This window comes from Dethiosulfatarculus sandiegensis (genome assembly GCF_000931935.2).
GTDB classification, from domain to species: domain Bacteria; phylum Desulfobacterota; class Desulfarculia; order Desulfarculales; family Desulfarculaceae; genus Dethiosulfatarculus; species Dethiosulfatarculus sandiegensis.
This window is the reverse complement of the sequence record NZ_AZAC01000021.1, coordinates 1-82,783: the sequence shown is the minus strand read 5'-3', so window position 1 is coordinate 82,783 and position 82,783 is coordinate 1. Positions and strand designations below refer to the sequence as shown.

72 protein-coding genes and 3 riboswitches are annotated in these 82,783 nt (G+C 53.8%); of the genes, 54 read left to right on the top strand and 18 right to left on the bottom strand.

Annotated features, from left to right (window positions below; all coding sequences use genetic code 11):
* Nucleotides 1-204: 204 nt before the first annotated feature.
* The gene (locus X474_RS15095) at nucleotides 205-3,063 is read right to left on the bottom strand and encodes a hybrid sensor histidine kinase/response regulator (RefSeq protein ID WP_197282134.1); all 2,859 of its coding nucleotides are present in this window, start codon (nucleotides 3,061-3,063) and stop codon (nucleotides 205-207) included.
* 1,097 nt (nucleotides 3,064-4,160) lie between these two features.
* Here X474_RS15095 and X474_RS15090 point away from each other — a divergent pair.
* From X474_RS15090 to X474_RS15080, 3 genes are read left to right on the top strand one after another with little or no spacing between them, the layout of a single operon-like run.
* Nucleotides 4,161-4,949, top strand: a complete 789-nt coding sequence (locus X474_RS15090) for a tetratricopeptide repeat protein (protein WP_197282133.1) — start codon at nucleotides 4,161-4,163, stop codon at nucleotides 4,947-4,949.
* A gap of 11 nt (nucleotides 4,950-4,960) precedes the next feature.
* Entirely contained in the window at nucleotides 4,961-5,473 is a 513-nt protein-coding gene (locus tag X474_RS15085; RefSeq protein WP_156360786.1) for a hypothetical protein, read from the top strand.
* A gap of 43 nt (nucleotides 5,474-5,516) precedes the next feature.
* Nucleotides 5,517-6,254 (top strand): hypothetical protein, encoded by a 738-nt coding sequence (locus X474_RS15080; protein ID WP_044350039.1) that lies wholly within the window; start codon nucleotides 5,517-5,519, stop codon nucleotides 6,252-6,254.
* 6 nt (nucleotides 6,255-6,260) lie between these two features.
* Here X474_RS15080 and X474_RS15075 read toward each other — a convergent pair whose 3' ends face one another.
* The 8 genes from X474_RS15075 to X474_RS15040 all read right to left on the bottom strand — a co-directional run bounded on the left by X474_RS15075 (nucleotide 6,261) and on the right by X474_RS15040 (nucleotide 19,190).
* A complete protein-coding gene (locus X474_RS15075) occupies nucleotides 6,261-6,779 on the bottom strand; it encodes a hypothetical protein (protein ID WP_044350038.1) in 519 nt (172 codons plus the stop codon).
* 344 nt (nucleotides 6,780-7,123) lie between these two features.
* A complete protein-coding gene (locus X474_RS15070; RefSeq protein ID WP_156360785.1) occupies nucleotides 7,124-9,121 on the bottom strand; it encodes a hypothetical protein in 1,998 nt (665 codons plus the stop codon).
* Between the two features lie 170 nt (nucleotides 9,122-9,291).
* Nucleotides 9,292-10,086 (bottom strand): tryptophan synthase subunit alpha, encoded by a 795-nt coding sequence (gene trpA, locus X474_RS15065; RefSeq protein WP_044350035.1) that lies wholly within the window; start codon nucleotides 10,084-10,086, stop codon nucleotides 9,292-9,294.
* 2 nt (nucleotides 10,087-10,088) lie between these two features.
* A complete protein-coding gene (gene trpB / locus X474_RS15060; RefSeq protein WP_082464398.1) occupies nucleotides 10,089-11,315 on the bottom strand; it encodes a tryptophan synthase subunit beta in 1,227 nt (408 codons plus the stop codon).
* A gap of 73 nt (nucleotides 11,316-11,388) precedes the next feature.
* Nucleotides 11,389-12,228 (bottom strand): indole-3-glycerol phosphate synthase TrpC, encoded by an 840-nt coding sequence (gene trpC, locus X474_RS15055; RefSeq protein ID WP_044350034.1) that lies wholly within the window; start codon nucleotides 12,226-12,228, stop codon nucleotides 11,389-11,391.
* 407 nt (nucleotides 12,229-12,635) lie between these two features.
* The gene (locus X474_RS15050; protein WP_044350033.1) at nucleotides 12,636-15,752 is read right to left on the bottom strand and encodes a translocation/assembly module TamB domain-containing protein; all 3,117 of its coding nucleotides are present in this window, start codon (nucleotides 15,750-15,752) and stop codon (nucleotides 12,636-12,638) included.
* A gap of 56 nt (nucleotides 15,753-15,808) precedes the next feature.
* Nucleotides 15,809-16,495, bottom strand: coding sequence for a DUF116 domain-containing protein (locus X474_RS15045; RefSeq protein WP_052515254.1), 687 nt, complete (start codon nucleotides 16,493-16,495; stop codon nucleotides 15,809-15,811).
* Between the two features lie 244 nt (nucleotides 16,496-16,739).
* Nucleotides 16,740-19,190 carry a 1-acyl-sn-glycerol-3-phosphate acyltransferase gene (locus X474_RS15040; RefSeq protein WP_044350031.1) on the bottom strand — a complete coding sequence of 817 codons (2,451 nt, stop codon included), beginning with the start codon at nucleotides 19,188-19,190 and terminating at the stop codon, nucleotides 16,740-16,742.
* Nucleotides 19,191-20,146: 956 nt separating this feature from the next.
* Between X474_RS15040 and X474_RS15035 the strand changes: the two genes are divergently transcribed.
* The 5 genes from X474_RS15035 (at nucleotide 20,147) to X474_RS15010 (ending at nucleotide 24,695) form a co-directional block, all read left to right on the top strand.
* The gene (locus X474_RS15035; protein WP_044350069.1) at nucleotides 20,147-21,004 is read left to right on the top strand and encodes a patatin-like phospholipase family protein; all 858 of its coding nucleotides are present in this window, start codon (nucleotides 20,147-20,149) and stop codon (nucleotides 21,002-21,004) included.
* A gap of 48 nt (nucleotides 21,005-21,052) precedes the next feature.
* A complete protein-coding gene (locus tag X474_RS15030) occupies nucleotides 21,053-21,358 on the top strand; it encodes a hypothetical protein (protein WP_044350029.1) in 306 nt (101 codons plus the stop codon).
* Nucleotides 21,359-21,435: 77 nt separating this feature from the next.
* Nucleotides 21,436-21,626: riboswitch (cobalamin riboswitch) on the top strand.
* A 242-nt stretch (nucleotides 21,627-21,868) separates the two neighbouring features.
* Complete coding sequence (locus X474_RS15020; protein WP_044350026.1) at nucleotides 21,869-22,849, top strand: ABC transporter substrate-binding protein; 981 nt, start codon at nucleotides 21,869-21,871, stop codon at nucleotides 22,847-22,849.
* Entirely contained in the window at nucleotides 22,846-23,850 is a 1,005-nt protein-coding gene (locus X474_RS15015; RefSeq protein ID WP_044350025.1) for a FecCD family ABC transporter permease, read from the top strand. The genes X474_RS15020 and X474_RS15015 overlap by 4 nt, the downstream gene beginning before the upstream one ends.
* On the top strand, nucleotides 23,841-24,695 hold the full coding sequence (locus X474_RS15010; protein ID WP_052515253.1) for an ABC transporter ATP-binding protein: 855 nt from the start codon (nucleotides 23,841-23,843) through the stop codon (nucleotides 24,693-24,695). Before X474_RS15015 ends, X474_RS15010 begins: the two co-directional genes overlap by 10 nt.
* Nucleotides 24,696-24,781: 86 nt before the next feature.
* On the opposite strand, the gene X474_RS15005 is transcribed toward X474_RS15010, so the two are convergent.
* On the bottom strand, nucleotides 24,782-26,629 hold the full coding sequence (locus X474_RS15005) for a TonB-dependent receptor plug domain-containing protein (RefSeq protein WP_044350024.1): 1,848 nt from the start codon (nucleotides 26,627-26,629) through the stop codon (nucleotides 24,782-24,784).
* A 173-nt stretch (nucleotides 26,630-26,802) separates the two neighbouring features.
* Nucleotides 26,803-27,012: riboswitch (cobalamin riboswitch) on the bottom strand.
* 218 nt (nucleotides 27,013-27,230) lie between these two features.
* Between X474_RS15005 and X474_RS15000 the strand changes: the two genes are divergently transcribed.
* Nucleotides 27,231-28,382, top strand: a complete 1,152-nt coding sequence (locus tag X474_RS15000) for an acyl-CoA dehydrogenase family protein (protein WP_044350023.1) — start codon at nucleotides 27,231-27,233, stop codon at nucleotides 28,380-28,382.
* Nucleotides 28,383-28,726: 344 nt separating this feature from the next.
* On the opposite strand, the gene X474_RS26860 is transcribed toward X474_RS15000, so the two are convergent.
* On the bottom strand, nucleotides 28,727-28,876 hold the full coding sequence (locus X474_RS26860; RefSeq protein WP_231688337.1) for a hypothetical protein: 150 nt from the start codon (nucleotides 28,874-28,876) through the stop codon (nucleotides 28,727-28,729).
* Between the two features lie 595 nt (nucleotides 28,877-29,471).
* Between X474_RS26860 and X474_RS14985 the strand changes: the two genes are divergently transcribed.
* Together X474_RS14985 and X474_RS27065 are read left to right on the top strand one after the other, a co-directional pair.
* The gene (locus tag X474_RS14985) at nucleotides 29,472-29,756 is read left to right on the top strand and encodes a hypothetical protein (RefSeq protein WP_156360783.1); all 285 of its coding nucleotides are present in this window, start codon (nucleotides 29,472-29,474) and stop codon (nucleotides 29,754-29,756) included.
* Nucleotides 29,732-29,866, top strand: a complete 135-nt coding sequence (locus X474_RS27065; RefSeq protein WP_269433196.1) for a hypothetical protein — start codon at nucleotides 29,732-29,734, stop codon at nucleotides 29,864-29,866. The genes X474_RS14985 and X474_RS27065 overlap by 25 nt, the downstream gene beginning before the upstream one ends.
* 113 nt (nucleotides 29,867-29,979) lie before the next feature.
* Here the strand turns inward: X474_RS27065 and X474_RS14980 are convergent, their stop codons facing one another.
* The 4 genes from X474_RS14980 to X474_RS14965 all read right to left on the bottom strand — a co-directional run bounded on the left by X474_RS14980 (nucleotide 29,980) and on the right by X474_RS14965 (nucleotide 34,596).
* Nucleotides 29,980-30,669 (bottom strand): helix-turn-helix domain-containing protein, encoded by a 690-nt coding sequence (locus tag X474_RS14980; RefSeq protein WP_052515252.1) that lies wholly within the window; start codon nucleotides 30,667-30,669, stop codon nucleotides 29,980-29,982.
* A gap of 373 nt (nucleotides 30,670-31,042) precedes the next feature.
* The gene (gene fabD, locus X474_RS14975) at nucleotides 31,043-31,963 is read right to left on the bottom strand and encodes an ACP S-malonyltransferase (protein WP_044350017.1); all 921 of its coding nucleotides are present in this window, start codon (nucleotides 31,961-31,963) and stop codon (nucleotides 31,043-31,045) included.
* A gap of 226 nt (nucleotides 31,964-32,189) precedes the next feature.
* Nucleotides 32,190-33,467, bottom strand: a complete 1,278-nt coding sequence (locus X474_RS14970; RefSeq protein WP_044350015.1) for a glucose-1-phosphate adenylyltransferase — start codon at nucleotides 33,465-33,467, stop codon at nucleotides 32,190-32,192.
* A 13-nt stretch (nucleotides 33,468-33,480) separates the two neighbouring features.
* A complete protein-coding gene (locus tag X474_RS14965) occupies nucleotides 33,481-34,596 on the bottom strand; it encodes an AI-2E family transporter (protein ID WP_197282132.1) in 1,116 nt (371 codons plus the stop codon).
* 459 nt (nucleotides 34,597-35,055) lie between these two features.
* Here X474_RS14965 and X474_RS14960 point away from each other — a divergent pair, with 459 nt between their 5' ends.
* Both X474_RS14960 and X474_RS14955 read left to right on the top strand, forming a co-directional pair.
* Nucleotides 35,056-35,904 carry a GAF domain-containing protein gene (locus X474_RS14960; RefSeq protein ID WP_044350013.1) on the top strand — a complete coding sequence of 283 codons (849 nt, stop codon included), beginning with the start codon at nucleotides 35,056-35,058 and terminating at the stop codon, nucleotides 35,902-35,904.
* On the top strand, nucleotides 35,901-36,332 hold the full coding sequence (locus X474_RS14955; RefSeq protein WP_044350011.1) for an HIT family protein: 432 nt from the start codon (nucleotides 35,901-35,903) through the stop codon (nucleotides 36,330-36,332). Before X474_RS14960 ends, X474_RS14955 begins: the two co-directional genes overlap by 4 nt.
* Nucleotides 36,333-36,449: 117 nt before the next feature.
* Here the strand turns inward: X474_RS14955 and X474_RS14950 are convergent, their stop codons facing one another.
* Nucleotides 36,450-37,235, bottom strand: coding sequence for a sulfide-dependent adenosine diphosphate thiazole synthase (locus tag X474_RS14950; RefSeq protein ID WP_044350010.1), 786 nt, complete (start codon nucleotides 37,233-37,235; stop codon nucleotides 36,450-36,452).
* 68 nt (nucleotides 37,236-37,303) lie between these two features.
* Nucleotides 37,304-37,416, bottom strand: a riboswitch (TPP riboswitch).
* Nucleotides 37,417-37,933: 517 nt separating this feature from the next.
* Here X474_RS14950 and X474_RS14945 point away from each other — a divergent pair.
* Nucleotides 37,934-38,317, top strand: a complete 384-nt coding sequence (locus tag X474_RS14945; protein WP_156360782.1) for a PilZ domain-containing protein — start codon at nucleotides 37,934-37,936, stop codon at nucleotides 38,315-38,317.
* A gap of 230 nt (nucleotides 38,318-38,547) precedes the next feature.
* Nucleotides 38,548-39,744 carry a pyridoxal phosphate-dependent aminotransferase gene (locus X474_RS14940; protein WP_044350008.1) on the top strand — a complete coding sequence of 399 codons (1,197 nt, stop codon included), beginning with the start codon at nucleotides 38,548-38,550 and terminating at the stop codon, nucleotides 39,742-39,744.
* Nucleotides 39,745-40,075: 331 nt separating this feature from the next.
* Here the strand turns inward: X474_RS14940 and X474_RS14935 are convergent, their stop codons facing one another.
* The gene (locus X474_RS14935) at nucleotides 40,076-40,360 is read right to left on the bottom strand and encodes a PxxKW family cysteine-rich protein (protein ID WP_044350006.1); all 285 of its coding nucleotides are present in this window, start codon (nucleotides 40,358-40,360) and stop codon (nucleotides 40,076-40,078) included.
* A 440-nt stretch (nucleotides 40,361-40,800) separates the two neighbouring features.
* Here X474_RS14935 and lysS point away from each other — a divergent pair, with 440 nt between their 5' ends.
* From lysS to rlmB, 39 genes are all read left to right on the top strand, one after another.
* Nucleotides 40,801-42,342, top strand: coding sequence for a lysine--tRNA ligase (gene lysS, locus X474_RS14930; protein WP_231688336.1), 1,542 nt, complete (start codon nucleotides 40,801-40,803; stop codon nucleotides 42,340-42,342).
* Entirely contained in the window at nucleotides 42,342-43,571 is a 1,230-nt protein-coding gene (locus tag X474_RS14925; protein ID WP_044350004.1) for a lipoprotein-releasing ABC transporter permease subunit, read from the top strand. Before lysS ends, X474_RS14925 begins: the two co-directional genes overlap by 1 nt.
* A gap of 86 nt (nucleotides 43,572-43,657) precedes the next feature.
* A complete protein-coding gene (locus X474_RS14920; RefSeq protein ID WP_044350059.1) occupies nucleotides 43,658-44,314 on the top strand; it encodes an ABC transporter ATP-binding protein in 657 nt (218 codons plus the stop codon).
* A 425-nt stretch (nucleotides 44,315-44,739) separates the two neighbouring features.
* Nucleotides 44,740-47,385 (top strand): outer membrane protein assembly factor BamA, encoded by a 2,646-nt coding sequence (gene bamA, locus X474_RS14915; protein WP_044350003.1) that lies wholly within the window; start codon nucleotides 44,740-44,742, stop codon nucleotides 47,383-47,385.
* A 39-nt stretch (nucleotides 47,386-47,424) separates the two neighbouring features.
* Entirely contained in the window at nucleotides 47,425-47,952 is a 528-nt protein-coding gene (locus tag X474_RS14910) for an OmpH/Skp family outer membrane protein (protein WP_197282129.1), read from the top strand.
* Nucleotides 47,953-48,070: 118 nt separating this feature from the next.
* Nucleotides 48,071-49,105, top strand: coding sequence for a UDP-3-O-(3-hydroxymyristoyl)glucosamine N-acyltransferase (gene lpxD / locus X474_RS14905; RefSeq protein WP_044349999.1), 1,035 nt, complete (start codon nucleotides 48,071-48,073; stop codon nucleotides 49,103-49,105).
* An 11-nt stretch (nucleotides 49,106-49,116) separates the two neighbouring features.
* A complete protein-coding gene (gene fabZ, locus X474_RS14900; RefSeq protein WP_044349997.1) occupies nucleotides 49,117-49,563 on the top strand; it encodes a 3-hydroxyacyl-ACP dehydratase FabZ in 447 nt (148 codons plus the stop codon).
* A 62-nt stretch (nucleotides 49,564-49,625) separates the two neighbouring features.
* Nucleotides 49,626-50,399 carry an acyl-ACP--UDP-N-acetylglucosamine O-acyltransferase gene (gene lpxA, locus X474_RS14895; RefSeq protein WP_044349995.1) on the top strand — a complete coding sequence of 258 codons (774 nt, stop codon included), beginning with the start codon at nucleotides 49,626-49,628 and terminating at the stop codon, nucleotides 50,397-50,399.
* Nucleotides 50,400-50,402: 3 nt separating this feature from the next.
* Entirely contained in the window at nucleotides 50,403-51,215 is an 813-nt protein-coding gene (locus X474_RS14890; protein ID WP_044349993.1) for an LpxI family protein, read from the top strand.
* Nucleotides 51,216-51,225: 10 nt separating this feature from the next.
* Nucleotides 51,226-52,239 (top strand): Gfo/Idh/MocA family protein, encoded by a 1,014-nt coding sequence (locus tag X474_RS14885; RefSeq protein WP_197282128.1) that lies wholly within the window; start codon nucleotides 51,226-51,228, stop codon nucleotides 52,237-52,239.
* 2 nt (nucleotides 52,240-52,241) lie between these two features.
* Nucleotides 52,242-53,390, top strand: a complete 1,149-nt coding sequence (lpxB, locus tag X474_RS14880; protein ID WP_044349991.1) for a lipid-A-disaccharide synthase — start codon at nucleotides 52,242-52,244, stop codon at nucleotides 53,388-53,390.
* Nucleotides 53,380-55,167, top strand: a complete 1,788-nt coding sequence (gene msbA / locus X474_RS14875; protein ID WP_044349990.1) for a lipid A export permease/ATP-binding protein MsbA — start codon at nucleotides 53,380-53,382, stop codon at nucleotides 55,165-55,167. Before lpxB ends, msbA begins: the two co-directional genes overlap by 11 nt.
* Nucleotides 55,160-55,792 (top strand): phosphatase PAP2 family protein, encoded by a 633-nt coding sequence (locus X474_RS14870; protein ID WP_052515250.1) that lies wholly within the window; start codon nucleotides 55,160-55,162, stop codon nucleotides 55,790-55,792. The genes msbA and X474_RS14870 overlap by 8 nt, the downstream gene beginning before the upstream one ends.
* The gene (locus X474_RS14865; protein ID WP_044349988.1) at nucleotides 55,773-57,536 is read left to right on the top strand and encodes an ArnT family glycosyltransferase; all 1,764 of its coding nucleotides are present in this window, start codon (nucleotides 55,773-55,775) and stop codon (nucleotides 57,534-57,536) included. The genes X474_RS14870 and X474_RS14865 overlap by 20 nt, the downstream gene beginning before the upstream one ends.
* Nucleotides 57,533-59,239 (top strand): ArnT family glycosyltransferase, encoded by a 1,707-nt coding sequence (locus X474_RS14860; RefSeq protein WP_044349986.1) that lies wholly within the window; start codon nucleotides 57,533-57,535, stop codon nucleotides 59,237-59,239. The genes X474_RS14865 and X474_RS14860 overlap by 4 nt, the downstream gene beginning before the upstream one ends.
* Nucleotides 59,240-59,324: 85 nt before the next feature.
* Nucleotides 59,325-60,269, top strand: coding sequence for a glycosyltransferase (locus tag X474_RS14855; protein ID WP_044350054.1), 945 nt, complete (start codon nucleotides 59,325-59,327; stop codon nucleotides 60,267-60,269).
* A gap of 4 nt (nucleotides 60,270-60,273) precedes the next feature.
* Nucleotides 60,274-61,221: a polysaccharide deacetylase family protein gene (locus tag X474_RS14850; protein WP_052515249.1), complete on the top strand. Its 948-nt coding sequence runs from the start codon at nucleotides 60,274-60,276 to the stop codon at nucleotides 61,219-61,221.
* The gene (locus tag X474_RS14845; RefSeq protein ID WP_052515248.1) at nucleotides 61,218-62,570 is read left to right on the top strand and encodes a 3-deoxy-D-manno-octulosonic acid transferase; all 1,353 of its coding nucleotides are present in this window, start codon (nucleotides 61,218-61,220) and stop codon (nucleotides 62,568-62,570) included. The genes X474_RS14850 and X474_RS14845 overlap by 4 nt, the downstream gene beginning before the upstream one ends.
* On the top strand, nucleotides 62,560-63,681 hold the full coding sequence (lpxK, locus tag X474_RS14840) for a tetraacyldisaccharide 4'-kinase (RefSeq protein WP_052515247.1): 1,122 nt from the start codon (nucleotides 62,560-62,562) through the stop codon (nucleotides 63,679-63,681). Before X474_RS14845 ends, lpxK begins: the two co-directional genes overlap by 11 nt.
* Complete coding sequence (locus X474_RS14835; protein ID WP_044349984.1) at nucleotides 63,672-64,568, top strand: lysophospholipid acyltransferase family protein; 897 nt, start codon at nucleotides 63,672-63,674, stop codon at nucleotides 64,566-64,568. Before lpxK ends, X474_RS14835 begins: the two co-directional genes overlap by 10 nt.
* Nucleotides 64,568-65,641 carry a lipopolysaccharide heptosyltransferase II gene (waaF, locus tag X474_RS14830; RefSeq protein WP_044349983.1) on the top strand — a complete coding sequence of 358 codons (1,074 nt, stop codon included), beginning with the start codon at nucleotides 64,568-64,570 and terminating at the stop codon, nucleotides 65,639-65,641. The genes X474_RS14835 and waaF (X474_RS14830) overlap by 1 nt, the downstream gene beginning before the upstream one ends.
* Nucleotides 65,638-66,228, top strand: a complete 591-nt coding sequence (locus X474_RS14825) for a D-glycero-alpha-D-manno-heptose-1,7-bisphosphate 7-phosphatase (RefSeq protein WP_044349981.1) — start codon at nucleotides 65,638-65,640, stop codon at nucleotides 66,226-66,228. The genes waaF (X474_RS14830) and X474_RS14825 overlap by 4 nt, the downstream gene beginning before the upstream one ends.
* Complete coding sequence (gene waaF / locus X474_RS14820; protein ID WP_044349979.1) at nucleotides 66,225-67,283, top strand: lipopolysaccharide heptosyltransferase II; 1,059 nt, start codon at nucleotides 66,225-66,227, stop codon at nucleotides 67,281-67,283. Before X474_RS14825 ends, waaF (X474_RS14820) begins: the two co-directional genes overlap by 4 nt.
* Entirely contained in the window at nucleotides 67,280-68,245 is a 966-nt protein-coding gene (locus tag X474_RS14815) for an NAD-dependent epimerase/dehydratase family protein (protein ID WP_044349977.1), read from the top strand. Before waaF (X474_RS14820) ends, X474_RS14815 begins: the two co-directional genes overlap by 4 nt.
* A complete protein-coding gene (locus tag X474_RS25655) occupies nucleotides 68,245-68,418 on the top strand; it encodes a Trm112 family protein (RefSeq protein WP_082464392.1) in 174 nt (57 codons plus the stop codon). The genes X474_RS14815 and X474_RS25655 overlap by 1 nt, the downstream gene beginning before the upstream one ends.
* 3 nt (nucleotides 68,419-68,421) lie before the next feature.
* Nucleotides 68,422-69,483 carry a putative lipopolysaccharide heptosyltransferase III gene (rfaQ, locus tag X474_RS14810; RefSeq protein ID WP_044349976.1) on the top strand — a complete coding sequence of 354 codons (1,062 nt, stop codon included), beginning with the start codon at nucleotides 68,422-68,424 and terminating at the stop codon, nucleotides 69,481-69,483.
* A gap of 3 nt (nucleotides 69,484-69,486) precedes the next feature.
* Entirely contained in the window at nucleotides 69,487-70,608 is a 1,122-nt protein-coding gene (locus tag X474_RS14805) for a glycosyltransferase family 4 protein (RefSeq protein WP_052515246.1), read from the top strand.
* On the top strand, nucleotides 70,605-71,600 hold the full coding sequence (locus X474_RS14800; RefSeq protein WP_044349974.1) for a glycosyltransferase family 9 protein: 996 nt from the start codon (nucleotides 70,605-70,607) through the stop codon (nucleotides 71,598-71,600). The genes X474_RS14805 and X474_RS14800 overlap by 4 nt, the downstream gene beginning before the upstream one ends.
* Nucleotides 71,597-72,769: a glycosyltransferase family 4 protein gene (locus X474_RS14795; protein ID WP_044349972.1), complete on the top strand. Its 1,173-nt coding sequence runs from the start codon at nucleotides 71,597-71,599 to the stop codon at nucleotides 72,767-72,769. The genes X474_RS14800 and X474_RS14795 overlap by 4 nt, the downstream gene beginning before the upstream one ends.
* The gene (locus X474_RS14790; protein ID WP_052515245.1) at nucleotides 72,766-73,875 is read left to right on the top strand and encodes a glycosyltransferase family 4 protein; all 1,110 of its coding nucleotides are present in this window, start codon (nucleotides 72,766-72,768) and stop codon (nucleotides 73,873-73,875) included. Before X474_RS14795 ends, X474_RS14790 begins: the two co-directional genes overlap by 4 nt.
* Before the next feature lie 2 nt (nucleotides 73,876-73,877).
* Nucleotides 73,878-74,990, top strand: a complete 1,113-nt coding sequence (locus X474_RS14785; RefSeq protein WP_044349971.1) for a glycosyltransferase family 9 protein — start codon at nucleotides 73,878-73,880, stop codon at nucleotides 74,988-74,990.
* Nucleotides 74,980-75,978, top strand: coding sequence for a D-glycero-beta-D-manno-heptose-7-phosphate kinase (gene rfaE1 / locus X474_RS14780; protein ID WP_044349970.1), 999 nt, complete (start codon nucleotides 74,980-74,982; stop codon nucleotides 75,976-75,978). The genes X474_RS14785 and rfaE1 overlap by 11 nt, the downstream gene beginning before the upstream one ends.
* Before the next feature lie 247 nt (nucleotides 75,979-76,225).
* On the top strand, nucleotides 76,226-77,494 hold the full coding sequence (locus X474_RS14775; protein ID WP_044349968.1) for an O-antigen ligase family protein: 1,269 nt from the start codon (nucleotides 76,226-76,228) through the stop codon (nucleotides 77,492-77,494).
* Between the two features lie 200 nt (nucleotides 77,495-77,694).
* Nucleotides 77,695-79,005, top strand: coding sequence for a UDP-glucose dehydrogenase family protein (locus X474_RS14770; protein WP_044349966.1), 1,311 nt, complete (start codon nucleotides 77,695-77,697; stop codon nucleotides 79,003-79,005).
* 126 nt (nucleotides 79,006-79,131) lie between these two features.
* Nucleotides 79,132-79,731 (top strand): DUF4416 family protein, encoded by a 600-nt coding sequence (locus X474_RS14765; protein WP_052515244.1) that lies wholly within the window; start codon nucleotides 79,132-79,134, stop codon nucleotides 79,729-79,731.
* Between the two features lie 11 nt (nucleotides 79,732-79,742).
* A complete protein-coding gene (locus X474_RS14760) occupies nucleotides 79,743-80,621 on the top strand; it encodes a YicC/YloC family endoribonuclease (RefSeq protein WP_044349965.1) in 879 nt (292 codons plus the stop codon).
* 79 nt (nucleotides 80,622-80,700) lie between these two features.
* Nucleotides 80,701-80,973 carry a DUF370 domain-containing protein gene (locus X474_RS14755; RefSeq protein WP_353743135.1) on the top strand — a complete coding sequence of 91 codons (273 nt, stop codon included), beginning with the start codon at nucleotides 80,701-80,703 and terminating at the stop codon, nucleotides 80,971-80,973.
* Nucleotides 80,970-81,545 carry a guanylate kinase gene (gene gmk / locus X474_RS14750; RefSeq protein ID WP_044349963.1) on the top strand — a complete coding sequence of 192 codons (576 nt, stop codon included), beginning with the start codon at nucleotides 80,970-80,972 and terminating at the stop codon, nucleotides 81,543-81,545. Before X474_RS14755 ends, gmk begins: the two co-directional genes overlap by 4 nt.
* Nucleotides 81,542-82,285 carry a 23S rRNA (guanosine(2251)-2'-O)-methyltransferase RlmB gene (gene rlmB, locus X474_RS14745; RefSeq protein WP_197282127.1) on the top strand — a complete coding sequence of 248 codons (744 nt, stop codon included), beginning with the start codon at nucleotides 81,542-81,544 and terminating at the stop codon, nucleotides 82,283-82,285. The genes gmk and rlmB overlap by 4 nt, the downstream gene beginning before the upstream one ends.
* 177 nt (nucleotides 82,286-82,462) lie before the next feature.
* Here rlmB and X474_RS14740 read toward each other — a convergent pair.
* On the bottom strand, nucleotides 82,463-82,783 hold a 321-nt coding region (locus tag X474_RS14740; RefSeq protein WP_044349962.1), incomplete at its 5' end, for an IS256 family transposase.

Here is an 82,783-nt window from a genome sequence, read left to right as displayed (position 1 = left end):
AAAGATTATTGACACTACCCATTGTGCTGTTTAGTTTTACGGTAATGGTAAAAGAGTGGTTGGCGTGTGGGTTTTTAAAAAAGTTTCCCGTTTAGATACCGCCCCTTAGCCTTTTGAGCTTATTGCCTTTCATGGTTTCTTGAAGGTGCCTACTGGCGTTGCTTTTTCGTTTATTATTCTGATAGTCAGGTCCTATGAAAATATTTATAAAATCTGTTTGTAGTTGAGCCCGTATTCCACAGCCTGCAGTAACTGGGAGAGGTCGAAAGGCTTATTTAAAAGTCCTGTGGTTCCGCTTAACTGAGAGGAGTCTTTAAGAGAATTGACTGAATGACCGGTGGTGATCAACACCTTGACCTTGGGGTGTATTTGATGCAGCGCCTTTAAACAGGTGGGGCCGTCCATCACCGGCATGGCCAGATCAAGGATTACCAGGTCAAAGGGCTTGCCTTTTTTTAAAAAATTTCGATATACGTATAGGGCTTCTTTACCATGTTCCGCCGTAGTGATCGTGTATCCCTGAGTGGTTAGTATCTCTTTCAAAATTTGGCGGATTTGTTTTTCATCGTCAACCACCAGAATCGATTGTCCTTTACCGGTTTTGTTTTTGTGCACAACCTCTTCCTTGTCGGCATCCCCTGGAGTTGCCTGTGAGTGAGCGGGTAAAAAGATGGTAAAAGTGCTTCCCTCCTCCGGTTTTGACTCACAGCTTAGGCAACCGGCAAAATTGGTGATTATGGAGTAGGCGATAGAAAGGCCCAAACCGGTTCCCTTGCCCGGTTCCTTGGTGGTGAAAAACGGTTCGAAAATCTTTTGCTTGACCTCCGGGGTAAATCCCGTGCCGCTGTCCTTCACCCGGACAGCTACATAATCGCCCGGTTCAAGCCCCAGCCGTCTGCATAAAAATTCTTCGTCCATCGTTTCCTTTTGGGCAAAAACTTCTATGCTTCCGCCTTTGGGCATGGCGTCTCTTGCGTTTACCAAAAGGTTTATAAAAACCTGTTCCAGTTGATTAGGCTGGGCCAGCACCTGGGGCAGATTTTTTTCCAGACGAAAATCAAGGGTGATATTCGGCCCCAGGGTTTGGGACAGAAGCCCTTCCACAGAGCTCAAGACCCGGCTTATCATGACCGGCTTTTTTTCGCTTTTATGGTGGCGGGAAAAGGTGAGCATGTTGGTGGTCAGTCCGGAAGCTCTTTTACATGCCTTATCTATCTCGCGGGCGTATTGGGCGGTCTGGCTGTCTGATTTCGTCTTGTTCAAGAGCAGTTGGGCGTACCCCTTTACCGCAGCCAGGATATTGTTGAATTCATGGGCCATACCTCCGGCCAGGGTTCCGATTGCCTGCATTTTTTGGGAATGCTCCAATTGCCGGGCAAGTTCTTCCCTTTCGCTTACATCCTGAAGTGTTTCAATGGCGCCCAGGATGTTTCCGTCCTTATCCCTCAGCCTGGCCGCAAGGTTGTATACGATTCTCTCCTTTTTCTTCAGGATTAGAGTTGTGGTGACCTCAAAGGCCTCCGGGATTGTGGGGCTGGCCTTGATCCCCTGTTGCCCGTACCAATTTTCCAGCTCCTTAAGATCCATATCCAGGACAAGGTTGGCCAAAAGCGGTTTTTTCGGATTGACGTAAAGGACTGAGGAATCCAACTTTTGGGACAAGACCCGTTCCTTTGGCACCTTGGTCAGGTTATGACAGGCTTTGTTCCAAAAAAGAACCTTTTTATCCGGCCCGATTACAAAGGTGGGTATGGGATTGCCGTCTAAGATCAGGGACAGACGCTCTCTTTCCTTTTCCACTTCCCTTTGAGCTGTTTTTCGCTGGGAAATGTCCACCAGGCTGACGATATAGGCCGGGCCCTTCTCCCGGCTCACCCTTACAACCCTGACCTCCACCCATACGTAGGATCCATTTTTGCATAATAGTTTAAGCTCGGCCCTTCCCTGGGGAGAATCGGCCAAGGCCTGTAAGAGGCGACCCTTGGGGAAATTGTTCTCTATAAATAGTTCTTCCGCCTCCAGTCGGGACAGGTCTTCAGTGGTATAACCGCTTATTTTGCAGAATGCCGGGTTGGCATAGTTGGGTTTTTTTTGTGAATCGATAAACAACAGTCCGCTGGGGCTGGTCTCGACCAGAATTTCATACCTTTTTTGGGCGGCATCCAACTTTTTACTGGCAGTTTGTTCCATTTCCCTTTGCTCTGCCTGTAGACTGCGCAATAGTGAATTGAAATGCCGCACCAGATTGTCCAGCCCGTTCATTACACCCCTTGGATATGGGAGATGACCTTTGCCCCCCTTATAATGCAGGCTTTTGATTTGGGTTGTCAGGTCCGTAACTTTGTTGCTGAAGCTTCTGAAGACCATGAAACAGCAAATAAGCATAAGCCCAAGGAAAACCAGGGCCAGTAAGAACATCTTGTTTTTCATGGCTTGATTTTTTTGCTCCAGGGCCTTGGTGGGTGAATACCAGGTCAGGTCCGGATAACCGGGCACTGGAGTGAAGCCGGTTTCCAGGGTTGTCTTTTCCAGTTCAGTTTGATCGCCCAGGCACAGCCGCCGCCTGGTTTCCTGGGGAGTGAATAGAAAATCCTGCTTTACGGCGTGTTTAAAGCCCGAGGTGTCTGAGAGATAAAAACCACCCTCAATTGTATTCAAATGGGGCGTTTTGGATGCACTGACGGCCCTGGCCAAGTCGCAGACAGCCAACAGGGTTCCCAGCCGTATGTCTCCATAGTGGACCGAGTGAGTTTGGATTATGAGGTGGTTGCCTTGAACCTTAAAATAAAAAATATCGTCTCCGGCTTTGTCGTTGCTGCTGAGCAGGGGAAAAAGGTTTTCCAGAAATTTGTAATGAATGGTTGCCTTGGGCAGCAGAATTTGACCCTGGCCCGGGCAATAATAAAAGAATAATCCCTGCACCGCCGAGTAAAGCCGCAACAGGTTATTACCCAGTTGGGTCCATCTTTGCTTACGGGCAAGAAAAAGGAATTCAGGATCATGGGCCAGGTCCCAGATCATTTCACGTGCATTTTCCTGAGCCCGGGTTAAATGATCAGCCATGCTTTGGGATTGTTTTTGGGAATTAAGCAGGAAAATTTGTTGCGATTTTTCCGTGAAAGAGTCGTAAATGAGATGAGAGCCAAGGAATAGGGTCGTTCCCAGGAGAAGAGTGACTAATCCGGAAAGAATCCAGAAAATGTTATTTTTTGTAACCATAGCCTCTATAATCTGCTTCATTAACAGGTTCGTTTATCTGATAAGTCTCAGTTTTTACTGCTGGGCTCAACCCCAAAGGCTTGGTATTTTTTAAAGACTGTACTATAGCATAATTTCCCAGGCAGTGATTCGTAAAAGTAAGATTACTGTCTGTAATATGTTCAGGTAATCTCTTTGCTAAACTTGGGGGCTTATATTTACTTAGATTAATTTTTTATGGAATATTAATATGTTGTATATATACTGCCAAGGCGGGAAGAAGGAGGTGGATTTGGGCCGGAAGCGCTGATTTTGGTTGTGAATGTTTATTGACCGTTCGTGGTTTAGCCGATAAACCGTTTGCTCTGAGTTTACTTTTAAAAAATATATGGATAAATATGGTTTATGTTTAATCTAATCAGGTTGTGAGTCGGGGTTATCTTTTTGTTTGCTGCTCGGCTCGTGAAGGCCCATTAGATGATTTAATTTTTAAAATATATTGGCTGTATACACTAAAACAAAAGAAAACTTTCGCGGTTTGTGATTAATTATTCAAGGATAGTGTTATGAAGCTTAAGTTGTTAATAAACTTATTTATTATTGCGCAACTCAGCTTATTGCTCCCGGTATGCGCACAAGCGGCCCCTAAATCCGCATCACGCGCCGGATCTGCGTCTTTACAGAATAGGTTGATCATTCTTCCTCTGGTTCAGGAGGAAGGTGTAAGGGAGCGGGCGGGCCTGTGGGCTCAATTTTTAGCCGGAAATTTGGCTGTAATGCACCCGGGTCTTTCAGAGTTTTGGTTTGGTTGGCGCGTCAAAAATATTTTTTCCACCTTGAATGGTTTTGATTCATATTGCGATAAAGGCGAGCCAAGGCCCGCTTTGGCTGAGATAGCAAGGAAAACAAAGGTTCGGTATTGGCTTTCCGGCAGGATGCGGGTTGATAGTGGAAAAATGCAGGTGAAGTTTGAGTTTCAGGATTTTGCCGCAAAAGGTGTAAGGACGAGTCCCTGGTTTGATCTGGATCTGGAGAACAAACTAAAAGGCTTCAGCCGGGAATTCTTGAACTGGCTGGGGCGTTTGATTCCAGGCCTGCCCAAGGAAGGGATCTTAGAGGCGATCTGGCCGGAAAACACCTCGGCAAGCGGGATTCAGGCCCTGGAAAAAGCCCTGCGCCATTACTACACCATAAGCGCTTTTAATACCGGTAAGCTGGATCTTAAACTGTTTGAAACTGCGGTCCTCAAGGGGCCTCGCTCTTATTTGGCCAATGATCTTTTGGGCTGGGCTTTTTATCGTCAAGATAATTTTCAGAAGGCCGCCTCGGCCTTTCAAAAGGCTGTCTCCCTTAACCCTCGGGGCGTAGGCGCCATGAGTGGTCTCTTCTGGTGTGGGGTCAAGACTGACAAGGTTGAAATGACCCTTGAGTGGGCCGAGAGAAAAGCCCTGGCCAGGGAGCAGGATCCAAAGCCCGCCAAGGGATCGGCCATGTATTGGCTGGGGAGAGAAGCGGAAAAGAAAAAGGCTTTTGAAAAAGCAGCGGCCTATTACGCCGAAGCGGCGGTTTTTAATCCCCAAAAGGCATCCTATGCAACCAGGGAAGCAAAAGCCTGGCTCCAGGCTCAAAAACCTGGAAAGGCGCTTTTTATAATACGGAACGCCTCAGCCCGCTTTGAAGGGAAAAAGGAAAAAGAAAAACTGCTTAAGCTGGCTGAAGAAATAAAGGCCAAATGCGGTCAGCAAAAATGAGGGATAAGTTTTTGCCTGAATATCCGCCCTGGAGCCAAAGTAAAACCTGGTTTGAGGCAGGCGACACCCTGAAAATGCTTTGCCAAAAGAACCACAGGGCTTTGGCCCGGGCCAGATTTTGGTCATATGTTATTCAGGATGGAATTCTGGCAACAAAAAATCTGCTGGATCGCTTGTGCGCCGTTACCTGTCTCCGCTGTGTTGAGCCCTGCTGCCATCGGGCCAGGATATGGGCTGATTTTTCAGATTTGGTTTTTTGGCGTCTTGGCGGGGTTCTTCCGCCTTCGGGTCAGCTTTTTTTTGATAAGCATCAAGGGTGTGTTTATCTGGGCGAAACAGGCTGTGTGCTTGAACGGGCAGCCAGACCCTGGGTCTGCACCTGGTATCTATGCCCGGAGCAAAAAAAGCTTCTGAGGAGTTTGGGCCCGGGATGGGTTTACACTTGGGAAGATTCTGTAAAAAGAATCAAAACAGCCAGACAAAGGATGGTTGAGGATTTTATAGAGGTTTGCGGCAGGGTTTGAGTTTTTCATGTCTCTTGACCGCCCCGACAAAAAAGGAGGCCCCATGCAAAGAGAAGACCGTGGCATTTTGATGTTAGGCATCCTTTTGACTGTGCTTGCCTGCCTTATTTTTGGGGGATGCACTCCCGCTCACATGGCCCTGGAATCGGGGTTTAAGCAAAAGGCCGACCATATGCCGGTAAAGGGCAGGCAAGGATTCAATTTTCAAGAATCTTTCAGTTTTGGGCCTTACAAGGCGGCTAATGTGCAAAGGGGATGGACTCATTCAACCGCCTGGGGTTTTTTGGGGTATGAGGACTTCAGCGCTGAGCAGGATTACCAGTTTGAGTTGATTAATCAACAAGGTAAAACCTGGCAGGTAAATTGCGCCCTGGGGGTGAGGCAAAAGTTGATTCAGACGCTGTTGGGCGATAACAAAGGGAGTTTTACCTGGGAAATTTCACGTCACGGAAATATGGCCTGCACCATTTTACAGGGAGACAAGACAAATTCCTGGCGTCTGGTAATGGCGCGATCCACTGGTGAAACAGCCTTAAACGGGCTTTTATTTAGTAATGTAAAGACCATTCAGGTAAAGGGAAGCAACCGGCTGGCCGGAAGTTCCATAACCTTGAGCGATCCCACCGGCTATTTTTTTAAGCAGGCAGGCGGGATTGTGGGCGCGGTTGAGGTGATTAATCAGGGGGCCGTTTGGTTGTTGCCAAATACCGAAAACAGCCGCGACCCCATGGCGGCGGCAAGTGCTGCGCTTATGCTCTATCAGGATATAGGCCGGGACTGAAGAGGATTATCGTCTAAAAAAGAAACGTTTCTTTTTACTGGCTTGGCCCGGGCAGGCAAATCTGCATCCTTTTTCTTTTTGGGACCAAAATTGGTTGATTTTGGGAAAATCAACCAGCCGGTCAGGCATCTGGGTGGTTATGGCAAACCCTTCACTGCGGAGTTCATAATTATAGGGTAATCCCCAGGGGTTGGTGCACAACCTGGGGCTAAGCCCTACATCAATCAGGTTTTCGGGGAAACTGCCGTTTTGTTCCCAGTGTTTGAGAACTGTATTTTTTATGATGCCAAGCTGCCTGGCCGCTAATCTTTCCTTGGCCAGGAGAGTGTCTCTTGCCTCTGCCCTTTCCAGAAGCACAAAACCGGTGAAGATCGTAGTTAAAAGTAAAACCACACCAGCCAGCAGATACCAGGCCGGGTGAACCGCAGTTATCCAACTGTTGGCAAAAGAAGATGCCAGAGTTGCCTTGGGCCATAAAAGAACTGAGGATAAGGAAATAAGGCTTATGATGATTCGGATTTTCATTTTAAAAAATTGAAATAAGTCCGGGAATGATCTTTTTGATGGTGGTTTTTGTGAAGACATTTTTAAATATAAAAGCTTTAAGTTTTGTTTTGCTCATTTGACCATGTTAGGAAAAGAATCCTAATTGACCTCTTTATTTGCTCAAAATCGTAGGAAATATATTAGTGATTTTGCAAATTAACAAGATAAAAAACAACTTATTAAAATAATTAATTAAATTTATGAATTAGATTCAGGTTGAATTTTATTGGGTATATAAGTCGGCCCTACAGATAGATAGTAAAGATCAAGCTTTTTGTTAAGCATAACAATATGGATAACTACTACAGTTGTTCAGGTTTTTCTTACCAAAAACGCCACCAATGGATCTTCTGGAAAATTTCCCAGGTCATATTGCGTCCGGGCAAGGAGCCTTGCCAATATTGGACAGTCAGACAAAGGTTTACATAGACCAGGGCAATAAGAAGGATGCCCGTGATCCACAAGGTGGCGCGGGATTTTGACTCTACTTGTTGTAAAAGTGTTGCCATGGAAAGAGCCAGGACCGGATAGGCGTCTGTAAAGCCTCGATGCCCAAAGCTGTGACCATAGGTCCACAGCCAGTAACTGGCGATAACCCAGGTCACCGCCCCCCAAAATAAAAGGCTGGGAATAAACCATTGAGGCAGATATCTGGGCATGAAAAAAAGCCCGAACAGGGACATGATCAGGATCGGCGACCAGAAAAAGGCCCCCTTTTCCACGGAGAAGAGAACATTTAACAACTCGGGTTGCCATATGTTCAGTCCCGGCAGCCCGGCATAGGCCTGTGGATTTATCAACCATGATCCTGCCGTGAGTTTCCACAAAAGCAACTGAGGCAGCATTGCCAGGCCAAAGAGCAGGACCATCAAAAGCAGTTGTAAACGCTTTTGCCATAACCAGACAACCTGTTCCTTAAGGTTGCGATAGCCGTAAAGCCCGTACAAACAGGGAAACATGATTACCATCAGATTGGGCAGGCGCACCAGGGCAAGCAATCCCCACACTCCCCCAAGTATCAGGCTGTTTCGGATGGTTGGCTCAGAATGCCATTTTTCTGTGAAATAGATGAAACAGGCGACCAGGGCAAAGGAATACACATGGCTGTATGATACTTCGTTAACTGTATAGTTGAAGAGATTAGTTCCTAGAAACAGGCAGATACAGGGGGTAAAGGTTGTCCTGCGGGAAAAATGTTTCCTGAGGAGGGCGGCCAGAAAGGCAAAACCGAAAAGGGTGTAGAAAAGGGCGGCCATGCCCACGGAATATTGATAAAAAGAAGAAAAGCCATCCACCGGTTGATCAAAAAGCAGGCTCAGGTAATGGGCTCCCAGGAAAAAAGGAGCGATCATAAGACTCACCCCAATGGTGTGGTCACTCACATGGCGCCCGGTTTCAGGATTAAAGGTAAGGCCGGTATAGGTATGGCTCAGGGCTTTTTCCCAGGCGGGCAGGTATTTGTAAGCCTTGGCCGCCGGGTAAAGGCTTTGCATGCCAAGGTCCCTGTGAATGATCAGGCTGGGCAGATAGGCAAAATAATTAAACCCGTCCACCCTCACCGCAGGCCTGCGGGCTCCGATTTCGACCGGATAATAGGCCGAAAAACCAATGATCCAGAACAATGCCAGGGCTAAAAGCAATGCGGCTGTCTTGGGAAAGTTTGCAACTCTGTTTTTGATCCATTTGCTTAGCGGCCTGAAAAGAGGCCACAGGAAACAGATCCCAAATCCCAGCAAGGCGATTTTTTCCAGAAAATCAAGGACAAAAAGCCATTGCCCCACGTTGCCCAGGTCCAGGTAGGCCAGTTTTTTGCCTGCAATCAGCTGGAAATTTTCTTTTCCGGGCAGGCTGAGTAAGAGATCCGCTCCGGAATTGGTCTGCCCTGCGCTCAGGGTTAACTCGATAAAATGGGGTCCTTTGTCCAGGTATAGCCCCCCTTGGTGCGCACCCGGTGTTTCCAGGATTATTTGGTTGTTAACGGCCAGTTTGGCCCGGGCTGTGCCGGAGAGGAAAAAACTGTAAAAACCTGATTTTTCGATTTTAAGAAAGGCCAGGGCCTTTAGTGACTCGTCTGACTGGCTGAGTCTAAGTTCAGAGCTTTTCCGGAAACCTACCTTGTCTTCTTTGTTTAATAAATTGGCTTCCTTAAAGTGAAGGACCCTGAATCCGTATTTTTGTAAAGAGGCATGGGGTAAAAGCACCAGGTGAAACAAAAGTGGCCATACGCTTAAATAAAACAAAAGAAACAGCACCGCTCCAGCCCAAGGGGTGAGAATGCTTTTTCTGTTTTTGGGGTCTGGCTCGGTTCCTGGGGAGGGCAATTGCAGCAGACCTCCATTTTTTAAAGAATCATGTCCAGTATCCAAACAGGTGTCAGGGCCGGTCAGGTCGAATCTGTACAATATTGCTTTTTTAAAGGGGAAAGGCAAGAAAAAGGGTAGCCAAACCGGGTTTCCCCGGATTGACCACCCTGGAGACAACAGAAAAAGATTTAGTTCTTTAGGGCCGCCGCCATGGCGCTGGTGAGTTTTTCCGCGCTTTCGATTTGTTCATCAGCGGTGCTTGCCTGTTGAATGGCCTTTACCAGGGCGCTGCCTACAATCACGCCATCGGCTGCCTTGCCCAGGGCCGCGGCCTGTTCAGGCGTGGAGACTCCAAAGCCCACAGCCACCGGCAGGGTGCCGGCTCTTTTGATGCGCTTGATTTCTTCCAAAAGGCCGTCGGAGACGTTGATGGCGCTGCCAGTCACACCGGTGGTGGAGACGTAATACACAAAACCCTTGCTGGCCTTGGTAATGATCTCAAGCCTTGAGTCCGGGGTGGTGGGTGCGGCCAGGAAAATAGTGTCTATGCAGTATTCTTCCGCCACTTGAGACCATTCGCCCGCTTCATCGGCGGTGAGGTCCGGGATGATCACTCCCTTTACCCCGGCCTGGGCCGCGCGTTTGGCAAACTCGGTGAGGCCCATGCGCAGCATGGGGTTAAAGTAGGTCATGATTACCACCGGGCAGGAGATTTCGGCCTGGCGCACCATCTCCAGCACCCCGGCCGGAGTCGCCCCGTTGGCCAGGGCCTGAGTGGAGGCCGACTGAATCACCGGCCCGTCCGCAACAGGGTCGGAAAAGGGAATCCCCACCTCGATAACGTCTGCCCCGCCTTTTTCCACCGCCTTCAGGATGCGCATGCTGGTGGTCATATCCGGATGTCCGCCGGAGATGAAGGGGATGAAAGCGGCCCTGTTCTGCTCTTTTGCCCGGTCAAAGGCATTTTGCAAGGTAGTTGTCATTGTTATTTCTCCTCCATGCCGGAGATCTGGACTACGTCTTTGTCGCCGCGGCCAGAGAGGCAGACGATGATCATGTCATCTTTGTTCAGCTTGGGAGCCAGTTTTTTCAAGTGCGCGATTGCGTGGGAGCTTTCCAGGGCGGGCAGGATGCCTTCGGTGGCGGAAAGCAGGTGAAAGCCTTCCAGGGCTTCTTCATCTGTGGAATAGGTGTATTCCACCCGGCCGATATCGTGCAGATGCCCGTGCTCCGGGCCCACGCCGGGGTAGTCCAGGCCCGCGGCCACTGAGTGGGCCTCGATGACCTGGCCATGCTCGTCCTGCAACAGATAGCTGTTGGCCCCGTGTAGAACTCCGGTGAGTCCGGCGCTGATGCTGGCCGCATGTTTTCCGCTATCCAGGCCCAGACCGCCTGCCTCGACTCCGACCATGCCCACTTCCTGATCGTTTAAAAAGGCATGGAACAGGCCCATGGCATTGGAACCGGCTCCCACACAGGCCACCAGGGACTGGGGCAGACGGCCGGTTTTGGCCAGGATCTGTTCCCTGGCCTCCCTGCCGATAATAGACTGGAAATCCCTGACCAGCATGGGGTAGGGGTGGGGGCCGACCACGGAGCCGATGATATAGTGGGTGTCTTCCACATTGGCCACCCAATATCGCAGGGCCTCGTTAACCGCGTCTTTTAAGGAGCACGCCCCTGATTTCACCGGTTCCACGCTGGAACCCAGGTAATGCATGCGTTTTACGTTCAGGGCCTGGCGTTCAATATCCAGGGTGCCCATGAAGACCTTGCATTCCATGCCCAAAAGCGCCGCCGCCGTGGCCGTAGCCACTCCGTGCTGACCCGCGCCGGTTTCGGCGATGATCTTGGTCTTGCCCATTCGTTTGGCCAAAAGCACCTGGCCCAGGGCGTTATTTATCTTGTGAGCCCCGGTGTGAGCCAGGTCTTCCCTTTTAAGGTAGATTCTGGCTCCGCCCAGATGTTGGGTCAGTCGTTTGGCTTCATAAAGAGGAGTGGGGCGTCCCACATAATCAGCCAGGAGTTCTTTCAGCTCGGCCTGAAATTCGGGATCATGCCTGGCCTCTTCATGGGCCCGGGTCAGTTCCTCCAGGGCGGGCATAAGGGTCTCGGGCACAAATCTGCCCCCCAGCTTTCCGAATCGTCCTTGGGGGTCAGGCTGGGCATGCAGGTCTGCGGGCTGTTTACATTCAGCCGTGGAATGGGACATATCGATTGCTCCGGATTCGTTATATGGTGAGTCCATGTAATGAACTATGGGTTGCATGGTCGGCGCTCCTTTTTTACTTAACCGGGTTGGTTTTAAGGGCCATTTTCATTTTGAACAGGGCCTGGGCCGGGTTTTTGGCCTTCATCAGGCTGGTGCCGATGAGAAATGCCTCGGCGCCGTCCCGCTTAAGGTTTTTAATCTCCGCGGCTCCCTTGATCCCGCTGGCGCTGAGTAAAAGGCAGTCTTTTTTCACCTGACGGCTCAGCCGGGCCGTGGTTCCCAGAGATATCTCCAAGGTGGCCAGATTGCGGTTGTTTACGCCTATGAGCCTGGGATTGATTGCAACGGCCCTTTGAAGCTCCTCATGGTCGTTTACCTCCACCAAAGCCGTGAGACCAAGGCTTTTGGCCAGGGTGTAGAGGTTTAGCAGTTCCTCGTCGTCAAGAGCCTTTACAATAAGCAGTATCGCGTCGGCCCCGCAGATTTTGGCCTCGAGGATCTGGCGGGGATCGATGATGAAGTCCTTCTGCAGGATAGGCAGATCCACTTCTGCCCGCACTGCCTTGAGATCTTCCAACCCGCCGCCAAAGTAACGGTTGTCCGTGAGCACACTCAAGGCGGCCGCTCCACCCTGGGCATATTTGCGGGCCTGGTCTGCCGCGTTTACCTGAGGTTTCAACTCTCCGGCCGAGGGGGCTGCTTTTTTCACCTCGGCAACAATGGCCTCTCCGGCTTGCGCTTTGAGAGCCCCGAAAAAATCCCTACAGGCCGGAGCCGCTTTTGCCTTGGCTTCCAGTTCGGACAGATCCGAGTCACGCCAGCGGCTGCAGAGCTCCCGGCGCTTATGACGGATGATCTCATCCAAAACGGATCTGGAAGCTTTTTTGGGGGCCAGAGCACTTGCGAAACTCATGATCAAGTCCTTTTCCCGGGTTAAACACAAAAAAAACCCACCGCCAAAAGGCGGTGGGTTGTTGGATTCAGTCTGTATTCAGCCTAGCTGTCTACACCTCCATATCCACCGCCTTTAGACGCACGCCACCACCACCAACCCATGTTGTCGGCAAACACAAAACCAGCGTTTAAAAGGGAATTTTCCCCTGCTGCGCGGTGGGCCCTGTCAAGGCTGTGAATATTGGTATTCAAAGGCTTCATAATGGTCCAACTTTGCTACCGATTTGACTTTTTGTCAAGCCCGGGCATGACGAAAATGTTTTTTTGTCTTTTAAACGTTGGAAGAAAAAGAAAAATAGACTGGAAAAATCTTTTAGATACAGTTAGTTGCAGGACAATGCCTTTTCCGGATACTTCCAGATCAGGCTATTTTTTTTCCGTCACCCTTTTTAAGCGATCGGCCATGTCTTTGAAGCTGATATGGTTGCGTTCGTTTCTGTTCACCACATTGATCCCCAGAAACGGCGGCTTTTTAACCAGGTATTCGACTCCGTTTTCTTTGATCAGCCCCCTCACACTGAAGACATCGTTTTTAAGGGAGCAGGAAAAGCCGATTTTTTCGTAGGGAAACTCCTGCATAAAGGTTTTGAAGAGATCCACCCCCAGTCCGGTGAGCCCGGAGCCGGTGCCGACGACCGAGATGGAGTTTACCGCCTGGATGCTCACCTTTTGGGGCACATCGGGCACAGGCAGGGAGAGCACCTTTAAATCAAAGGCTATGGGCTGGCCATAGGCCAGACGCAGGTTGTTGAGGTCAAGATCAACCCTGCCGGTGACAATACCCGCTCCCAGGGCCTGGGAAAGGCCTTTCAAGTCCATGGAACGCACCTTAAGGTTCAGCCCTATCTCCCTGCCCGGGCTGAAAGGCCGCGAGACCCTTAGATTTGAGAGCAACAGCTCACCCTGATAAAGGGTGCCTTTAAGGCTTCCCCTGACAGCCATTTCCTGCGTGTTGATGCGCGCCTTGCGCCAGGCGCCCTGCAATGAACCCTGTAACAAACCCGGAGCCAGTTCAGCTAAATCAAGATTGTCGAGTCTTGCCTCCAGAAGCCCTTTATAATCCGCGGATAGAGGCTCTTTGATTTTTATCTTCCGCAGTTGGAGGTTGCCGCCGAAAAGCGGCATGGAAAGGCCTTTGCCCAGCTCAAGCAGGTTGGGGCGCAATCTGACAGGCATATCCAGGTTGGCCAATTTAAGGCCGGGCAAGTCAAGCAAAGCTATTTTCAGGCTGCCCCAAGGATAATTTTTAGAGCCGCGTTTTATTTTCTCCCCCCATTTATAAGCCAGGGGCAGATTAAGATTAAGCCCCTTCAGGGCTGTGGCCTCCTGGCTCAGCTTAAGGGAAAAATCCTTCAGCCGAAGACTACCCTTCAGATCCGCCTTTTTCGCTGAGCCGCTCAGTATAAGCTCAAGATCCGCGTCTCCATCCGGGGATAAAAGCGCCAGGTCCGGGTTGGCGTCTGCCAGGGGGTCTTTGATAAAGGTCTTGAAAATCTTGTTTATTTTTAGCTTCTCCAGGTTAAGACCGCCGTTGAAGGAAAAGGTTCCCTTGGCCTGTTTCATGAGGTCGCCTTTGGCCTTTAGCACCCCCATATCCTGGAGTCGGGTTTCAAGTCTTGTGTCCTTGAAATCGCCTTTAGGGGAAATACGGCTGGTTGCCTTACTGTAAATCGGGGTTTGAACCAGGTTAAGATAGATGGTTTTCCAAAGGGCTTCGCCCTGGTTCAGTTTAAGTTCCAGTTCAACCAGGGGAGAGCTGCTCAAACTCAGGTTTGCTTTCAAAGTTCCGCCCAAACCCTGGGCCATGAATACTCCGTCCGGAGAAGCTGTTTCCAGGGAAGCGGCTGAAAGGTCCAGGCTGATCTTGGGGCTTTTCCCTTGCCGGGTAAAAACGGCTTTAAGGTCAATAAGCCCCTCTGGGTTCCAGTCTTTCAAGGGAGTATCCATAAAAAGCGTGGTTAAGGGTAGAAGCCGGCTGAGCTTGAGGGCTTGCCCCTCCAGGCCGGCTTTCAGTTTTTCATTGGCAAACGTAAGGCGTCCTGTGAATTTTCCGAGTTTCGGGCATATGAGGACCAGATCAGAGGCCTGCCAATCCTGATTTTGTTTTTTGATTTGGCCTTTCAGGGAAGCCGCCCCAAGGTCCAGGTTTTTCTTATGATAAAAAGCCTTGCCTTGGGGAATTTTTAAATCAAACCCTAGTAATTCAGGGCTGGCGGCAAGGCCGGATAGGGGAGTGTTCAGTTCAAAACCTTTTATTAAAAGGCCGTGTTGGGTGAAATTGCCTTTGATTGAAACATTTCCTTTAAGCGCCACCGGCCCTTGCCAAGGTCCTTTAAGTGAGAGCTGGCCTTTGAGCGCGGTATCCAGGCCAAAACCTTTGAACCTGGTCTGGCTGGGGCGTAGTTCAAGGGCAAAACCATTGGTATATGGTTTTTCACCCCAGGAAAATTCCACAGGCAGGGGGCCTGAAAGGGCCAACTCCCTGGTCTGGCTTGGCAACAGGGGCTGTAAAGTCGACAACAGCCCGGCTGTGTCCAAAAGCGTGCCTGTTATGACGCCCTTGATTTCATTTTGAGACGTTGTGCTTAATTGCCCCTTTCCCCGGGCCAGGCCGGGCAGGTCAAATTGCTTAAGGCTTAAGCTTAAAAGATTAGTTTTTAAATCAAGTCCCAGGGCGGCCATGAGTTTGGCTTTTTGGGTTTTCAGGACGATCCGGGAGGGCAGGTTTAAGTCCGCCTTGTCCAGATGCAGTTCAAGCTTGGGCAGGTTAAGCTCTTTACCGGTCAGTTTCAGTTCGGCCCGGGCCCTGCCTGGTGATTTCAGCCAGGGTAGGTCCAGGTCAAGGTTTGTGAGGTCCAGATCCATGGCCAGGGCGTTGGCCCCGGTTATTTTGCCCTTGCCCTGGATATGGGTTTTCACCCTCATCTGGTCCATGGCATAGGATAGTTTCCCCAAGACAGTGATCCCGGCTAAGGCGGTTGTCTCCGGGATGGTTGTGAGTGTGCCGTTTTCAAGGGAAAAGGCGGAACCACCGGCCTTGATATCCAGGTTGATGTTTTGGCAGGAGGCGCGGGCCGCCTTAAAGACCCAGGCCAGGCCGCTTAAATCCGGCGGGCCGGGAGACGATTTATTTTGTTCCATTTTAAGGAACAGATCCCGAGCTGTTACCTGCTTGAACCAGTATCCGCCTTGCCACAGGGCAGAGGGCCGGAATTTGAGATCAAGGGTGTCAAGTTCCAGATCAAGGCCTTGTTTCGAAGTTACCTTTAGCTTTTTGAATTGGGCCGAAGGCGGGTCTGCCTTAACCTCAAGGGAATCAAAGGTCAGGGTGATGTCGTTTTTCTCAAGGGTTTTCTGGATAAGCGGCAGGGCCAGTTCAGGCTTCAGATAAAATATAAAGCCAAGCGCCAAAATGGCGGCCAGCAATAAGGCAGGGAGAATGCCGAGCCATTTGAGCCGTTTTTTTGAGCTCTTTTCAGCCATGCCGCCCTCTTTTTACAAAGTGGGTGATTGCGTCGACAAGCTGTCTGCAAGACTTTTTACAGGTCCTCTACCGTAATGGCCATCACCCGGCGCACATCCTCCATGTTCACACTGGACTGCCTGCAGTTTCGGCTGTCCAGAAGCACACCCTGGACCACGGATTTGGGGCCGTCGCCCTCAGGGGGAAATCCCTTGCTGCCCACGGAATGGTTTTTAAGCAGGCGGTTTCTTAAATGCCAGGTGCAGACCACACCCAAGGCTGCGCCGGGAGAATGTTCTTTAAGCTTCCTGCCTATGAACTTGTCGCTTGGAAGCAGGCCTTTGCCTTTCATCATACGTGAACTGGGAACAATGTAAACAGCGCCATAGCCCATTTCAAGGGCCTGTTTTTTTAACTCGCCCACAGGGCATCCTGGACAGTCTGCCGGGCAGATCAGTCCCTCATCCGGTGAAACCTCGGTGGGGCAATCAAGGGGGCGTAGACAAAAAGGGATGAACAAAACCCTGCGTTTAAAGGGAGTGGCTGCGAACTTGGAGCGGAAATAACGGTTCCCGGCCTTAACCATCAGTCTCAGATCCAGATCCGGCTTGATTCGGTTCAGGAGTTTGGCCCCCCATTTACCAAAGCGACGGAACATGCCTAAGGTGAGCTTGGGCATAAACAGCCTGCCAAACAAAAGCGGACCCAGCAAAAGGGCCAGAAAAACCAAAACAGCAATAAGAATTATGTAAAACAGAGACAATCTTTTTGCCTTTAGAGAAGTTTTTTTAAGACAGGCCTGCCTTGGCCGGGCGGGCTGAGGTCATGTAATACATACTATTACATGCATGGTCAGGATTTGCCAAGCCGGGCAAGGGGCTCTTTAAAGCGGATTGCCTTTTTTTGTTATAGGAATTTTAGTCTGTTTGCAGGCGGCTGGGGCTGTTTTAGGTTTTGCCCCCCTTGACAGGCGGTTGCGGATGGCCTGCCAAGGGGTTTTAAGCCTTTTATTCTCCGTAAAGGGTCTCGAAAGCCTCGTTTAGGATCGGCAGGTCCAGGCCGTGTTTTTGGGCCAGGACATGGGCGGAATAGAGGTCCTGGTAAGCCAGCGGCGGTTCTCCCTGTTCCTCAAGTTGCTGGCAAAGTTTTTGAGCCGCCTTGGGCGGAGAGGTCTTTTTGGCTGACCCGGCCACCTTGCGCACAAACTCGCGGTATCCCCGGCTCAGTCCGGTGGCGACAAAGTTGGCTATCCAGGCGGGACTTGAGGCGGCAAAGGTCTCTTGGTCCGCTCCCAGGGCCATGGCCAGTTCCTGAGCCTCTTGGGCTGCCCGGGCCATGTACACGCCGGTGCGCGAGGGGCCTTTCACCTTGTCCAGTCGGGCCAGGTAATGACCCCACATGGCGTAGATCCCGGCCAGGATGGCGGCGGCCTGTACTCCCAGGCAATCGTTGGAGGTGATGACATTGATCGGCGGCCAGTTGAAGAGGTCCGCCAATTTGTTCAACCCCGTCTCCGGTCCGGCCAGAACCCCGGTGGATTCAATCCCCTGGACCAATTCTTCGTCCCTTACCGGGCCCACCAGGGAATAGACCTCCACATCGTTGCGCCCGGTTTTCTTCAACAGGTCATAAACCACCTGGCAGGGCAGGCGGTGGGTTTCAGGCTCAAACCCGCAGGTGCCGACCACCAGCTTAAGGCCTTGCTGAGAACTTTCCAGGATAGCTTCCGCCTGTTCGGCCAGCTTGCCCAGGCTGGAGACCAGGATCACCTCGCTGGCCTTTCTAAAGGCGCTGGTGGGGTCTGAGGTGACAAAGGAGTTTTTTGGCAGGTGGTATTCTTCAAACCTGCCCGGAGCACATCGGGTGAGCCCCATCTGCCGGGCTACATCTTTTCTTGAGTCGTAAAGGGTCAGGCTGGCGTTCAGATACTTTTTTTCTTCCAGTATTCTGTTGCCGACCAGATAGGTCAGGGCAAAGCCCCAGTCGTTGGCGCCGACCACCACAATGTTTTTGTCCGCGGTGGGTGAATAGATGCGCCTGTCTCCGTGGGTGGCGTAAAAGGCCAGCCCCGGGTGGGAGAGGACCTTGGGCAGTTTGTGCTGGTCTTTGGTAAAGCGGGAGAGGACCGCGCGTTTTTTTAAAGTCTTGATCCCGTCTGCCAGGACTTCCTCCAGGGTGTGGTCCCTGATAAAGTCCTCCAGGTCCGGTTCCTGGTTAAAAGTGGAAAGATGATATTCCCGCAAAAGGTCAAGCTCATATTTGGCGCATTCCAGCAGGTCTTTTTTCTCCTGCTTTTGGGCGCGAACAATGGCCCGGGCCGTGAGCTGGCTGGCCATGACCTTTTTGATGCGGGCTATTTCGCCTATGGAGTAGAGGGCCACATACTCATCCAGGCTGAGCCCGGCCGGATCCTTGGCATGGGCCTCTTTGAGTTCACTTAAGAGCACCGGTGGGGGCAGGGTGACGTAGGCCCTGCCGTAAAGGTCCTTGCTGACCCGGGAGATAAAGCTTTTGGGATGTATGATTGCCTGGGCCAGGGTGCGGAAAAGCCCCATGCCCCTGAGCCAACATTTTCCGCTTTTTCTGGCGGCCAGTGAGAGGTCCTCGGGCACCACTGAATAGGAGACGGCAACCGGTTGGATCACCAGGTCCTTGTCACTGGCCAGCGCCCCTCTCAAGGTGACCAACCGCCTGGGGTAGCGGATGGAGCCGTCCCGGCTGCGGGCTCCGCCGTGCCAGGCCTCCAAAAAGATTGCCTGCTGGCCGCCTTTTTCACTGATGGCCCGGCAGAAATTGTAAAGCCCGGAGAGCCCCACCCGGCTGGCTCCCCTGCGCTGCACCACATAAGAAGCGGCGTAGAAAACCTTGGCCAGGCTTTTTATGACCATCATGTTGGCCCCCGCCGCAAACAGGGGCAGCCCCAGGTCCGCATGGAACATGGCCGTGACCAGGAGGAATTCATCCAGATGGGACGAGTGGTTGGAGAGAAACAGGACAGATTTGCCCTGGGACACATATTCCTTCAGCTTGTCCACATGGGCCGAATCCCTGCCGTCCGGCGAAGCCAGGGGATGGTTCGGATCCGGCGGGGCGAAGAGATGGTTCATCAAGACCGTCAGCGCGGGCGCGGCCTTCAGGTGCAGGTCATGATCATAGCGGCAGCGGATAGCCTGCAGGGTTTTTCTTATTTCCTCTTCGCTTACCTGGGTGCCTTCTTTCTTGACCTGGTTTATGGTCAATTGAATGGCGTGCTCTGTGAGTTCGTCTTGAAAATCCCAGGTAGGGGGAATGTCCTTAAAACGCTCCCGCCATTTTTCAGCGGAATCAGACTGGTAAACCCGGTTAATGATATTGACAAAATCCACACGGTTGGCGGTATTGATCATTGCACGGGAAAACAGGCCCTTGACCTTTTTCTGGAGGCTTTTTTTGTTCGAACGAAAAGACCCGGCGGCCATAAGCAAACAACCTTTCAGTTACCCTGAACCAGGCATCACAAGGCCCGGTTGCAAACCAAATCTCTAAAACCTGCTCAAAATCCCAAATCGTGGCAAAAAGTGGTTTTTGCCACGATTTTCAAATTGCATGACTTTTCAAGCCGATGCTTGGCGCGGGCCGTTTGCGGCAACAGCCTGCCAAGATCCTCTGGGAAATTCTAAAACACCTTGGTTTTACTTGAGAGATAGGTTTTTCCTCAGAGTTTCAGTTCCCAGGAACAATAACCCTTGAAACGAGTAGGTGCAAGTGAATATCATGCTCGGGTTTTAGGCTGTGATCCTTGCCGGAAAAAATATTTTTACAGGTTTTTTACACTTAAAATAATTAATTATTTAAAACTGTTATCTTTGCTTGTCCCAAGTGGAGCCGGAGCCGGTGAAGCCTGTTGCGGCTCTTGCAGGTAATATGAATTCCATTCATTTTTTTAAACGCATCTCTTTGCCATAATTGATTAATTGAGGCAGCCGCACGATAAATGCAAAGCTCATTTATTTAGTATAAAGAATTGGGCTGGTTTTGGGTGCTTCATAATAGCAACTCTAAAAAACTGCGGCTTTTGGGGGCAGGGGAACGACACACCTGATTGCGGGCGGGTTAAACAAGCAAGTTGAGTGAGTCAAAAGACCGCGCCTTTGCCGGGCAGGCATGGTGTGAGGTGTGCATTGTTCCGTATTTGACTGTTGACCTTGCCTGCTGCTTATCCTAATACAATAGGGAAACCTGGAAGGCCGGAATCTGAAAAAATGTCAGGCATTGAGGCTGACCGGAGACCGCTACCGCAAAGGTGGTCCCTTAAAAAACAGCAGCCAGCAGCCTATTGGCCGCCTTTTGGGGGGAATTTGTTGTCGCTGAACAAAAGAGGGACTATCTGTATCTTTTTGAGTCTGCATTAAATCAGCATATGGAGTCTTCTGAGATGAGGCATATTTCTTATCATTCGTTGGTCCTGGCCGGAGGCGGCAATCGTTGCCTTTGGCAGGTTGGTTTTTGGGATGCCTGCGCCAAGGAAATAGGGCTTGCCCCCAAAGTGGTGGCCGGAGTCAGCGCAGGGGCATGCATGGGTGCTGTCATCCTGGCCGAGAAGACCGGGGAAACCCTGGATCGGATGAAAGAGACCTTTGCTGAAAACCCCAAAAACATGTATCTGGAAAATTTATTTTCCAATAAACCCGTTTTCCCTCATTACGGTATTTATTTAAGTGGATTATTGACTCTTTTTGAGCCGGAAGTCTTTGAGAAAATTAAAAAAGGTCCGGAGCTGAGAGTCCTGGCCGCCAGGTTTCCCCGGGGGGTGGGGGCAATCGGCGCGGTTGTAATGGGCTTTTTTTGCTATACCCTGGAAAAGCACATAAAAAAACCGCTGCATCCACAATGGGCCCTTAAGGCGGGCTTTAAACCGGTGGTAAAAAAATTGAATGATTGCGAAACCCCCGAGGAGGCATCTAAACTGATCATTGCCAGTTCCGCCACCCCCCCTTTTGTAGGGCCGATAAGGCTTAACGGGCATCAGGTGCTCGACGGGGGATTGGTGGACAATGTGCCTGTGGTTGCCTTAAAGCAGAACGAGGGACCGGCTCTGGTATTATTGAGCAGGCGCTATCCCCCGGGCCTTTTAAAAGGGCATAAGGGGCGCACCTATTTGCAACCTTCAAAGCCGGTGGGAATAACCAAGTGGGACGACACTTCCCCCCAGGGCCTTCAGGACGCCTATGACCTTGGTAAAAAAGACGGCGAGCTTTTTTTAAGGAAAGGCCCTGAGGCGTTACAGGATTAGCTAAAAGATATATATGTTTTAATACGGCATTTTCCGAGGCGAGGAAGCATGATCAAACAATGGCAGTACATGAGTGTATGGGTGGATCGGGATTGGAAAGTGCAGACTATTGTAGGGGAGGATAAAGGGGCCTTTGGCCCCAAAACCCGTTTTGTGGAGTTTTTAAACAAGGCGGGACGCCTTGGCTGGGAACTGATCAATATATTACCTGTTGAGGTGGGAAACCGGGCCTTTTTTAAACGGCCGGTAAATCCGGATGAGGAAAGAGCCAAAGATGAGGAGATAGAGCCTGAATCCATGGAGCTTGACTCGGGACCTGAAGACCTTTTTGAATTGGATCAGGAAGATATCTGACATTCGCACTAATAGCTTTAACCTGATCAAAGCTGGGCCTGCCCCGGCTTCGGCTTGACAAAGAACAGATGTCCCATTAATAGACAAGTCATGTCGGCGCCTTTACAAGGATTAAAAGGAAAGGCGGTGTAAATCCGCCGCGGTCCCGCCGCTGTAACCGGGGACAATGGGCCCAAATCCATGCCACTGCTTTATTCTGCAAGGCGGGAAGGCCGGGCTCAAGGGGTGATCCGGAAGCCAGAAGACCTGCCGTCAGTAAAGAAAACCACCTTTTCCGGCGAGGAACGGATTTTAAAAGTGTTGCCTCATCATGGTGGTGTTTCTCCCTGGGGAGATGAAGAAAGCTGGGTGCAGTCCCCCCAGTCCGTGATTCGGACTGGGGTTTTTTTATGCCTTGCCAAGGGAAAATACGCTGGGTAGCCTGGAATAGGCAGGCTGAACCCCTTGATGGGACTGGTGAAGTTTATTTTTGGCTTATAAAGGGCCGGCCGTATTCAATAAGGGATATCCATGGCTGATCACGCGACCTTTCATTGGCATAATAATTTGACCTCAAAGGCAATGCTTTTTATTGGCGGGTTAAAAGGGGGGAGCTGCGGCTTCTTTTTTCTGGTTGTTGCGCTTTTGACCCTGTGGGCGATCCCCTGTTCGGCTGTTTCGGTGCAGGATGAAATAGGGCGCAAGGTTGAAGTCCCTTCAAGTCCTCAGCGCATAGTGGCTTTGACTCCTTCCTTAGTTGAGGTGCTTTTTGCCCTGGGCCTGGGCGACAAGGTCGTGGGGGCCACCGAATGGTCCGATTACCCTCCCCGGGCCAAAAACATTACCAGGGTGGGGTCCTATGTCTCTCCCAGCTTGGAGAAGATAGTCTCTTTATCTCCTGATCTGGTCCTGGCCAACCGGGAGGGAAATCCGCCCTGGCTGGTGGAAAAACTGGCCCGCGCCAAGGTGCCGGTATATGTCACGGATCCTCACGATCCCGCCTCATTGCCTCAAGCCATTGAAAGGCTGGGCCTGGTTTGCGGGGTCCCTCAAAAAGGGGCTGCACTGGCCCGCGCCTTGCGGCGGGATTTCAGGGCGGTCAGGGAAAAGGTCAATGGGATCGAAAAAGTTCCCACCCTTTTGGTGGTGGGGTCCAGACCCTTGATCACCGCCGGTCCGGGATCATACGGGGCCAAGCTTTTGGCCATGGCCGGTGGAAAAAGCATTGCCCCGGCGGACAGCGGCGTCTGGCCCAGGCTCGGCATGGAGTATGTGGTTCAGGCCCGTCCCCGTCTGGTGATCGTCTCCACCATGGAAAGGGGCCAGAATCTGGCCCGTGAGCTGTCCTATTGGCAAAATGTCCCCGGCCTTTCCGATATGCCGGGTTACAGGGTGGTTTATATTAATTCCGACCTCATAGACCGTCCCGGCCCCAGGCTGGGAAAAGGCCTTTTGTACCTGGCGGATCTGGTTCATCCCGGTTTGTTTGCCGTAAAGGGTGAAACAAAATGAGGGTCACCCCGCTGAAAGTTTTTTGGGTATGCCTGGGGTTTTTGCTGTTGTTGGCTTTGGGAACCCTTTGGGCCCTTAGCTCGGGCACTGCCTCCATTGGGGTCTCCGAGGTGCTGAACTGGCTGGCCGGGGCTGAGCTCAAATCTTCCGAACAGGTAATCCTGACCAATTTCCGCTTGCCCAGGGTGATTTTGGCCATATTGGTCGGCGGCTCCTTGAGCATGTGCGGGGTGGTTTTTCAGGGGCTTTTGCGCAATCCCCTGGCCGAGCCTTTTATCCTGGGAGTTTCCGGCGGGGCCGCGGCCGGAGCGGTAATCGCTCTTTCCATTGGCCTCACAGGGCTTTATCCCAGGGCCGGTTTTGCCTTTGCCGGGGCGCTGGGAGCCATGTTCCTGGTGCTTACCATGGGTAGAAGGTCCGGCAGGCTGGAGTCTAGCGGACTCATCCTCACAGGGGTGATCATAAACGCGTTCTTTACGGCCGTGATCATGTTCGTGATCTCCATTACCACTGACCAGAAGCTCCATGCCATCATGTTCTGGCTGCACGGAGACCTGGGCGGGGCCAACCTGGAACAGTCATGGCTTCTTTTACCCGCGGTTTTGTTGGTAGGCGGGTTTTTCTTTTACAGAAGCAGGGAGATCAACCTTATAAACTCCGGTGAACAGGCCGCCCGCGCCTTGGGAGTGAATGTGGACCAAGTCAAGCTGAGCCTTTTTGTGGCGGTCAGCCTTTTAGCCGGGCTCACGGTCTGCTTGGGCGGGCTGATCGGTTTTGTGGGGCTCATGGCGCCGCATCTGGTGCGCATGGCATTGGGGAATGATCATCGTCTGTTGCTTCCGGCCTCAGGCCTTTTTGGCGCCTTGTTTCTTTTGCTGGCAGATACTGTGGCCAGGTGCCTTATCAGCCCGGCCCAACTGCCCGCAGGGGTGATCACCGCCAGTCTGGGGGCGCCCTTTTTCCTTCTGCTTTATGTCAAAAGGGGCACCAGATGGCTGTAGCTCAACTCAAAGAGGCCTTGCTCAAGGCAGAGTCACTTGGCTATGCCTATGGTGACAATCCCGTATTTAACGATGTTTCACTTGAACTTTTCCCCGGTGAAATCTTGGGCATCATCGGCCCCAACGGCAGCGGCAAGTCAACTCTCTTGGGCATACTCTCCGGCTTGATGAAGGCAAAGACCGGTCGGGTTTTGTTAAAAGGGGCCGATATCTTGCAAATGCCCCGGCCCAAGGTTGCCGAGGTCTTGGGGCTTTCTCCCCAGAACCCCCAGCTCAGCAATGGCATGACCGCCCTGGAAACCGCCTTGAGCGGCCGCTATGTGCGCATGGGGCGCAACCTTTTTGAAGATGATAAAGACCTGGACGCAGCAAACAAGGCCCTTTTGGAGACAGGCCTCAGCTCATTGGCATCGCGCAAGTGCGGCCAGCTCTCCGGCGGAGAACGTCAGAGACTGGCCCTGGCCAGGGCCCTGGCCGCGGAGCCGCAGGTTCTTTTGCTGGATGAACCCACCAGCGCCCTGGATATGGACCATCAGCTTAGGGTGATGGAGATTTTGGAGGAGTTCAGTGGATACAACCATCGGGCAGTATGCCTGGTAAGTCATGATCTGAATTTGTCTTCCATGTTCTGTGATCGGCTGGTGCTTTTGGCCCGGGGCAGCGCCCTGGCCCAGGGCAGGCCCGAGGAAGTGTTGCGTGAAGATCTTTTGGAGACTGCCTATGGGGTCAAGGTTCACCTGGATCAGGAACCCACCCGGGGACGCCCCCGTATAACCCTTATCCCGCATCCCGGGCCTGAAAAATACCGGCGTGGTAAAACCGCGTTTTTGCCAAGTGCCCTCTGAAAAAGTCCAAAAGGACTTTGTCAGCAAGCTGGAAAACCGGCAACTGCGCAAACAGTTGCCGGTTTTTTATTGCCTAAAATGGTTTTTTAGAATTCAGCCCTGATGCCGAAGAAGGTTGAGAAGCCCAGGGTGCTGTAGTCCTTGACCTCTTCATAGTCCTCGTCAAACAGGTTCACCACTCGCCCGAACAGGGTGAAGACCTCGTTCAACTTGTAGCTGGCAGAGGCGTTCATCGTTACATAGGCGTCCACCTGTTCTGTGTTGGCGGCGTCGGTGTAGCGATCTCCCACATAGATGCCGTAAAGCCTCAACACCAATTTGTCCATGGGGGCGATCCTGGCGCCGAAGCTGACCTTGTCCTTGGGGCGGTAGATCAGTTCCTTGCCTGTGGATTCGTCCTCGGTGTCGGTTAAGGTGTAGGTGCCGTCCAGGGTCAGCCAGGGGCAGACATCAATGGAGGCAAAGGCCTCGATGCCGTGGGACTTGGCTTCGTCCACGTTGTAGTACTTCCAGGTGGCAAAGTTCCAGGCGATGAGATCGTCTGTTTTGAGATGGAAGTAGGTGAGGCCCAGGCGGATCTTGTCCTGCCAGAGCTTCTGCTCCACACCAACGTCCCAGCCGGTGCTCTCTTCGGGGTCCAGATCCTTGTTGCCATAGGGGCTGTAGAGCTGGTAGAGCGAAGGGGCCTTAAAACCGGTGCCGTAGTTGGCCTTAAAGGTGGTGCCCAGGTTCCTGAGCAGATAAGCCGCGCCCAGGCGATAGGTGGTCTTGCTGCCGAATTCGCTGTGATCGTCTGCGCGTATGCCGGCGGTTATATAAAGGGCCTCAAAAAGGCTCAGCCTGTCCTGCAGGAACAAGCCTGTGGTGTGGGTGGATTTTTCAGGAAGAGAGTCAAAGTAAAGCGGGTTGTTGTAATCGCCTTTTTCTTCTTCCCAGTCCACGCCCAGAGTCAGGGTGTTCAGGTTCTTGTAATGTAGGTTGTGCTGCCATTTGGCTGTATTTAAAAGAGATTTGTACTCCGAGCTGTCGCTGTAGTCCCTTTTGATCTCTCCCTGAGACAGGGTGATTTTGTGGTCCCACCAGTCAAGGATCTTTTGGTCAAAGCCCAGAATGCCGGTGTAGGAATTTGTTTTTTCACTGTCCAGGGAGTCTGCGGGGCCGGCATAGAAGCTGTCATAATCCATGTCTGAATTGTTGAAATAACCGATGAAATAGAGTTCGGCCTTGTCGCTGAACTCCCAGCCGATGCGACCGTTCAACTGGGTTCTCTTGTAGCCGTCGTCTTCCTGGGTGTCCTGGGCCTTGGAGATGCCGTCTGTGGTCAAGCTTGCGGCAGAGACGTTGAAGTTCAAGTTTTCGATCTGCCCCTTGGTCCCCATCTGACCCAGTATGGTTTTGTGAGAGCCCCCTTCAAAAGAGAACCAGGCCTTGGGATCGCCCTGGCCCTTGGCAGTGATAAGGTTGACCACGCCGGCCATGGCCTGGGAGCCGTAAAGAGTGGACTGGGGACCGCGCACCACCTCTATCTGGCTGATTCCGTTGACTGAGTACAGGCCCAGGTTAAAGGAGTTATCGGTTGAGATGGGATCTGCAATGCGCACCCCGTCCAAGAGTATCGAAGTCTGGCTTGCCCCGGCTCCCCTGATGCTCAGGCTGGTCTGGCCGCCAAAGGGACCGTTGCCATAAACCCAAAGGCCCGGAGTTTCCCTTAAGGCATCGGCAAAATCGGTAATGCCTTTTTCTTCAATATCCTTGGCTGTAATCACGGAAACGGAACTGGAGACTTCGGCCACATCTTCTGTGGTCCTGGTTGCGGTGACAACCATACTAGGCTGGGTTGTTTTCACCACGGCCCAGGCTGGTGTGGCCAGGGCCATGGCACAGACTGCCGCTGAACAGATCAACAGCTTGGCCCTAAGGCGCATACTCTTCATTTTATTTTCCCTTCCTGCTCTTTTCATAAGTGAGTTGATTAAAACAAAAGTCCCCCATGCCTTTTAAAGGCATGGGGGACTGCACCCGTTCTTCTTGGTCACCCCTTTTGGATACCGCCTTTAGGCGGACCCGCTTAAAAAAGGGGCACCGCCTTCGGTCCTCGCCGAATATGCGGAAATCTTCAAAACCGGTAGGTCTTCTGACTTACGGATCAACCTACTCGCCGCGCCTTCCCAACGATTTTTTTCGCCAGTGGCTTTTTAGCGGCTTTTGTCCCCGATTACAGCGGCGGGACCGCGACGGAATTACACCGTCTTCCCTTTTGATCTCTAAGCAAGTTGGTAATTCAACATGAGCGCCTAAAGAACCGGTTTTTTTATTTGCTCTCATTTTTAAAAAAAAAGGCCGGTTTGTCAATCGCCGGATTCAATATGTGCTAGTTTAAATTAAGCCTTTACTCTTCTTTCCCAGGCCTTGTCTCTTTTTGACATATTTAATTTCGGGTAAATGATAATTCCTCTTATCTTGACCTGACTACAGGTGATTATATATGGTGGAATCAATGGGAGGAGGAACTTAGAATCCGGCATGGAGGGGCCGATGGAATTTGAGCTGTCCATGGAACAGGAGATCTTGCGTAAAACCGTGCGGGACTTTGCCCGGGAAGTCATAGCACCAGTGGCGGGTGAGCTGGATGAAAAGGAGGAGTTCAGCCTTGACACCTGCCGCGCCATGGGGGAGCTGGGGCTCTTTGGCATAGTGGTGGACGAGGCTTATGGCGGCGGAGGCATGGATTATATTTCCTACATCCTGGCTGTGGAGGAGATAGCCCGGGTGGACGGTTCCCACGCCGCCACCATTGCGGCTGGAAATTCCCTGGGTATCGGGCCGCTTTTTTACTATGGAAATGAAGAGCAGAAAAGAAAATACCTGCCCGACCTTTGCACGGGCAAGGCCCTGTGGGGATTTGGCTTAACTGAACCCAACGCGGGTTCCGATGCCGGCAGCGCCGCCACGGTGGCTGTAAAAGACGGCAATGAGTGGGTGATAAACGGTTCCAAGATTTTTATCACCAATGCCAGCACTTCCATCAGCCGAGGGGTCACGGTAATGGCCCGCACCGGCACCAGGGATGATAAACATCCCGAACTGACCTGCTTTTTGGTTGAACTCGGCACTCCCGGCTTTGAGGCCAGGGAGATGCACCAAAAGCTGATGTGGCGGGGATCCAACACCAGTGAGCTTTATTTTGAAGACTGCCGGGTGCCCGCGGAAAACATGCTCGGCAAAAAGGGCAGCGGTTTTCACCAGATGCTTGAGACCCTTGACGCAGGCAGACTCTCCATCGGAGCCATGGGGGTGGGCGGGGCCCAGGGAGCTTATGACCTGGCCATGCGCTATGCCAAGGAAAGGGAGCAGTTTGGCAGGGCCATCTCTTCTTTTCAAATTAATGCCTTTAAATTGGCGGATATGGCGCTTGAGATAGAAGCTGCAAGGCTTTTACTCCACAAGGCCTGCTGGTTAAAGGACAAGCACAAGAATTTCAGCAAGCATGCCGCCATGGCCAAGCTCTTTGCCTCAGAGGTGATGGGCCGGGTGGCTGCCGAGGCGGTGCAGCTCCACGGCGGCTATGGCCTGATGAAGGAATATGATGTGGAGCGTTTTTTCCGGGACCAGAAGCTGTTAACCATTGGCGAGGGAACCAGCGAGATCCAAAGGCTGGTGATCGCCAGGTTGATTGGGGTTATATGATCTTTTCTGTTATTGTGTCCGCCTCAGGCCGGTTATTTAGTCCGCCCCAGGCCGTCCTGGCCTGAGGCTTGTGGAAAAAGCCGGGAGTGAATCCTGGCTTTTTCTCGGGCTTGCGCCCGGCAGGCCGTCCATGGCCTGCGCTTCGGTTTGGTGAATTGTTCCGGTTCGGCGGTTGCTGCTCATGTTTTGGGATGACGGCGGCTGTAGCCTGCGGCAAGGCGTGGAACCTTGTTTTTTCCAGGCAACTTTTCATGGAGCTGACCGGCTCAAGCTTAAGCTTTTTTCTTTTCCTGTCTTGTTCGATTACCGGACAGATCTCTGCCTTTTAATCCATTGAGTGACCGTCAGTCAAATAATTTAGTAATATCTATGGGCATACTTAAACCTATGGGTTTTTGGGAATGCTCTTTGCCGGTTTGAAGAAACGGCTTGCCAAGTTGGGGCTGGTTTTGGCTGGTGTGGCGGTTGGCATTGCCCTTTTTAAATTGGGTCATGGCTTGCTCATAAAAAACTCCGGGCCTTTGTTTTGTGTTTGGCAGCCTAAGCACAGCCGGGTGTCTTTGATTCCGGAGAAGGGGTTTCCGGGCCTGCAAAAAAGCGCCGAACTTAAGATCAATTCCCAAGGGTTCAGGGCGGGGGAGATGGCAAAAGACGCCTTTCCCGTGGTGCGCCCTGGGCGGCAGCACCACAGAGTGCCTGGCCCTTAATCAGGAAAAGACCTGGCCCTTTTTATTGCAGGAAAAGTTGCGCCAAAAGGGCTTTCCGGCCTGGGTTGGTAATGCGGGCATGAGCGGGCACAACATCAGGGACCACATTTTCCAGGTTGGCCTAACATCCCCGAACAGACTTGGTCATTCTTTTGTTGGGAATAAATGATCTTCTACTGCGCCTGGAACGGGATCATGATTACGACCCCGGTTATCTCAAAAGCGGCCGCCATCAAAGGCGCCAGGTGAGACGGGCCTTTTCAGTGCATCCGGACAGGTTTTTTTCCTTTCCCAAGAACTTAAAGGCCGTGCAGTTGCTGCAAAACATAAAACTGCCTTGGGTTGGGGGGAGCCCGCACAGCCTGATCCGGTGCATCCTTTTGTGCGTTGGAGAATGGCCAGGGCCAAGGCCGTTATAGTTGATCATTTGCCGGATTTGAAGCCGGGCCTGGCAGAATATGAATCCAATCTGCTGACCATCATGGCCGAGTTGAAAAGACAAGCTAAAAAGGCGCTGTTCCTCACCCAGCCCACCTTGCGGTCGAAAAACTTGACTGATTATCAGAAGAAAATGCTTTGGCTGGGTTACAAGGGGGGCAGGGGGGAAGTGAGTATTATTCCGCCGCCAGTCTGGCCCGGGGAATGGATCAGTATAACCGTCTTTTGAAAAACCTGCGCAAGCAGGAGAAATACCCCTGCCTGGACCTGGCCGAGTTGTTACCCAAAGACACCACGGTCTTTTACGATGACTGTCATTTTAATGAAGGCGGGGCTTAAAAGGTGGCCGATCTGGTGGAAGCCCGCGTAATTCCGTTGCTAAAAAAAGCCGGACATAATTAAAGACGCCTTTTCTTTTTTTGGTCAAGGCGTCCTGTTTGCTGTCTTCTCAGCTACTTTTCCGCATCGTAAAGCACCGCCAGGATGGTGGTGGGGCCTTTTCCATGGGGCTTCAACACATGGGGTTCGGTTGAGTCATAATAGATGCTGTCGCCTGGGCCCAGAACCTCCACCTTGCCGCCAATAGTCAGCTCCATCTCTCCTTCCAGCACAAAGACAAACTCCTGCCCTTCATGACTGGAGGGCTCCACATCCATGCCCTGGTCGGTAAGGGTGACCATGACCGGTTCCATGGCCCGGTTGGCCTTGTCCGGGGCCAGACTGTGGTAGGAATAACCATAGCTGGTCTGGCGTGTGTCGGGATAGCGGCTCATGGCCCTTCGTTGGCCCTTGCGCACCACACTGTAGGCCTTGTCGCTTTTACTGCTGATAAAGGCCCCCATTTTCATATCCAGCGCCTTGCCCAGCTTCACCAGAATGCCGAGAGGAGGATTGACCCGGCCTTGTTCGATTTCATGCAGATAGGCCTGGTCCAGTCCTGTGCGCCTGGCTATATCCAGCATTGACAAGCCCTTTTCCAGGCGCAGGTCCCTGATCCTCTGTCCCATGGGCAGATCTTCCTGAATCTGTTGCTCATCGTGTTGAGCCACCTCGTCCACAGAACGCAGAAAATCGTTTTCCTGGGATGTTCCCACATAGTCACGGGCCTTGCCTGGTTTTTTGTTTTGCTCGTCACTGGCCATGAGTTAATCCTCCCTGGCGGGTTCATCCTGTTTTAGCCGGCCGACAGTCATGATGGGGTGAGCCAAGGGCGTTGCCCCCGGAAAAGACGCTTCCATTTTAGTCTTTCATTTCAAAAAGTCCCCGGGACTGCTTGGGCATGGTGTTTAGCCTATTTGCTAAAATAATCGGCCATCGGCTCTCAGGTCAACCTGAAGACCGGGTAAACCTCTCTTTTATGTGGTCTATTTTGGAGGCTAGAACCCGATTGGGAAGGAATTTTTTATCTAAGCAACATCAATTGCAGGGTAATTCAGATTGTAAAAGCCTTGGCTAAAGGGCCGGAAACCAAGATGTGGGTTGACTTCCGGCCCTGGTTATTCCTGTTTAAAAAGGCTATAGAGCTTCCAGTACCTTTTCCAGGGTTTCAGGGGTGTCAAAGTTAAGCACCCGCACCTGTTTGGTGGTCTTCTTGATCAGACCGGTCAATACGGTCTTGGGACCGGCTTCAATAAAGGTGTCTATACCCTGGTCCATCAGTGCGTTTACAGTCTGCACCCATCTCACCGGCGAGGTGAGTTGCTCTTTTAATTGAGCCTTGATCTCGTCGGCCTGGTCGGTGGGAGCGCCTGTGGTGTTGGGGGCCAAAAGACGGGCCGGGTCAGTAAAAGAAACCTGTTCTATGGCCTGTTCCATGTCTTTTTTGGCGTCTGCCATCAAGGGGCTGTGCCAGGCGCCGCTCACCTTGAGGGGAATGGCCTTGCCGCCTTTTTCCTTGGCCAGGTCGGAAGCTTGCTTCACCGCCTCCCTAAGCCCCGTGATTACAGTCTGGGCGGGTGAGTTATAGTTGGCCGGCTGCACCACTCCGTCTATGTCTTCGGTGATCTCGGCCACCTGCTCAGGGGAAAGGCCCATAATCGCGGCCATGGCCCCGGGATTGGCCTCTGCGTCCCTGTTCATGAGTTTGCCCCTTAATGCCGCCAGCTCTATGCACTTGGCGTTATCAAGGGCGCCTGCGGCCACCAATGCCGGGTACTCGCCCAGGGAGTGACCGGCAACCGCCTTGACCTCCAGCCCTTTTTTCAAAAGGGCCTGCCAGCAGATGAGATCCACCGCCACCACCGAGGGCTGCAGGTTCACGGTGAGGGTTAGTTCATCCATGGGGCCTTCAAAGCAAAGCTTTTTAATGGGAAGCCCGCTTGCCTCCTCGGCCTGGGTCATGATCTTGGCTGCTTCAGCAGAGGCCTGGCAAAAGGCCTGCCCCATGCCTACATATTGGGAACCTTGTCCCGGAAAAACTACTGCCACGTTGGCCATGGCTTATTACCTTTCTTGTATTGGTTGTAAAACTCCGTGTGCCTGGGTGTGCCCGGAGTTAAAGCCCATGAAAAGGGCTTATGTGCAATTATCCAACACCCGGCAAACTCAATCAAAATGAGTCTTTCAGGGTGGGTCAAATCTAACCTGCCCATGGAGAAGTGTCAACGATGCCCGCCTTGGGCGAAAAGAAGCTCAATCAGTCAAGACCCTTAGGTCCAAATCTTCAGGGTTTGAAATAACCCTTTGGAACCACGGTGATTCCACGTTCCGTAACCTTGAAGCGCTTTCTGTCCTCAAGGGGATTCAAACCGATTTTTTCTCCCTGGGGCAGGTGGTTTTGTTTATCTATTATGGCCTTTTTGACCTGGCAGTTGCGGCCTATGATCACATTGTCCATGATCACGCTTTCATCCACTTCGGACCAGGATTGAACCACTACATTGGTCGATAGAACCGAGTTGCGGACCACTGCGCCCGAGATTATGCAGCCCTGACCAACCAGCGAGTCCAGTGCCTTGCCCACCCTGGTTGAATTGAAACTTTCCTGGGAATGGACAAACTTGGCCGGCGGGAACTGACGCTGATAGGTGCGTATGGGCCACAATTGGCCATAGAGGTTGAAAAAGGGGTTGGTTCCGCAAAGATCCATATTGGCGTTCCAGTAGGCGTCTAGGTTGCCCACGTCCCGCCAGTAGCCCGAATCAGGCATGCACTTGGTCCTGACCTTTACCCTTTGACCGTTTTTTTTAGTCACAAAGGTATAGTCGCTGATGACATTGTGGGCCCGGTAGGGATAGGCCCTGACCTTGTAACGCCCCAACAGGGCGGGAATGATGTCATGGCCGAAATCCATGCCCGGCATGTCTTTGAGGATTTTTAAAAGCACTCTTTTTTTGAAAATATAAATCCCCATGCTGGCCAGGGCATGGCCTTCATCCCCCGGGATGGGGGGCGGGTTGGATGGTTTTTCCATGAATCCCTGAATGCTGAATTCAGGGTTGACCTGCACCACTCCATAGTCCTTGGCCTGCTCCCTGTCCACCTCGACCACGCTTATGGTTACATCCGCCCCAAAGCGTTTGTGATAGCGGGCAAACAGGTTGTAGTTCATTTTGCAGACATGATCGCCGCTTAAGATCAGCACATCGCTTATGGATTCGTCTCTTTCAAGGAGGTAGGCATTGTGGCGCACGGAATCCGCCGTGCCCCGATACCAGGATTCTCCCAGGCGCATCTGGGGGCTCACAATGCGCAGGTAATGACCCAGGGCAAAGGAAAAGATGTTCCAGCCCGCCTCCAGGTGGTCCACCAGAGACTGGCTTTTGTATTGGGGCAGGACCATGATTTTATAGATCCCGCTGTTGATGCAGTTGCTCAAGGTTATATCAACCAAACGGTAGGTGCCCCCAAAGGGGACGGACGGTTTTGAACGATCTCGGGTAAGTGGGCTTAACCTCTCGCCTTTACCGCCGGCCATGATGATGGCCAATATCCGTGCCATTTGATTTTACCTTTCAGCCGAGTTTGTCTTTCCGCTTTATTTCTATTGGTTTTTCTTCCACAAAAAAGCGCTGATAAACCTTGAGCAGGGAGAGCAGAAGGGCCAGAACCAATGGCCCCAGTATAAGCCCCACCACCCCGAACAGGCTTATTCCGCCAAGCACACTGAAGAAGGTCAGCAAGGGATGGAGGTTGGCCTGGCCGGCTATCAGCCGGGGCCTCAGAATATTGTCACAGGTGAGGCCTGCCAAAAGGCACCAGATCATCATGCCTATGGACCCGGCCACATGGCCGGTGAGAATGAGGTAGGTTCCGGCCGGGGCCCAGACCAGGGCCGTGCCGATCAACGGCACCACCGAGGCAAAAACCATAACCGTGCCCCAGAAGAGCGCGTTTGGCACACCAAAGATATAAAAGCCCATCCCCCCGGCCAGGCCCTGGATCATGGCCAGAACCACGGTTCCTTTTAAAGTGGCCCTCAGGCTGCTTAAAATATCGGATTTGATTTTTTGGTTCATACCCTTGGGCAAGGGAGAGAGGGCAATGAGTTTCTCGCCCATGGCCTCGCCGTCCATGAGCAGGAAAAAGGTGACAAAAAGCACCAGGGCCGTGCCGATAAGAAGACTGGTGACTCTCCTCAACAGCCCGGTGAGGTTGGCGTATAAAAGGTTGCTCACCTCCCGCACCAACTCGCCCACATATTCCAGCACATCTGTCTGTTCAAGGCCCAGGCGTTCTTCCAGCTCGACAAGGTAAGGCGTAAGCCTGCCCAGGCCGTCGCGCACGGTTTGTTGAAGCTGATCATTGATCAGCATATGGCTCACTGTGTTGTAAAGGTCAAGCGCCTGGCTGGTGATTATGCCTGCCAAGAGGAAAAATGGCACTGCCAGGATGATAAAGATCACAATGCAGGCCATAGCCGAGGCCAAGGCCCTTTTGCCCTTGAAAAGTTTTTCAAAATAGGCGTAGAGCGGGGCAAAGGCCACAACCAGAACTACGGCCAAAAAGATCTGAACCAGAAAAGGCTCCACCAGAAGATAGCCCAGGTAGACCATGAATAAGATGCAGACTGTAAAGAACCAGCGTGTCCAGGTGTTGTCAAAGGGCCTGGGATCGGCGCCATGGGGCATGAGCATCTCCAAAAGCCGCCTTAAAGGCGCGAGAGGCGGCAGCAGGCTAAAAGGATAATCCAAAAAGAGGAAAGAATGGCCGCGTTTAAAGGCGGCCAGTTTTATCTTTCCGGCAAAGGCTTCCCGAATTTTACCGGATGCTGATTACTCAAACTTTGTTACTGCCAATCAGCCGAAATTACGCTTAATGGGTGATGTTCGCGATCCCGCACTCTGTTTGCCCCAATGGGGGCCCAAAAAGGGCTGACTTTTCCGGGGTGTTTGAAAAGCGTCGGTTTTTCGGGGGCGCTTTAACAGCCCGTTAACGGGCCGCTCGTGAGCGGTCTGTTTTTTTTGTTTTATTATATGCGTTTTAAGTTGTACTCCCAAGTCAAAATCATGCGGCAACCTTAAGTTGCCGCCTTAAAAACCCTGTGCTAGCATGAGCATATTTCCAAATTGTTTTTCGGGAGGGGGCCGATGCTTTCGCCCCGCAGAATGGGTGAACTTTTAAGGCACGCCAAGCGCAACGAAGAGATTTTGAAGCGCTTGGACGAGGTGGAATTCCTCCTCTTGGGCAGGCACGGCCTTGACCAGCTTTTGCCTGACCTCTGCCGCACCATAAGCGAGGTCTATAATCTGGAGGCCGTCACCGTGGTCCTTTGCCGGGATCACAAGCGTTTATGGCGCATTTTAGGCGGCCCCCGGAACAAGCCCCTGCCTGCTAATTGTTTTTGGCGCAGCAGAAAGGATTTGAGGATAATTCTCTCGGATTTGGAGCGTCCCTTTTTATGCAACCGGGTGGGCAGGGAACTGATAGAGACTTTTTTTCCGGAAAGCCCTAAACCGGCCTCCATGGGAGTTTTGCCCCTTTGGTCCAGGGGGGATTTTTTGGGGGCGCTTTGCCTGGGAAGCGGCTCTCTTAAGCGGTATGAGCCCGGGCTTGAGACGGATTTTCTTTCCCGCCTGGGGCGCAAGATCGCAATTGGCATGGAAACCTGTCTGGTTATGGACGAGTCCAGGGGCATGGAGCGGCGAGAGGCTGCCCTGGAGATGGCAGGGGCCGCGTGTCACGAATTGGCCCAGCCGGTGACCACTTTGACTCTTATGATAGATAAACTGTTGCGCACCTCGTCTCAGGAAAACCCCCTGTATCAGAGCCTTATACAGTTGTCCCGGGAAGTGGACAAGGTAGGCTCCTTGGTGCACCGCATAAGTCAGGTGAGTGAATATGTGACCAAACCCTATGCTCAGGGAATGAAGATAATAGATGTTGACGCGGCCGCGGGCAACAGCGGCCCTGAAATGCAAAAAGAGGTGGATAAATGAGTTATATTACCAAAGATGATTGTCTCTTCTGCAAGATCGTGGCCGGTGAGATCCCCTGCCACAAGGTATATGAGGATGACAAGACCCTGGCCTTTGCCGATATCAGCCCGGCAACCAAGGGGCACACCCTGGTGATCTCCAAGAACCACGCTGAAAACCTTTTGGAGATTGCTTCCGATGATCTTGCCGCGGTTCACATGACCAGTAAAAAGGTGGCCCGGGCGGCCAAGGACGCCCTGGGTTGTGACGGCGTCTCCATCCTTCAGCTGAATGGAGAGGCCTCCGGCCAGGTTGTCATGCATTATCATGTGCATGTCATTCCCCGTATGAATGACGACGGCCTGCCCCTGGGGCACGCTTCCGAGAGAAAACCCCAGACCGAAGGCCTGGAAGAGACCGCAAAGGCCATTTCCCAGGCGATCAAGTAACGGGTCATTGTTAATAAACAAGGCTCTGCCCCCTTAGCCGAACAGCTAAAGGGGCAGAGCCTTGTTTTACCGTAAACTGCCATAGGGCCCCTGGGGGTCACAAAACAGCGATAAGTTTTAGTCCTCTTCCTGCAGCTTCCGGTCCAGCACCTGGGCCACCTTTTCGCCGCTTAAAAGCATGCCGCCAAAGACAGGTCCCATGCGGTGGGCGCCAAAGACCGCGTTGGCGCACATGCCGGCTGTGTACACGCCCGGGAAGGCCTCTTTGGTGTTCTCGATGGTGGTGGACTCGGCCACTTCGGCCCACAGGGAACGCTCGCCGATCACCTTGCCGGTGTCGGTGGAGAGCTTGGCATCCACCTTCTTGGAGATCACGTTCAACACCTCGGCCGGGTGGCCGGTGGCGTCGATGGTATAGCGGGCTCGCAGGGTCAGGGGATCCACGTGCAGTCCGGCCATCTCAACGGGAGACCAGTTGATCACCAGGCCGTTGACCCTGTTATCCCGGACCATAACGTCTTCCACAGTGATCAGGTTGAAGACGGAAAGACCGGCCAGGGTGGCCTTGGAGGTTAAAGTGGAGGTGGAAACAACGCTGTCGGCCGTGTAGTAGCCTTCCACATATTCGCGGCAGGGAATGCCGAATTCATCTAGGATGCGCTTGGCTTCTTCCTGCACAACAATTTCATTCATCATCATTCCGCCGCCCCACATGCCGCCTCCGATGGAGAGCTTGCGTTCGAACATGGCGACGTTATAGCCTTTTTTGGCCAGGTAATAACCCGCCACCAAGCCCGAGGGACCACCGCCCACAATAGCCACGTCCAGGTCCAGGTTGGCGTGGAGCTTTTCCATGTAGCGATCGATAATGGCTCTGGTGATGGTTACTTCATCCAGCATGATGCTTTTCCTTTCCGAAGGGCCAATAGAAAAAGGACCGGCCCTTCAGGGAATCCGGCCCTCAATATAATGCGGGTCACGGATTGCTTCCCTGCGTTGGGATTATCCAACAGGTTCAAGGGGTCTCTACCGGCCTATCCGGCATACTCTCAGCCTCCCAAAGGAAGCTCCCCCAGCAATCGGTTTTTTAAGCATGACAAAAAACCCTTGGAGTGCCTATGGTTGTTTTGGCAAAGGGGTTTGGGTCAGCTTGACTTTTTTTCCGCCTTTTTTAATTTCCGCCCTGATCTGCGGGCTTGGTAAAAAAAAATATTTTTTGACGGATAAGTGACTTGCATACTCCCCAAATAGTTTTGTGTCAACAAGTTTGGCTGTTTCAACTGAAAAAGGGCCGATATCCGGATTCAGGGCGTTTTTGTTTCAAATCCCTTTTTATCCTGTTGGCCAATGTCGTTTAAAAATAATCTCCAAAGTAGGACATTTGGAAAAAAAATAAATTACCCGAGGTGGTTGCTTGCTTGGCACGTCTTGTTAGTTGGCCCCACGCTTGCTATGATTAACCCAGGCTGGGCACACTGGGGAGAGCTGCTCTGAAAAAAGGCTCCCTGTTGAAATCAGGCCCTTTTTTGTTGCGGGGGAGCTGGGCTGCTCCGAGAAAATCGGCGCCCCGAAAAGCCCTGCTTCGAGTGGGAGATTTAAAGATGGCAAATAAAAGGCGGCGCACAAGGGTTAATTTTGCGGCCAAGGCCGACGTCAATGTGACCGGGGCTCAACTGTTGGATCTGACTACCAGGGATCTGAGCCACAAAGGCGTGTTTGTACTTGGATCCCATCCCCTTACAGTAGGGCAACAATGTACGGTCACTATTCGCCTTGTGGATGATCCTGCTTCAGATGTTGAGCTGTTCATGGAGGGAAAGGTCGCCCGAAGCACGGTTGATGGCACTGCTATTGACTTTGTTTCCATGGATCCAGATACTTACATGCACCTACGCAATCTGGTGCTATTAAATTCCCCCAATCCGGATGAGGCGGCCAGCGAGTTTTCAAAGCCGGCCTTTGACCCCAGTAGTGAGAAAGACTGAAAATATTCAGGCCCTTTCTTAAAATCAGGTGGATTTTTAGGGGGGTCTTTTTTATGTATACTGTCAGGGGTTTAATCCTGACAGTTTGTACGGATGCCTGAAAACGGCCTTTTTCCCGGATTTGACAACTGGAGGCCTGCCCATGGGGCCGGGGACTTTTAAAGGGTTCGTCCCGGGCACGTCATCCTGTTTTTTTGGATAACTAAAACGCAGTTCTCCTGGAGAATAACATGGAGCTTTGTGAAAAGATCAAAAAGGTGCAGCCTTCTCCGACTTTGGCGGTTACAGCCAAGGCGGCCGAGTTGAAGGCAAGTGGTGTTGACGTGATCAGTTTTGGCGGTGGAGAACCGGATTTCCCCACTCCGGCTCATATTCGCCAAGCGGCTATCGATGCCATTAATGAGAGCTTCACCCGTTACACGGCAGTGCCGGGCATCCCCGAGTTGCGGGCCGCGGTGGTGGAAAAATTCAAAAGGGATAACGGGCTTGACTATTCCGTTGACCAGGTGATGGTCAACGTGGGAGCCAAACATTCCGGTTACCTGGTTCTGCAGGCGCTTTTGAATGCCGGTGACGAAGTTGTGGTGCCGGCACCCTATTGGGTCTCCTATCCTCCCATGGTGATTTTGGCCGGTGGAGAGCCGGTTATTGTCAATTGCCGGGAAGAGGATGACTTCAAGCTCACGCCAAAGGATCTCGAGGCCGCCATCACCCCCCGCACCAAGGCCCTGATACTGAACTCGCCCAGCAACCCCATTGGCTGCGTTTACACAGCTGATGAGATTAAAGCCCTGGCCACCATCTGCGCCGATGCCGGGGTGCTTGTGATCAGCGACGAAATCTATGAAACCTGCGTGTTTTCAGACGGTCCCAAGTTCGTCTCCACCGCAAGTTTAAGCGACAAAATCTATGAAAACACCGTAACCATCAACGGCGTTTCCAAAGCCTATGCCATGACCGGCTGGCGCATCGGCTACATGGCCGGCCCTCAGTCCTTGATAGCCGCCTGCTCCAAGTTGCAGGGTCAGTCCACTTCCAACCCCAACTCCGTGGCCCAAAAGGCCGCCCTGGCCGCCCTTACCGGTCCGCAGGACGAAGTGGCCAAGATGACCGCCTCTTATGAACAAAGGCGGGACTACATCGTAAAGAGGCTTTTGGAGATAGAGGGGGTCAGCTGCACTCCGCCCAAGGGAGCTTTTTACGCCTTCCCCAATATGAGTGTATTTTACGGTAAAAAGTTCGGGAACAAGGTTATTGAGGGATCGGTTGACCTTTCGGCCTATCTCATGGAAGAGGCCCATGTGGCCACAGTTCCCGGCGCGGCCTTTGGTCAGGATAAATGCGTGCGTTTCAGCTTTGTGACCGCCCCGGACCAGATCGAGAAGGGCATGGACCGTTTGGTCGAGGCTCTGGGCGCCCTGGTCTGACAGTTATCGAAATGGTTGAGACTGGGAGGGGCAGGCTTTCGGCTTGTTCCTCCCTTTTTATTTGGCCCGGCTAAAAAAAACAAACCTTGAAAACCGGTGCGACGGCTTCAATCCTTGGAAAATCCGCAGGAAGAGCGATTTTTAATTATAATTTTAGAGATTTTAAATAGTTAGACGAGATAATGACTTGACACACCACAACATGTCTCCGATTAAAGGAGCTGCCAAGTGTATGGATATGGATTGCGCGTCCGGGCAGGGCATCCCTGCCCGGAACCAGCCTGGAATATGTTTACGATCCCATTTACAAGATGGGGCCGAATACGTATTGCTATCTGCGGCCAGCGGCGCGCTTGCTCGCTTTGATGGGGTTGAGCTTAACCTCTTTGACTTCGCTCTGATCCTTGACATGGGTGGCGAAGTTGCAGATGCCGTAGCGCCATTTGGATGCCGGGTCAGGATAGGTGGTGCAGTAGAAAAGGTCACCTACTTGCACGGCGCGGGCGCAGCCTTCACAGGCTTCAACCGCCGGATGACAGGTGCCGCCATTGTAGCTGCAACCGTTTTCAGTCATGAAAGCGCATTCCATACCTTCTCTGGTGGTGGTGCACAACATGATTGTTCTCTTCCCTTCGAGGTTCTTCCCAGTTCAACATTTTGAGGTACGGATTAAGGTAACCTGGATATGTCAACGGGCCTCTGAAATCTAAACACAAGATAAGGGCCCGGCCTCAATGAGCCGGGCCCCACACAACTGAGCGCGTATTTTGAAGGCAGCCCCTGATTCTGTCAAGAATATTTCTAAAAAAATGTTACTCAAGTGCGGGATTAAGCCGCAAGGCCCAGGCCAGGGGCATGAAAACAGCCAGAAAAGCAAGGCAAAACAGGGCCAAGCGTGGTATCTTGTGCCACGGGCGGAGCCATTCGGCCCCGCCTTGACAAATCTCCGGCTCTGCCGTAGATCAAAATAGTTTTGCGTTTGAATGAATAATGAGTCCGCTTCCCGAAAGAATTTCACCTTTATTACAAGGAAGCGGAGATGAAAGGAGCTTCCCCGTGGGCCGGGATTCTGGTCAGAAAAGCTCAAAAAAGAAAGATGTTGAACAGGCCTCCAAGGACGAGAACTTTTTGATTCGTCAGCGCCGTAAAAAAGCGGAGGATCTTAAAGAGCTGGGAGTGCCTCTTTTCCCGAATACCTTCCGTCCCAGAGACCAGATCGGTGATCTAAGGGCCCGCTACGACCGCATGGACACGGCCCGGTTAGACGCCATGGCCGAGACTAAATTCATGGTCGCCGGCCGGGTTATGGCGCTCAGGTCCTTTGGCAAGGCCGCCTTCTTAAAGATAAAGGATCGCACAGGCGAGATTCAGTGCCATGTGCAGCGCGATGTGGTGGGGACTGAATCCTACAAGGCCTTTAAAAAATATGAGGTCGGCGATATTATCGGAGTCAAGGGACCGCTTTTCCGCACCAGGACCCAGGAACTCACCATAAAAGTGGAAGAGGTCCAGCTGGTGACCAAGAGCTATCGCTCCCTGCCGGAAAAATTCCATGGCCTGACCGATGTGGAGCTGCGCTATCGCCAGCGCTATGTGGACCTCATCATGAATCAGACCACCAGGGATATATTCCACGCCCGCTCCAAGATTATCTCCACCATAAGATCATTCTTCAGCGAGAATAACTTCATGGAGGTGGAGACCCCCATGATGCAGGTGATCCCCGGCGGAGCCACTGCCCGGCCTTTTGAGACCTATCATAATGCCCTGGGCATGAAGATGTATATGAGGGTGGCGCCGGAGCTATACCTGAAGAGGTTGGTGGTGGGCGGTCTGGAAAGGGTTTATGAACTCAACAGGAACTTCAGGAACGAAGGCATCAGCCTGAGGCATAACCCTGAGTTCACCATGGTTGAGTTCTATATGGCCTATGCCTCTTATGAAGACCTCATGAGCTTCACGGAAGACCTGATCGGCCTTTGCGCCCAGGCGGTTAAGGGGACCTTGAAGTTCGAGTACCAGGGCAAGGAAATCGATCTTACTCCTCCCTGGCAGAACCTGGATTTCCGTTCCAGCCTCATTGAGATCGGCGGCGCTCCGCCCGAGGTGCTCTTTGACGAGGAAAAGGCCATGGCCCTGGCCAGGGAGCTGGGCGGCCAGTTCAAGCCTGAGGACGGCCTGGGCAAGGCGCTCGACAAACTCTTTGAGGTGCTGGTTGAACCCAAACTCTGGCAGCCCACCTTTGTAACCGGCTATCCCCTGGAGATATCTCCCTTGAGTCGTAAAAACGACCTGGATCCGGATATTGTGGACCGGTTCGAGTTCTTTGTGGCCGGTCGCGAGATGGGCAACGGTTTCAGCGAGCTGAATGACCCGGATGACCAGAGGGGCCGCTTTGAGGATCAAGCCGCCCAGCGTTCGGCCGGGGACAAGGAAGCCCAGTTCATGGATAAAGACTATGTCAGGGCCCTTGAGTACGGCATGCCTCCCACTGCGGGCGAGGGAATCGGCATAGACCGACTGGTTATGCTCCTCACCGACCAGCCCAGCATCAGAGAGGTTATTTTGTTCCCCCTGCTCAGGCCAGAGAACGATTGATGCGGTTTGAGGTCCTGATCGCCCTGCGTTATCTGCGCGCCCGGCGTAAAAAGACCTTTGTTTCACTGATTTCGCTTCTTTCCATGGCCGGAGTGGCTCTGGGTGTGGCTGCCCTGATCGTCGTGTTGAGCGTGATGGGCGGCTTTGAAACTGAGATAAGGCGCGCCATCTTAGGGCAGAACGCCCATGTCCACGTCTACAGGGTGGGCAGGGCCATGACTGATTTTGATAAGGTCATGACCGCCTGCCTGGCTGATCCGGAGGTGGTGGCCGCGGCTCCTTTTGTGCATGGCCAGGTGATGGTGGTTTCGGATTACGGGGCCACAGGCGGACTTATGCGCGGCCTTAGTGTGGATAAAGCACTTAAGGTGATGAATATCGAGCAAACTATTAAAAGCGGTTCTTTCAAAGACCTGACTCCTCCCTGGCCCGAGGGCATTCCCGGGGTGGTGATCGGTAAGGCCATGGCCAGGCAACTAGGCGCGGGCCTTGGCAGCGTAATTAATATTATTAATCCCTTGGGGGAAGACACCCCGGTTGGGCGCATCCCCAAAAGCGAACCCTTTCGGGTGGTGGGGCTTTTTCATTCCGGCCTGCATCAATACGACGCCAGCGTAATCTACACCAGCCTCAGGGCGGCTCAGGATCTGATGGATCTGGGGGGGGCGGTAAACGGAGTGGACCTTAAGGTGAAAGATATTTTCCAGGCCGAAAAGGTCGGGAGAAGTGTGGGCGGCAAGCTGGGGCCGGGCTACTACACCAGAGACTGGATGAGCAATAACCAAAGCCTGTTTGCCGCGCTTAAACTGGAAAAATTCGGCATGTTCGTGGTGCTGATTCTGATAGTTGTGGTGGCGGCCTTTGGCATTGTCAGTTCTCTGGTGATGCTGGTAATGGAGAAAAGTAAGGATATAGCCATATTGAAGGCTATGGGCGCAACCGCCGCCAGTATCAGGCGCATCTTCACCATAGAAGGCCTCATAGTAGGCTTTTGGGGCACTTTTTTAGGGCTTTGGGGAGGCCTGGGCCTTTGTTGGCTTTTGTCCCGCTATCAGTTTATAGACCTGCCTAAAAATGTGTATCCCATGAATACCATGCCTGTGCAGGTTGAACCGCACATTGTGGCCATAGTGGCGGTCTCCGCAGTTCTTATCTGCCTTCTGGCCACGTTGTATCCCGCCAGAAACGCCGGTAAGACAGATCCTGTGGAGGCGTTGCGTTACGAATGAATTTAGGATTGGCTAAAAAGCCTCTTCATAATAAAATTACCTGCCGGGAGCCTGAGGACTTGACAGAGAATCAAGTATTCATTCAAATGAAGCGACTGTGCAAGACCTACGAAGGACCTGATTCAGAGGTCCAGGTGCTGAGCGATCTGGATCTTGAGGTGGCTAAAGGCCAATCCGTGGCTATTGTGGGGGCCAGCGGAGTGGGAAAGTCCACTCTGTTGCACTTGGCCGGGGCCTTGGACAGGCCAAGCTCGGGCCGGGTTTATGTGGACGGTTGTGATATATTCAGTCTCAGCGAAGCTGAGCTGGCGGATTTTCGCAATAAACAGGTGGGGTTTGTTTTTCAGTTCCACCATCTTTTGCCTGAGTTCACAGCCCTTGAGAACACCATGATGCCGGCTTTGATCAGCCGCATGGATAAAAATAAGGCCAGGCAAAAAGCCAGGGAGCTTCTTGAGCAGGTGGGGCTCAGCCATCGGGAAAATCACCGTTCCGGTGAGATGAGCGGTGGTGAACAGCAACGGGTTGCCGTGGCCAGGGCCCTGGTCATGCGCCCGACTTTGCTTTTGGCTGATGAGCCCACCGGTAATCTGGATGAGAATACCGAGGGCAAGGTGCATGAGTTGTTTGTTCGCTTAAACAGGGAAATGAACCTCACCACCTTAGTGGCCACCCATAATGAGAATTTGGCCCGGCTCATGGACCGGCGGGTTCGGCTGGCCCAAGGCCGGGTTTCGGAGTAGCCTGTTTTACCCTTCGCCCCTTGTAAAAGGGCAAGGCATTTTGGGATGAACCCTCATTGCGTAATAGGATGATCTGCTGACGATTTGATTCCGCAAGGAATGTCGCCGGTCGGTGATTTATTGTTTTTTCAAGCTGGGTTTGCATGACCCGGTCAAAAAGAGGATAATCAGGCTGGTTCGGTAGGCGTTCAAGACGTCTGCCGAGTTGAGTTTTTTTTATTAGTTGAGTTACAAGTGTAATGACCGGTGTTAGCCGAAGTGCCCATAATGCTTAGGCGCTTTCGCTTGCCGGCAAAAACGGTAAAAAGGCCTTAAACGGGCCTCTTAATGGATTTGGCCTTTGAGATGTCGGCTGGCGCGACCCGTGCGGCGGCTTTGCTTGGGCCATGGATTACCTTGGCTGACAAACTCGGATCGGGGGCGGCATGATTAAAAAGGTGTTGATGTTGGTTTTGGCCTTGTTCCTCTTGGGACAGGGCGCTGTCTGGGCTGCCGACCCCATCAAGGTGGCGGTCTTTCCCTTTGATGTCTTCAGCAGGCAGCCCTTGAGTCGTCTGAAGACTGACCTGCAGGACATGTTAAAGACCCGTCTTGTCAAGGACGGAGTGAATGTTCTTGCGTCTGCCGAGGTTAACGAGGCCCTTCAGAAAGAAGGAAAGCCCCTTGACCTGACCGTGGCCCGCCGTGTGGCCGGAAGCCTTGACGCGGATTTTGCGGTCTACGGCTCCGTGACCAAGATCGGCAACCGGGTGTCCCTGGATGTGAAGATTCTGGATGTCCTCGGCATGATCAGGCCACAGTCGGTATTTGTGGAAGGCGCGGGCTTAAGCGCCCTGCCTGACTTGACTGATCGCCTGTCCCGCGAAGTCGCCACCAAGGTTTCGGGCCGGGAAAAAGTGGCCGAGGTCAAGATCGAGGGTAATAAGCGTATAGAAGATGACGCCGTAAAGGCGCTTATCAAGACCAAGCCCGGCGGCCCGTTCTCGCCTCTCATGCTGGATGAGGACCTGCGCGCTATCTGGAAGATGGGCTATTTTGACAATGTGCGGGTGAGGACCAATGATCTTCCCACCGGTAAAGAGGTGGTCTTCGAAGTCACCGAAAAACCCATGCTCAGGGAGATCCGCTTTACCGGCAACGATGTCTTTGACAATAAAGACATCCAAGACAAGATTGGCCTGAAACCTTTCAGTGTGATCAAGCCCGGCTTTATCAAGGAAGCCGAGGCCAAGATCGTGAAGATGTATCACGACAAGGGTTATTACGACGTCAAGGTCAAGGCGGAGATGCTGGATCTGCCCTCCGGCGAACGCGGAGTGCATTTCAAGATAAACGAAGGTGACAAGGTCTTTATTGAGACCATCACCTTTAACGGCAACAAAGCCTTTGAGGCCGACACCCTGCGCGAACAGATGACCACCAAGGAAGAAGGCTGGTTCTCCTGGCTTACCGACGACAACCTTCTGGATCGGGCCAAGATTGATCAGGACCGGGAGAAGCTTACAGATTTCTATTACAATAACGGCTACTTGAATGCCAGAGTCGGCGAGCCTGACATTACCCGTCAAAAAGGCGGCTTGAATGTGGCCTTTAACATCGTGGAAGGCCCCCGCTACAAGATCGGCGCGGTTCAGGTCACCGGCGAGATGATTATTCCCCAGGCCGATGTGATGAAGGGCCTTAAGGTTAAGCCCGGTGAATGGTTCAACCGTTCCAATCTGCGGGCGGACCTGGGCTTTTTAAATGACCTTTATGCGGACAAGGGCTATGCCTATGTGGAGGCCAGGCCCAGGGTGAGAGAGGACCGGGAGAAAAAAGAGGTCAACATTGCCTACAACGTCAAAAAGGGCCGCAAGGTCTGGTTTGAACGTATTGTCATCACAGGCAACGACCGCACCAGGGACCGGGTCATCCGTCGCGAACTGAGTGTGGTCGAGGGAGACCGCTTCTCCAGCCGGGCCCTTAGAAATTCCAATATGCGTTTGAGAAAGCTCAACTTCTTTGAAGATGTGCATATCTCCACCAAGCAGGGAACCGGCCCGGACAAGATGGACCTCAAGGTAAACGTCAAGGAGAAGCGCACCGGCCAGTTCAATGTGGGCGCGGGCTACTCCACGGTTGACAAGCTCATGTTCATGGGCAGCATCACCGAGGCCAACCTCTTCGGCCGGGGACAGCGTCTGGAGTTAAAGGGAGCCTTGGGCGGAAAATCCACCCGCTACACCTTAAGCTTCACCGAGCCCTGGCTGTTTGACCGCCCCATAAGCGCGGGCGCCGACATCTATGACTGGCGGCGTGAGTACACAAGCTATGACAAGGAATCCATCGGCGGCAGGATCCGCTTTGGCTTCCCCACTCCCTTTAACGCAACCAGGTTCTACGCCTACTATAAATATGAAGACGCGACCGTTAGTGATGTCAGCGAAAATTCAGCCACCATCATCAAGGACCAGGAAGGCAACCACATAACCAGTTCGGTGAAATTCATCGTAAGGCGCGACACCAGAAACCACTCTTTCAACACCACAAACGGTTCGGACAACAGCGTGGGTGTGGAATATGCCGGCGGATTCCTGGGGGGGACCAACTCCTTTGTCAAAGCCACGGCTGAGAGTGGCTGGTACTTCCCCTTGTTCTGGGATACGGTTTTTGTGACTCACGGCAAGCTGGGCTGGGTCACCTCCCATGGCGACGGCACTCTGCCCATCTACGAACGTTTCTTCCTGGGCGGTATAAACACTCTGCGTGGTTTCGACTACTTGAGCGTAGGACCCAAGGACGAGGCGACTGGTGACGTCATAGGTGGTGAGCGCATGGCGCTTCTGAACCTTGAATTCCGTTTCCCGCTGGTGAAAAAAGCCGGTCTGGTGGGTCTTTTGTTCTACGACACCGGTAACGCCTGGACCCAGGATCAAGGTTACGAGTTAAGTGATCTGCGTTCCAGTGTGGGTGGGGGAATCCGTTGGTTCTCTCCCATTGGCCCCTTGCGTCTGGAATATGGTTATGTGCTTGATCCGGAACCTGGTGAAGCGGACAGCAACTGGGAATTCACCATTGGAAGTATGTTCTAAACCAAAACGAAATTAGTTAAGGAGATTATCCTGATGTTCATGGCGAGAGTAAAGATTTTGCCCGTTTTGTTTGCCGCATTGGCCACTGCCCTTATCTGGTCCGTGCCTGTTGCTGCCCAGGCCGAGGTTAAACTGGCTGTGGTGGATTTGAACCGTTGCGTCCGCGAGTGCAAGCAGGGTAAACGGTCTCAGGCCGAGTTGCAGCGCCGGGCCCAGGACTTTGAAAACGAGCTCAAAAGCCTTCAGACCGAGGTGAGCACCATGCAAAAAGAGCTGGAAAACACAGCCATGCTGCTGAAGCCCGAGGCCAGGCAGGCCAAGGAAAGGGATTTTGAGCGCAAGGTTCGCAGGCTGCGGGATCGCCAGCGGGAGGCCAAGCAGGACATGATGGAGGCTCAGCGTGATGCCTTCAGGCCTATTTTGAATAACTTGGGTAAAGTCATCAAGCAGATCGGGGCTCAGGGAAAATACACCATGATCACAGAGTCCAAGGCTGCCTTGTATTATCCTTCCAGTGTGGATATTACCAGCCAGGTGATCGCCGCCTATGACAAAGCCCATCCCTAGGTCGGGATGACGTTTAATAACCCAAGCGAAAATCTGGAACAACGGCCGCCGGTTAAAGCCTCATTAGAGGCTTTAACCGGCGTGTGTCAATTAAAAATCAGATTGGTTAGAAGAAAAAGTGAAGATAACTCTGGCCGAACTTGCCGGTTTGGTGGATGGCGAGCTGATCGGGCCCGCTGACCGTGAAATATCCGGGATTAAAGGCTTGGATCAGGCCGGGCCCCAGGACTTGAGCTTTCTGGCAAATCGCAAATACGCACATCTTTTAAATGAATGCAAAGCAGGGGCGATTCTGGTAACTCATGAGCAGACGGTTCCCGAGGGACTGGCTGTAATCAGAGTGAAAGATCCCTACCTTGCCTTTGCCAAGAGCCTTTCCTTTGCCGTTAAAGTTCCCTATAAACCATCGGGAGTGCACCCCCGGGCAGTGGTGGAAGAAACTGCTCAATTGGGCGAGGATGTTTCTATCCATGCCGGCGCCTATGTGGGAGATGGAGCTGTTTTGGGAAACCGGGTGGTTTTGCACCCCGGAGTCTACGTGGGACCCGGTGCAAGGGTCTCAGACGATACGGTTTTATACCCCAATGTGGTGATTTATAAGGGTTGCCAGGTGGGGAAGCGCTGTATTCTCCACGCGGGTACAGTGATCGGAGCCGATGGCTACGGCTTTGCTCCGGACGGAGACGCTTATTTCAAGATACCCCAGATCGGGATCGTTCAGATCGACGATGATGTGGAGCTCGGCGCCTTAAACACCGTAGACCGCGCCGCCATGGGCCGGACCTGGATTCAGCGTGGGGTTAAAACCGACAATATGGTGCATGTGGCCCATAACTGCGTGATCGGCGAGGACACCCTATTGGTGGCCCAGGTGGGCATCAGCGGATCCACCAAACTTGGACGTCATGTTGTGTGCGGCGGCCAGGTTGGGGTGGCGGGACACTTGAATATTGGTGATAATGCCGTGATGGGCGCGAAAACCGGGGTCACCAACTCCATTGCGTCCAATGAAGTGGTGGCAGGCTATCCCCATTTGCCTCACAGGGTATGGCTGCGCACCCGCGCATTGATCAGGCGCTTGCCGGATCTTTTTGAGCGTGTAAAGAAACTCGAAGCCCGGTTGGAGGCAAACGCCGGGAAAAAAGAAGAGTAAAGGAGCGGTTCATGGCCGAACAGGTTTTTGATCTGCAGGAAATTATGACATTTCTTCCCCATAGGTACCCATTTCTATTGGTGGACCGCATCCTTGAGTTGGAAAAGGGGAAACGCATCAAGGGACTTAAGAATGTGACCTACGGAGAGCATTTCTTCCAGGGCCATTTTCCTGATCTGCCGGTTATGCCGGGGGTTTTGATCATAGAGGCCATGGCCCAGACCGGTGGGGTAATGGCGTATCAGTCCCTGCCTGACGTGCGTGGTAAAATAATACTTTTCATGTCCATTGATAAAGTCAAGTTCCGCAGGCCGGTTGTGCCTGGTGATCAGTTGATTTTAGAGGTCACCAATGTGCATCGCTCGGCCAGGGCCTGGAAGATGTCCGGCAAAGCAATGGTCGACGGCCAGCTCGCCGCTCAAGCGGACCTGACCGCGGCTGTCACTTCCGGTAAATAAAAACAGGACTTATAAAGGCACCGGCTCTCAGGAAAAATAGAAAACCGAGGAAAGAAAACCTCATGAGTATACATCCCACCGCAATGGTGGATCCCAAGGCCCAAGTGGATGAGACTGCTCAGATAGGGGCCTACTCCTACATTGGCCCGCAGGTTGAGATAGGCCCTGATTGCAGAATTGATCATCATGTGAACATTCAACAGGATGCCAAAATCGGTGCGGGGACCCGCATTTGGCCCTTTGCCTCCCTGGGCACGGACCCCCAGGATCTCAAGTACGGGGGAGAATCCACCCGGCTGGAGGTTGGCGCAAATGTAATGATCCGGGAATTCGTCACCGTAAACCGGGGTACGGGTGAAGGCGGCGGCATCACCAGGGTTGGCGACAACTGCCTTTTAATGGCCTACAGCCATGTGGCGCATGATTGTCAGCTCGGCAATAATGTGATCATGGCCAACTCGGCCAACTTGGGCGGTCATTGCATCCTGGAAAGCAACTGCGCAATCGGTGGCCTCACCGCCGTGCATCAGTTCACCCGCATCGGCAGCTATTGTTTTGTGGGCGGCATGAGCGGAGTGGCCCAGGATCTGCCTCCTTACACCCTTTGCGAAGGCAATCGCGCCAAAACCCATGGCCTGAACCAGATAGGCCTTAAGCGGGCCGGATTCTCAGATGAGACTATAAAGGCCTTGAAACTGGCCTATCGCATTATATTCCGTTCCCATGTCACCTTGAAAGAGGCCTTGCCCAAGGTGCGGGAAGAAGTGGAAGATCTGCCGGAAGTTCGTCACTTTTTGGAGTTTATTCAAGCTTCTACCAGGGGGGTGGCTCGTTAGACCATGCCCGAGTCAACCATAGGCATTATCGCCGGGCAGGGGCAGTTTCCCCTGCTTTTTGCCCGGGCGGCCAAGAAAAAGGGCCTTAAGGTGGTTGCCGTGGCTCACAAGGGGGAGACCCTTGCTGAATTGGCCGCAGAGGTGGATGAGATCACCTGGGTCCGGCTTGGTCAACTGGGTAAGTTGATCAAGGCCCTGAAACAGAGCGGCGCCACCAGGGCCGTGATGTGCGGCGGGGTCAAAAAGACCCGCATGTTCAAAGATGTAAGGCCGGATTTTAAGGCCATGACTCTTTTGAATAAACTGCGCCATATGGCTGATGACGGCATCCTGCGCACCTTTTGCAAGGTCTTGGAGGATGAAGGCATCTCGGTTTTGGCCAGCCATGAGCTGGTGCCCGAACTCCTGGCCTCAGCCGGTGTTTACACCCAAAGAGGCCCCAATCCCGAAGAAGAGGAAGACCTTCAGGTGGGCTGGCAACTGGCCGGGGAGTTGGGTAGTCTGGATATTGGCCAATGCGTGGTGGTGCACAGGAAGGTGACCGTGGCTGTGGAGGCGGTGGAAGGCACCGACGCCTGTATAAAAAGGGCGGGTGAGTTGACTCATAAACAGGGTGGAGTGGTGGTCAAGCGCCTGAAGCCCATTCAAGATATGCGATTTGATCTGCCCAGTGTGGGTTCTGCGACCATAGAAACCATGAAACAGGCGGGAGCCACCTGCCTGGTTATCGAGCCCGGATCGACTTTGGTTTTTGATCGTGAGGAAATGGTCAGAATTGCAGACAATGCCGACATTTGCGTGTTGGCCCATTCTTAGGAAAATATCCATGGAAGAAATACGACCAGTTAAAGCCGCTGTGGTGGGAGTTGGCTACCTGGGCAAATTCCACGCCGAGAAGCTGGCTGCGATGAAGCAGGCCGAGCTGGTGGCCGTGGTTGACAATGACCCTGAGCAGGCGGAAAAAGTGGCCGCCAAATTCGGGGTGCCCTGGTACACGGACCACACCCGGGTCATAGATCAGGTCCAGGCCGTCAGCGTGGTTGTGCCCACTGTGTATCACCATCAGGTGGCCTTGGACTTTCTCAAAGCGGGTAAGGACGTTATCTGCGAAAAGCCCATGACCACCACCCTGGAAGAGGCCGACGAACTGGTCAGGATCGCTCGTGAAAAAGACCTGATCCTGCAGGTGGGGCATCTGGAGCGCTTTAACCCCGCAGTGGAAGAGCTCTTTGATCGGGTTCATAAACCGTTGTTTATTGAATGCAACCGCATTGCGCCTTTCAAGGCCAGAGCCACTGATGTGGATGTGGCCCTGGACCTGATGATTCACGATCTGGATATCATTTTGGCCTTGGTGGGTGAGGAGCCCAGCGAAATCCGCGCCGTGGGAGTGCCGGTCCTGGGTAAGCACGCGGATATTGTGAACACCAGGATCGAGTTCCCCGGCGGTTGCGTGGCCAATGTGACGGCCAGCCGCCTGGCGCTGAAAGATGAGCGCAAGATGAGGGTTTTCCAGCCGGACAGCTATCTGCATCTGGATTTCAAGTCCAGAAAACTTCTGGCTGTAAACGGAGTTGAGTACAAACCCGGTAAAAAACCCAAGGTCAAGGCCGACCGCCCCCGTTTCGGCAAGGCCGACCCCCTGGATAAAGAGCTTAAGTCCTTTATCAATTGCGTGAGTAAAAGGGTTCAGCCCAGGGTCTCAGGCGAAAGCGGCAGAAGGGCTCTTGCCTGCGCCCTGGCGGTGCAGAAATGCATGCCCACCGACAGGCCAGATTTTCAGTCCCTTATAGAGTCTTCCCGCAAATGGGTGGGGACAGGCTCCGAGGGTGAGGAGTAACGGTGGAAAAACCTTCCCATGTGGTCCTGGTGGCCGGAGAGGCTTCCGGGGATTTTCTGGGCGCTAAACTGGCCCTTGCCCTAAAGCGGGAAGTCCCGGGAATCAGGCTCAGCGGCATGGGGGGGCAGGCCATGGCTGGTGCCGGGGTGGAGATGGTCCAGCGCTCCGAGGAACTGGCCCTGGTGGGGATTGTAGAGGTGCTGCCCAAGTTGGGGCTAATTTTACGCACCTTGCGGGAAATGAAGCGTCATCTGGCCCAAACCAGGCCGGATCTTTTGATTCTGATAGATTTTCCGGATTTCAATTTTCGCCTGGGCAAGGCGGCGGCCAAGCTGGGAATCAAGGTCCTTTACTATGTCTGTCCCCAGGTCTGGGCCTGGCGTCGTAAAAGAGCCAAGGATATGGCTGGGTTTGTTAATCGCCTGGCGGCTATTTTTCCCTTTGAGGAAAAATTCATGTCCGAGCTGGCCCCTGAATTGAGGTCTGATTTTGTGGGGCATCCTCTTTTGGACCAGGCAGAGCCCCACCGCTCGGAAACAGATTTCTGGCCCCTGCCCGACAACTGCCTGCCGGTGGGCATATTGCCGGGCAGCAGGCATTCGGAGATCACCAGGATATTGCCGGTGATGTTTGAGGCCGCCAGGATAATGCGCCAAAAAAGGCCTGAACTATGCTTTGTTTTACCGCTTGCGCCCGGGCTCAAGACCAGGGCACTCGAGCCGTATCTGGATAAGGCTCCAGAAGGGCTCACCATTTTGCCGGGCAAGTCCCGGATGGTCATGGAAAAGACCAAGGTGCTTTTAGTTGCCTCGGGAACAGCCACTCTTGAGGCGGCCCTGGTTGGAACTCCCTTTGTTGTGGTGTACAAAACAGGGTGGATTAATTATTTCCTGGCCAAAAGCCTGGTAAAGGTGGAGTTCATTGCCATGCCCAACCTGGTGGCGGGCAGGGAGGTGGTCCGGGAACTGATTCAGGCGGAGGCCACCGGCGAGAATCTGGCTCAAGAGGCCCTCAAGTTGCTTGAACCCGGCCGGGCCAGACAGGAAATGAAAGAGGGCTTACAAGAGATACGCCTTAGCATGGGAGGCCCCGGCGCCAGCCGGGCCACTGCCCTTATTGCTAAAGAGATGATAGAGGAATATGGCGATTGAACAATTGAAACAGACCGTGGGCGACGCCCAGCTTTACCGTCTTTTACTGGAAAAGGTAAAGCCACATTGGACCAAGCTCTTTTGGGCCATGGCCATGATGGTGGTCATGGCGGGCTCCACTTCGGGCATGGCCTATGTGGTGAAACCGGTGTTGGATGATATCTTTCTGCGCCAGGATGAGCAGATGCTGCTTATGGTGCCTTTGGCCCTGGTCATTCTGTATGCCGCCAAGGGACTCTGCACCTACGGGCAGACCTATCTCATGCAGTGGGTCGGACAACGCATTATCACCGATTACCGTATAGAGCTTTATTCCCATTTGCAGCGCCTTTCCTTAAGCTACTACGACCGCACCCCCACCGGCGAGTTGATGAGCCGCATTACAAACGATGTGAACCAGATTCAGGGTGCGGTGAGTAACGTTATCACTGGTGTGCTTAAAGATCTTTTCACCATTATCGGCCTTTTGTGCGTGCTTTTTTACAGAGATTGGTTTTTGGCCATCTTTGCCCTGGCGGTCTTCCCCTTGTGTAGCGTGCCGCTCGTCAAGTTTGGCCGCAAGCTGCGCAAGATCAGCACCCATTCCCAGGAAACCATGGCCGATGTGAGTGTGCTTTTGCACGAGACCATAAGCGGAGCCCGCATTGTAAAAGGCTTTTGCAGGGAAGAACATGAGATAAGCCGCTTCAGCAAACATGCCTGGCGGCTTTTCGGCCTGCGTATGAAAGACGTCAAGGTGCGCGCCATATCAAGCCCCCTTATGGAGTTTTTAGGTGGTCTTGGCGTGGCCGGGATCATTCTTTACGGCGGATACAGTGTTATAAACGGCCATTCCACTGCGGGAACTTTTTTCAGCTTTTTAGCCGCCCTGATTCTGCTTTATGAACCGGTGAAAAAGCTCACTCAGCTTAACAACGACGTGCAGAACGGGCTGGCCGCCGCGGTCAGGGTGTACAAAATCCTGGATGAGCCGGTGGAGATCCATGACAACCACGACGCCGTAACCCTGGACCCCTTACAGAAGTCTATAGAGTTTAAGGAGTTATGCTTTGCTTATCGCAAAGGTGAATATGTTCTTAACGATATAAACCTCAAGGTGCCGGTGGGTGATGTCCTGGCCCTGGTGGGAACCTCGGGCGGAGGTAAAACCACCCTGGTGAATCTTTTGCCCAGGTTCTACGAGGCAACCAAGGGGGCGATCTGTTTTGACGGTGTGGATATCAAAAACGCGACCCTTGAAAGTCTGCGCTCCCAGATCGCCATTGTAACCCAGCAAACTATTTTGTTTAACGACACGGTAAGGGCGAATATCTCCTATGGCCGCCCCGACGCCAGTGGTGAAGAGATCCGCCGTGCGGCGGAAGCTGCTTATGCAATGGATTTTATAACTGAAATGCCTCAGGGGTTTGACACGATTATTGGCGAGGGCGGGGTGCTTTTAAGCGGCGGCCAGCGTCAGAGGCTCTCCATTGCCAGGGCGCTTTTGGCCGACAGGCCGCTTTTGATCCTGGATGAAGCCACCAGCGCGCTGGATACGGAAAGTGAACTCTTCGTGCAAAAGGCCTTGGAAAACCTGATGAAGGGCCGCACCACCTTTGTGGTGGCTCACAGGCTGTCCACCATCCAGAGGGCCGACAACATAGTGGTGCTGGCAGGGGGCCGCATAGTGGAGCAGGGCAACCACAATGATCTGTTGAAACTCGAGGGGCATTACCACAAGCTGCATCAGATGCAGTTCACCGTGGATCAGGGACTGGAGGCTTCAGTCGGTGCCTAAATCCGCCTGGTCGGTGCGTAAGGTATGGCCTTTTGCACTTGGTTTTCTTCTGCTGCTTGCAGCTTCGACTATTGATGAACCGGTGCTTGAGTGGGTGCGCACCTGGAATGAGACAGGATTCGGCTTTTGCCTGGATACATTCGCCCATTACGCCGGGTTGGGATCTTTGCAGATTCCCGCCCTTTTGGTGTTTTGCCTTTGGGGTTTGAGGCGAGGCCGCAAGTGGGCCAAACCAGTGGCCCTTTACGGGGTTTTGGCCTTTATTATATCCGGGGTGTTGACCCAGGTTGTAAAGCATCTGGTGGGAAGGCCCAGGCCCAGCACCGGGCTTTTGCCCATGGATGTCAAAGGCCCGATCTGGGATAGTGACTTTCACTCCTTTCCTTCCGGCCACTCTGCCACCAGCTTTGCCTTGGCCGCCTTGCTGGGAGTGGTTTTCCCCAAGGCCCGGCCATATTTATATCTGCTCAGTTTGCTGGTTGCCCTGGGCCGGGTGGTCGGTACGGCCCACCATGTGAGCGATGTGGTGGCGGGAAGCATCTTGGGTATTTTAGTTGGACTGCCCCTTGGCTTTAGGCTGTTAAAAAAGATTCAGGGATCCGATTGTGCAGAGCAGACTGTCTGAAAAAAAATGGACATGGATGGGCCTTCTGGCCCTCGTGCTGAGCCTGGCGGTCTTGTTTTCCTGCTTGGGGAGCATGGCCCTTACCGACCGGGACGAGGGTGAATATGCGGCCAGTGTGTCTGCCATGTTCAGGAGCGGGGATTTTGTGGTCCCCACCCTAAACGGTAGGCTGTATCTGGAAAAACCCATTCTGGTATTCTGGGCCATGGCCGCTTCCAGAGCGGTTTTCGGTGATGGCGAAATGGCGGCCAGGCTGCCCTCGGCCGTAAGCGCCTTTTTGGTTCTCCTGCTGGCCGCCTGGCTGGTCAGACGCACTCAGAAAGACCCTGCCTGGACTACGCTCACCTGTGTGGCCGCGGTATTCACCCCCTTGTTTTTACTGGTGGGCAGGGCCTGCCTGACTGATATGCTGCTCACCCTGTTCACCACAGCTTCCCTGGTCTGCTTCCACCTGGCTGTGGAAAGCGGTGAACAACCCTTAAAAGCCCGTAATTTCTATCTGCTGGGCTGGACTGCCCTGGGTTTTGGTTTTCTGACCAAGGGCCCGGTGGCTCCGGCTGTGGTTTTGCCGGTTTGTTTTTTTTATGCCCTTTGGCAAAGGCGGCTTTGGCAAATTCTGAAAGCCTGCCGCATTCATTGGGGCATCCTGATTTTTGTGGTCATAAACCTCCCCTGGTACGGCCTGGTTTTCTGGAAACTCGGCGAGGTCTTCTGGCGTTCTTTTTTTGTGGCTCAGAACATTAACCGTTTTACCGAGGTTCTGTTGGGACATGGCGGCGGTTTTTTGTATTACCTGCCTGTGCTCCTGGTGGGGCTTTTCCCTTTTTCGTCCGTGGTGCTGGCTGACTTAGGCGGAGGGTTTGTAAAGAATTTCAAGGCGGGTAAACAGGCGGACCAAGTGCAAAGGCTGCGCTTTTTCGCAGGTCTCTGCCTGGTCTGGGTCTTGATTGTCTTTTCCCTGGCCGCCACCAAGCAGATCAATTACATCCTGCCGGGTTTCCCCTTTGCCGCAGTTTTAGCCGGGCACTTTCTGGCCAAAAGGGTTTTTCCGGGCCAGATGGGAAAAGCCACCAAGGCGATCTATTCCTGGGGCCTTATATTGGTAAGCGCCATCTGGCTGGTGGTGATGCTGGCCCTTGCCTTTGGGCTGCCTTTGTTCTGGGATCAGATTCTGGGTTCGATCAGGCCTGATTCCAGTGAATACGCTTTGCCCGAGGCTGCTCCCTTGTTTTTATTCTGGCCTCTGGCCGGAATGGCCGGAGTGTTGATCTGCCTTTCAGGCTGGTATCTGCTTAAAAAAGGAAAACCCGCCTTTAGCGTGGCCGGAATCGCCGTGGGGGCGATGCTGTTTTCCTCCACCCTGATTCTAGGTCTTTTGCCGAACGTGGCCAATGTGATGCAGGACCCCTCCCGGCAGCTTGCCCGCCAAGCGGTCAAGCTGATTCCGGATGAGGCCCGGGTTGTCACCTATGGCCTTTGGAAGCCATCTTTGTTTTATTATCTGGATCAAGATCTGGAACGGTTTCGGGTGGATGATCTGGAAAAACTCAAAAACAAGGCCCAAAGCGCCAAGCCCTTTTTTGCCTTTACCAGGGTCACCCTAAGGGACCGCCTGGAAAATGGAGCCGACTTAAGTGTCTTGGCTGTCAAGGGCGGTTACATGCTGGTTGGTAATGAATCCGCCCGCCGGGTCTGGGAAACAGGCACAGGCAAAGATCAGCTTAAGACAGGGGGCCAAGGATGAAACCCCGGGCTAAAAAAAATTCCCCGTCCAACTGGCAGAGAGATGCCCTTTACATGGGCTTTCTTTTGGTCCTGTGCGGAGTTTTGTTTTTTTCCATGCCCGGCCTGCGCAGCCTGTATGAAACAGACGAAGCCCGCTACGCAGAGATCGCCCGGGAGATGCTGGTTACCGGCGATTGGGTGACGCCCCATCTTAATTATGTAAAATATTTCGAAAAACCACCGCTTACCTATTGGCTGGTGGCCATAAGCTTCAAGCTGTTCGGGGTGAGCGATGCCAGCGCCCGTTTTGTGCCCATGTTTTTTGGCACCTTAACTGTGCTCTTGTGTTTTTTATTGGGTAGATCCCTATGGGATGCCCGCTCCGGCCTCTGGGGCGGGGCTGTTTTGGCCACATCTCTTATGTTTCTGCTGTTAAGCAGGGTCCTTTTAGTGGATATGGTGCTTTGCTTCGGCATTGTGCTGGCTGTTTACGGAGCCTGGCAGACAAGGCAGAAAACTAAACACGGGGTTTATGCCTTTTGGGTGGGCCTGGCCGCGGCCTTTTTATCCAAGGGCCTTTTGGGCCCGGGCCTGGTTGTCCTGCATGTGGTTATCTACTGCGCCCTCAGCCGGGAATGGGATCTGATAAAACGCCTGGCCGACTATAAGGCCATGGGGCTCTGCGCCCTGTTGACTCTGCCTTGGGTTATATGGGTCAGCCTGGTTAATCCTGAGTTTTTTCAGTTTTTCTTTATTGACGAACACCTGGGAAGGCTTTTGACCGACCGGCAGCAACGCCAGGAGCCTGTCTGGTATTATCTGCCGATTTTACCCGCCGCCCTGTTTCCCTGGGTCACCCTGTTCCCATGGGGATTGAAGACCCTTTGGCCCGGCAAGGCAAATCTTTTAAAGCCCCCCCATCGCTCATGGCTTTTTGTAACTGTATGGGCGGTCTGGTTTTTTTCCTTTCTTTCCATTTCCAGTTCCAAGATGCTGCATTACATCTTGCCGGTGTTGCCGCCTTTGGGGCTTTTAATGGGTCGGGCCCTGGCCTTGGTCAAGGGATGGAAACCCGGCGCGGAAACCCAGGCGGGCCTGCGCAGGGGGCTGGTGGGGCTCAGTGTGGTCGCCCTGGCCGCAGGCCTGGCCCTGCCTTTGGTGCCGGCCCTGAATCCGGATATCACCTTTGATCACTTAGGCGGACTTTTGATTGTGGGCCCCTGCCTGGCCACGGCCCTGGCCGTGGTGATATACCTTATGCGCAAGAAACTTATTTACGCGGTGGCCGCGCCTTTAAGTGTTTTGCTTATCCTTTTGGTGGTGGTTGCCATTGGCGCGCCGCAGTTGGATGACTACCGTTCCGTAAAAGGTTTGGTTAAACCTTTGCGCCAGGTATTGACCAAAAGCGATATTCTGGCCAATTATGGTGATTATTACCATGGAACTGTGTTTTATGGTGAGCGAAGAGTGTTGGTGGCTGATAACTGGGGTGAGCTGGATTTCGGCAGGCGTCACACCTCCGACACGTCTGATTGGTTTATTAAAAAGGACGCCGATTTTCTGCGTTTTTTACAGAACCCCAAGCGAAGGGTTTTTGTGGTTGCTGAAATAGGCGCTTACAAAAGGCTTGATAAAATGGCCCACGGAGTGCCCGGACTGCTCTTGTTCAAGTTAAAGACCCTGGGCGATAAGGTGCTTTTCAGCAACAGGCCCCTGAACTAAAAAAACGATTTTTGCTTTGCCGGTGGCTCCCGTCTTGACTTTGGCTCAAGGCAAGCCCGGAAAATTGTTTCTTCTGGAGGTATTGATGGCGGATTTGAAGCAAGAATTCAACCCTTATCTGTCGGTGGTTATACCGGTTTTCAATGAGGAGGAAAACCTGGCGGAGCTGCACGCGAGGCTTACCTTAACCCTGGATAAGGCTGGTTATGACTGGGAAGTTATCTATGTGGATGACGGCTCCAGAGATGATTCCTGGAATATACTGGAGAGCTTTCACAAGAAATCCCATCGCGTGCACCTGGTGAGGTTCAACCGCAACTATGGCCAGCATATGGCGGTTTTCGCCGGGTTTGAGAGGGTGCGCGGCCAGGTGGTGGCCACCTTGGACGCCGATCTGCAGAATCCGCCTGAAGATGTGCCTAAACTGGTTGCCAAGCTTGAGGAAGGCTATGACGTGGTTGGAGGCTGGCGGGAAAACCGCAGGGATTCCTGGCTGCGCAAGCTGCCCTCTTACCTGGTCAACCGCATCACCAGCCGGGTGGTGGGCGTGGACTTAAAGGACTATGGCTGTATGCTGAGGGCCTATCGCCGGGAAGTGGTGGAGGCCATGAACCGCTGTGAGGAGACCAGCAGCTTCATCCCCGCCCTGGCCAACACCTTTGCCAAGGAAGTTACCGAGATACCGGTGGGACACGCCGAACGCCAATCCGGCAGCTCCAAATACAGGCTGGTGGATCTTTTGCGCCTTAACTTTGACCTCATGACCGGTTTTTCCGTGCTTCCCATCCAGATGGTCAGCATTCTCGGCGGGCTGGTGGCCCTGGCAGGGGTCTTTTTCGGCCTCTTTCTGTTTATCCGCCGTCTGGTGGTTGGACCGGAAGTGGAAGGAGTTTTCACCCTTTTTGCCATCCTGTTTGTGTTCGTGGGGGTGCAGATTCTTTGTGTGGGGTTGATCGGTGAATATGTGGGCCGCATATACCGCGAGGTGCGGTCCAGGCCGCGTTATGTAGTGGCCGAAACCAGGGACTAGGCAGTTGGAGACGCAAATTAGCCAAACGGCCGAAACCAGGGTGACCCTCAAGGTTGATGTGGATACCAAGGTCGGGTTTATCCACGGGGTGCGCAACCTGGCCGACCTGATGGCTGAAAAAAAAGTTAAGGCCTCTTATTTTCTTTCCATGGGGCCTGATAATTCCGGCCGGGCCCTGAAAAGGCTTTTCCGTCCGGGCTTTTTAGCCAAGCAGATGCGCTCCGGGGCCGCTTCGGCCTATGGCCCGGTGACCATGCTCTACGGACTTCTGCTGCCCGGCCCGATCATAGCCAAGGCCGCGCCGAATTTACCTAACCGGCTGATCAATGAAGGTCATGAGGTGGGGATTCATGCCTGGGATCATGTGTTCTGGCACGATTGCCTGCGCCGCATGGGCCGGGCCAGGCTAAGCCGGGAGTTGGGTTTGGCCTTTGGGCTTTTCGAGGACATAACCGGTTTCTGGCCCGGAACCTTTGCCTCTCCCGGCTGGCAGATAACCGACCAGGCCTTTGAGGCCCTTTTTGACATAGGCGTGCGTCATGTCTCCACCACCAGGGGAGTCAGGGCCTTTTTCCCGCGCCTTAAGGACAAGACTCTGCCCTTGCTGGAGATACCCACCACCTTGCCCACCTTGGACGAGATCCTGGGCAGAAACGGGGTCACCAGGAATAACGCGGCCAAATACCTGGCTGATCTGGTGAAGCCGGAAAAACTCAATGTCTTCACCCTGCACGGCGAGGTGGAGGGCAGGGAAATGGCCTTTGTGTTAAAGGAGTTTCTGCAAAGGCTCCTTGATCGGGGCGTGGTTTTCGAGCGCCTTATAGAAACGGCGGACCGCATACTTTCCGAAACAACACCACCCGCCCTGGGTTATTATTACGGCGAACTTCCCGGCCGGGCCGGGGATATGGCCCTGGAACAGGGTTTCGCTCCCCGGGAGAATGATAAGTGAAACGCCTGGCCTACAACCTGTTTGTAAGCCTGGGCCTGGCAGCCGCGGCTCCGGTTTTGGCTCCGCGCCTGGCCCAAAAGCGTTTTCGCCGCCTGGCCAAGGTTCGCCTGGGCCTGGGGTCGGGCTGGCTGCCGCCCAAACAGGAAAAGGGAGGCATCTGGGTCCATGCCTTAAGCGTGGGTGAGGTGGCCTCGGCCCTGCCTTTGTTAAAGGCCTTGGGCGAGGCTTTTCCCGGCCGACCCCTGATTATGAGTGTGGCAACTGACCAGGGGCATTCCGTAGCGAAAAAGGCCTTGGGAGCTGATTCCGAGGTCCTGCTTCTTGTAAGGCCCCTTGATCTGCCCTGGGCGGTGGACCGTTTGATCGATAGGATCGATCCGGGGCTGTTTTGTTTGGTGGAGGGTGACATCTGGCCCAACTGGCAGTGGTCTTTGGCTGCCCGGGGGGTGCCTCGCATGCTGGTCAACGGCAGGGTCAGTCCCCGCACCTTCAAGGGCTATCGCCGGTTCGCTCCCTTGGCCAGGGGCATGCTGAACGGTTTTGACCGCATCCTTTTGCAGACCCGGGTTGACTATGAGCGCATGGCTCAGGTGGGGGTCCGGCCAAAACGCCTCAAGGTCGGGGGCAACCTTAAGTTCGACACCGCGCCAAAGATTTTGACCCAAGGGGAAAAACAGACCCTGGCCCGGGAAATGGGGCTCTTGGGCAGGCAGGTGCTGGTGGCCGGCTCCACTCATCCCGGAGAGGAAGGCCCTTGTTTAAAGGCCTTTGCCCGCCTTAAAAAGGATCATTCCGAACTTGCCCTTATCCTGGCGCCGAGGGATGTGAATACAGGGCCGGTGGTTTTCGAACAGGCGTCGCAACTGGGCTTGAAGAGCGTTCAGGCCAGTTTGAACAATTCCGATGCCGCAGCCGATGTGGTGATCCTGGATGTACTCGGCAGGCTGGCAGCTGCCTACGCCCTGGCCGAGGCGGCCTTTGTGGGAGGCTCCTGGCAGTCCCTTGGCGGGCACAATCTCTTGGAGCCCGCATCCCAGGGGGTTCCGGTGGCCTATGGCCCCCACACGTATAATTTTCTGGAGATGGCTAAGCAGCTCACCAAGGCCGGGGGCGGAGTCAGGGTCAAGGACTCTGATGAACTGGCCGCTTTTTGGGGGGATATACTGGCCAATCCGCAAAAGGCCCATGACATGGGGCGCAGGGCAAGACGGTTTTGCCTGGATCATCAGGGCGCAGTGCGAAGAGCTGTCCTGGAGGCCGGGGCGCTTTTAAGAGAAAAAGACGGAATTCACCCCGACCCTTCTCATAAAGAGCCGGATTTGCAATCAGGTGAGGGCTATGGCCGTTAAGACCGGGGAAAGCCTTTTTCAGCGTATAGTGGGGGAAACCGACGATTCCCCGGCCCTGAAGGGGCTGCGCCTGGTTGCGGGCCTGGCCGCCGGGCTTTACGGCTTTGGGGCCTCCCTGGGAAACCTGCGCTATGACCTTGGTCTGTCTGAAGCGGGCAGGCTGCCAGCGCCTGTGGTGGGTGTGGGTAATTTGACTGTGGGCGGCACCGGCAAAACCCCCCTGGTCATGGAGATTGTCCGGGCCCTTAAGCGCCTGGGACTAAAATCATGTGTGATCAGCAGGGGATACAAGGGCCAGGCAACCGATGAGGTGAACTGGGTCTCAAAAGGCGGGGAGCCTTTGTTGGACGTCTCCCAGGCGGGTGATGAGCCCCTCTTGATGGCCCGGCTGCTCAAGACCCCTGTGGCGGTGGGGCGCAACCGGTATCTGGTCGGCAAGGAGGTGTTGCTCACCCTGGGCCCCAGGGTTTTGGTGGCGGATGATCTGTTCCAGCACCGAAGGCTACACCGGGATTTGAATATCCTCACCCTGGATGCCCGAAAGCCTTTGGGAAATGGTAAAATTCTGCCCCGGGGGGTGTTGAGAGAGCCCTGGACCAGTATAAGGAGGGCTCAGGCCATAGTATTGACCCATGCCGATGACCCGGAGGCCGCAGCCAACACCAGGAAATGGCTGCGCTCCCATTGGGGGACAGGCCCGGTCTTGAGTTGTGTTCACCGTTTAAAGGGCCTGGCCGATGAAAACGGTAACCTTTTGCCGGAGGAAAAACTGGCGGGCATGCCTGTTTTTGCCTTTTGCGGCCTGGGTAAGCCCGAGGCGTTTGTTCAAGGGCTGGTTTCCCTGGGACTTGAGGTTAAGGGCATGGAAGCCTTTTCCGATCATCATCCCTTTACATCTGCGGAGATGCGTGATCTGTGGCAAAAGGCCCAAGATTTGGGCGCAACAGCCCTGGTCACCAGTGAAAAGGACAGCATGCGCCTGCCTGAAACGCCTCAAGGGGCCGGGCTTCTGGTTACTCGGCTTGAACTTGAATTTGAAAAAGGACCCCGGGTGTTGGAGAGTCTCCTGACCTGGGGGCTCAAGAATTGGGAGTCCCGTAGTTGGATATAGCCTACCATTTGTTGCGATTAGGTGTTTTGGGGGTTGCCTTGCCTCCCTTGCCCCTGGCCAGGTTTTTCGGCAAAGGGCTGGGCAGTCTGGGCTTTAAGCTGGATCAGCGCCATAGAGAGATAATCCTCAGAAACATAGCTGAGTCCTTTCCGGAAAAAAGCCGGGAATGGGTGACAAAGACCTCTCTTGACTGCTATCGCCATTTGGGCAAGGTGGTCATGGAGATACCCAAGCTTTTGGCCTATCCCCCGGAAAAGATCGCTTCCTTAACCAGGTTTCACGGCCTTCCCCCTGAGCGCCTTAAAAGCTTCCGTGAAACCGGAGTGCTTTTACTCACCGGTCATATCGGCAACTGGGAATGGGCCAGCGTAGCCTCTGGGCATGCCCTGGGCCCCGCAGCGGTCGTGGCGCGTCCCATTGACTGGCCCCCGGCCGACCGGCTGGTGAATTCCTGGCGCACCAAGACAGGGCACGAGGTGGTGCCCAAGGCCAACTCCGCCCGCCGCATTCTGCGGGGTCTTATGAAAAAAGAGGCCATAGGCGTGCTCCTGGACCAGAATGTGGATTGGTATGACGGCGAATGGGTGGATTTTTTCGGCCGCCCGGCCTGCACCAATAAGGGCCTGGCCCTTTTGGCCCTGCGCACCAAGGCTCCTGTGGTCCCCTTTTATTGCCACCGGGCTGATGACGGGCTTTTTGATGTGTATTTTGGGGAAGAAGTTCCCTTGGTGAAGACAGGCGACAAAACCAAGGATGTGTGGCAAAACACCCAGAACTACACCAAGGTGCTGGAGGGGATCATACGTCAAAAGCCGGAGCAGTGGTTCTGGCTGCACCAGCGCTGGAAGACCCGGCCTTATCATAAGTGGCCCAGGGAGAATAATTGATGCGCCCCTTGGATAAAACCTCTGTGCGGCGCATCCTGGTGAGGGGCGCCAACTGGGTGGGGGACGCGGTGATGACACTTCCGGCTGTAAAGGCCCTGGCCGAGTCCTGCCCCCGGGCAGAGGTGCATGTACTGGCCAAACCCTGGGTGGCCCCGGTTTACCAGGCTTGCCCTGAGGTTAAAAACGTGGTTTTGTATGAAGCCAAAACCAGGCACCAGGGCCTCAAAGGCGGGCTTGCCCTGGTGGGCGAGCTTAAAAAGGGCGGCTATGATTGGGCCGTGCTTTTTCAAAACGCCTTTCAGGCGGCCTTGATTGCCTTTCTGGCCCGCATACCGGTGCGTTTGGGCTATGACTCAGACGCAAGGAAGATGCTTTTAACCCATCCGGTGACCCGCACCAAAGAGGATCGCTCAGTCCATGAGACTTCCTATTACCTGAATGTGCTGTATCAACTGGGGCTGATTGATCAGGCTCCTTTACCGGAAGGGGTTTGCCCCGAGCTTTGCCCCTTGGAACAGGATCGGCTCTGGGCCGGGGATTTTTTGGCCGAAAAGGGAGCCCAAGGCAGGCTTTTGGGGCTTGCACCCGGCGCTGCCTTTGGCCCGGCCAAATGCTGGCCTGCCGAACGCTTCAGCGCTGCGGCGCGCCTTTTGGAGCAAGACGGTTTTGAGACTGTGCTTTTGTTTGGCAGTAAAGGCGAGCAAAAGGCCTGTCAAGAGGTTTCCCAAGGCCTGGGCGATTTGAAAACCCTCAACCTGGCCGGAGCCACCAGCCTGGGTCAGGCCCTGGCCTTGTTGGAGAGATTGGATCTTTTTATCACCAATGACAGCGGGCTGATGCATGCGGCCGCTGCCCTGGGAGCGCCCACTGTGGCGGTGTTTGGCTCCACCAACCCGGTGACCACCTCGGCCAAGGGGCCCAGGACGGCCCTGGTGTGTAAACCGGTTGATTGCAGCCCTTGCAAAAAACCGGTGTGTCCCAGGGATATGCGCTGCTTTACCGTTATCAGTCCCGAAGACGTGGCCCTGGCCGCGCGCGGGCTTTTGGCCAAAGGCCCGGAGGTTATGAATTGAGCAACCCAAAAAGGCCCGCGGTTTTCTTGGATCGCGACGGCACCATAAACAGGGAAGTTAATTTTTTGCACCGGGTGGAGGACTTGAACCTTTTGCCCCAGGTGCCCGAGGCACTTATAAAGCTTAAACAGGCCGGTTTTGCCCTGGTGGTGGTGACCAACCAGTCCGGGGTTGCCCGGGGTATATACGGTATGGAAGAGGTGGGGCAGGTCCACCGGGCCCTGGATGAGATGTTGGCCCAAAAGGGGGCCTCATTGGACGCCTATTACGTCTGCCCCCATCATCCCAAAGAGGGTAAGGTCCCCCGCTTTTCCAAGGTCTGTGGCTGCAGAAAACCCCTGCCCGGACTACTTTTGCGGGCGGCTGAGGATATGGGGCTTGATTTAGGCTCCTCCTATATGATCGGTGACAGAAAGCGGGATGTGGCCGCAGGCTTGGCCGCGGGCTGCACCTCCTTGATGGTCACCACGGGCCAGGACGACGGCCCGGCCGAGGACCCCAGCCACACCCCGGATTTTGTTGCCCATGGCCTTTTGCAGGCGGCCGAGTGGATTATCGCCCATAAAAAAGCAAAGGAGCGGGCTTGAAAAGGATATTGATCGTCAAGCTGTCCGCTTTGGGCGATGTGGTGCAGTCTCTGCCCGTGGCCATGGCCATAAAGAAACACTGGCCCGACTCCAGACTGGACTGGCTGGTGGAGTCTCCCTCTGTGGGACTGGTTCAGGGGCATCCGGCCGTGGACCGGGTGCTCATATCTCCCCGTTATTTGGTCGGTAAGGGAAAAAACGGTTATATCCAGGTGGTTAGCTCCTTTTTGCGTCGCCTGCGCAGAGATCGTTACGACTATGTGCTTGACTTGCAAGGCCTTTTGAAAAGTGCTATCTTTGTCTCCTTGGCCAGGGCGGAGGTAAAGGTCGGTTTCAGCGGGGGCAAGGAACCCCTGGCCGCCCGCGCCTTGAACCATCGCCTGCCGCCCTATGACCCGGACCGTCCGGCCCTTGAGCGCTATCTGGACACCCTTGAGCCTTTGCATGTTCCCAGGCCGCAAAAGGTAGAATTTGGCCTTGCTCCTCAAGAAGCGGATTTGGCCCGGGTCAGGGATCTGATCGGCCATGTTAACGGTCCATTGGTTGTATTGCATCCGGTTGCCAAGTGGGAATCCAAACTCTGGCCTGAAGAACACTGGGCCGAGTTGGCCAAGATCCTATCCCAAAAGGGTCTGCGCCTTATTACGACCGGATCTGCCGCCGACCGGCAGGTGACATCAAAGATAGCCGAAATGGCCGACCTGGGCAGTGGGCTTGTGGACTTGGCCGGTGATACCGATTTAAAGCACCTTGCCGCTTTAATGACCTTGGCCAATACCGTGGTGACCACCGATACAGGCGTCATGCACCTGGCCGGCGCGGTCGGAGCCAAGGTGACGGCCCTTTTCGGCCCCACTGCTCCCTGGCGCACCGGCCCTCATGGCAAAGGGCACAAGATAATGCGCCTGGGCCTTGATTGCAGCCCCTGTTTCAGGCGCGAATGCCCTGATCCCGAATGCATGACAGGCTTGACTCCGGATATGGTTGCCAAGGCCGCCCTTGATCTTGTTTCAGAAAACACTGCGGAGAACGGTCCGCCTGTGGAGCATATATGAAGGTATTAGTGACTGGTGTAGCGGGATTCATCGGGTCCCAGGTTAGTGAAAAACTGCTGGACCTGGGTCACCGGGTGTGCGGGGTGGATTGTTTTACCGACTATTATCCCCGCGAGCTTAAAGATGGCAACCTCAGAACCAGCCTGGAACATGAGGCCTTTGAATTTCTGGAACAGGATATAGTCACCTCTGACCTGGATCGCCTTTTGGATCAGGTGGATGTGGTGATACACCTGGCCGCCCAGGCAGGGGTGCGCAAATCCTGGGGATCCAATTTCCAGGTCTATACCCACAACAATGTCATGAGCACCCAGGCCCTTTTGGAAAAGGGAATGGAGACCGGTTTAAAGCGCCTGGTCTATGCCAGTTCCAGTTCGGTCTACGGCGACAGCAAAGAGCTGCCTTCCCATGAGTCCAATGCCTGTTGGCCGGTTTCTCCCTATGGGGTCACCAAGTTGGCCGGTGAGCATCTGGCGGGCCTTTATCACCGCAATTTCGGGCTGGACACCGTCAGCCTGCGTTATTTTACAGTCTATGGCCCCCGTCAGAGGCCGGATATGGCCTTCCACCGTTTTATCAGGGCCATGATTGAAGGCGCCGAAATACGCCTTTTTGGTGATGGCGAGCAGTCGCGGGACTTCACTTTTGTGAGCGATGTGGTGGATGCCACTGTGGCCGCCGCCCTGGCGCCTGAGGCCAAGGGCAGGGTCTTTAATATCGGCGGAGGGGCGCGGGTTTCGGTTAACCGGGTGATCGAGCTTTTGGAGGGCATAATCGGCAAAAAGGCAAAGGTCAACCGTCTTCCCGTGGCCAAAGGCGATGTGAGAAACACAAGCGCCGACACCTCCTCGGCCAGGGAAATTTTGGGTTACACCCCTGCCTTTGACTTGCAAAAGGGCCTTGAATTGGAATATGCCTGGGTAAGCGAGATGCTCCCCATATTGCAAAAGGTGGTGGGATAATGGCGATTGATAGGGAATTGTTAAAGATTCTGGCCTGCCCCAAATGCCGTGGGCAGGTTGAGCTCAGCCCAGACCAAAATTGGCTGATATGTTCTGACTGCCGTTTGAAATACCGGATAGAAAACGATATTCCGGTAATGCTGATTGAAGAGGCCAAATCCCTGGAAGGCTAGGCTGTGGAAATACCTGCTGGCTCAAATCCCAAAAATGCCCTGGTTATCAAATTGGGGCATATAGGTGACGTTCTTGTCACCACTCCGGTTTTAACCGCCTTAAAAGAGAGGTTTCCCGGCCTTGCCATAACCATGGTGGTCAACCAGGGCACCGAGGCCATGGTGCGCTATAGCCCCCTGGTGGATCATCTGGTGACCCTTGAGCGCAAAGCTTCTGAAAACGGAAATTTGTTGGCTGCAAGGCTCAGGATGATAAAGGAGCTCAGGAAAAGGCGCTATGACCTTTCCATGGAGCTTTCCGGCGGTGACCGGGGGGCCTTTTTAAGCCTGATCAGCTCTGCCCGCCTGAGGGTGGGTTTTGAGCCGAAAAAAAAACACATCCGCTCCCGCGCCTTTCATGTGCTGGTTAATTCCAGGGGCACCCAAAATCATGTGGTCGAGACTTTTTTGCGGCAGCCCAGGGAACTGGGGCTGCACCCAAAAGACCTGGGGCTCAAGTTCGAGCCCGGCTCCGTGGCCCAGGCCCGGGCGGATGAAATCCTGTCCCAAAACAACCTTGAACCGGGCGGTTTCGCCCTGGTGCACCCCACCAGCCGTTGGATGTTCAAGACCTGGACTGCCGAAGGCAATGCCAAGGTAATAGAATATCTTGAAAAGCTCGGGCTTCCTGTTGTGCTTACCTGCGCCCCGGACAAGGTGGAGCTGGATTTTGCACACCAAATTTTAAAGTGTATGAAAAAACCGCCCTTTTTGAATCTGGCGGGCAAGGTGGACCTTTATTTGCTGGGCGCACTTATAAAAAGGGCCCGGCTTTTTTTCGGGGTGGACAGTGCGCCGATGCATATGGCCGCCGGTCTCAACACTCCGGTGGTTGTGCTTTTCGGACCCTCCGGGGAAAAAATGTGGGGCCCCTGGCAGGTGCCAAGCGAGGTGGTCACCCTGGATATGGATTGCCGTCCTTGCGGCAGGGACGGTTGCCAAGGCTCCAAGGTGAGCCGCTGCCTTACCGAGATGCCTCCTGAAATGGTGATCCGGGCGGTGGACCGGCTCTTGGAAAGGACGTGAACATTGCGTCTGGGACTTATCAGATTCAAATACGACCAGGCGGGCGGGGCTGAAAAAAGCCTTCTTTTGCTGGCCAAGGGCCTTTTGGACAGGGGACATGAGGTCCATGTGATGACCACCAGTTGGACCGGTCATCGTCCGCCGGGGCTTAATGTGCACTATGCTTTTGTGGACAAGAGCACTCCCAGCTCCCAGGCCGTGGATTTCGGGGTGGCCGCCAGGGTGCAGATGGAACTTTTGGGCCTTGACACCTTTCTTTCCCTGGACCGGGTCCCGGGCAGCCCCCTTTTAAGGGCGGGCGACGGGTGTCACGCGGCCTGGCTTGAACACAGGTCCCCCTATGAATCCGCCTTAAAGCGGTTTTCCTTTAAGGTGCTGCCAAGGCACCGGGCGATCCTGGATCTGGAGCGCCGCACCTTTACCGCCCCTGAGCTGAAGGTGGCCATTGCCAACAGCCGTCTGGTGGCGGAGGAGCTGAAAAAACACTTTGGCCTAAGCGATGACCGGGTGGCGGTCATTTACAACGGAGTGGAAAAAACCCCCTATATCTTGGCCTCCCAACCAGGTAAGATCAGTGATAAAAGGGCTGAGCTGGGTTTGGGTGAAAAGGAAAAGACCATTCTGTTCTTGGGCTCCGGTTTTGAGCGAAAGGGGCTCTCTTTTGCCATAAGGGCCCTGGCCAAGGTTCCGCAAGCCAGGCTTTTAGTGGCCGGAAGGGACAGGATAAGCCGCTACAAGGCCCTGGCCGCCAGACAGGGGGTTCAGGAAAGGGTTGAGTTTTTGGGCGGCAGGGCGGATGCGCCGGAGCTTCTGGCCCTGGCCGATGTGATGTGCCTGCCGACTTTGTATGACCCTTGCGCCAATGCCTGCCTTGAAGCCCTGGCCTGCGGCACCCCTGTGGTCACCACCGGCAAAAATGGGGCTTCCGAACTGGTGGTTGACGGTAAAAGCGGATTTGTACTCAAAAACCCGGCCGATATAGAGGATCTGGGCCTGGCCGTATCCAGGGCCATGGAGTTCAAAGGGCGCTTTGAGCCGGATCTCCCCAGCCTGGAGGATATGGTGGGCCGTACGGCCGAGTTGATGGAAAAGGCGGCCTCTATGGCTGGTGGACAGGGGTCATGAAAAAAGAGCGCGCCCTGGCAGTCTGCACCACCGCCTTGGGGGACACCCTTTTGTGCACCCCCGCCTTATCGGTTCTGGGCCGGAAGTTTGATCTGGATGTTTTGGTGCATCAAAAAAGGCTTCCCCTCTTACAGGGGAATCCCCATATAAAACAGCTTTTTTCCTATCGCAACAATGACTTGGTGCGTCTTTTCCTGGGGGGTAAGCTCTGCTTTCGCAAATACAGCCGGGTGGTGGTGCTCCATGCCAACAGCGATGTAAGAAAACTTTTGTCTTTTCTGCGCTATGACCAGGCCTGGAACCTGCAAGGTTGGGAAAATAAAGCTAAGAGGCTCTACGCCATGGTTCCGGACCCCAGCCAGCATGTAATAGAGAAAAGGCTTAATTTAACCGATTTGGTTGGGGCGGATTCCGACCCTGAGCCCATGCAGGTGTATTTGAGCGAAGAGGAGCTTTATGCCGGCCGGGCCTGGCTGGCCGATCGGGGCCTTCAGGATAAAAAACTGGTTGCCTTGTGTCCCGGTGCAGCCCAGATCTATAAAACCTGGCCCGCGTCAAATTTCGGTTGGGTGGCGGGGCGCCTGGCCGAAAAGCAGGCCGCTTGCCTGGTGGTGGGGAGCGCCGGTGAATCCGGCCTGGCTGAAGAGGTGCAAAACGCCTCCGGAAAAGAGGTGGTGAACGCCTTGGGCCTGCCCTTGAGGCTTTGCGCCGCGGTTCTGGCCCAGGTGGAGTTTCTGATAACCAATGACACCGGCCCCATGCACCTTTGCCAGGCGGTGGGCAGGCCGGTTCTGGCCCTGTTCGGCCCCACCGATGCCAAAACGATTGGGCCCATATTGCCCGGCTCCCGTATTTTGGAGACACCGAGGACTTGTGAAAAATGCCTGACCAAGGCCTGTCAGGACCCGGTTTGCATGCGGGCCCTGGATAAGGAAAAGGTGTTGTCTGTGGCCTCGGTCATGCTGGATTCCCTCAAGGGAAAAGAATCGTGAGACTGGCTTGGCTGTATCCTGAGCATTGGGGCAGGGACCTGCCCAGGGTAAGGGCCGGGGCCGCCACCATGAGAGCACTGGCTGAAAAAGGCTGTGAAGTGCATTTTGTGGTGGGCCGGTTTTGGGGGCTTAAGGCCCGGTTGGCCGACCTGGGTATGAAGTCCGTCCCGAATTTAAGGATAGAGCCTGTATTCATGGCCCAGACCGGACCCGGCCTGGCCCTGCCTTTCAATCATCATGGAGTCTATAACTCCTGCGCCTTGGCCCGGCTTAAGCGTCTGGCAGGCCGGGGCGTGGATGCGGTTTGGGTGAGACATTTGAAATTAGCCGATTTTTTATTGGCTCACACCGGAAATCATGGGCTCAGGCTGGTATATGAGGCTCATGAGATCTTCAGCCAGACCGCACGGGAAGAGGGGATGAACCCTGAAAAACTGGCCCGGCTGGAGGCTATGGAAAAAAGGGTGCTTAAAGGGGCGGACAAGGTGGCTGCCATATCCAGCCCCCTGGCCGAGGCTTTGGCCCCGATGGTGAGGGAATCAGGTCCCTTGCCCTTGGTTCCCTCCGGGGTTGACCGGGCCTTTTTTCTGCCTTTGGAGAATCGGAGGCAACCTGGGCTGGTGGCCTATGCGGGCAGCCTGGCCCCCTGGAAAGGGGTGGACCTTTTGCTCAGGGCCCTGGCCAAAACCAGAAAGACGCGCCTTGAGATTTTAGGTGGTGAAGAAAACGGCCGGGATTGGCAAAGGGTCAGCGAACTGGCGGACAAACTTTCTGTACAGGACAGGTTGGTTTTACGTGCCAAGGCCGGTCAGGATCAGGTGCGGGAGCTGCTTTCCAGGGCCCGGGTCGCGGTTTGGCCCGGGGCGGGCGCCATGCGCATCTCAGCCGAGTTCACCAGCCCGCTTAAGCTTTTTGAATACCTGGCTGCCGGTTGCGCGGTGATCGCTCCGGATTTACCCGCGGCCAGGGCTGTACTTGAACCGGATAAAGACGCTGTTTTGTTCACCCCGGATGACCCCGACTCCCTGGCTTTGGCCATGGATAACTTGGCCGAAAAGCCGGAGCTGTCTGCGAGCCTGGGGCAGCGGGGCCAAAAAACAGCGGGAAAATATACCTGGGAGCAGCGCGCCCAGACCATGATCAGCGTGATTAAGGAGTTAAGCAATTGAAATGGGCCATATATAACCTGACCTGCACCACCAAAAGCGGAGGCATGGAGACTATTGCCTGGCGTTTGGGGCGCTGTCTGGCTGATCAGGGGCATGAGGTCCACTTTTTCGGGGGGAAAAGCCAAAGGCCTTTGCCTTCTGCCGCCCAGGGACTCACTGTAAAGACCTTTGACCATAAAAACCGGGATGAATACCCCAACTGGGGGTCCAGGTTCCGCAAGCTGATGGAGAGGTTTTCCTTTGCCCGAAATGCGGTTGCCGATTTAAGGCAAGGCGACTATGACCGGATTCTCATCTTCAAACCCTATGACTTGGCCCCGGTGCTCTGGGCCGCCAGGGGAAGCAAGGCCAGGATAGGGTATTACAGCGGGGGAACCGAGTTTTACCCCGGTTTCACCTTTCTGGGCAAAAAGCTGGATTACCTGGGGGCAGTGAGCGCCTTTAACGCCTCCCAGATTGAAAAGGCCAGCGGCCTGGAGGTCAGGGTTGACTATCCGGGCGTGGATACGGATTCTTTTCGCCCGGTTGCCCCGGACCCTGACATGTTGAGAAGTTTCGGCCTGGAAGAATCAGACCAGGTGCTGGTGAGCGCTGTGCGGCTGGTGCCTCTGAAAGGGATTCAATACGCCATGGAGGCCATGGCCGCATTAAGGGAGAAATGGCCCAACCTCAAGATGGTGGTGGCCGGGGAAGGCCCTTATCGTTTGGATCTGGAGAAAAAGGCCAGGGAAATGGGGCTTGGCGACCGGGTGCAAATGGCCGGTTTCATGGACCCCAAGAACCTGCCCGCCTTTTATGCCCTGGGGGACATTGCGGTGTTTCCCAGCCACGGTGAAGAGGCCCTGGGGCTTTCCATTGCCGAGGCCATGGCCTGTGAACTGCCGGTGGTGGCCAGCCGCTTGGGCGGGGTGCCTGAGGTGGTCGATGAATCCACAGGCATCCTGACCCGGCCCAAGGACGTGGAGGAAGTGACCAAGGCCCTGGCAAGCCTTTTGAAAAAGCCCAAAAAGGCCAGGGAAATGGGCGTCAAGGGCAGGGAACTGGTCAGGGAACGTTTCAATTGGGATAACTTCGCCCAGAACATTGAAAAGGCCATGAAGGGGTAGATTTGTCTTTTTTATCCGGTCTTTATAATCTGTTGGTATTGGGCGGGCCCAAGGATCAGCCGGGTGGTTTCGATCCTTCGGCAGTAAAAAAGATTCTGGTGGTCAGAAATGACAACATCGGCGATGTCATCTGCACCACCCCGGCCTTGGATGCCCTTAGGAAGGCCTTTCCCAACGCGCATATAGCCGCCCTGGTCTGCACCCTCGCCGAGGAGGCGATCAAGGGTCATCGGGCCTTGGATGAGCTTTATGTCTATCCCAAAGCCAAGCATAAAAAATACGGCAAAATTGAATCCCTTTTACGCCTGGCCAGGGTGCAGTCTTTGATCAGAAAACAAAAGTATGATCTGGCCATATCTTTCAGGTCCAGTTTTTCCTCTTCCCAGGCCTGGCTCAACTATGCCAGCAAAGCCAGGTGGCGGGTGGGACCCGAAGCCCGGGGAAAGCGGAAAAAATGGGGGTTTTATTATAATATACCGGTTGACTGGCCACCCGAGGGCATGCATGAGGTTAAACGCTGCTTTTACATGCTAAAGGCTTTGGGCCTTGATATGGAGCCTGGGGAGCTTTTCGTGGCGATTCCCCCCCTGTCAGGGGAAAAGGTCGAGACTTTTCTGGAAAAACAAGGGTTTGACAAAGCGGTTGAACCCGTTATCGTGAATATCACCCGCTGGGCCTATCGCCCGGACCGGCTTTGGCCTTCGGAGAATTACCGGGACCTGGTGCAGCAGCTTATAAGCCGGGGCGAAAAGGTGGTGGTGACCCATGCTCCGGCTGACGGTGAGTGGGTGAGGGAACTTTTGGCCGGAATAGAACCGGTGCCTTTGGTTTACTGGTCCAGGAGCCTTAAGGAATTCACCGCCATGATCAAACGGGCCTCGGTATTCATCACCGCCGAAGGCGGGCCCATGCATCTGGCCGCCAGCGTGGGAACCCCCCAGGTGATATTATGGGGCAGGACCAAGACCGATGTGTGGAGCCCCTGGCAGGCCCCTTACAGCATTGTGGTCAATGGGGGGAACGTAAGCGATATCCGCCTGGATCAGGTGCTTAACGCGCTTGAATCCTTGGCCCCCAAGGTCGAGAAACATATGAGGAATACAGATGAATTATAAATATAGCGAAGAGCGCCTGGCCGAGGCTTTGGAAAAGTTTTCCCAAGCCAGGGTTCTGGTCTTGGGTGATGTTATGCTGGACCGTTTTATCTGGGGCAGCGTGGGGCGCATCTCGCCCGAGGCCCCGGTGCCTGTGGTTCAGGTTGAAAGCGAAACCCATATGTTGGGCGGTGCGGCCAATGTGCTGCACAATATCATTGCCCTGGGCGGCAATGCGGTGCTCTGCGGAGTGGTGGGAACAGACCACGCCTCCGAACAGGTATGTGAGTTGTTGGGAGGTTTGGAGAGTGAGACCACTGGCCTTTTGAAATGCAATAAAAGGCCCACCACGGTTAAGACCAGGGTGGTGGCCCACAGCCAGCAGGTGGTCAGGGTGGATCGGGAGAACCGAAGGCCCCTGGACGACCTGGAAGTGGCCAACCTGTGCCGAATCCTGGAGGATGTGCTTCCCAAGGTTGATGCGGTGATTGTCAGCGACTATGCCAAGGGCGTGATCAATCCCAAGGTCGTCTCCTGTGTGGCCAAGCTCACCAAAGAGCATGACAAACCATGGGTGGTCGATCCCAAGGTGCCGAATATCTCCCTATACAAAGGAGCCACCCTGGTGACCCCGAATCACGTGGAGGCGCTCCAGGCAGCCGGTGTGAGTCAGGATTTGCCGAATTGCGTGCAAACAGCCGGTCTCAAGCTCCTTTCGGATTATGGTTTCGAGTCTGTACTCGTCACCCAGGGGGAAAAGGGTATGACCCTTTTTTCGCCCCAGGGAGAGATTCACATCCCCACGGCGGCCAAGAGGGTTTTTGACGTAACCGGGGCGGGGGATACGGTGATCAGCACCCTGACGCTCGGCATGGTGAGCGGCCTTAACCTGGCCGACGCGGCGGTCCTGGCCAATCTGGCCGCCGGTGTGGTGGTGGGCGAGGTCGGCACTTCCGCCGTTACTGCGGGCAGGCTTTTGCAGGCCTTGCAACATAAGGCAGATGCTTAAAAAAAACAGATTATATGCAAGGTTTAGATGGGTGCAGGAAAAACCACCCTTGGATTTTCCGTCTTGAATTTGCTAAAAGATGATTTTGGTAAATGTTTAAAACTCCACAAGGTTTTAGTTTGGGTGGTTTGAGTGATCCGCCTATTGTGGTTCATGAAAATCAAATGATTTTAGTGGATTGTGTCTTTGGGTCGCCTTGGGAGCCCTTTTGGAAAAGGCTTCCGGTTAAAAGCAAAGGGGCTTTTTAGTGGCTAACAGTCTGGCTGTGACCTTTCAAAACAAGGTGCTTCTGCCGGGGCTCTTTTTTCGGGCTGCCAGGATTTTTCTCTTGGTCCTGGTTATTATCATGCCCTGGGAGGCGGTTACCGCTGCCAGGGAGATAGCCATGGCTCTGGCTGCGGCCTTTTTGGCCCTGGACCTTTCTTTTTCCAAACAAAGAACCTTCAGGCCGGGGCCGTTGTTTTGGCCCCTGGTTTTATATGCCCTGGCCGCCGCAATGAGCCTGATCTGGGCGGTGGATTTCGCCTATTCCCTGCGGGAGCTCAGGGCCGAGGTGCTGAAGGGCCTGGTGATTTTTTACACGGGTTTTCATTTCCTGGAAAATGAAGACAACGCCCGCCAACTCTGGAGCACTTTCCTGGTCGGATTGGCCATCATGGTCGTAGCCGGGATCGTAATGTTTTTTATGGATGGAGGCAGCCTGACCACCCATGCGGTTAGGGCCGGCTCCCTGCATAACGGCTATGGCAGCCTGAGCACCTATTTGGTTACGGTCTGGCCGTTTCTGTTCCTGGCTCCCAGAGTGGTGAAGGCGCCCAAGCCCTGGGTGACCTGGCCTGTTTTCTTTGGGCTTACCCTCTTTTTGGTCTTTATGACCTACAGCCGTTCAGCCTGGCTGGCTATTACGGCCTTGTCTTGCCTGGGGCTTTTTTTGCTAAGTAAAAAACGTCTGCGCGCTGCCCTGATCATGGTAATCGGCTTTTTCCTGGTGGTGGCTGTTTTATTCACCCTGCCGGGTTCCCGCCACGGCGAAAGCTGGGACGCCCTTTTTGAGGAGCCCGGTCAGGTGGGAGGCACCACCGGTGACCTGCTTACGCTTTGGCATTTTTCCTATGAACAGATGAAGCAAAGGCCTTTTCAGGGCATTGGCCTGGGAAGGCACAGCTTTTCCAAATCCTTCCCCGAGTTCAGAAGAACCCACCAGCCTCTTTTGTGGCATGCCCACAACATGTTTGTGGATCTGGCCTTGCAAACCGGTGTACAGGGCCTTGCTGCCATTTTGTTGATTTTCGCGGTGCTTGTCTGGTGCTTGTGGCCCAACTCCCCGCCAGCTAAGGGAAACTGGCTCAGCTGTTTTTCCATGGCGGGTTTTTTAAGTGTGGTTGGCTATGCCATGCGCAACTTGACCGATGATTTCTTTTGTGACGACTCGTCGCTGATGTTCTGGCTGGTGGCCGGTTTGGCCCTGGCAGCCAGGCAGGCCCGACAAAAATACAAACGGGCGACATTTGAATGAAAAGCATATTCCCCCCTATTACGGGTAGATAAATTTCCGACGCATTGGTTCGAACCTGGTACGGGAATTTTTACCAGTTTTACGGTATAGTTCCTCACTGCGACACCGGCTTTTAAACTTGAGACAGCCATCTCGCACGATGATTTGAATACGGTTTTTTGGGCTTGGCAACGGCCGGGCGTGAAAGGAATACACTTAGAATGAATATTTGCGTGGTCGGCGTGGGCTATGTGGGCCTGGTCACGGGCACTTGCTTCGCCGAGTTTGGCAACAATGTAGTCTGCATAGACAATGATGAAGATAAAATTCGCCGCTTGAATCAGGGCCAGGTTCCCATTTATGAACCGGGTTTGGAAGAGATGGTGACCAAGAATAGCCGCGAAGGCAGGCTTACCTTTACCACGGACCTGAAAGAAGGCCTTAAGGACGCCTTGGTGACCTTTATAGCCGTGGGCACGCCCGAAGGCGAGGACGGCTCCGCAGACCTCAAGTATGTCTGGGAAGTGGCCCGCTCCATTGGCGAGACCATGGAAGACTATAAAGTCGTGGTCACCAAATCCACCGTGCCCGTGGGCACCGGTCAGGTGGTGGAAGATCTGATCAACGAAAACCAGAAGAAACACATTGAGTTTGATGTGGTCAGCAACCCCGAATTTTTGCGTGAGGGTTCGGCTATTGAAGACTTCATGCGCCCTGACAGGGTGGTTATCGGCGCCAGAAACGAGCGCGCCAAGGCTATTATGCGGGATCTGTATCGCCCCCTGTACCTCATTGAAACTCCCTTTGTCATCGCCGATATCGAGACCGCCGAGCTGGTCAAATACGCATCCAACGCCTTTTTGGCCACTAAGATCAGCTTTATCAACGAGATGGCCAATATCTGCGAACTCACCGGAGCCAATGTGAACGTGGTCTCCAAGGGCATGGGTTTGGACGGTCGCATCGGTCCCAAATTCCTGCACGCGGGCGCCGGTTTTGGCGGGTCCTGCTTCCCCAAGGACACTGCGGCTATTGCCAAGTTGGCTAAGAAAGAAGGCTATACCTTCCAGATCGTGGAATCGGTCATGGAGGTAAACGCCAGGCAAAGGGCCATTATGACCCAAAAGATAAAAGACGCCATGGACGGGGATGTGGCCGATAAGAACATCGCCTGCCTGGGTCTGGCCTTTAAGCCTAATACCGATGATATGCGCGAGGCCCCGGCCACGGAGATTTTAAACTCCCTGATCAGTGAGGGAGCCAATGTAAAGGCCTATGACCCGGCCGCCATGGAGCAGGCCAAAAAGGTCATGCCCGGGGTTGAGATGTGCAAAGACTCTTATGATACAGCCCAAGACGCCGATTGCCTGGTTTTGATGACCGAGTGGAACCAGTTCCGCAACCTGGACTGGGCCAGGCTTAAGTCGGTGATGAAAGGTCTGGTTGTGGTGGATCTGCGTAATATCTATCCTCCCAGGCTGGTCAGCGAAGAGGGCTTTGACTACTTCAGTGTGGGCAGGCCCAACGGCTAGGCAAAAAAACTTTTTGGATTTTTGCCTGACAATATCCTGATGGTATTATTTGATATTGAGTTCAATCACCGCCTTTGGCAGGCAGGGCCAGCCAAAGGCGGTTGATTTTGTTGGATAAGCCTTTCCATGACCTGCCAAATCCCCTGCGGTTTAGGCAAGTTGAAGGACTCGGGCCTTGTGAAAAAAGGGGCCGCCATGGCGCAGGTGACGATGAAAAAGGGAAAATTGGTCATGGGAGTCATGGCGGCGAAGTTAAGCGTCATGGCCGGGGCCGTGGATCTGCTTTGCCGCAGGTTCGGTCCGGTGGATTTTTTGTCGGAGCCCTACACTTTTGATCAGACCAAATATTATGAACCCGAGATGGGGCCAGGGCTTAAAAAGCGGCTGGTTTGTTTTAGGGATTTGGTTTTTCCGGACAGGCTGGTTAGTATAAAGCGTATCACAGGCAGTCTGGAAAAGGATCTGGCTGAAAAGGGCAGACGCATCGTTAACCTGGACCCCGGTTTTTTGAGCCCTGATTCCCTGGTCCTGACTTCAGTAAAGGATGCTCCTCACCGCATCTTCGTACAACCGGGAATCCATGCCGAGCTTACCCTGGTTTTTGAATGCGGGGAATATGTCTGCCTGCCCTGGACATACCCTGATTATGCTTTGCCCAAAACCAGGGGCTTTTTGGGCAGGGTGCGCAAACGCCTGCTCTGGCAGCTAAAAGAGCAAAATTTCTAAGGAGGAAAAGATTGCCCAAATCCATGACCGCATTTGGCCGGGGCGAGAACCCGGTGGCAGAAGGTAGTTGGGTGGCTGAACTTAAAACTGTTAATTCCCGCTACCTGGACTTGCATTTCCGCATTCCACCCAGCTTGACCGCCCTGGAAGACCGCATCAAAAAGCTTGTCTCCAGCCGCATAGCCAGGGGCAGGGTCAACTTAAGCATCAAGGCCAATGGAGTGGTGGAAGCTCCACCGAGCCTGGTTTTGAATAAGCCCCTGGTAAATGAGTACAAAAAGGTGCTCACGGCGCTTAAGCGGGAACTGGGAGTTACGGAAGATCCCGGCCTGGCTCCTTTTCTGGAGAATCGGGACATTATCCAGACCCAGGAGGAGACTCCGGATCTGGAGGCTGTCTGGGCCGATGTAAAGCCCGCTTTGGAAAAGGCTCTGGAAGAGAACACCGCCATGCGTCAGACCGAGGGTCGGAGCATGGCCCAGGATCTGAACCAGCGCCTGGACACCCTGGCCGGATTGTTCGCCCAGGTGGTGGAGCGCTCCCCGGAGATTGTCGAGAACTATAAGCAAAGGCTCAATGAGCGGGTGGCCAAGATTACCGAAGACGTCGAGTTTGATCCCCAGCGCCTGGCCTTTGAAGTGGCCCTGATGGCCGACAAATGCGATATCACTGAAGAAGAGGTCCGGGCCTCCAGCCATCTCAAACAGTTCCGTTCTTTTCTGGCTCAGGATGAACCGGTGGGGCGCAAACTGGATTTTCTGACCCAGGAGTTGAACCGGGAAGCCAATACCATGGGCTCCAAGAGCCCGGACGCGGACTGTGGTCAGCTTGTGGTGGAGATCAAGGCTGAACTGGAGCGTATCCGCGAACAGATACAGAATATCGAATAGCCGCTTATAGGGGGGCGGTTTTTTAGTTTTCCAAAGGACAGAGCAAAGGAGAGGAAAAGTGAGCGGCAAGCTTTTGAACATGGGGTTTGGCAATTCCGTGGTGGCGCGCCGGGTTTTAGCCATAGTAAATCCGGCCAGCTCTCCCATGAAAAGGCTGCGTGAAGAAGCAAGGCAGGCGCGCAGGCTGGTCGACGCAACCCAGGGCCGGCGCACCAGATCCATTGTGCTCACCGATTCCGGCCACGTGATTCTCAGTTCTGTGCAGACCGAAACTTTGAGCCTGCGTTTTGAGCAGACCAACTTTGAGGACCAGACCTTTTCCCTGGTTGATGGCGAGGATCAGGATTCATGAGTCAAAAGGGACGTATTTTTGTACTCTCAGCCCCTTCGGGCACCGGCAAGTCAACGGTTGGTGAAAGGGTGAGGCAAAGGCTGCCCCGGCTGGCCTATTCAGTGAGTGTCACCACCAGAAAGCCCAGGCCCGGAGAAGAACACGGCAAGGACTATTTCTTTGTCTCTGTGGAAGACTTCAAAAAGCGTATTGCCCGGGGCGAGATGGCTGAATACGCGGAAGTCTACGGGAATTATTACGGCACCTCCGCCCTGGTGCTTGAAGAGCTGATGGACCAGGGCAAGGATGTTTTTTTAGATATTGAGATAAAGGGCGCGGCTCAGATCAGAAAGAGCATTAAAGACGCCTGCCTGATTTTCTTGCTGCCCCCTTCCCTGGAAGAATTGGAAAAACGCCTGCGTTCAAGGGGAACCGAGACCGAAGAAGAGATCAAAAAACGCCTGGACAGGGTGACCTTGGAGATGGAGCAGGCTCCGCTTTATGATTACCGGGTTGTTAATGACGACCTGGAAAAGGCGGTAGAAGAGGTCTGCGAGATTATTGCCAAGGGCTCTTTGGGAGAAGGCCGGTGAAACCTAAAGCCGGACTGATAGTTGGGCGCAGGGCGGTTGTCGAGGCCCTGGAAAGGGACTCTTCCAGGGCTGGCGAACTTTTGCTTGAAGCGGGGCTCAAATCACCCGCCCTGGGGCGCATCATGGACCTGGCCCGTAAAAACGCGGTCAAGGTCAGAAAGGTGGAGCGCCGCAAGCTTGATGAACTGGCCCAGGGGGCTTCCCATCAGGGAGTGGGGCTCTATCTCACCCAAGAGGAATACACGCCTTTTGAGGATCTTTTGGATGAATTGGCCCGGACCGGAAACAAGGCCCTGGTGGTGGTGGCCGATCATCTGGAGGACCCGCACAACCTGGGCGCTGTCATCAGAAGCGCGGCCGCGGTCGGAGCCCAGGGGGTGATCATCCCCAAGGACAGGGCCTGCGCCCTCACTCCCGCCGTGGCCAAGGCCGCGGCGGGTGGGCTTTCCCGCCTGGCCGTAAGCCGGGTCACCAACCTCACCCAGGCCTTGCAAGGATTGAAAAAGGCTGGGCTTTGGGCCCTGGCCCTGGCCACCAGGGGTGCCGAGCCTCCCTGGAACCTGGATCTGAATATGCCCCTGGCCCTGGTGGTGGGCAGTGAGCACAAGGGGGTGGGGGATCGTCTGCTAAAGGAATGTGATCTTTTGACGACCTTACCGCTGGCCCCAGCGGTGGAGAGCTTAAACGCCTCGGTGGCCGCAGGTGTGGTGCTTTTTGAGGTGGTCAGGCAAAGGTCTTGAGGCCTTGTTTGAGAGCCCCGGCCAGTCGCACGGTTTAACCCCGTGGCTGGAGGGCTTTTTGCATGAGTTTTATTCTCGGTCTTTCTTGAAAAGAAAAATAAAAATGGCGAAAGATAAGTTTTTGCGAGACTGTCTTGTTTTCTGTGTATGAGCCAATTGCGGATTTGATTTACGATTTCAATTTTGCACCGCGCGAATTCTTTCGTCAAATAAGATAGTGAATTGATTCATGGCAGCGGTCCAATCCTTTGGCGGCCTCTTCCACTTTTCCACCAGGTTTTTGATGGCAAGGTAAAGCAGCTTGGTGGCGGCCTGATCATTGGGGAAATGGCCCCTGGTTTTAACCGCTTTGCGCAGGCTGCGGTTCAAGCTTTCGATGGCGTTTGTGGTGTAGATCACCCTTCGGATTTCGTGAGGATAGGACAGGAAGGGACTGATCTGCTCCCAATTGCGCCGCCATGACTGGTTGATGGTGGAATATTTGCCATCCCACTTTTC

Coding starts and splice junctions, on each gene's coding strand:
- X474_RS14940 (WP_044350008.1), top strand. CDS start 38,548: ATGGAGCTTTGTGAAAAGATCAAAAAGGTGCAGCCTTCTCCGACTTTG.
- X474_RS14955 (WP_044350011.1), top strand. CDS start 35,901: ATGAGTTATATTACCAAAGATGATTGTCTCTTCTGCAAGATCGTGGCC.
- X474_RS15005 (WP_044350024.1), bottom strand. CDS start 26,629: ATGAAGAGTATGCGCCTTAGGGCCAAGCTGTTGATCTGTTCAGCGGCA.
- X474_RS15015 (WP_044350025.1), top strand. CDS start 22,846: ATGAGGGTCACCCCGCTGAAAGTTTTTTGGGTATGCCTGGGGTTTTTG.
- X474_RS15050 (WP_044350033.1), bottom strand. CDS start 15,752: ATGGCTGAAAAGAGCTCAAAAAAACGGCTCAAATGGCTCGGCATTCTC.
- trpA (WP_044350035.1), bottom strand. CDS start 10,086: ATGACAACTACCTTGCAAAATGCCTTTGACCGGGCAAAAGAGCAGAAC.
- lpxK (WP_052515247.1), top strand. CDS start 62,560: ATGGCCGTTAAGACCGGGGAAAGCCTTTTTCAGCGTATAGTGGGGGAA.
- X474_RS15030 (WP_044350029.1), top strand. CDS start 21,053: ATGATCAAACAATGGCAGTACATGAGTGTATGGGTGGATCGGGATTGG.
- X474_RS14980 (WP_052515252.1), bottom strand. CDS start 30,669: ATGGCCAGTGACGAGCAAAACAAAAAACCAGGCAAGGCCCGTGACTAT.
- X474_RS14770 (WP_044349966.1), top strand. CDS start 77,695: ATGAATATTTGCGTGGTCGGCGTGGGCTATGTGGGCCTGGTCACGGGC.
- X474_RS14765 (WP_052515244.1), top strand. CDS start 79,132: ATGACCTGCCAAATCCCCTGCGGTTTAGGCAAGTTGAAGGACTCGGGC.
- X474_RS14970 (WP_044350015.1), bottom strand. CDS start 33,467: ATGGCACGGATATTGGCCATCATCATGGCCGGCGGTAAAGGCGAGAGG.
- msbA (WP_044349990.1), top strand. CDS start 53,380: ATGGCGATTGAACAATTGAAACAGACCGTGGGCGACGCCCAGCTTTAC.
- X474_RS14935 (WP_044350006.1), bottom strand. CDS start 40,360: ATGTTGTGCACCACCACCAGAGAAGGTATGGAATGCGCTTTCATGACT.
- X474_RS14800 (WP_044349974.1), top strand. CDS start 70,605: ATGAAAAAAGAGCGCGCCCTGGCAGTCTGCACCACCGCCTTGGGGGAC.
- lpxA (WP_044349995.1), top strand. CDS start 49,626: ATGAGTATACATCCCACCGCAATGGTGGATCCCAAGGCCCAAGTGGAT.
- X474_RS14755 (WP_353743135.1), top strand. CDS start 80,701: ATGGGGTTTGGCAATTCCGTGGTGGCGCGCCGGGTTTTAGCCATAGTA.
- X474_RS14960 (WP_044350013.1), top strand. CDS start 35,056: ATGCTTTCGCCCCGCAGAATGGGTGAACTTTTAAGGCACGCCAAGCGC.
- fabD (WP_044350017.1), bottom strand. CDS start 31,963: ATGGCCAACGTGGCAGTAGTTTTTCCGGGACAAGGTTCCCAATATGTA.
- fabZ (WP_044349997.1), top strand. CDS start 49,117: ATGGCCGAACAGGTTTTTGATCTGCAGGAAATTATGACATTTCTTCCC.
- X474_RS15035 (WP_044350069.1), top strand. CDS start 20,147: ATGAGGCATATTTCTTATCATTCGTTGGTCCTGGCCGGAGGCGGCAAT.
- X474_RS26860 (WP_231688337.1), bottom strand. CDS start 28,876: ATGACCCAATTTAAAAAGGGCAATGCCAACCGCCACACCAGCCAAAAC.
- X474_RS15020 (WP_044350026.1), top strand. CDS start 21,869: ATGGCTGATCACGCGACCTTTCATTGGCATAATAATTTGACCTCAAAG.
- X474_RS15095 (WP_197282134.1), bottom strand. CDS start 3,063: ATGGCTGATCATTTAACCCGGGCTCAGGAAAATGCACGTGAAATGATC.
- X474_RS14910 (WP_197282129.1), top strand. CDS start 47,425: ATGGCGAGAGTAAAGATTTTGCCCGTTTTGTTTGCCGCATTGGCCACT.
- X474_RS15040 (WP_044350031.1), bottom strand. CDS start 19,190: ATGGCCGCCGGGTCTTTTCGTTCGAACAAAAAAAGCCTCCAGAAAAAG.
- X474_RS14885 (WP_197282128.1), top strand. CDS start 51,226: ATGGAAGAAATACGACCAGTTAAAGCCGCTGTGGTGGGAGTTGGCTAC.
- trpB (WP_082464398.1), bottom strand. CDS start 11,315: ATGTCCCATTCCACGGCTGAATGTAAACAGCCCGCAGACCTGCATGCC.
- X474_RS15080 (WP_044350039.1), top strand. CDS start 5,517: ATGCAAAGAGAAGACCGTGGCATTTTGATGTTAGGCATCCTTTTGACT.
- gmk (WP_044349963.1), top strand. CDS start 80,970: ATGAGTCAAAAGGGACGTATTTTTGTACTCTCAGCCCCTTCGGGCACC.
- X474_RS14965 (WP_197282132.1), bottom strand. CDS start 34,596: ATGCCCCATGGCGCCGATCCCAGGCCCTTTGACAACACCTGGACACGC.
- rfaE1 (WP_044349970.1), top strand. CDS start 74,980: ATGAATTATAAATATAGCGAAGAGCGCCTGGCCGAGGCTTTGGAAAAG.
- X474_RS14855 (WP_044350054.1), top strand. CDS start 59,325: ATGGCGGATTTGAAGCAAGAATTCAACCCTTATCTGTCGGTGGTTATA.
- X474_RS27065 (WP_269433196.1), top strand. CDS start 29,732: ATGGATCAGTATAACCGTCTTTTGAAAAACCTGCGCAAGCAGGAGAAA.
- X474_RS14925 (WP_044350004.1), top strand. CDS start 42,342: ATGCGGTTTGAGGTCCTGATCGCCCTGCGTTATCTGCGCGCCCGGCGT.
- X474_RS15000 (WP_044350023.1), top strand. CDS start 27,231: ATGGAATTTGAGCTGTCCATGGAACAGGAGATCTTGCGTAAAACCGTG.
- trpC (WP_044350034.1), bottom strand. CDS start 12,228: ATGAGTTTCGCAAGTGCTCTGGCCCCCAAAAAAGCTTCCAGATCCGTT.
- bamA (WP_044350003.1), top strand. CDS start 44,740: ATGATTAAAAAGGTGTTGATGTTGGTTTTGGCCTTGTTCCTCTTGGGA.
- X474_RS25655 (WP_082464392.1), top strand. CDS start 68,245: ATGGCGATTGATAGGGAATTGTTAAAGATTCTGGCCTGCCCCAAATGC.
- X474_RS15075 (WP_044350038.1), bottom strand. CDS start 6,779: ATGAAAATCCGAATCATCATAAGCCTTATTTCCTTATCCTCAGTTCTT.
- X474_RS15010 (WP_052515253.1), top strand. CDS start 23,841: ATGGCTGTAGCTCAACTCAAAGAGGCCTTGCTCAAGGCAGAGTCACTT.
- waaF (WP_044349983.1), top strand. CDS start 64,568: ATGCGCCCCTTGGATAAAACCTCTGTGCGGCGCATCCTGGTGAGGGGC.
- X474_RS14860 (WP_044349986.1), top strand. CDS start 57,533: ATGAAACCCCGGGCTAAAAAAAATTCCCCGTCCAACTGGCAGAGAGAT.
- X474_RS14945 (WP_156360782.1), top strand. CDS start 37,934: ATGGCAAATAAAAGGCGGCGCACAAGGGTTAATTTTGCGGCCAAGGCC.
- X474_RS14890 (WP_044349993.1), top strand. CDS start 50,403: ATGCCCGAGTCAACCATAGGCATTATCGCCGGGCAGGGGCAGTTTCCC.
- X474_RS14815 (WP_044349977.1), top strand. CDS start 67,280: ATGAAGGTATTAGTGACTGGTGTAGCGGGATTCATCGGGTCCCAGGTT.
- X474_RS14920 (WP_044350059.1), top strand. CDS start 43,658: ATGAAGCGACTGTGCAAGACCTACGAAGGACCTGATTCAGAGGTCCAG.